We start from the raw sequence: 115,343 nt of genomic DNA, 5'->3' as shown, positions 1-115,343 counted from the left end.
CCATGCTGTACCAAATATAGCCGGTGTAATGTGCAGTAAAGGAAATGTGTCGATGTTCCGATAAACTTTGTGTCATGTCGTCCAGACCTAATGTTGTTTTTATTGGCAATTTTTGTATAGCGCCGAAGCACTTATTTTGTCTTCATCATAAATCAAAAAGGAGCACCTTGTCGTGCTCCATTTTCTAGAATTTTGAAAGTCTTGGATTAGCAATATTGATTTTTAAAATCCACAATACGGTTACGCGCGTTTTGCCAGTCCGCTCCGAGTTCAATGCTTTGTCCAATCTCAATTTGTGGTATTTTACCGCGCATACGTTCTAGGCGTTCTTGATTTGGGAGAGCCAAGTTTTGAATGCCATCCAGCGCAATGCATGCAGATTCACGGTTATTACATACAAGGCCCATATCACAACCTGCATTTAATGCTGCTTGGATACGAGCATCTGCGCCGCCAGCGACACAAGCGGCTTGCATGCTTAAATCATCGGAGAATAAAACGCCATCAAATTGGAGCTCTTGACGTAAGACTTTCTGAATCCAATACGGTGAAAATCCAGCAGGATTAGGATCAATATTTTCATAAATCACATGCGCAGGCATTAATGCATCAAGCTGTGGTTGCAGTTGAATAAAGCTTTGCATGTCTTTTTGATAGATTTCTTCATAACTACGATGATCAACGGCAGCAGCGATATGTGAATCTGCTTTCACCGAGCCATGGCCTGGGAAATGCTTACCTGTAGATGCCATCCCCGCACGTTTCATACCTTTTAAGAAAGCACTTGCCAGTGGAATGATGTCTTGCATATTTTTGGCAAAACCACGGTCACCAATCACATCACTGACATCATTTAGGTCCAGCACTGGTGCAAAACTAAAATCGATGCCGACCGCAAGGACTTCAGCTGCCATCAACCAGCCACATTGTTCAGCCAGTTCAACAGCTTTTTCAGGTTCAGTTAAGTAAAGTTCTCCAAACTTACCCATAGCTGGTAGGAGTGTGAAGCCTTGTTTTAAGCGTTGTACACGACCACCTTCCTGATCGACGGCAATTAAAATATCAGGACGGATTTGACGCATATGGTCGGTCAGGGCACGAACTTGTTCAGGAGATTCAATGTTGCGACCAAATAAAATCATGCCGCCAACTTGTGGTGCCTGTAATAGTTCAATATCTTCTTGGGTAAGTTCTGTGCCAGCAATGTCGAGCATTAATGCGCCAATCATATTCGGTGTCCGTGTTGGAATTTTTAAGGAAAAACAATACCTGAATTCTGCAATGATTTGCTACACTTTGTCAGCAGAGAATATGATAAAACTACACGACATAAACATATTAAGTTGTTTAAGATTTTGAATCTATTCAATTCAGGTCGAAAACCAACACGGTAATATTGGTCTTAATACCAAGGAAGTACAAATTATTTATGAAACTTCAAACATTAGCTTGTGCCGTTGCGATTGCGACAGGTGGATTCTTTTTCACTCATGTGGTGAATGACGCAATTGCTGCCAATAATACAGAAGCAGTGAGCGCGGGTACCATTCAGCCCACACAAGAGCAAGCCTTGGTCTCACGTCAGCTTGCAACATTGGTAGACCGTCAACACTATTTAAATCAGCGTTTAGATGCCAATACATCTAATCGTATTTTAGATTTTTATATTGATAGTTTAGATGCTGAACATACGTTGTTCTTGGCATCAGATATTGAAAATTATAAAAAACGTTATGGCTCAACTTTTGGTGCAAATCTCAAAGCGGGCAATTTAACAGGGCCGTATGCGATTCATGCGCAATATCGTGAGCGCTTAAAACAGTTCTACACCTATATGTTGGAAGAGCTGAAAAAGCCACAGAATTTATATCAACCGAATAACTACATCGAAACTGATCGTGAAAAAGCGCCATTCTTTAAATCGACAGAAGAACAGCGTGCGCATTGGAATAAAATGTTGGTCTCTCAGCTGATCAACTTAACCATCAGCAAAGAAGAAGAGAAAGCCAAACAAAAAGCGTTGAAAGATGACCCAACACTGGCAAATGGTCAAGACTTAACAGGTCCTGAAGACTTAACACCTGTACAGACTTTAACCAAGCGTTATACGCGTCAGTTAGAGCGGATTAGTCGTTTAAAAAGCGATGATGTGCTCGACAAAACTCTGAATGCCATGATGCTGACGTATGATCCGCACAGTAATTACTTTCCACCTGTAGATGCGATGGAATTGAACCGTCAAACCACGCTGCAATTGGAAGGGATTGGGGTATCGATCCGTCCTGAACGTGGTAATGAAGACTACACCAAAATCGAGACGATTGTGGAAGGTGGTCCTGCTAGCAAATCAGGACAAGTCAAGTCAGGCGATCGTATCGTTGGTGTTGCCCAAGATGGCGACAAAATGGTGGATGTGATCGGTTGGCCGAGCAATGAAATTGTCGGACTGATTCGTGGTAAACGTGGCACCAAAGTGACTCTACGTTTATTGGGTGCTGGTGCGTCCATGAATCAAGCGCGAAATGTCACAATTGTACGTGATGTGATTCAAGAAGAAGATGCAGGCGTGCGTTCACGTACCGTTGAAATTGAGCGTGATGGCAAAAAGCATAAGTTCGGTGTAATTGAAATTCCATCGTTTTACTTGAACTATCGTGCACGTCGTGCAGGTACAGACTACCGTTCTGTGTCAGAAGATACCAATAAAGCCTTAAAAACTTTAGATGCTCAAAATGTTGAAGGTATCATCATTGACTTGCGTAACAACCCTGGTGGCTCACTTGAAGAAGTGGCACGTATGCTTGGTCAAGTGATTAAATCAGGTCCAGTGGTGCAAATCCGTGATGGCAATGGCAATGTCAGCGTGTTTGAAGATGATGATGGGGGCGCGCAAACTTATGCAGGTCCATTGGCAGTATTGATTAACTTGGCTTCGGCGTCTGCGAGTGAAATTTATTCTGCTGCGATTCAAGACTATGAACGTGGTGTGGTGATTGGTAGCACCACAACGGGTAAAGGAACAGCGCAGGTACAACTTGACTCTTTAGCCTATGGTCAAGCAACCTTAACGCAACGTAAATTTTACCGCGTGACTGGCGGCAGTACCCAAAATAAAGGGGTCGTGCCTGATATTAAGTTGGTTGATATTTACAATGAAGAGTTTGGTGAACGTAAAGCGAAAAATGCTTTACAGTGGGATACCATTCCTACAGCACCGTTTAAACGTGAAGGCTCGATCCAAGCCTATGTTCCCGATTTGATTAAGTCATCTCAGCAACGTGTCAGCATTGATCCGCAATTTAAATATTTAGAGCAACGTACTGCGATTGCGAAAAAGACAGAAGAGCAAAAGCGTGTGGTGCTTGACTTAGCGAAGCGTAAAGCCGAGCTGTTGGCACTAGAGCAAAAGTCTTTGGATGCTGAAAATCAGCGTCGTAAAGTGTTGGGTCAAAAACCTTATGCCAACTGGGAAAGCTACCAAGCGTCTATGGATGCATTGGTGGAGGCACGTGCAAAAATGAAGGCGAACCAGCGTCCAGCACTGCCTGAAGAAGAAGTCTTTGTGACGGAAGCAGCAAACGTGCTAATGGACTATGCCAAATTACAAGGCAAAACGCATACAACAACAGCCAAAAAGTAAGTAATTCATCCATAAAAACATTGAGCTGATTGCTTGAGTTTTTGACAGAAAAGATGAATTTATCCATTGAGAAATAGCGAGCTACGGCTCGCTATTTTTTTGTGAGTAGGGCGGTGTTCGATTTAAATCTAGAAAGCAATCTATAAATGATTCTAACTTATTCATTTTATTATGATTAGAAACTGTTCTAAAATAATAAACACCTGATGCAATTTTTATCAAAAGTTTAAATTTTAGTGAACTTCATCAAGCTTTATTTTTTTAAATTAATCAGTTGCTTAAAATCTTGAAAGAAAGACTTGACCATTACCGTAGACTAATAGATTCTAAGAGAAAATAAGTAAGTAATTGAAAATGTAACAAGTTAAAGGGAAGAGATAGATTGGGTAATTCGGTTAAAGAAAGTGCCACGATAACCTAAGCGGAACGCTTGATATGACCCATATTCATTATGATTACAATCTGGTCGTTGGTTCAATCGTAGTTGCATTATTAAGTTGTTACTTAGCTGTTTCACTCGAACAAATGTTGTTCCGTGGAACACGACCAAGATATGAAAATGTCATTTTATTATTCAGCGGTGCAATTTTAGGTGCTGCGATTTGGTGCATGCATTTTGTAGGCATGATGGCCAGCCATTTACCTTCAAATCATAGTTTTGATACCAGTCTTACTCTGACATCCTATTTTATTGCCTTTGTCGCGTCCACTTTTGCCGTGTGGTTAACCACACGACTGACGCTACCATTTCCTCGTTTAATTTTAGGCTCAGTTTTAATGGGGCTAGGCATTTCCGGAATGCATTACACGGGGATGCTGAGTTTAGACGTTCAGGGTTATGAGCAACGATACGAACCTTTCATTGTTATCTGTTCAATTTTAGTTGCGATCTGTGGCTCGTGTTTGGCATTTTGGCTAACGTTTAAAAATAAATACTCGCCAAAACGTAACATCATGAATGCCTTTGTTGCGGTCATGCTGACTTTTAGCATTGTCGCTATGCATTATATTGGTATGGCAGCTGTTGATTTTGTACCGCTAAACTCGATGGATGTATTGGTTGCAGCTCAAATTAACCATAATTTATTGCTATTTATTGTCTTATTTGTCACCAGTTTATTGTTGATGGCGGCCTTTAGCGTTGCAGTACTTGAGCAACGTTTAGAACATCGCAGTTTGCAGTTGATGCGCGCAAATCGAGAACTAGCCAATCAAGCTGTACAGGACAATTTGACCCGTTTACCTAATCGACTATTTTTGGCTGAATATGCACATTTTCTATTTACAGAGCATCGCTTAAGACAAGATAAAATTGCTTTTATTTATATTGATATCGACCGTTTTAAAGCGGTCAATGATGTGTTTGGACACCATGTGGGTGATCAACTACTGATTCAAATTGCTACGCGTATTCACCGTTTAATTAATGATAAAGCCAAATTGCTACGAATCGGTGGGGACGAGTTTCTGATTGTGCTTGAGTCGGCAAGCAATGACTCTGCCACAGCAATGTCTGAAAAAATATTGGAATTGATGCAAGAAAGCTTTTTGATTGCAGGTAAAGAAATTAACATTTCAGGCAGTATTGGTATTGCGATGTACCCTGAACATGGTGCGAACTTACAAGACCTACTGATCAATGCAGACACTGCAATGCTGAGTTCGAAGTATCAGGGGCGTAATACCTATTCATTTTTTAATTATACTGCCGACCAATTTGAAGAAAAAAGTCAGACGAAACTGATCAATGATTTATATAAAGCGGTAGAAGAACAACAGTTTATCTTATTTTATCAGCCAAAATTTAATGCTGCTGATCGTGAAATTTGTGGAGTAGAGGCCTTAATTCGTTGGAATCATCCAACTCTAGGTATGTTGACGCCAAATAAGTTTATCAATGGTGCAGAAAAAACTGGACTGATTATTGCCATGGGCTATTGGGCGCTTGAAGAAGCCTGTAAGCAAATTCAGCACTGGGAAAAGCTGAATATGCCGCTGTATCCGATTGCGGTCAATTTATCAGCGATTCAGTTTGAACATAAACACTTATTTAGTACTTTAGAGTCACTTTTTGCACGGTATGAAATTAACCCGTCACATTTAATTATTGAAATTACCGAGTCAACTGCGATGCATCATATCGATGCCAGTATTGTAACTTTTGAACATTTGAGAAAGATGGGGATTAAAGTTGCGATTGATGACTTTGGAACGGGACATTCAAGTTTCTTGTATTTAAAAGAACTGCCTGTAGATGAGTTGAAAATTGACCGTGAGTTTATCCGCAATTTGAGCATCGGTTCTAAAGAAGAAATTATTTTAGAAAGTATTATTCACTTGGCAATTCGACTGGGTTTAACGGTCACTGCAGAAGGTGTAGAGACAGAACAACAAGCAGAAATTTTAAAACGTTTAGGTTGCCAACAGTTGCAGGGATATTTGTTAGGAATGCCGATGCCAGTGGCACAGCTTGAAGAACGCATGAAAATGAAAGTTGAATAAAGTCCTCGTAGTCTGATTGCATTGCCAATGAGTGAGAAAAAAAGACAGAGAAATGCGTTATATCGTCGATAAAAACAGGTCGTCATCCAATGTAAAACATCAAGACACGCCACGCTAAGATTTTGACTCAACCCGATGTGGTTGATTATTTTTAATGGTCAATCTGATACAATATCGCCAATTTCCCATATTGATCAGCTCTGATCTTTTGCACTGCGAGTTTTGCAGTAGGTGTCTTTCATGAGTTTTAAAGAAGAATTAGCGACACAGGTCGCTCAGCGACGTACTTTCGCTATTATTTCCCACCCCGATGCCGGTAAAACCACAATGACAGAAAAACTGTTGTTATGGGGACAGGCGATTCAGGTTGCAGGTATGGTAAAAAGCCGTAAATCTGATCGTGCGGCAACGTCTGACTGGATGGAAATGGAAAAAGAACGTGGTATTTCGATCACCACTTCTGTTATGCAGTTCCCGTTTAAAGACAAGATGATTAACTTGCTCGACACCCCAGGGCATGAAGACTTTTCTGAAGATACCTACCGTACATTAACCGCTGTTGACTCTGCGCTTATGGTGATTGATGGTGCAAAAGGTGTCGAAGACCGTACGATCAAATTGATGGAAGTGTGTCGTATGCGCGACACGCCGATTATTTCATTCGTCAACAAAATGGACCGTGAAATTCGTGAGCCATTAGAACTGCTTGATGAAATCGAAAACGTTTTAAAAATTAAATGTGTTCCGATTACTTGGCCACTGGGCACAGGTCGTGACTTTGCCGGTGTATTTAACCTACTCGAAGAAAAATTCTACGTTTATAAGGCAGGTTTCGGTTCAACAATTACGGATATTGAAGTCCGTGATGGCTATGACTATGCAGATTTGCGTGAAAAAGTCGGTGATCTCGCTTGGGCTGCATTTGAAGAATCATTGGAATTGGTTCAAATGGCCAATGAACCTTTAGACCGTGATGAATTTTTGGCAGGCCGTCAAACGCCAGTCTTGTTTGGTACGGCACTCGGTAACTTTGGTGTGGACCATGTTTTGGATGTATTTAGTCAATATGCGCCTGAACCTAAAGCACATCCAACTCAAGACCGTAAAGTTGAAGCGACTGAAGAAGGCTTCACTGGTTTCGTCTTTAAAATTCAAGCCAATATGGATCCAAAACACCGTGACCGTATTGCATTCATGCGTATCTGTTCAGGTAAGTATGAAAAAGGCTTAAAAATGAAACATGTGCGTCTAGGTAAAGATGTGCGTATTAGTGATGCTTTAACGTTCCTTGCTGGTGACCGTCAGCACCTTGAAGAAGCATGGCCGGGCGACATTATCGGTTTGCATAACCATGGTACGATTCAGATCGGCGATACTTTCACTTCGGGTGAAGATTTACACTTTACCGGTATTCCTCACTTCGCCCCTGAAATGTTCCGTCGCGTGCGTTTAAAAGATCCTTTGAAGTCAAAACAGCTACAAAAAGGCTTAAAAGAACTTTCAGAAGAAGGGGCGACTCAGGTCTTTATGCCGCAAAACAGTAATGACTTAATCGTGGGTGCTGTGGGTGTGCTTCAGTTTGAAGTGGTGGCATATCGTCTGAAAGAAGAATACAAAGTGGATTGTATTTATGAGCCTGTAAGTATCAATACCGTACGTTGGGTATCGTGTGATGACGAGAAAAAATTCAACGAATTTAAGAAAAAAGCACACGACCAATTGTCTGTCGATGGCGGTGGTCATTTAACTTATCTTGCACCAAGTCGTGTGAATTTACAGTTAATGCAAGAACGTTATCCGGATATTGTGTTCAGTAATACACGTGAACACTAAGTTGTTCTTTTACAGAAATAAAACAGCTTCTTCGTGAAGCTGTTTTATTTTGTGGTAGAGTTTTTAAATCCATACATTACGCAATCATTTGGTCGTTTAGGACATCATGAAAAAATTCAAGGATGCTACAGTTTTTGCACTTTTGGGGAGTGTTTTGCTGCTCAGTGCATGTGATTCAGGAAAAGAAAACAAAGCGACAAAGCCGGCCGATGATGGCGCTTCTGAAGTGACTGTGATCAATCCAGATGTTTTGCCTTATTTAAATATCCAAGAGCAAGCCGCAAAAATCGCCAAACCGTTTTGTGAAAATAAAAGTTGTATTGATTTAGAGATACAAACCATTCAGACCGTAGATACGTGGTTGAATGGTTGGATTGAAAAAAATCAGGCCAGCGTCGTACAAGATCAGATTGCATTAAAGCAAAATATGAATCTCCAACAAGCCGTCGATGCGTATGTGAAAAAATCAGATGCTTGGCAGGCAGAGTTTAAAACCAATAAAGCCTATGAATTGGCCATGTACACACGAGTTCCATATCAACGGAATCAATATGTGTTGCTGCAAATCGGTGTTGATACCAAACAGGAAAATATCACGGTCAAAGAGCGTTATTATTTTTTTGTGGCAGACCGCCGTGCGAAAAAGAATCTTAAACCTTTAGATATTATTGAAGCAAAGCAACAGCAAAATATGGATGCTATTGTGCAACAAGCCTATAGCAAATGGTTAGATGAACAAGAGATAGATGTCAAAAAAACGGCACCGAAAAAACTCTATTGGGGCCAAGCAGATTGGTTCTTTGATCAAGAAGGTATCGGTTTGCATTACCGTACAGATGAAATTGTCAAAGATGGTAAACAATTGGATATTTATCTCAGCAAAGCGCAAACACAACAAGTATTGAAAGCTGACGTTTATCAGCATATGTTCTAATCAACGAAAGTATTTAATTTGATAAGATATTTACCAAAATAAATATCAATTATTCAAAATGAAAGGTTGAAGCAATGGTGCAAAAAAATAAAATTTGGGCAAGCTCAATATTGGCAGTTTCTGTTGCATTCACGGCGTGTCAGCCACAACAAGCTGAACCTGAAAAAAAGCCGGATCAAGCCAAAACTGAACAGCCAGATTTGAGTGCAAAACTGATTGGTGATGCGGAAAAATTACAACTGAATTTACCTGAATGTGATGGCGGGGTCTGTCCTGAAATTTCAGTTGAACGCTTAAACAGTAATCAAGCCTTTATTGATGACTTTATTGATGCGGAAATTCTAAAACAGTTAGGCGAAATTTTATCTGTTTCGCCTTTAGAAGATAAGACGCTGAGCACTGATGCTCCCGCTGCAAGTGGAGTTCCTGCAGCGTCTGAAGCAAAATCTGCTTTGGCAAATGTTGAAACGCCCAAATTAAAATTGGAAAAAGCCACGCAGCCTTATATGCAAGCGTTCTTAAAGTTAGATAAAGAATTGAAATCTTTAAGTGCCAATCAGCAAATCAGTTTGATGATTAAACCTAAAATATTAAATGCTGAAAAACCCTTGGCAACAGTGGTTTTAAATACCAGTTCATATTTAGGTGGAGCGCATGGTTCTTCTGCACAGCAATATTACAACTTTGATTTAAGCACTCAAAAATTGGTGCAGCTCAACGACATATTATTGCCAAATCAACGTGCTGAGCTTGAAAAGCGGGGCTATGAAGTATTTAAAACTTGGGTGAAAGATGCCAAGTTGGCAGACAATATTCAAGAATACGAACAGATTTGGAAATTTAAACTGTCTGATAATTTTTATCTGAGTCAGCAAGGTTTAATTTTGCAATATGCCGAATATGAAATTGGGCCGTATGTGGTGGGTTTACCACGTTTGACCATTCCGTATGATCAATTGCAAAGTGTATTGAAAAAGCAATATCTACCTCCAGTTGAAGCTGCTGAAGCCTCAGCCGCAAAAGCAAATTAATTAGTTCAATGACTTACTCATTGTTTGATACGCATACGCATTTTGATGTTCCCGATTTTGACGCTGATCGGGAACAGTTGGCGTATGCTGCCAAACAGGCGGGTGTCGATGCGTTAGTATTGATTGGTTTTGTACAGTCACGTTTTCAAGATTTGCTGCATACCCAAGAGTTTTTAGCTCGTTTATCCAATGTTCCAACAAGCTATTTAGCTCCCGGCTTACATCCGTTTTATATTGAGCAACACCGTACAGAACATTTGTTCGATGTGGAACAGATGCTAAAGCAGCATGATTGTGTTGCTGTGGGTGAAATAGGTTTAGATACCTTTTTGAAACAGCATAAGCAGCCTGAACTTTTTCAAAAGCAGCAGCAGTATTTTTCCGCACAACTTGAGTTAGCACAGCAGTTTGATAAACCAATATTGCTGCATATTCGTAAATCCCATGCGGAGGTGCTTTCGATGTTGAAAAAGCATCAATTTAAGCTCGGTGGTATTGCACATGCATTTAGTGGTGGTGTTGAAGAAGCGAAGGCATTTACCAAGCTAGGTTTTAAAATTGGTGTAACGGGGCAAATCACCAATCCCAATGCAAAAAAATTACATCAAGTGGTTCAGACTTTAGGGGCGGCACATTTGGTCTTAGAAACCGACTGTCCCGATATGACACCCTTATGTTGTCAGCATTCGACGGAAGGGCGTACCCGTAATACGCCGGTCAATTTGCCCTATGTCTTGCAGGGGTTAGCTCAGAGTTTAAATCGTACCGAATCTGAGATTGCAGATATATTATGGACTAATTCATTACAAGCATTGCATCTGGACGCTTAAGCGGCAACAAATATTGACGCCGCTTGATTGAATCTGATTTTATTCGCATCGTGCATGCAATGATGGTTTTCTAAAAAAAGGCGCATTATGCAATTTCTAAAATGCTTTAGACTTGGCATTATGCTGTTAAATTATTTTGAGTGAGTTTCACATGGCACAAGGACTATTGGCTGGCAAACGCTTTTTAATCGCGGGTATTGCAAGTAAGTTATCAATCGCATTTGGTATTGCGCAAGCTTTACATCGCGAAGGTGCAGAACTGGCTTTTACTTATCCAAACGAAAAATTAAAAAAACGTGTAGATGATTTTGCTGAACAATTTGGTTCAACTTTAGTTTTCCCATGTGATGTAGCAGTGGACGCTGAAATTGATACCGCTTTTGCTGAACTTGCTAAACATTGGGATGGTCTAGATGGTGTTGTGCATTCAATTGGTTTTGCACCGGCACATACTTTAGATGGCGATTTCACTGATATTACCGACCGTGAAGGTTTTAAAATTGCTCACGACATCAGCGCATATAGTTTTATTGCGATGGCTCGTGCGGCAAAACCTTTATTGGCTGCACGTCAAGGTTGCTTATTGACGCTGACTTACCAAGGTTCTGAACGCGTAATGCCAAACTATAACGTTATGGGTATGGCAAAAGCGTCACTAGAAGCAGGCGTACGTTATTTGGCAACAAGTCTTGGCACTGAAGGTATTCGTGTAAATGCGATTTCAGCAGGTCCGATTCGTACCTTAGCGGCTTCAGGGATTAAATCTTTCCGTAAAATGTTAGATCTAAATGAAAAAGTCGCACCACTTAAACGCAATGTAACTATTGAAGATGTCGGTAATGCAGCATTGTTCCTTTGCTCACCTTGGGCAAATGGTATTACAGGTGAAATTCTGTATGTTGATGCGGGCTTTAATACTGTAGGTATGAGCGCTGACTTAATGATGGATGCTGAGTAATTTGCTCCTCCCTTTTTAAAAGGGAGGGTGGGAGGGATTTTGTTAAGTAGAAGTAAATCCCCCTCATATCCCCTTTTAGTAAAGGGGGGGAAGCTAAAAAGCAATAAAAAAGACCGCAAAAGCGGTCTTTTTTAGATTTGAAGATAAGCGATTAAGCTTGGCCTTCAGCAGCAGTTTGTGCACGTTGCAAATTCGCTTCGAATTCAGCATCGAAGTTAATTGGTGTAAGCAATAATTGTGGGAAGCTGCCTTTAGTAACCATATCGTTCACAGCTTCACGTAGGAATGGGAACAAGATATTTGGGCAGTAAGCACCAAGAATGTAAGGAAGACGTTCTTCTTCAACGCTATCGATCAGGAAGATACCTGCTTGAGTAACGTCAACGATAAATGCAGTGTCACCCGCATTGTTCGCTTGAACGACAACTTTCAGTGAAACTTCGAAGTGTGTTGGATCAACTTTTTCTGCAGAAGAAGAAAGGTTGATATTTAGTTCAGGCTGCCATTCTTTAGTAAATACTTGAGCCCCAGGTACTTCGAAAGAAATATCTTTAGTATAAATACGCTCTAATGCCAATTGTGGTTGAGCTTGTTGTTCTTCACTCATTGTTTATTCCTTAATATGAGGTGACGATTTATGTTTAAAATTAAGATAGCATACCGTCGAGTTTGCCTTCACGCTCTAAAGCATAAAGTTGGTCAAAACCGCCAATAAACTGATCATTAATAAAAATTTGAGGAACGGTACGGTGGTTGGTGCGTTGCATCAATTCAACACGTACTTCAGGCGCTTCATTTGATAAATTAATTTCTTTATAAGCCACGCCTTTACGCTCTAGGAGCTGTTTTGCACGAATGCAGTAAGGACATACAGTTGTTGAATAAATCGTAACTTCAGCCATGTTAATCTCCTAAGAAGCGCTTATTTGCTTTTAACTAGAGGTAAGCCTTGAGCTTTCCAGTTGCTAATGCCGCCGTCTAAACGGTATGCATCTGCATGACCGACTTGTTGCAATGCAGAACCTGCCACTTGACCAAGGTTACATACAAAAACCAACGGGCGATCAGAAGTTTTTAACTCTTCAATGTGTTTTGTAATTTGGCTATATGGAATATTACGGCTACCGCTAATATGACCTTCGCGGAAGTCTTTCGCATCACGTAAGTCAATCAATTGAGCATTTTTAGCTTTAACTAAAATCCCTAAAGATTGAGGTGAAATTTTGCGACCATTACGCTGGCCTTCAAGAATAAAGAACAGCACGACCAATACAGCCAGCGTTCCAAATAAGAAGGGGTGATTCCCCATAAATTCGAACCAACGTTCCACAATTCACCTAACTACAATTTTAAATTGCCAAGAGTATAGCCCATAAATATGGTGATCAAAATCACCCCTTCAAGGGCATGAACAGAATAAAAATTAATTTTTTTGCTGCGCTTCCGTGATTTCGTCGATCAGACGTAAATAACTGTCTAATCGGCGCGGTAAAATTTCGCCATTTTGAGCCGCCATTCTAAGCGCACATTGCTTTTCATGTTTATGCGTACAGTTACGGAACTGGCAATAGCCCAAATGTGACTCGATCTCAGGGAAACCTTGCTGAACTTTTTCCAATTCTAGGTGCCATAAACCAAATTCACGGATTCCTGGTGAATCAATCAATGCAGAACCTTCACCAAACGCAATTAAGCGCGTAGAGGTGGTGGTGTGCTGACCGAGCGCGGAGTTTTCCGAAATAATATTGGTTTTTTGCGCAGCATCCGGAACAATGGCATTAATTAAAGTGCTCTTACCAACCCCAGACTGACCTACAAATGCGACAGTTTCACCAGAAAGTCGAGCAGAAAGTGTGCTTAAGTCACCATCAGATTGAGTTTGCATGACCTCATAGCCCAAGTCACGATATTCTTGTAATAGCGTTAAGATCGGATCGTTGTCTTTAAGCAAGTCGGATTTATTTAAGACCAATAATGCTGGAATATCGGCATCTGCACAGGCCACCAAATAGCGGTCAATCAGGCCTGGTGCTGGCTCAGGAAGTGGTGCAAATACAATCACAATCAGGCTGACATTGGCTGCGACAGGTTTCACTTTGTGATAACGGTCAGGGCGTGTCAGTAAAGATTGGCGTGGATGAATCGCGGTAATAATCCCTAAACCTGTGATCGGGTCAGCTTGCCATTTGACACGGTCACCCGTCACCAATAATTCGAGATTGGTACGGGTATGGCAGCGCCAAACACTGCCTAATTCGATGGGTTTCCAATGGGGTTCAGGTTCACCAGCTTGCACAATAGGTTTTTCAGGATGTTGGTCGGGTGTAGACAGCGCTTGAACTTCAAGTTGACGACCATAATGTTGGACGACCAAGCCTTCCAAATCTGCAGAAGTATCGATTTCTTCCTGACGAGATTTATGTTGCTTCTGAATGCGACGTTGCTGCTGTTCAGTCAGTCGGCGCTTACGAATTAAAGCCATTCATATCCTAAAAAACCGTGAAAACTAGATGGCAAAAATAGCATGAAAGCAGGGTCTATTTACAGCGCAAGCCCAATAAATTTGCTACTATGTTCATTTTTACAGCCTAATAAGATTGCACATTTATGAGCAGCACACCTGATACACGCCTGATTTGGATTGACCTTGAAATGACAGGTCTAGATACAGATAACGACCAGATTATTGAAGTTGCAACAATTGTGACGGATGATAATTTAAATATTCTGGCGGAAGGGCCTGTGCTTGCGGTACATCAGTCTGACCGTGTGCTCAATGCGATGGATGAATGGAACACTCGCCAACATGGTCAATCAGGTCTGATCGAACGTGTACGTCGTAGTAAATTGACAGCACAAGATGCTGAACAGCAAACGTTAGAATTTTTGAAAAAATGGGTGAATCCAAAATCATCACCGATGTGCGGTAACTCAATTTGCCAAGATCGTCGTTTCTTGCATCGTTTAATGCCTGAAATGGAACAATACTTCCACTACCGTAATCTCGATGTATCATCAGTGAAAGAATTGGCGAAGCGCTGGCGTCCGGAAATTATGGGTGGATTGAAAAAGAATGCCTCACATTTAGCGATGGATGATATCCGTGACTCCATTGCAGAGCTTAAATACTACCGTGAATATTTCTTTATTATGAATAAAGACTAAGGTTGTAAGATCGAAAAGAGGCGAAAGCCTCTTTTTTTTATCCGAGAAATTTTCTCTATCGTTGATAGATGTTGGCTTGATGAATCTCGAGAAAACTTGCAGGTTGAACCAAATCGGTAAAGCCAAATTGACGATATAAACCATGTGCATCCGCCGTCGCAAGCAACATGCGTCTTAGATCTGAGGAGCCACATTTTTCAAATAAAGTACTCACAATTAATTTTGAATAGCCTTTGCCTCGATGCTCATCGGCGACATAAATATCGGCTAAATAAGCAAAAGTTGCGTAATCCGTAATGGCACGACCAAAACCGATGATTTCATCATCGAGAAGTAAGGCCACGGCCAAAGAGTTTTCAATCGCTTTTTTCACCACATGTTTTGGAATATCTTTTGACCAATAGGTATGGCTTAAAAAACGATGCACGGTGTCTAAATCCATTTCATTTTTGTCATCGGTAATTTTTAAATTATTTGGCAGAGGATGGATGTCCATGGCAATACACACTTGAGTTTTAGATTTATGGTTATACTTTTTAAAGCAGATCTCCGTTCGCTGTAAATGTTTATTTTGATGGATTTAGACCTGATGCGAATGCCGCTCTGTTGCGCTGACTGCTGAATTGCGTTTTATCAAAGAAAAAAAGCAGTGAATTTGCTAAAATGGCGGCTGATTTAACACTGCCTCCAAACCTATGACTGAACTGCTCCAAGATGATGAATATGACCGCCGTTTTGCTGGCGTAGCCAAAATATATAGTGATGAAGGTTTTCATCATTATGAAAAAAGTCATGTCATGGTGATTGGGATTGGTGGTGTAGGCTCATGGGCGGTCGAAGCTTTAGCGCGTACTGGTATTGGTGAGCTGACCTTGGTCGATATGGATGTGGTTGCTGCATCGAATATTAATCGACAATTGCCTGCCATGAGCACGACATTGGGACATGAAAAAATTGAAGTGATGGCAGAGCGCTGCCGTGGGATTAATCCCCGAATCAAAATAAATTTAATTGATGATTACTTAACACCTGAAAATGTGAAAGAAATATTAGCCGGCAATCCCGATTTAATTTTAGATTGTATTGATGACGTGAAAGCGAAATTCGCCCTCATGTTACATTGTCGTTTTAATAAAATTCCGTTGATCGTTTCCGGTGGAGCAGGGGGTAAACTTGATCCGCTGAAAATCCGAGTCGCAGATTTATCAAGAACAGAGCAAGACCCGATGTTAGCCAAATTGCGCACACAATTACGCGGCAAAGGCATTTGTAAAAAGCCGAAAGAAAAGTTTGGGATTACCTGTGTTTATTCGATTGATAATCCATTTTCCAGTGCTGATGTTTGTCCAAGTGCGGGCTTACATTGTGGTGGATATGGTTCAGCAGTAGTGGTGACGTCCAGCTTTGCGATGGTGGCTGTGTCAGAGGTGCTCAAAAAACTTGATGCAAAACGAGCAAAAGCATGACAGCTATCTCATTTTGAAAAAAAATAAAGCACCAAATTCGGTGCTTTTTTTGTATATAGAATTAAAATCAGACACAATGTTGGAATAATTAAAATATTGATTTTTTGGGGCGAGTATGTGGTTTTTACTGATACTAATTTTGGGGATGGGAGCACTTGCGTTTTGGATGTGGAAAAGACCCGATCCAGTGAAACGCGATCAGGCTAAAGCGGTTGGGCATGACTTGTGGATAGACCAATTAGATGCACAGCTGAAATTTGCAGAACGTTTAATGCTTGATGCACCAACCGACTATGCGCGTGCCTATGAGTTGTATCAAAATTTGGCCAAACAGCATGAAATTCCACAGGCCTATGTCGCTATGGGACAGATGCATTTACAAGGCTTAGGCAGAGAAGTCAGTGTGGAAAATGCGCTGGCTCTATTGGAAAAAGCCAATAGTTTAGGCAGCGATGATGCTGCATATGTGTTGGGGCAAGTTAAAGAAGGTATCTATGGCGGTGTACCCAATATTGAAAAAGCACAGTATTGGTATCGACATGCTATTTCACGCGGTCATTTGGATGCACAATATCGACTCGCCGAACTAAACCCAGAAGATCAGACACATGCCGAGCAGCAACATTTAGATTTGTTGCAAAAAAATGCGGACAATGGACATGCCAATTCACAGTATCAATTGGCACAGTTCTATTTAAACCAAGCCACGCCAAATATTGCTCTGGGATTGGAATATTTACTGAAAGCTGCCCAACAAGACCATATGGCGGCTATTCAGCAATTGCAGCAGTTCTATGCGCAAGGAAAGTATCTTGCGCAAAATGATGAAAAGTCATTGCAATATTTAAAGCGAGGATTGCTACTCGGGCACCAGCAGCAGTTGTATGAGTATTATCAAGCAGTATTGATGGGTAAGATCGACGTCGATCAGCGTCAGCGGGTTTATCATGATCTTTTGCAGCAGGCCAAAGAGCACAAAGTTGCTGCAGCCAGCCGATTATTAGGTATTGCACATTTTCATGGTTGGTATTTGGAGAAGCAGGAAACTTTAGGTTTTCGCTTTCTGACCGAAGCTGCTCAACTTAAAGATGCTGATGCAATTAGTCTTATTGCAGCGCTGTATTTTGAAAAGTATTTGGTTCGTGATGATCCGCAAAAAGCATTTGAGTTATATCAAACAGCGTATCAATTCAAACCATTATTCATTAACCAAGTCGGTTTGGCCCTATGCTATCTACACGGCGTCGGTGTTGAGCGAAATATCAAGCAAGCGCAGCAACTTTTAATTGAAGCTGCTAGGCATTTAAATAATATGTCCATTACTTGTGTCGCGGATCAAAACTATGTGATTGGACGTTTTTATGCATTGCCAGAGTATCCATTAGCACATCGTGATCAGTGTCTGAGTTATCTGGAAAAAGCCGCAGAACAAGGTTCGCAGGATGCTGCTTGGTATCTCTACCGTTTAGCCGTGGACAATATCTTGCCTGATCTACAGTTTGATGATAGTCAAACACAGCGGGCATTGTTGAAAGCGGCAAAATTAGGTCATCCTGATGCACTCACGCAACTAGGTCTAGTTAATTTAAAAGGACAATGGGGAACACAAGATTTCCAACAAGCGTTGCAGTATTTCTCGCAAGCGGCGGGATTAGGAAATGTGACTGCCTTGTACCAGCTTGGTGAAATGTCAGAACATGGTTTGGGTGTGCAGCAAGATTTAACTCAGGCACATAGTTATTATGCACAAGCGGCTCAGGGGATGAATGCTGCGGCGTTAACGCGATTGGGCTATTTATATATTCATGGCATGGGCGTAGAGCGTGATCTTAAAATTGCACAGCAATATTTGGAAAAAGCGGCCTTGCAAGGCTATGTCGAAGCACAAGAACAATTGGAGAATATTCACGCATTTTTAAATACTAATTAATCGTGATGCAAGGTAGTAAGGTGGTATGAAGAGACCTGAAGTTTAGTTTGATGGTCTCTATATTTTTTTAATGCAGAAATAAATAGAGTAAAAATAACATAAAGAATTGATGTGAAAATTTGAATTTTTACTTACATAAAACCCAACAAAGCAGGCAGTTTATGCCTAGAAAAATATGAGTTTTTTTGATTAAATACCCCGCATATTTTATAAAAATCTGATTTTAGATAATAACGATGCTGAACAATATATATTCTGCACTTGAGAAATTGGGCATTAGTCCACAAAAACGTGCCTTGCATATTCAATTTTCCAATACCACGCTGAATGAACAAGTATTCTTGCAACGTATTGATGGGGAACATGCCTTAAGTGAAGGTTTGAATGTTCAGCTCATCTGTCTCTCAACTTCTGCCACCTTAGAACTCAAACAATTTATTGGTACACAAGTCGCAATCGATCAGGTAACCGATGCGGGTCAACTTTTTCGTATTACCGGGATCATTACAGAAGCATTTCAAGGCCAAAGTGATGGTGCATTAACGCTATATAAGTTGACCTTAGAAGATGCAACGGCATTGTGGCATAAGCGTCGTAATAGCCGCGTGTTTATGAATAAATCGGTCAAAGATGTGGTCGAGATTATTTTTAAGGAATGGCAAAAAAAGAGCCCACTTTTTGCAGCGAGCTTAAGTTTGGACTTAAGTGGCTTAAAAAAAGAGTATGACGTTCGACCATTCATGATGCAAAGTAATGAAACCGACTATGATTTTATTACCCGCTTATTACGCAGTGAAGGCATTCATTGGTTGGTTGATGAAGCTCAATCTTTTGTAACATCGTCTGCGACACCCATAGCAGCTCAAAAGCTACGTTTGATTGATGATAATAGTCAATATCAAGCTTTGGAGCGACGTAATATCCGTTTTCATCGCAGTAGTGCGACTGAAAAAAATGACAGTATGACCAGTTTTATCGGTCAGCGCAGTCTGCAGCCGACGTCGGTACATGTGCAGCGGTGGCAGGCGGATGTGCTTGAACAGGACGAGGGGGGTGGTGCAGTACAAAGCAAGCACCTACATAGTCAAAATCAAGATAATGCGAGCTTAAGCTTAGAGCAGGCATGGCATGTGAGCCCTGCATGGACGCAAGATCTGAATGGTGAAGATGCTGCAACAGCTTCTAATAGTGCTCAAGTAGAACGTCTCAATCAAAATTTTAGTGATTATTATGCAGCTCAAGCCAAACAATTTATTGCTAAAAGTACCGTGCGTGATACACAAGTTGGTTATTGGTTCAAATTGGATGAGCATCCAGAGATTGACCAGCATCGTGGTGCCGATCAAGAATTTTTGATTTTATCTAAGTCTTTTTATAACCAAAATAATTTACCCAAAGACTTAACCGATCAAGTTACACAACTGATCCATCAAAGTCAGTGGCAAGTCAAACAAAGCGATGCGGATGAACGCCAAGCCAATACCTTGGCTTTGCAACGTCGAAATATAACGACCGTCCCTGAATTTAATCCACTTACACATCGACCAGTAACACATCCGCAGCGTGCCAAAGTTGTGGGTCCTGCTGGTGAAGAAATCCATGTTGATGAATGGGGAAGGATAAAAGTCCGTTTCCTATTTACCCGTTCCGATGATCATGGCCATGATGGCGGTGCAGGTGCGAACAATAATGACACAGACTCGGCTTGGGTTGATGTGCTGACGCCTTGGGCCGGTGAAGGTTATGGTGCGCGCTTCTTACCTCGAATTGGTGAAATAGTTGTCGTTGATTTCTTTGATGGCAACATTGACCGACCTTTTGTTGTTGGTCGTATTCATGAAGCGCAGCGTAGTCCTACTAAATTTGACAATAAAGGACAATTACCCGATACCAAAAAACTTGCGGGAATTCGTTCCAAAGAAGTGGCGGGAGAGGGTTTTGGTCAATTACGCTTTGATGACACCACGGGGCAAATTAGTACCCAGCTGCAAAGTAGTCATGGTGCGAGCCAACTGAACCTCGGTAAGCTCAGTCATCCAAAAGATAAAGCAGAAAGTGAAGATCGGGGTGAAGGTTTTGAGCTGCGGACAGATCAATGGGGGGCGCTACGAGCTGGACAAGGTTTATTACTTTCGACCCATAAGCAGAATCAAGCAGGTGGGGTGCATTTGAATGCCAATGAAGCCCATACTCAAATCGAAAGCGCATTGAATAATGTTAAAGGGCTGAGTGATGTAGCGAAAAACCAACAGACCGACCCTCTTGAAGTATTGGAGAGTCTTCAAGCCTTTATTGAGATATTAAGCCAGGATGATCAGCAAAAAGCTGCCGAGTTTAAATCAGCCATTATGGTCTTGGCCACACCCAATTCGATTGCTTTAAGCAGTAATGAAGATATACATGTATCTGCAAATGGTCAAATCAGCCAAACTGCAGGCGATAGTATGAACATTTCCACGCAAAAATCTTTAATAGGTCATGCAGGCAAAAAAATCAGTTTATTTGCAGCGCAAGAAGGATTGAGAGCATTTGCTGGGAAAGGGAAAGTTGAAATTCAGGCACAAGGTGATGGACTCGATCTAATTGCACGTAAGGGCATTCAGATTATTTCAACCGAAGATACGGTATATATCACCAGCCCTAAAGAAATAAACTTAACTGCGGGTGGTTCACAGATCAAACTGAATGGTTCGGGCGTGTTTCCGACTACGAGTGGGAAGTTTGAGGCGAAAGCGGGGCAGCATAAGTTTGTGGAAGGGGAAAAGGTGGAGGTTCCACCAATTAAATTAAATACGTCACCTTGTTTCTTAACATTTGAAATTGTCGATGAATTTGGTAAGCCAGGACAAGGTGTTGAATATGTAGTTTTTAAATCTGATGGTACGCAAAAAATTGGTAAGACTGATGCTAATGGTAAAACGGAAAGATTTGAAACTGATGGTCCAGAGCAAATAGGTGTGCATATTTCAGATAAAGACGCTTCAAAATATAAAATTATGCAAAATAACTAAATTGGATAAGAAAATGGATAAATATTACGTTATTGATAATAAAATTCAGCTTAGTAAGCAGGGGGGGGGGGCGCTCTCTAAAGTAAAATATAAAGTACAAATAGTACAAAATAACAAAGTAGTTAAAGAGATACAGGATGTAACTGATGAAAATGGGCAAACAAAAAATGTAATAGTAGAGAGTATTTGCCAACTAAGATTTTTTGTTTATGGATTTAAGAGTCCTTATTCAGCTAAAAGTGAATGGATGATCCCATTATTTTCTAAAAGTGATGTAAGTAATATTATTGTCATTGATGAAGAGAAGTTACTTGAAAACTCTAAATTTCCAAGTGAACAGAAATATGAATTAAGAAAGAAAGAATTAAAAAATACAATAAAAGTAATGAAAGAGAATTCTACGAAGAGAATTCTTTTAAACAATGGTATCGGAAAAATTAACCTTCAAAAATCAGTTTTTGAATTATCGGGTAGTAAGCCAATAGACCCAAAATTTGCAGAAATACTGAAAAATAAAAGCTTAAGTAATAGTAATGGTTTGATTGAACCATTTGAGCGGTCACTTAATGATTTAGGCAATAGTTATATTGAATATAAAAAGAAATGTACACAAAAAATTTATAAAGCTAAGATATTTTTCTTGAAGACGTATTCTGTTTTTCAGTTTATGAATTCACAGTTAAAACCTATATCTAATATTCAATATCAAGTATTTGAGAAAAATAATAACAAGCCAATTTTAAATAATTTTCCAAAGAGTGCTGAAAAAAATGGGGTAACAGGAATCGCATTCACTACCAAAAGTAGTCAGGTTAAATATAAAATAGGAAATCAAGTTAAAGAGAGTGAATTTTTCCCCCCGATCACTTGTATTGATAAAAATCAAATTAATCAAATTCGTATAGGTGTAGCAATGGGTGGGAGCAGCCCGAATGAAAATACTACTGTCGGCTTAGGTAAAGCTAAAAAAATACCAATTGTAGTCAATCCTCATACTGATGAATTGTTAATATTACCTCCGGATGCTTTCGATACATTTGAAAAAATAACGCGTGACTTAGAAGATTCTATAAAAAATATACATCGTACAAAATATGAATTAGATGAAAAAATGAACTATTTATCTAGCTCTACTGCTAAGTCTACTGCTGAAATTGAAGAAATTGAAAAAAGATTAAATATTAATCAACAAAAAGCAATAGAAAAATTAAATGAAAAATTTGGAAATAAAGCAGATTTGCGAGAAGTTTTGGTTTTAGAAACCAAAGGAGATACTAAAACAGGGGAAAAACAACTATTAAGAAAATATTTAACGGCGAAGGAATATGATCAATTAAAGTCAAAGCGACTAAATTTTGAGGCAAAAGTAAAAATAAAAGCTGCGGCAGTTAAATCTAGGAACTATGAAGAAGATGGTGATATAGAAATTGATTTAGTAGATATGAAGAAAAGCTTCGATGACTTAAAAGAGCAACTAAGCGTAGAAATTTATAAAAAGAAATTTGGTGATGATGAAAAAGTAATATACGACATGATAGGGGGGATTGGTGGCGAAATTGCAGAACAATATAAAAATAGTAAAGGGGTTAATGTTAGTGTTGAGTCGCAATGGATGCGCTTAGTTGCTGGAAATGGAGGCGAGGCTTCCATACATGCGACTAATAAAGGAACTTCAATAAGAGCAAAAGGCGATCTCTCTGCAAAATTTGTATTATTTGAAAAGCAAAAAGAATGGAGAAGCTTTTATCCAAGTGAAAATGGTTGGAATTTAGAGGTCGGAGATATGGCACTAGGTACTATTCGCTTTATTCGCGGTTGTAGTTTACATGGTTTTGCTGGTGCAAATATTGGATTGGCAGGTAATTTATCGGTTGATTTGCCAATGACTGTTGGTGCGCCTCAAGTTGTTTATCCTACGACACGGACACCAAGGCGTACTAATGCTACTTCCCGCGGAATTTTAGAGCCTACTGATACAGATTTTGACAAAACAACAGAAAATCAAGTAACAGCTGAAGTAAAAGCATTTGGTGGAGCCCAAATTGGTGTTACTGTTTTGGGCTCTTTAGAGTGGTATAACGATAAAACAGAAAGTCCGGCTAAGTTTGTTAATTTAGCCTCTGCTGCGCCGACGGTGGGTGGAAGTATTGGCGGTGGGTTTGAGGGGAAATTTCAAATATTTCTTGAAGGTGGAAAATTTAAATTCCGTGTGGCTTTGCATGTATGTTGGGGAATTGGGGCAAAGGGAGCTTTAGACTTTGAAGTTGATTTTAAGCAAATGTGGCATTTTGCGCTGTTTGTAAAAAGTCAATTATTACAAGCGTCATTTAAACAGCTTTTATATATTAATGAATTAGCTTTCACTGCATTAGCGCAAATATTAGCTTATTGTATTGGAGATAATCATCCTTTGACACAAAATGTTAATGAATTAGTCATTGATTTTAGTGTTTGGATAAGTGGCCTTTCTTCTGATCAACAACGTTATAGAGCCGCTATGAATATCAACTCACCTAGTGGTTTAGATGGTTTAGTCATTGCCTCACCTGAAACCAAGGGGATATTGATCTATGGGGTAACACACTGGACAACTCGCACTGCTTCTTTGTTTGATATGACGATTAGCATGAGTGGTTTAGATGTAGAGATTAACCGTTTTGTAACACGGAAAAATGCTATTATTAATATATTTAAAACCTGTATCTCCACTCAGGAATGGATGAATGTAATTCAACATGTGCATCCTCGTGCTAAAACCCAGTCCAAAAGTAATATGCAAAAAATTGAAGGGGATATTATTCGCTTTTTAAACTATGGTGAAGATGCCAGTATTGCTGAAGATATTATTATTGCACTCAATTCCGGGGGAGATTATGCAGGTGGTCGAGAGAACCAATGGTTAAAAGATTTCCTCAAATACCGTAAGCAGGCAAAACCGATACAAGGTTACCCTTTGAATCATTTAATTGTAAAAAATCAAGATGATATGCAATTTAAACAGTTAGATTATATGGGTGGTTATGCAGACAATACTGCTATTTTAGCATCAAATTTAGATATTCTAGCGCCATTTGAAGATCAGGAAATACAACTCTATCAAACTTGATAGAGTTGTATTGGGTGAAACTACATAATTTTTTTAGTTTGGTTTACTACACAGCGTACAGAGTTGTCAAAGTTTGGATTGATTACTCCCTTAAATCTTTCAGGGAAATCTACTGGTTGAATAGGGTGAGTATGACTACGCCGTACAGTTAAACCCTCCCCCATCTGCAAGGTTTGGCCATCTAGAGGTTTAGCACTACGGAGGACTTTCTCAGTTCCTGCTTTAGGGCCTTTCGGGTTTTTTTCAGGGGAATGTTGATAATAATCTGCTGCATACCAATCAAGCATCCATTCATAGTTGTCTGTAATTAAATCATAAAAACCTAGTGCTGAAGCTGGGTATCTGCCTATTACAGAAATTTCAGCACCAATAGACTTAAATTCATGAAATAATGCTTGTCGCTGTTTAAAACTCCATACATTTACGCCATTTTCAATTTTACCGGAATTGGTTGGAAAATGAATTTTTTGACCTCTATTACGGGCTGCATATTCCCACTGAGCTTCGGTTGGGAGGTCCATGTTAAGTTTTAGCTGCTTTCCTAACCATTGGCAATAATTTCGTCCTTCTTGCCAAGAAACACCTGCAGAGGAAACTGGATATCTAAATTGTGATGAGTGAGACTCAGTTGAACCTACTTTAGGGGTATTGGTTGCAGCGCTGTATATGTCCAAGTCTGCATAAGTGGCTTTATAAGCAGACATGCTAAAGCTATCTAGAGTTACTTTGTGAACAGGTTTGCTATCAATCTTGCTGTCATAATGATCAAAATCTCCCATCATAAAAGTACCACCTTCCACAAAAATCATATTCTTCTTGGTTTTTTCTAGCAATTTTTGAATTTTGGATTGTAGCTCAGGAGAAGCACTTTTTTGATTAGTAGAAGGAGTTTGTGGCTCATTCGCACTTTTTGCACAAGCACTTAAAGCAAAAGTAGATAGTAAAATAATGGCTAAATTTCGATTGATCATATTCTTTAAAATTATAGAGTTGTTAAAATACTGCCAAAGAATAAAGCAATTTTAATATCTCAAAAAGAGAGTTTTTGTTATTTAAACCCTTTAGATGTAAAAAAAGCCCCTCAGGGCTTTTTAATATAAATCAAGGCAACTGCTTAATCGGACTGCCACCCAACGCCTGCATCAAAGTCACATAAGCATTGTATTGACTTTGCTTCGTCTGAACCAAAGATAGTCGAGCATTACGTGTGGTTTCTTGTGCATCGAGTAAGTTTTTCAACGCAATGGCACCATTTCGATAACGTACTTCTGTTAAATGTTCAGTCTTCTCTGCAAGCTGTAAATTACGTTCTTGTAATGCAACTTGTTGGCTTAACTCAGTACGATTGGATAGTGCATTTTCCACATCGGCAAAAGCCTGATACAAGGTCTGACGATATTGAATAATGGCTTTTTCATAGTCTAAGTCACTAATCGCAAGGTCTTTCTTCATATCATTATATTGCAAGAAAGGTAAACTTAAACTTGCACCCAAAGCCAAAGCGGGGTTTTGCAATAAGTTACTCAAAGAGGTACTACTCGAGCCTAAACTGCCAGTCAAACTGATCGAAGGATAGTAACTGGCTTTCGTTGCATCTTTATTTGCCAAAGCTTTACGTAATCTTAATTCGCTCGCTTGTAAATCTGGACGGCGAGACAACAACTCGGCTGGTAAATCCGCTGCAATCGTCGGTAATGCAATTCGAGGTAGGCGCTGCGGCTCTGAAATATTCAGTTGTTGCACAGGTTGATGCAATAACACAGCCAATGCAGTACGTGTTTCCACTTTTTGTTGGGCAATTTGGCTTAAGGTCGCTTTTTGACTTTGGACCGACTGTTCCGCTTGAGTTAGATCTAAACCTGACACAGCACCGGCTTTATATTGCACCTTGACCAAGTCATAGGTTTTTTGCGTACTGGCTAAGTTTTGCTGCGCAATACTGTAGCGCTCATTTAAATAGCCAAGTTGCCAATATAGGTTTGCTGTTGTCGCAATCAAACTTTGGGCAGTGGCTTGCAGGTCTTGTTCAGTCGCTAAAGCTTCCCATTTTGCTGCCTCAGTCTGGCTAGCCAAGCGACCAAATAAATCTACTTCATAACTAACGCCACCACTGAGTGATACACCTTTTGATGAGTCATCACCTGAGTTAAGGTCAAAGTTATGTCCAGTAGAGACACTTGAACTCACGCGTGGCCCTTGTTTATTTTCAGCTAAACCTGCTTGTAGTCGAGCTTGCTGTAAATTAATACCTGCTACAGTAAGGTCTGTATTCGCAGCTAAAACTTGATTCACTAACTGGTTTAATTGAGCATCATTAAACAATGTCCACCATTGGTCAGCATAAGTATCTGCATGAACTTGCTGACTCATGGCTTTCGCATTTTGAAATTGCGTCGGGATTTGTGTTGCAGGGGCTTCATACGGCGTCTTAACCACAGCGGCACAGCCGACTAAGCTACTTCCGAGAATGAAGGCACTTGCAAGTTTAGTTAAGGTCATTTGCATCATTATTTCCTTATTCGCGAGAAAGCGCATCGACAGGGTTCAGCTGTGCGGCATTACGTGCAGGAATAAAGCCAAACACAATACCAATCATACTAGAGCAGACAAAAGCAGCAACAATAGACGTTGTTGAATAGGCCATTTGGAATGTTCCGCCGGCAAAATGACTAATCAATTGTCCAATACCTAAAGATAATAAAACCCCAAGTACACCGCCTAAAATACACACCAACACCGCCTCAATCAGGAACTGTTGTAGAATGTCACTTTGACGGGCACCCACGGCCATACGTACACCAATTTCTTGGGTACGTTCAGTCACAGAAACCAACATAATGTTCATGACCCCAATACCACCGACGACCAATGAAATCACTGCAATAGCAGATACCAATAAGGTCATTGTTGCCGTGGTTTGTTGAATGGTTTCGCGGATACTATCGGAGTTCTGTGTAAAGACATCTTGCGCGCCATGACGTTGTACCAATAAGCTTAAGATGGCGTTCTCAGCAGCAGCACTTGGATATTCATCTTTCACTCGGACAATGATGCTACGTACATTCGACTGACCTAACATACGACTCATGACCGTTGAATAGGGTAAATACACATTCAGGCTATCTGAGTTGCCCATCATGCTTTTTTGTTCTTCGATCACGCCAATGATACGGCTCGGCACACTGCCTAATAAAATCACTTGACCCACAGGGTTGGTGCCATCTGCAAAGAAGGTATTTTTAGTATTACTATCAATCACCACATCTTGCGCTTGCTCAGTCACGCTTTCTTTATCAAAAGGCTGACCCGAAGCGAAGTTCATTCCTTTGACATAGAAGAAATCTTCACTCACGCCATTCACTGTGGTCGACGCTTCTGTATCTTTAAAACGTGCTGTGACAGATGAATTAACCGAAGGACTAACGCCATCGACATAAGGTTGCTCAGCAAGGGCTGTCGCATCGGCTGGAACCAATGTTTTTACTTGGGAGGATCTGGAATTATCACCAAAGCCTCGACCTTGATACACCGTGATGGTATTGGTACCTAAACTGCTGATATTTTCTAAAATTTGCTTTTGTGAACCATTCCCAAGAGCCACAACAGAAACCACAGAAGCAATACCAATAATGATCCCGAGCATGGTTAAAAATGTACGCATCCGGTGTGCATTCATGGCAAGGATCGCCATACGGAAGGCTTCACCTAAACGGTCAACGGCAGAGCGCCAGCTTGAGGTTTTTTTCTGTGTGTTTGGAACGAGTTGCTGTTTTTCTAAAGGTTCATCATCTGTTTCAGGTACATTGGGCTGATCTGAGATGATATTACCGTCAGAAATTTCAATAATTCGAGTCGCATTTTTTGCAACATTATGGTCGTGCGTGACCAAAATAATGGTATGACCTTTGGCATTGAGTTCGCGCAAAATCCGCATCACTTCAATACCACTATTCTTATCTAGTGCACCGGTCGGTTCATCGGCAAGAATAACATCGCCACCATTCATGAGGGCACGCGCAATCGATACACGTTGTTGCTGACCACCCGAGAGTTGGCTCGGACGGTTTTGGGTTTTTTCACCCAGTCCAAGATCGGTTAGTAGTTGCTTGGCACGTGCATTGCGTTCGGTTGCATCTGCACCGGCATAGATTGCGGGAACTTCAACGTTACCTGCAGCATTCAAATCACCGAGTAAGTGATAGCGCTGGAAAATAAAGCCAAAATATTCACGGCGTAACTGTGCCAGTTCATCTGGTTCAAGTTCACGCGTTTCGCGCCCTTTGACTTTGTAGCTGCCATTTGTGGGTTTATCTAGGCAACCTAAAATGTTCATTAGGGTTGATTTACCAGAACCGGACTGACCTACAATCGCCACCAGTTCACCTGGGTAAATCTCAAGATTGACCCCTTTTAGAATCTGGACTGTGCTTTCACCGGCAGGGAATTCACGAGTCAGATTCTTGACCTCGAGTAGAGGCGTCTGATATTGACTCATAATTACATTCTCATTGGGCCGCCAGCACCACCGCGGTTGCTGCGTTTCGCTGAATCATTTGAAGTATCAGAACCGTCGGCAATCACGACTTTGTCACCTTGTTTTAAGCCACGGATCACTTGTGCGGTCACACGGTTATTTAAACCGAGTAATACCTGTTGTGGTTGAGCTGAACCATCGGCTTGTAGTACACGAACCATCGCAACGCTGGCTTTACCTTGTTTGACCAATGCTTTTTCAGCTTCAGTCAGTTCTAAACGTTTAGGACGGTTTGGATTGTCTTTGTTCGATCTAGCTTCTGCGCTGGCTTTTTTATCAGCAGATTCACCATTTGCAGATGCATTATTACGGCTACGTTGTGGACGGTTCGAGGTTTGAACGGCTGCAGCAGGTACAGTCAAGACATTCTTGGCTTCATCTAAAATGATATACACCTGAGCAGTCATATCAATACGCAATTTACCGTCTTCATTTGGGACATCAAATAACGCATTGTAGTAAACCGCAGTACTTGAAGACGAAGAGGTGTTGTTGTTACTTTCGGTGTTAATTGAGTTTGGCGCAGGTTCAACTTGGCGCAGGGTAGCATAGTGTTTTGTTTCACTGTCGCCCAAGGTTGTAAAATAGACGTTTTGACCTTCTTGGACTTTCATCACATCGGCTTCAGAAATTTCAGCTTTAATGGTCATGGTGTCGAGTTTTGCCAATTTCACAATGGTTGGCGCACTTTGGTTGGCGTTTACGGTTTGACCTTCTTCAGTCACAATCGCCACGATGGTTCCATCCATAGGTGCAACAATTTGTGTATAGCCTAAGTCTTCTTTTGCAGTCGCTAAAGTTAAACGTGATTGTTCGATTTGTGCATTAATGGCTGCAATATCAGCTTGCGCAGTTTTATAACTTGCTAGCGCAGATTCAAGTTCTGCACGACTAGTCGCGTCTTGAGCGTACATTGCTTGTTGACGATTATATTCAGCTTGGACTTTTGCAAGATTTGCTTGTTTAACTGCCAATTGCGCTTGTTGGTTTTTGATGCTGGCTTCTGCAGTTTTTAAATCATTTTCCTGACGTACAGAGTCAATACGGGCAATCAGCTGACCTTGTTTCACTTCATCACCGAGTTGCACATACATCTTTTTCACCTGACCAGAAACCTGTGCACCAACACTCACCATTTTGGTTGCTTCAAGTACACCTGTTGCAAGTACAGAGTTTTCAATGTCACCACGACTCACTTCAGCAGTAATATATTGCGGCTGAGTTTCTTTAGGTTTTAGGAAATGCCATGCAGTGACAGCGATTGCCAAAGCAACGATGATGGCTACGATCAATTTTGCTGGTTTTATTTTTGGCATGATTGGCAGTTAAAAGTTTATAAAGATGATTGAATTATAAGATTTAAATACGGATAAATTGTGAACTTTTTGAACAAACAGTAATGATAATTATTCTTTTATACTGCAATGCAAGTTATTACAGCCTTTTATTAGACTAGAAGAGTCTGCGCCCACACAAGCTGGCAATAGCTTGTTGTACCAAGTGCTCAGGATTTTCATGACCTAAACCTTTTATTGACGCGTCTAAACGAAGTAATAGGGCAGGCCAAGTCAAAAAATCGTTCGCATTTAAACGGCGTAACGCTTGTTGATACAGCCCGACTTTGGTTTTCCAAATACCGATTTGCAAGGCATTTTGTGGCTGCTCAAACAGTTGCATCAGCAAACGCATTTCCTTACTGATACTCCATAAAATCAGCGACATCGGCTCGCCTGAAGCGATTAAGTATTGAAAGATTTTTATCGACTGTGCCAAATTGCCTTGCAGCATTGCATCATTTAAATCGTAAGTGGTGTAGCGTGACTGATCTTGTAAGCAAGAGTACAGATGATCAATCTGAATCATCTCTGCTTCAGGAAAAGTATCTGCGACACGCATTAAACTATTTTTTGCCGCCAGTAAATTGTGCTCATGATGCTGTTCTAGCCATTGCCAAGCATCATTGGCGAGCTGAATGCCAAGCTTTTGCGCTTCAACGGCCAAAATTTGCTGACGATCTTTAGGGTAGTTTGCAGTCAGTGCAACATTGACTCCATTGGCATCAATGGTTTGGAAAAAACTGGTCTTTAAACTCGCACTGTCTTGCTTCGGCATGACCACGAGCAGCAAGTTACTTTCATTTTGCTGCAAATAGCTTTTTAACAGTTTTAGTCCATTGGCATCGGGTTTAATGCTGCCATGTGCCTCAATTGCCAGTTGACTGGAAAATAATGACAAGCTATTTAAAGCATTAAAGACATTTTTCCAATCAGCAGTAGAGCTAATATCATACCGTTGACGCTCGATTTCTCGAGCATTCCAACTCTTACGAAATGCATCGAGGAGATTTTGTTCAAGTAATGGCTCTTGACCATGCAGCACCCAGGCACCTTGCGCTTCATCTACACGTTTTAATGCCTGAAGATAGTCAAGTTTCATAAATCAAAATTACTCAGCTTTGGTCGGTGCAGTTAGTGGGTTCGCTTTTGGTAAGCGGTTTGATGAAATTTGGCGCACGATCTGTTGTGCAATGTCATCAATAATCACTTGTTTTAAATATTTTTCTTCTTGGTCATCAGTGTTCACGGTTGCTACGTCGTATTGGTAGCTACGTGTTGCCATCAATGTACGTGGTTCTGTCACAGGGTTACCTTGAGCATCTTCAATTTGGAACGTCACATTCAGGCGCAGTAAAGTTTCAACCAATTTACCATTGAGTTCTAAACGTCGCGGAGTGTAATCCAACACATGTAAGACATAGGCATTTTGATTATTGCTCAATTGCACGCCTGCAGAACCTAAATAAATCGCTAACTTTTCATGTAAGTCATCCGTATCTTCAGGAAGTGCCAATCGCATATTGGAATAGGCTACAGGTACAGCAGCAGGGTTGGTGCCTTTTAAATGAAAACCACAACCGACCATGCCTGCGCTCAGGCCCATAGTTAATACAATTGCAGCAACACGTTGAACCAAGTGCATAAAGTGTCCTCTGTTTCCCGAAGGGATAATGTTGAAATCCTGTGTGGATTGTAAAGTCAAAGCCCGTTGACTCGCAACGGGCTTTGTTTGGGAATTGTGAAATCCTTATATTCCCTCTCCTCATAGGAGAGGGTTAGGGAGAGGTTAATTACCCTCATCCCAACCTTCTCCCAAAGGGAGAAGGAAATATAAGGAATTTAAACCACCAAGTTCACTAATTTATTCGGCACCACAATTTCTTTCTTGGTTGGACCAGTCAAGAATTGCTGAACTTCAGGTAATGCTTTTGCTTGTGCCAAAATGTCATCTTTAGAGGCATCGACAGACACTTCTAATTTGCCACGAAGTTTACCGTTCACTTGCACTACAATCGTTTGTGTATTGCGAGTCAGCGCAGATTCATCTACCGCAGGGAAGCGTGCTGATGTTAATTCGATACCAAACTCAGCCAATAAGGTTTGGCTTAAATGTGGTGCAAACGGAGCAAGTAAAGTTAGAAGGGTAATGATTGATTCACGTGCAACGGCAACGTCATTGTCATCTTTGGCTTCAAACTTATTGTTTGCATTCAAAAGTTCCATCATCGCAGCAATCGCGGTGTTGAAGGCGTGACGACGTGCAATGTCATCACCCACTTTTTGAATGGTTTCGTGTGTTTTACGACGCAAGTCTTGTGCAGCGGTAGATAGTGTCGCTTTCTCGATGTTTGCAGCAGAGTTCCCTTGTTCAAGGAAACCAGATGCTAGGCGCCATACACGTTTTAAGAAACGGTTTGCACCTTCAACACCTGCGTCAGACCATTCTAGTGATTGATCTGGTGGCGCAGCAAACATCATGAACACACGCGCAGTATCTGCGCCGTATTGATCAATAATCGCTTGCGGGTCGATACCGTTATTTTTCGATTTCGACATTTTCTCTTGACCACCAACGATAACGTCCTGACCATCTTCTTTATATTTAGCAGAAGTGATACGACCTTTTTCGTCTTTTTCAAGTTCGATGTCAGCAGGGTTAAACCAAGTCTTCTTACCTGAATCAGCTTCACGGTAGTAGGTATCCGCAAGCACCATACCTTGAGTAAGCAAGTTGGTGAATGGCTCGTTACCTTGTACCACACCTTCATCACGCATCAATTTGTGGAAGAAGCGTGCATAGAGTAAGTGCAGAATCGCATGTTCAACACCACCGATGTATTGGTTCACAGGAAGCCAAGTTTGACCCGCTTCAGGTTTCACCATGCCATCCGTAAAGTCTGGAGATGCGTAACGCGCATAGTACCAAGACGATTCTACAAAGGTATCTAGCGTATCTGTTTCACGACGAGCATCGCCACCACAGCATGGGCAAGTGGTTTCATAGAACTCAGGCATTTTGTTGAGTGGATTGCCTGAACCGTCTGGAACCACGTCCGTTGGCAATACAACTGGAAGCTGTTCTTCAGGTACTGGAACCTGACCACATTTTTCACAGTTGATCATAGGAATTGGACAACCCCAATAACGCTGACGAGAAACACCCCAGTCACGTAAACGGAATTGAACTTTTACATTTGCAAGCTTTTGAGGCTCAAGTTTTGCAAGGAATGCATCGAATGCGCCTTGGAAATCTAAACTGTCAAATTCGCCTGAATTCACCAGTTTGCCTTCTTTAGAACCGTACCATTCTTGCCAAGTGGTTGCGTCAAAGTCTGCATCGTCTGCACCTTTGGCATCAATCACTTGCTTGATGGTTAAGCCATATTTGTTGGCAAATTCGAAGTCACGTTCATCGTGTGAAGGCACTGCCATCACCGCACCTGAACCGTAAGACATCAAGACGTAGTTTGCGATCCAAACAGGAACTTCTTCACCTGTAACTGGGTGCTTCACAGAAAGACCAGTTGCCATGCCTTTCTTTTCAGCAGTCGCAAGATCAGCTTCTGCAACAGAACCCATACGGCATTCTTCAATAAATGCAGCAAGCTCAGGATTGCTTTCCGCAGCTTTAAGTGCCATCGGATGTTCTGCTGCAACCGCAACATAAGTCACACCCATGAGTGTGTCAGCACGAGTGGTAAATACAGTTAAACCATCTGCATAAACGTCTGGATTCGCTGAAGGGAAGGTAATTTCCATACCCTGTGAGCGACCAATCCAGTTACGTTGCATGGTTAAAACTTGCTGTGGCCAGCCGTCTTTTAATGTTTCTAAATCGTCAAGTAATTCTTGCGCATAGTCAGTGATGCGGAAGTAGTACATTGGAATATCACGTTTTTCGACCAATGCACCAGAACGCCAGCCACGACCATTTTCAACTTGTTCGTTTGCTAAAACAGTTTGGTCTACAGGGTCCCAGTTCACTGTTGAAAGCTTACGGTAAATTAAACCTTTTTTATAAAGCTGTACGAATAACCATTGTTCCCAGCGGTAGTATTCAGGTGTGCAAGTTGCAAATTCACGATCCCAATCTACAGAAAGACCTAACTTTTTAAGCTGATTACGCATGTAATCAATGTTTTCAAAAGTCCATTTTGCAGGAGCGACTTGATGGGCAATTGCAGCATTTTCAGCAGGTAGACCGAAAGCATCCCAACCCATGGGTTGTAGCACAGTTTCACCTTGTAAGCGGTGGAAACGGCTGATCACGTCACCAATTGTATAGTTACGCACATGACCCATATGCAGTTTGCCACTTGGATAAGGGAACATAGAGAGGATATAACGACGTGGTCCTTCTACTTGGTCGGCAACTTTGAAGGCTTTGCGATTTTCCCAGTCTTGTTGGACTGTAGGTTCAATCGCACTGGCTTGATATTCAGGGTCAATGTGAGTAGTCATAAACGTAAATAGAAATAACGGTTAAAAAGTTTGTGCTACAGCATAGCGCAAAATACGCCTAGAGTGAATTTTGCGATGCTGCCTAGATGTAAATAATTTAAGTCAAAATTGAAGGCTTTGGCGTAAATTATTGTGGTGCGGAGGCTACGGCTTGACCTTGGCGGAGCGCTGCATTGGCTTCGCGTTGTTGTTCCGCTAGTTGCTCATTTTGTTCATTCGACTGTTCGGCTTCACGTGAAACCTCTTCTTGGTTTTTTGCTGGAGTTGATTGCGTAGTCGTTGTTGCGCCATAGGTATTTACTTTACCTTTACGCTGCGCATTTTTGGGCGGTGGCGTGGTGGTGTAATGCGTTGAACCTTTTGCATCTACCCATTTGTAATATTCTTTCGCTGAAAGCTCCAAACTGGTCAGGCAAAACGCCATGCTAGATAAAATACAGGCAGTGCGAGCAATCGTCGTCTTCATCATAAATTCAGTCCCAAAGTTATAGTGATCATGCAAAATTATGCTGAAAATTTTGCGCTTTTTTGACAGCAGAATCTATGCATTTTTTAGCACAAAGGATAAAAGGGGCATCGTGTGGAATGAATAACTTTGTGAATGATGAATTGTGGAATTAATAAGCAATCAAAATATTGTGTTTTTATCATTTAATCCATGCCTTAAGTTGAAAGTGAGGCAATTGAATTAAAAACCCACAGCAATTCATTTAATTTATTTATTATATTTATAAAAGTATTTTATTAAATACATGCTAACTGGTTATAAATAAACAAACTACAAAGAATGCAAAGAACGGGAGTGTGCTTAAAAAACAAACGGTCTGTAAGTAATCAGAAAAAAGCCCATTTTTAAACTTGACTTTAATGGTTGAAACTACAAAAATGCTGTCTTTAGTTTTATATGCCTTAGATCGATCACCCTTCGAATGAGTGCATTTTAGCAATGGACTTCTTCTCTAGCCGAGAGGTTGAACAAAGCCAACAAAATATGTTTATCCCAACATGTTTTAGACCCCATATTGCTCAAACAGCAAGCAGGTCAGATTTTTTTCTTATTGCTATGAAAACTATGAAATTTGTGTGCTATAACAGAGCACACAGTTAATGAATTAACCACGACAAATGCCCTCCATTTGTGCGTGAAAAAAGATTAGGGTGAATCACGTTGGAACTTTTATCTGGTGGTGAAATGCTTGTTCGCGCTTTAGCGGACGAAGGCGTTGAACATGTTTTTGGATACCCAGGCGGCGCAGTACTCCATATTTATGACGCGCTATTTCAACAAGAAAAAATCAATCATTACCTAGTGCGCCACGAGCAAGCTGCTGGTCATATGGCTGATGCTTACTCACGTGTCACAGGTAAAACAGGTGTCGTATTGGTGACATCTGGTCCTGGTGCAACAAATACCGTAACTCCAATTGCAACTGCCTATATGGACTCAATCCCAATGGTGATTTTGTCAGGTCAGGTTGCAAGCCATCTTATCGGTGAGGATGCGTTCCAAGAAACGGATATGGTCGGTATTTCGCGCCCAATCGTAAAACACAGCTTCCAAGTACGTCATGCAAGCGAAATCCCTTCGATTATTAAGAAGGCATTTTATATCGCTTCAAGTGGCCGTCCGGGTCCTGTTGTTGTTGATATTCCAAAGGATGCGACGAATCCAGCAGAGAAATTTGCTTACGAATATCCTGAAAAAGTGAAAATGCGTTCGTATCAACCGCCGCATCGTGGTCACTCAGGTCAAATTCGTAAAGCAATTGATGAATTGATTCATGCTAAACGCCCAATTATTTATTCAGGCGGTGGTGTGGTTCAAGGCAACGCTTCTGCACAGTTGACAGAACTTGCACATTTATTGGGTTATCCAGTAACCAGTACCTTAATGGGTCTTGGTGCGTATCCAGGCAATGATGAACAGTTCATCGGTATGTTGGGTATGCATGGTACTTACGAAGCCAATATGACCATGCACAATGCAGATGTGATTCTGTGTGTAGGCGCGCGCTTCGATGACCGTGTAACCAATAATCCAGCGAAATTCTGTCCAAATGCAAAAGTCATTCATATTGATATTGACCCAGCAACGATTTCAAAAACAATTATGGCGCACATCCCAATCGTGGGTGCAGTAGAGCCTGTATTGACTGAAATGTTGGCGCAATTAAAACAATTGAATGTGTCTAAACCAAATCCTGAAGATATCGGTGCTTGGTGGAAACAAATCAATGAATGGCGCCAAGTTCATGGTTTGAACTATGACAAACCAACTGATGGTTCGATGAAGCCACAGCAAGTTGTTGAAGCATTGGATAAAATTACCAATAGTCAAGCCATCATTACTTCAGACGTTGGTCAACACCAAATGTTTGGTGCGCTTTACTACAAATACACACGTCCACGTCAATGGATCAACTCAGGTGGTCTAGGAACCATGGGTGTAGGTTTGCCATATGCTATGGCAGCTAAACTTGCCTTCCCAGATCAACAAGTAGTGTGTATTACTGGCGAAGCATCGATTCAGATGTGTATCCAAGAACTATCTACATGTAAGCAATATGGCTTGAATGTAAAAATTCTATGCTTGAATAACCGTGCATTAGGTATGGTTAAGCAATGGCAAGACATGAACTACGAAGGTCGTCACTCAAGCTCGTATGTTGAGTCACTTCCAGACTTCCCTAAATTAATGGAGGCGTATGGTCATGTAGGTATTCAAATTGACCATGCAGATGAACTCGAGTCGAAGCTTGCTGAAGCGATGGCGATCAATGACAAGTGCGTGTTTATTAACGTAATGGTTGACCGTTCAGAGCATGTATATCCAATGTTGGTTGCTGGCCAGTCAATGAAAGATATGTGGTTAGGCAAAGGAGAGCGCACACAATGAGACATATTATCTCTGTACTTGTAGAAAACGAAGCAGGTGCGCTTTCACGTTTGGTAGGTTTATTCTCTCAGCGTGGTTATAACATTGAGACATTAAACGTAGCGCCAACAGAAGATCCGACGCTTTCGCGTTTGACTTTAACCACGTATGGCGATGAGCATAAAATTGAACAAATCACCAAACAACTCAACAAGCTTGTCGAAGTTGTTAAAGTTGTTGATTTGTCTGAAGGTGCTCATATTGAACGTGAATTGATGTTAATTAAAGTCAAAGCACTTGGTTCAGCGCGCGCAGAAATTAAACGTACTGCGGATATTTTCCGTGGACAAATCGTAGACGTAACACCAACGACATATACCATTCAAATCGCAGGTACAACTGAAAAGATAGATGGTTTTATTGATGCCTTAGCTGAAAATACAATTCTAGAAGTTGTACGTTCAGGTGTTTCAGGTATCGCACGTGGCGAAAAAGTTTTAACTATCTAATTTTATATTTTCACCTCACTCCTATGGGTGAGGTACTTGAAACGTGAATAATCAAACAGAATCACGTTATCAAGTTAAAGGAAACAAAAGCATTTTAGCGGAGACAGCAATGCAAATTTTTTACGATAAAGACACAGACTTATCTATCATCCAAGGCAAAAAAGTAGCAATCATTGGTTATGGTTCACAAGGCCATGCTCATGCGCTTAACCTTAAGGATTCAGGCGTTGATGTAACTGTAGGTCTACGTGCTGGTTCTACTTCTTGGAAAAAAGCTGAAAATGCTGGTCTTAAAGTTTCAGAAGTTCCTGCTGCTGTAGCTCAAGCTGACTTAGTTATGATTTTGACTCCAGATGAGTTCCAATCACAACTATACCGTGACGTAATTGAGCCAAACATCAAGCAAGGTGCAACGCTAGCATTTGCTCATGGTTTCTCTGTTCTTTATAACCAAGTTGTTCCACGTGCTGACCTTGACGTAATCATGGTTGCTCCAAAAGCGCCTGGTCATACTGTACGTTCAGAATTCCAACGTGGTTCAGGTGTACCTGATCTTATCGCTGTTCACCAAGATGCTTCTGGTAATGCACGTAACGTTGCGCTTTCTTACGCTTCAGGTGTTGGTGGTGGCCGTACTGGTATTATCGAAACTTCATTCCGTGAAGAAACTGAAACTGACCTTTTCGGTGAGCAAGCAGTTCTTTGTGGTGGTGCTGTTGAATTGGTTAAAATGGGCTTCGAAACTCTTGTTGAAGCTGGTTATGCACCAGAAATGGCTTACTTCGAATGTTTACACGAACTTAAATTGATCGTTGACTTAATGTTCGAAGGCGGTATCGCGGACATGAACTATTCAGTATCAAACAATGCTGAATATGGCGAATACGTAACTGGTGTTGAAGTAATCAACGAACAGTCTCGTGAAGCTATGCGTAATGCGCTTAAACGTATTCAATCTGGTGAATACGCGAAGATGTTCATCCAAGAAGGTGCGTTGAACTATCCTTCTATGACTGCTCGTCGTCGTCAAAACGCGGCGCATGGTATCGAAGTAACTGGTAACAAGTTACGTGCGATGATGCCTTGGATCCAAGCGAACAAAATCGTTGATAAAGAGAAAAACTAATTTCTTGAATCAATTGATTTGAATACGAAGACCCACTCATTTTGAGTGGGTTTTTTAATATCTAAAGTTACTTGCCTTAAAAATAGAAAAGTAGTGCTCTCATTCCTTACGCGTCACTCAAAACAGTGTGCTGCCTCGTTGTACTTCGTACAAAACAATGTTTTGTACTCGTTCATACTTTGGATCCAAGCGAACAAAATCGTAAGCAAAGAAAAGAATTTATTTAATTATCTTTTGAGTTTTATGCTACAAGGAACCCAATATTAGCGTGGGTTAGAATAATGATTTTATATAAATATGTGAGTTTTGAAGCTGCTTTATCGATTTTAAAAACAAAATCTCTAGGTTTTTCACATTTAGAAGATTTTAACGACCCATTTGAATGCACTGGTTTTGGTTTTTATGATTTGGATATACCGACATCCTTAGCAATAGAGGCATTCCGTAATCAGTTTTCTAGAAAGTATGTGATTTAAAGTTTGACTAGAACCGCTTTAAATCCACTCATGTGGTCACATTATGGGGATAGTTACAAAGGTGTTGTGATCGGAATTGACACATGCAAAGCAGGTTTTGAAGATGGTGATCAATTTATTATTCCTTCAACAAAAGGGGAGTTGGGATATTTAAAAACAGCGCCGAAGCAGGCCAATGTGGCAAGTGTTGAAAAATTAATGTCGGTAGGAAATTCAAATATTTTAAATTGGGATAATGAAGAAGTTTTAATAAAGTATGGTTTTTTTTATAAAATGCAGGAATGGGCATACGAAGAGGAAGTACGTATTGTAAAAAATATTAGTGATGCTCAATTCGGGTATCACTTTTCTACAAAAACACATGCATATATCAATGACCAACTTTGGCAAAGAGTCCAATTGCAAACGCGTCCAATTTATACGTTAAAATTGCCTGAAGAAGCCTTTGTTGAAGTATATGTTGGGAAAAATGCATATATTGATCTTAGAAGAAAGCAAGAGCTTGTGAAGCTAGTAATTGATCATAAGGTAGATCAGTTTGAATTGCTGAAAGATCTATGTATTCAATTTAATATTGGTTTGAAATGTATTTCATTAGATTTGGAAACTTGGGCTTTCAAAGCGACTCCAATTTAATCTGATGATTTGAGTTGTAGGTGGTTTCAAAACTCCTATATTTGTGTCATCTGTGTTGAATTTAGGTTGTGATAGAGTAGGCATTATTCATGCTGTATGGAGTGTGTAATTGCAATGAAAATATCAAAAATCTCTCTTTTACTCGCTCTTTGTCTACCAGTGGTGAGTTTTGCACAAGAGGCAGATATAACACTGCCTGAGTTAAAGCCTTTACCTGATGTTCGGATATCCATGCAGCGGATGCTTCGCTCGACTGAAGGACGCTATTTCTTAGATCTATATGCTGGTATATGGAATCCGCATGGGACTTTAACTGATCTACAAGAACCAAAACAAATTAACTTTAAAGGGACTCAAAAAGCTGATTTTATTGACTTGAATTCAGTCAATGTTGGGACTGAACAAAGTGCTGCAACAGCTTATCGATTGGTAGGAACCTTGAATGCCAATACAGGCTCGTTTAAAGCTGAACTGATGGAAAAAACGGCATCACCATCTACAAGTTATCTACAGTTTGAACCTGCATTTAAAGCAGTAGATAAACCTATCCTGTTGTTTAAGTTCTATGGAGTGCAATCCGCAGATCAGCCCTATGGCAAGTCTCTAAAGCGCGTAGATGTAATTAATAAGTCAAATGGCGAGGTACTACAGTCATTACAAGGCTTTAATGCTTTTGGGAATAGTATGGGATTCTTAGATGTAAACTTTGATGGATACTATGATGTTGTACTCTCAGACACTTCTGATGGTCGAAAAATAGAAGATAAGCGATTTATTTATTGGATGTACAATCCTAAAACGAAGAATTTTCAACGTTCACCGCAATTGGAGAAAATTGCTGGATTTCCAAAATTAAAAGGAGAGTTGCAGCAGATCGACTTTGGATCAGGTCAAATCTTTCGAGTCGATCAAGGATTGCTTTATCCAGTCAGTGAGTAAATTAAATTTTTTAAAAAGCCCCATAACTTGGGGCTTTTTTTATTTATAGAATTTTCTAAAGAAGAATTCAGGCAGTTTAAAAAGAGGTAGTCCGTATTTTGAATAAAAAAGCAAAGTAAAATGAGTGTTGAAAGAGAGGGGGGAAATTTCTATATATGTGATAATTCACGTAATAAATGAGATTCTAAAAATTTGAAAACAAAAACTGAAATTTCAAGAAAGAAAATATGATTTACAAAACCTTAACATTGGCAACTAAGATGTATTTCAAAACCTGCAATTTAATACATAGGTTCATTATTTGGTGACGTAATTCTTGTATTTTGTTTCAAAAGACATACCTGAAATTGGTGATTATATATTTAAGATTCTATTTAAAATTTGAATTTAATCGTTCTTTACTATCAATATGGTTGAATATTCACATAGTATTGGTTTGTTTGAGAATTATTTTGAACTATTTCACAAATATTTGGTGAAATATGTAACAGCCTATATTATTTTTAATGTTAATAAATTTAATAAAAACAATAAGATATAATATGCCAAAAAATAGGGATATGAAAAAAATCCCCAAAATTTGGGATAAAGAGGAAAATTAAATAAAAACATAAAAATTAAAAATATTTAATATATTACAAACACATAATTTAAATATTTGTAAAAAATAATATTACATGAATATTCGTGTGAAATTTCCATATTAGGTTCTTTTTTTCTCAACATGATTAAGAATGAATCAGCACCTAGGGAAAGTAAGATTAATTAGTTTTTCTTAATAAATATCCTTTGATGCACATACTAATAAATCTCATATGAGAATGGAGAAGTGAAATGTCTACATCTAAAATTTTAACCGCAGTACTATCTGCAACATTGTTCGTAGCACTTCCAGCAACATCTGCAATCGCTGGTGGTAAAAAAGAATCTAAACAATGTGGCGGTGCGCCGTGTGAAGGCGAAATCGACATCGAGTTACAGATTCTGAAAGCATGTGAGCTTTTGGTAGGTAAAGACATCAAACTCGTTGAAGACAGTTATACAGGTGCTAGTAGCTTTCAAGTTACAACAAACACTCCATATACACTGAATTTATCTACAATGAATGCAGGCACAAGTGCAGATACTTTTGTAAAACATGAAACGACTACTGATAAAGTAGCTACAAAAATCACGACTACAAAAGGTGGTGTGAATTATCCAATCGGCTCTACACCTGTAGCTGGTATGAGTGTTGATAACTTCACAGTATCTGTTGCTCCAAAAACTGCAATTTCAGCGACTCAACGTGCTGGTACATACAAAGATACTTTATATATCAAAGTAGCTTACTAATCCAAATTTAGGGAGTTGATTCTACATAGTTAGGGTCAACTTCTTTTTATTTTGAATTGATAATAATATTTAAATGTACTGGGGTGAGTATATGAAAAGTTTATTTAAAGTCGTTTCATTTAGTTTAATGACTTGCTTATTGAGTGCTCAAATATTTGCAGGTATTTCAATTAGCCCTGTGCAGTTATATTTAACCGATAAATCTAAACAGCGCAGTGCGACATTTACTTTGGAATCGAAAGGGGATGATGAGACACCACGTATTTTTGAAGCTAAAGCATTTAAATGGACTCAAAATGCTGCAGGTGAAGATATTCTTTCACCTGAATCCAATATTATTATCAATCCGAAAAATTTCATTCTAAAACCAAACTCAAAACAAATGGTTCGTGTGGGTTTTACTCAATCTGTAGAGAGTATGAATCTACAACAAGAAGAAGCATGGCGTATTATTTATACTGAGCTACCTCAAGTGACGAACTCTGAATCGAAAATTGCACTGTTATTAAGTATTAATGTGCCATTTTTTGTCGGCAAACAAGAACCCGCTTATTTAAAATTTATTGCCAAAAAAATGAATGGTCGCACCATTATTCAGGTTGAAAATTTAGCAAAATCACACATTCAAATCCAAAAACTTTATGTCATCGATAAAAGCAAGAAAACAGTCGCTGAATCTTCCGATATGAAATATTTATTGGCATTAGGTAAAAACCAATACGACATCGGGAATGTTTCTTTACAAGGCGCTAGTAATTATAAAGTCGTTGTGGAAACAGATAAAGGTGACACTCCTTTGGAGTTTAATTTAGTTGAGTAGTGGCTATGAACAGAATTACATTGCTTCTATATTGTATTTTATGTGCTAATTCTGCTCATGCAGAAGCCGTTGATATGCCTGATGATTTATTTCCAACCAGTATTTGGGTAAACGAAGTAGACCGCAAGAGCGAAGTATTATTACTGACTGAAAATAACAAGTTTTATATAGAGTGCGCAGATCTTGATAAGCTGCAAATTAAAGTAGAAATTCTGAAACGACATGCAACTAAAAATTCATTTTGTTTGGTAACGGATCAAGATATTCAGTCTGGATTTGATCCTCAATTGCAAGCCGTCAAAATTAATCTTCCATCAAAATATTTCTTTGGGCTAGAAACTGATACCTTAATCAGCCAGCCGATGCCTGCAAATTTTGGTGCATTTCTTAATTATGAAATGCATTTTGAAAATAATACTCAACATAATAATTTTGGTGTGCTACCTGAACTGGGCGTGTTTAAAGACAATTGGATTTTAAGAAATAATGCCTTTTATCGAAATAATAAAGGGGATGATTATCGTGAAGAAAAATTCGTCAGGTTAAATAGTAGTCTTGAGTTTGATTTTTCTAAAAGTGCGACCAAACTGATTATTGGTGATACGACCTCTGCATATAGTGCATTAATTCATGGTGTGCGATTTGGTGGTTTGAGTTTTGGTACAGACTATACGTCACGCCCAGATTTCGTGTATTGGAATATTCCAAGTCTAAAAGGTAGTGCGGTTTTACCTTCGACTGTTGATTTATATATTGATGGCGTAAATATTTATCAGAAAAAGATTTCACCTGGAGATTATAACTTACAAACAGGTGCCAATATTGAAAGTGCCGGTACAGCGCAAATGGTTGTACAAGATGTATTGGGGAATACTACTGTTAGAAGCTTCCCGGTATTAATTAGTAGTAAATTGCTTAAAGAAGATTTAAATGATTACAACATATCATTAGGGAAACTACGCTTCAGTTATGACGAAGAAAATAGCGATTATCGCGATTTTTTCAGTTCAGCCTATTGGCGTAGAGGTGTTACCAGTCGTACCACTTTAGGTGCAAGTGCTACCTATAGTGACAAAGTAAAAAATGCAGGACTGCTATGGACGCAAGCGGTCAATCGATGGTTTGTTTTAGACAGTATTTTTTTAGGCAGTAAAACCGATGACGACGATGGCTATTCTGCAGGTTTGGCTATCAGTCGTAATTTCGGGAAACTCAATTTTGGTGTGAGTTCACGCTATGCTACAAATGATTATCGGGCATTGGGTTATGAAGATAATCATATTTTTCCAAAATTTGAAAATATGGCGTATTTAAGTTTTGCTAATTTTCCATTCTTTCAAAATTTAAACCTGAACTATATCGAACAAACCCAGTATGAATCTAATGATCCTTTATTTGAATTAGAGGATCGCAAAATGCTTACAGTGGGTGTGAGTCGCGAAATCACACAGAATTTAATGTATACCGCCAATTATTTTAAAGAATTTGGTGATAGCGATGACTCAGGTGCCTTTATTACATTTTCTTATAATTTTGGTGGTGGTAAGCGTATTCAGGCTGATGCAGGTACCAATAAATCCGGCGGTGTACGTTTCATCCAAAATGCATTTGGTGAATATGGTGCAAATTATGCGCTCGGTGTGGATTATCGTAATGATGAAACGGTATTAAATGCCTATGGTGGTTTGTCCACTGATGTAGGTGATTTAACCCTAAGTCATCTCTATAGTGAAAATGATTCAACAACACAGGTTGGCTACCGTGGCGCTATGGTGTGGTTGGGCGGTCAATACGCATTGACCAGTTTTGTCGATAATGCCTTTGCTTTAGTGAATGTTGGTGGTCGTGAAGATATTGATGTCATGCGATCAATGTCTCCAGTCGCGAAAACCAATAAAAAAGGCTATGCCTTTGTACACGATATAGTTCCTTATATTAATTACGATATTTCATTTGATGAAAACCAATTGCCGATCGAAAGTAAAGTTCCGAATGCTGCACATCGTTTAGTTGCGTTAAGACAGCGTGGTTATAACATTAATTTTTCAGTATTTGATACACAACAAATATTGGTCAAAATATTGGATGAACAAGGTCATCAATTTGTTGCAGGAAGTGAAGTTGCAATTGATACCCCAGAAGCTGATGTTTATCCAGTGGGTTCAGATGGCACGGTGATGTTATATGGTTTGGTTGAAGGCCACTACAAGTTGACGGTGAGGACCAGTGGTGGTCGATCTTGCCAAACAGCATTAACAGTGCCGAAAAAGGTAGAAAACCAAACTCCTGAATTAATTACATTGCAGTGTAAATAAAGGAGTATTTCCAATGAAAAGTATTTTACTCATCTCAGCAGCGTTATTTAGTTCAATGACATTTGCAGCACCGAGTCGCTGTGAAATGGGACGAATCAGTGAAACCAATATGCGCTTGGCGAATTACTATAATAGTCAAGCGGCGAGTTCATTTAGCGTCGATTGTTCAGGTAAATACCGCATACGCTTTAATAGTCGTAATTTGCAGGATACTTCGGGCAGTAGTTTTGTGACGAATGGCCCGATTAAGCTCAAAACACGGATGACTGTTTCAGGTGCGATGGAAAATTTGTGGAATGTTTCTACCGAGCAAGGCGCTGGCAAAAATAACTATGTGATTGCAGTGCGTTTGGTGGAGCGAGTGAATGCAACGACACCTGCAGGAATCTACCGCGATACAGTCTTTGTAAATATGGTGTTTTGAGATGCTTAGCGACCGATTTTCTTCATGGCTAAGGTGAATATATGCAGAGTGCTGATTTCGTTCATACCGCTAGATTGAAGCTTGATGATAGATATTTAGGTGAATCTTGGGCTTTAATCTAAGTAGCTTAATTTTCTGCTATGCGTATAAAGTCAGAAATGAAGGAAATTTGATTTCAGCATATGCTTCCCCGATAACTACTTTGGGTGTGGCGATTATTTTTGCACTACGCTTGACTAAAAGTGTAAGACGAATTGAAAAATTTAATGGCACTTTGGCCACACTGGTCACGCAAGCAAATGAGAGTAAATACACATTTTACACAATCATTATCAGTTGGAAATGGAAAATACTCGCTTGCAAGAGCGTATTCAAACAGCACATGACCTACATGATGGCTCAGCTAGATCATTGCGATTAATGGCATAAGCTGAGCAGAGCGCCAAAGATCTGACCAATCCACAATTTTTATCGATGTTGAAAATTTTAAGAGATGATTTACGACATATCATAGATAGCGGTTGTAGTTTAGGCACTAAACTACCTGAAACCCCTTTGTTATGGATGGCACCCTTTAGACACCGTTTTAATCAGTTATTTGATGAGCTCGATATACACGCTAAATGGTCAGTTGCTGCGAAATGGGAAGTGGATGTTACTCCACTGGAATGTCTAAGCTTACAGCGTGTAGCTGAAGAGGCATCTACCAATATTGTGAAGCATAGTCATGCGACCGTGGTGCAGATCCGAATTTACTACGAAAACTCGGTGTTGATAATGGAAGTTGAAGACAATGGCGTGGGGGGTGATGTGGATCTGGTTAATCAAGCTGGTTTAAGTGTGGGGCTTCGTAGTATGAGTGGGTGTTTAGAACGGATGAACGCAGATATGCAAATCACTTCTCGTGTGGGTCAGACGATTTTAAAAGTGATTAAAAATTACGGATAAATCATAATTTTGTAGATGAAATTATTCAATTTTTTTCAACAAACTGTCATCAAATAATCATCAAAATGCAAAAAACTGCTGCTTAAACTGTGGATATACATTTATAAGAAGCATGTAAGATCATGACAGAATCGGCTATCAATTTAGGGCGTATGCAGGATGAACCTGCACGCTTTCAGTTCCAATTTAAGCATTTGCAATCACGAATGGATGTGCAAGCGGTCTCAACTTTAATCCGTCCAGGTCTAAAAATCGCCATTGTTACAGATACGTGGGCGCCAGAAATTAATGGTGTTGCGCATTCTTTATTGCAGTTGTGTAAAGGCTTGCAGCAACAAGGCAACTCAATATTTTTAATACGTCCTGAACAGTCCGAAAGTTGTCAGGATTTCAAACCTGATCAAGAGTGTTTGGTTCGAGCGCAGTCGATTCCTAAATATTCAGGTTTACAATTTGGCTGGCCGCAACTAATTAAACTGAGTAAAGCTTTAAAAAAAGCCCAAGTCGACATTGTGCATATAGTCACTGAAGGACCTTTGGGATTTGCTATGCTTCAACTGGCGCGTTCTTTACAGATTCCTGTGTCCAGTGGTTTTCATTCGGCCTTTCATGATTTTAGTCGCTTCTTTGATTTAGCGTTTTTAATGAAGCCTGTACAACATTATTTACGATGGTTTCATAATAATACTCAACTCACCTGTGTCCCGAGCCAAGATACTGCGGATGCCTTGCATCGATTAGGTTTTAGTTGTCCATTGGTGGTGGTGGGGCGAGGTGTGGACCATAGTCGATTTTCTCCCTCACATTATCGAGCAGATCTGAGACAACAGTGGCGAGCAGATGAACATACCCGCGTGATGCTGTATGTCGGTCGGCTATCTCCTGAAAAAGAGGTAGATGTTTTAATTTCAGCCTATCGTTCGATGTTGGCCATGGATGCACGAACGAAATTGGTCATTGTGGGTGATGGGCCTGATCGTGAACGATTAATGCAACTGGCAAAATCCCTAGATGTTATTTTTATGGGAAGTTTAAGTGGTCAGGCTTTATCGGAAGCCTATGCTAGTGCGGATGTTTTTGTTTTCGCAAGTCAGGTTGAGACCTTTGGTAATGTGGTTTTGGAGGCGATGGCCAGCGGATTGCCTGTGATTGCATATAATGCTGCATGTGCCCAACTGCACGTGAGAAATCAGCTAACGGGATGGTTATGTCATTTATCCCGAACCGATGAATTTATTCGTCTTATGCAACAATTGCCGCAACGCGCCAAATTAAAAACAATGGGCATCGAGGCGGCAAAAGACGCTGCTAAAATCGGATGGCAATATCCTGTACAGCAATTTGAGCAAGCGCTATATCGCGTGGTGGATCAAGCCATGATGAGCCAATGGAGCTAGCGCTATTGGTTATATACTGGTTGAGCATCCTCATAACCAATATTCATTGAACTGTCATCAAAGCATCATTGCACTGTCAAAAAGATAACTTAAGCTGAGTCAAGTACAGATCTCAACTTGTAAAAATAACAACATAAATCTAGCTCAACCCCAACACAGTCAGGCTTTGACTGTAGATAGGAGATTAGCGATGAATTTTAAAAATGCAAAAACAAGAATGCTGCATCTCGATTTAAAAGGCTGTATTTATCTCAATCATTTTTCACATCAACAAGTTGTTGCTGACATATTTAAAATGGTGAGTCGACTTGGTGATGGTATGTTTTGGTATGTCATGTTGGCGACGGTTTGGATCGTGCAGGGCATGTCTTACAGTGTACAAATCGTCTATGTATTACTGGGTGGTTCCGTCGGCACCTCGATCTATAAACTCCTCAAAAAGAAAACTGTGCGCCCAAGACCGTACCAAGTGCATCAAGTGATTCGCTTAGGTGAACGCCCTCTAGATCATTTTAGTTTTCCATCGGGGCATACTTTGCATGCGGTCATGGCGACAACAGTATTGGGCTATATTCAACCCATGCTGTTGGTCTTGATGTTGCCCTTTACGTTATTAGTGGCGTTATCCCGCATGATCTTAGGTTTGCATTACCCCAGTGATGTCGCAGTCGGTGCTGCAATAGGCGCTGCCGTCGGTGCCGTTATTATTCTCTGTGCACCTCTTTTTGGTTTGGTTTTATAGTTTGATGTGGACATCACAATTGCAAAATCTGGTAATAAAAAAATTAAAAGGGTTTATCACGTCCAATTGCTGAAATTTGTTAAAGTAAGCCATCATTCTATAGACGATGTTAGGAAGACCCATGGGTTTACGCTGGACAGATACCATTGATATCGCAATTGAGCTGTATGAAGCTCACCCTGATGTTGATCCGCAATGGATTCGCTTTACTGACCTACATGCATGGGTATGTGCATTGCCAAATTTCACTGATGACCCAGAAAAGTCGACTGAAGGTCTGCTTGAGGGAATTCAGATGGCCTGGATTGATGAGGCAAGTTAATCCCTACATCGAAAAAAGCAATTTTTTTGTATAGCAAAAGCAGAAAATAGCGCATTATTCGGTATAATGCGGCAAATTTTTCACGTCAAATTGACTTAAGGAGCCTCTCATGGCTATTGAACGTACTTTATCTATCGTTAAACCAGACGCAGTTGCTAAAAACCACATCGGCGACATCTTTGCTCGTTTCGAAAAAGCTGGTCTTCAAATCGTTGCAACTAAAATGAAACACTTGACTCAAGCTGAAGCTGAAGGCTTCTACGCTGAGCACAAAGAACGTGGTTTCTTTGGTGACCTAGTTGCATTCATGACTTCTGGTCCAGTTGTAGTTTCAGTTCTTGAAGGCGAAAACGCAGTTCTTGCTCACCGTGAAATCCTTGGCGCAACTAACCCTAAAGAAGCTGCTCCTGGTACTATCCGTGCAGACTTCGCTGTAAGCATCGACGAAAACGCTGCTCACGGTTCTGACTCTGTAGCATCTGCTGATCGTGAAGTTAACTACTTCTTCGCTCAAACTGAGATCGCTCCACGTACTCGTTAATTCGAAGTATTCAAACCAGATAAGTGGTATACTGCTTGTCTGGTTTTTTTATTCTCTGAATAATTCTTTGCTCAATAACTGAGCTTCTCCTTTGATCTTTAGACATGGTTTAGGTAATTACACATGAGTACTGAAGTAGTCGCTACATCAGCTGTTTCTGATGCACAGCAACAATCTCCATCCGCTCCGACGCAGCAAAATACTGTAGAGAAAGTGAATTTACTGGGCATGTCACGTCCGCAAATGGAAAAATTCTTCGAAGATATGGGGGAGAAAAAGTTCCGTGCTGGGCAGGTGATGAAATGGATTCATCAGTTCTTCGTGACTGATTTTGCTGAAATGACCAATATTTCTGGCAAATTGCGTGAAAAACTAGAAAAGATTTGTGAAATTAAAGCGCCTGAAGTGGTGCATAAAAATTACTCAAAAGACGGTACTCGTAAATGGGTGTTCCGTGTAGGTGATGGTGCAGGTTCATTGGTTGAAACTGTGCTCATTCCTGCGGAAGATAAAACCGGCGCACGTAAGACCTTGTGTATTTCGTCACAAGTGGGCTGTGCTCTGGACTGTTCATTCTGTTCAACCGGGAAACAAGGTTTCCAACGTGATTTGAGCCAAGCTGAAATTATTGGACAGCTTTGGATGGCGAACTTCTCTTATATGGAAGATGTGCCAGTTGCGGATCGTGAACGTTCAGTGACCAACGTGGTGATGATGGGCATGGGTGAGCCGCTGTTGAACTATGATGCTGTATTGAATTCAATGCGTATCATGTTGGATGACTTTGCGTATGGTATGTCCAAGCGTCGTGTGACTTTATCAACCTCAGGTGTGGTGCCTAAAATTGACCAATTGGCACAAGACATTGATGTAGCCTTGGCAATTTCACTCCATGCGCCAAATGATGAACTACGTAACGAACTTGTTCCGATCAATAAAAAATATCCATTGGAACAGTTGATTGCAGCGTGTCAGCGTTATATCGCCAAAGATGGTAATGAAAGTTCGCGTAAACACGTGACCATCGAATACGTGATGTTAGATGGTGTAAATGACCATCCTGAACATGCACAGCAAATGTTAAAGCTGTTGAAAAACCTACCAAGCAAAATTAATTTAATTCCGTTTAACCCGTTCCCGCATGCGCCATACGGTCGTTCAAGCCGTAACCGTATTATTTCTTTCCAAAAAACTTTGTCTGATGCCGGTTTTGTGTGTACGATTCGTCAGACACGTGGTGATGATATCGACGCTGCGTGTGGACAACTCGTGGGGCAAGTTGCTGACCGTACTCGTCGTGCGGAGCAATGGAAAAAGAAAGTTGCGCAGCAAAATGAGATACTGCGCTCACAAGGATAATAAAGAGGCAGCCAATTGAAAAAGTTAACGTATAAGTTCACTTTCGTTTCAGCTTTATGTGCATCGGTTTTGGCATTAACAGCATGTCAAACGCCTGAGATTGGGAAAAAAGACCCAGAGAAAGCCGTAAAAATCAGAACGCAATTGGCTGTTGAACACCTGAAAGCAGGGGATTTGGACTCTGCTAAACGTGCATTAGATCAGGCTTTAGAGGTGGATTCTCGCGATTCCCAAGCCAATATGATGATGGGTGTCTTACTACAACGAGAAGGCAGTCCAGCCAACTTAGAAAAAGCAGATAGTTATTTTAAGCGTGCAATTTCAGCAGACTCAAAAAATTCTCAAGCACGTAACAACTACGGTACGTATTTATATCAAGTTGAGCGCTATAATGATGCGATTGAACAGTTCAGCATCGCAGGTTCAACTTTAGGTTATGATCAACGTTTCAAAGCATTGGAAAATTTAGGTCGTATTTACCTGAAAGTGGGTGATGTGGCGAATGCTGAAAAATCATTCAAACAAGCTTTGCAGGCTAATCGTGATTCCTATGTTTCAATGTTAGAGTTGTCTGAAATCTTTTATTTGAATCAGCAGTTCCCTGCTGCCACACAAATGTATGAACAATTTGTACGTGCAGTAGGACAAAAAAATCAGGGTGCGCGTGCACTCTGGATTGGCATTCGAACAGCGCGTGCCAATGGCGACAATTTGGGTATGCAAGTACTGGTCAACCAGTTACGTGCTTTGTTCCCAGAAAGTCCTGAATACCAACGCTATTTGCAATTACAGTACAGTACTGAGGCCGTATGGAAGTAAATCCTAATTCACCGCAATCGAATGGTTCGAGCGTAGCTCCAAATGCATTAGGAAATGTACAACGCCCAGGTGAGTATTTACGTCAAGTACGTATTACGCAAAAACTGGAACTTGAAGCTGTCGCATCAGAACTCAATATTCCATTAAAAACACTGACTGCACTTGAGCAAGATGATTATAAGTCATTGCCTGAAGCGACCTTTATTAAAGGTTACTACCGCACTTATGCCAAATATTTAAAAGTTGATGCAACCAATATCATTCAACGTTTTGATGATATTTATGCTAACGATACGGGATTGTTGCCAAATCACGCGTTAAACAATTCACCGATTAAAATTATGGGTAAATTACCCGGTTCTAACCGTGACCGTAATCGTAAATGGATCAAACGTGGTCTGATTGCATTGGCTGTGTTGGTAGTCATTGGTGCGATCGTGGCAGCGATTCAGGGTATGACCTCGGGCAGCGATAATGAAGACGCTGTGACCAGTGATGTCGCTTCAGAAGTTCAAGTCCTCGACATGAATGGCGGAAATGCAGCGGTCAGCGGTGATCAATTGACATTGACCTTCAGTAGCCCAACTTCAGTACATATTGTTGATTCGACGGGTAAGGTGTTGGCGACAGGTCGTCAAGCATCGACGCTCAACTTAAACGGTGAAACACCATTCCAAATTCGTTTGGATGATGCAACAGTAGTGTCATTAAGCTTAAATAATGAAAATATTTCATTGTCACCATATACCGTAAACGGCAAAGCAGATTTCCGTTTATCACGTTAAGGGACAACAGAGCAGACTGAACAATGATTGAAAATCCAATTAAGCGCCGTCCAACGCGTAAAATTAAAGTAGGTTCGGTGTATGTCGGTGGTGATGCGCCGATCAGCATCCAAAGTATGACCAATACTGAAACCTGTGATGTCGAAGCGACAGTGGCACAGATTCAGCGTTGTGTTGATGTGGGTGCGGACATCATGCGTGTTTCTGTACCGAGTATGGAAGCCGCTGAAGCTTTTGGTGAAATTCGTAAACGTGTGCAAGTGCCACTGGTTGCTGATATTCACTTTGATTATAAAATTGCTTTACGTGTTGCAGACCTTGGTGCAGATTGTTTGCGTATTAACCCGGGTAATATTGGTTCAGAAGCTAAAATTCGTGAAGTAGTAGCTGCTGCACAACACAATGATATTTCTATGCGTATTGGTGTCAATGCCGGTTCACTGGAAAAAGATATTCAAAAGAAATATGGTGAGCCTACAGGTCAGGCTTTGCTTGAATCTGCAATGCGCCATATTGATATTTTAGACCGTTTAAATTTCCATGAATTTAAAGTGTCAGTCAAAGCATCGAATGTATTCCTGACTATGGATGCTTACCGTTTGTTGTCTAAACAAATTGATAACCCATTACACCTAGGTGTGACTGAAGCAGGTGTCTACCGCACGGGTTCAGTCAAATCTGCTATCGCTTTAGGTGGTTTGTTAATGGAAGGCATTGGTGACACCATGCGTATTTCATTGGCAGCAGAGCCTGAAGAAGAAATCAAAATTGGCTTTGATATTTTAAAATCATTGGGCTTACGTTCAAACGGCATTAACTTTATTGCATGCCCAAGTTGTTCACGCCAAGAGTTTAATGTCATCAAAGTCATGCAAACATTGGAAGAGCGTTTAGAAGATATTCGTACCCCAATGGATGTATCGGTGATTGGTTGTAAAGTGAATGGTCCGGGTGAAGCCAAAGAAGCCGATATTGGTGTGGTAGGTGCAAGTCCGCGTTCACTGGTGTATCGTAATGGCGAAAAGAGCCATTTAATTGACACAAATCAGTTGGTTGACGAAATCGAAGCGATGGTTCGTCAACGTGTTAGCGATCTTGAAGACGCTAAAGCTAAAGAGATTATTCGCACAAGTTTTTCTGAGTAGATCATGAGTTCAATCGTCGCAATCAAAGGTTTTAATGACATTCTCCCTACGCAAAGTCCTGCATGGAGACGTCTAGAACAGCATCTATCAAGCTTGATGGATGCTTATGGTTATCAGCAAATTCGCTTGCCGATTGTGGAGCAGACTCATCTGTTCAAACGTTCTATTGGTGATGCAACGGATATCGTTGAAAAAGAAATGTACACATTCTTAGACAAAGGTAATCCGCCTGAGTCTTTGACTTTGCGTCCAGAAGGAACAGCAGGGTGTGTACGTGCAATGCTTGAACATAACTTACTTCGTGGTGCTACACCGCGTGTATGGTATGTCGGCCCAATGTTCCGCTATGAAAAACCACAAAAAGGTCGCTACCGTCAGTTCCATCAATTTGGCGTAGAAACCTTTGGTGTTGCAACACCAGATCAAGATGCAGAATTGATTTTAATGACTGCGCGTTTGTGGAAACGCATGGGCGTTGCAGATAAAGTTCAATTAGAACTCAATACCTTAGGTGAGTCTGATGAGCGTGCAGCTTATCGTGCAGCATTGGTTGAATTCCTAGAGTCACATAAAAATGACTTAGATGAAGATTCACAGCGTCGTCTAACTACGAATCCACTGCGTATTTTGGATTCTAAAGATGCAAAAACACAAAGCATTTTGGAAAATGCGCCAAAACTTCACGACTTTATGGGTGAAGAAACGTTGGCTCACTTTGCCCAATTGCAGCAGTATTTGACTGATGCTGGTATTGGTTTTGTGATCAATCAAAAATTGGTTCGTGGTCTCGACTACTACAATAAAACGGTCTTTGAATGGACAACTACGCATTTAGGTTCTCAAGGAACAGTATGTGCTGGTGGTCGTTATGACGGTTTAGTCGGTCAGCTTAAAGGTAAAGCAGACCAGTCGGTGCCTGCTGTTGGTTTTGCAATGGGTATGGAGCGTTTGCTTCTTCTCCTTGAACAAGTGGAAGACAATACTCCTGTACGTGACTGTGAGCTATTCTTGGTTTCAGATCCTGCAACTCAAGGTAAAGCGTTGGTGCTTGCTGAACAAATACGTGATCAACTTGAAGCGGCGGGTAGCAACATTCGCTTAAAAGTTGGTTCACAAGGTTCAATGAAATCGCAAATGAAAAAAGCCGACCAATCGGGTGCTTTATTTGCTGTGATTTACGGTGAACGTGAGCAAGCAGCAGGGCAAGTGCTGGTAAAAGAGCTAGCGATTGCAGAACAACACGAAGTGAATGTGGCAGACTTTGTTGCGTTCATTATCGAAAAAATTTCTTCAAAATAATCCCTATAACATAAGGAAAAAGGTAATTTCATGAGCGCATTGAGTGAAGAAGAACAACTTGATAATTTAAAATCGTTTGCTAAAAAATATGGCTCTGCCATTGTTAGCGGCATTTTAATTGCGTTGATTGCCTTTTTCGGATGGGAATACTGGCAGAAGAAAACTTTGGCTGAATCGCAAATGCAAACAGCCAAAGTACAGCAGTTAATGGATGATGCTCAGTCGGCGACTGGCGATGCGTTTACACAACTTTCTGCGACTGCAGATAAAATTGTAAAAGAAGCGCCAGATTCGCCACAAGCCATCCAAACTCAGTTGCTTATGGCAAAATTGGCGTATGATAAAGCGGATTATGCCAACGCTGAAAAAGCTTTGAAAAAAGTTGAAAATTCAAAAGTTGATGATGCAGGCTTAATTCAATTGGTGAAATTACGTTTGGCGTATGCACAATTGGCGCAAAAGAAATTTGATGAAGCATTAAAAACCTTAGAAGCGGTTAAAGAACCTGCTTTCCAAGCGACTGCAGATGAAGCCCGTGGCGATGTCTATGTTGCAAAAAATGATATCGAAAATGCAAAGAAAGTTTATCAAAGTGCATGGGATGCTTTGGTTGAACGACAAGAAGAACGTCAAATTTTACAAATTAAACTCGAAAGTGTAGGCGTTTTAGTTGATGATCCTGAAATTGAACGTCCAATTATAGATACACAAGTGGAAGCAACTGAATGAATAGAAAATACAAAATTACCTGTGCGCTGACAGTTTTAACACTTGCTTTGGCTGGTTGTGCAAATAAAGGAAAAGTAGAAAAAGTAAAACCAAATCCTTTACCAAAATTGGAACAGGCAAAAACTTTAGCACCTGTATTTTCAAACAGTGTGGCTTCAACTGAAGAAGCAGATCCACTGCGTTTACGTATGGATGCAGATAATGGCGTTGTTTTTAGCGTAAATCCTAATGGTGAAGTTCAAGCCTACAAAGGCAAAGAGCGTTTATGGCAGAAGAAAATCTCTAAACAAGGTTTGACTGCAGGTGTAGAAGCAGCTGACGGAATTGTGGTTGTTGGTAATGCAAAAGGTCAATTATTTGCATTAGATCAGGCAACAGGTGAACAAAAGTGGACGGCGCAATTAACCGGCGCGTTACTTTCACCGTCGTTGATTCAAGCTGGTCGCGTTATTTCAGTTACCAATGATGGTACGGTATACGCAAACGATGTGGCAACGGGCCAACAAACTTGGACCTATAACTTGCCAAATGTGCAGTTTAGTTTACGTGGTATGGCAGCACCGGTATCACTCGATGCGCGTCATGTTCTCATCGCTTCTTCAAATGCCTATATCTATGTGATTGATGCATTGAGCGGTATTCCGAAAATGCAGCGTCGTGTTGCAGTGTCAGACGGTCGTTCAGATGTACAACGTCTCATTGATATTGACGGTGAACCGACTGTAGCAGGTCAATTTTTAATTACCACCAGTTACCAAGGCCAAGTGACAGCGCTTGATCTTGCCTCACAACAAGTGATCTGGAGCAATGATGCGAGCAGCATTCAGCGTCCTGAAGTTGCGGGCAATGGTGTCTTTGTGGCACAAACTGATGGTAAAATTGTGGCTTATGAAATTACCACTGGTCAAACATTGTGGGAAAATGACCAATTGCTTAATCGTAATTTGAGTAACCCAGTGATGTTAGGTCAAGACCTTGTGGTTGGTGATCTGGATGGTGTACTTCACTTAATCAACCCAGCGACAGGTGAGTTGGTTGGTCGTTCTAAAACCAGTGGTGAAGTACGTTCACTACGTGTAATTGACAATCAATTATATGTGTCGACACGTAAGGGTGCATTAAGCATTTGGCAGAACCGTTAATTTTTCTGCGGCTTATGTTAAAATAAGCCAAACCGTATTTTTAACGCGGGGGATTGAATCATCAATGCCCCGTGTTTTTATTTATTTTAGGCATTTATCCTATTTCCATTCTTCCTAAGCTTTCTGATGTTCAGACCAGACCAAACTGGCTGATCTGGAATAAAGGTTAATCTATGAAACCCGTAATTGCGCTCATTGGTCGTCCGAACGTCGGAAAATCAACGTTGTTTAACCAGATAACCAAGAGCCGTGATGCTCTCGTTGCTGACTTTGCCGGTCTGACTCGTGACCGTAAGTATGGTGACGCGACTTATCAAAATAAATCTTTCATTGTCGTTGATACTGGGGGTATTGGCGAAACTGAAGGTGGTATCGATTCGTACATGGCAGAACAGTCAAAAACTGCCATTAATGAAGCAGATATTATTGTCTTCGTGGTCGATGCGCGCGCAGGCCTATTGGCATCTGATGAGCAAATTGCACGTGACTTACGTACGCTAGGTAAAAAAGTTTATCTTGTTGCCAACAAAGTTGATGGTGTACATGCCGAAGCAGCTTTAGTTGAATTCTTCAAATTGGGTATGGGTGAACCACTTCAAGTGGCTGCCAGCCATGGTCGTGGTGTTCAGCAAATGCTTGAAGAAGTGTTAGCTGAAGTGCCTGAAGATGAAAGTGAAGAACAACACGATAAAGACACAGGCTTACGTTTAGCGATTATTGGTCGTCCAAACGTGGGTAAATCGACTTTAGTGAACCGTTTGTTGGGTGAAGACCGTGTGGTTGCATTTGACCAGCCGGGTACTACACGTGACTCAATTTATATTCCATTTGAACGTGACGGTCGTAAATACACATTAATCGATACTGCGGGTGTACGTCGTAAAGGTAAAGTGGACGAAATGATCGAGAAATTCTCGATTGTGAAAACTTTACAAGCGATGAAAGATGCGCATGTTGTGGTTATTGTTGTCGATGCACGTGAAGGGATCGTTGAGCAAGACTTGCATTTGATCGGTTATGCGCTTGAAGCAGGCCGTGCGATGGTGATTGCCATCAACAAATGGGACAACATGTCTGACTATGACCGTAAACAGTGTAAATTAGATGTTGAACGTCGTTTTGACTTTATTCCATGGGCAAAAATTCACTTAATTTCTGCACTTCACGGTACAGGTGTTGGTGATCTTTATCCATCGATCCACCGTGCTTATGATTCTTCGCATTTGAAAGTATCACCTGCGAAAATCACTCAGATCTTGAATGATGCAACTGATGCGCACCAACCACCAATGGTTCAAGGTCGTCGTATCAAAATGCGTTATGCGCATATTGGCGGACAAAATCCACCGACGATTGTGATTCATGGTAACAAGGTCGATAAAACGCCAAATGACTATCGTCGTTACCTAGAAAACGTGTTCCGTAAAGTTTATAAACTTGAAGGTACGCCAGTCAAAATTGAATTTAAAACCTCTGATAACCCATTTGAAGGTCGTAAGTCGCAAATCGATGAGCGTACGGCTGCACGTAAACGCCGTTATGTTCAGAAGTTCAAAAAAGCGGAAAAGAAATTCAAACGCTAAGTTTGGATAAGCAAAAAAAAGCCTGCAGATATGCAGGCTTTTTTATTTCACTTTATTTATCTAAAAAGATGTGAAAATTAGTTTTTGCACTTTTTAGCTTGGCGGTAAATATCAATATTATCTAGGTTAGCTTGAGCAATTTCCATGGCTTGCTGTGCGCTGCTGCTATCCTGTTGTGTATTTTTATTGCCAGAAAAAGCCGTAGCAAATTGTCCCATACGCGCGGCTGTTTCAGATTGACCTGAAAATGCGGATAGCGCGTTGCCAGCAAGACCAGCCCATTTTGAAACTTGATTATTTTGCTGTGCAGACGCTTGGCTTAATGCGAGTTGCGATGCTTCCAATGTACGTTCGAAAGTTTTACGTTCAACGCTCAGATCAGTGCAATCTAAGGTTTTTAAATAACTGGTGCTATAAACACTATTGTTGGTTTGGTTAGCTTGATTGAAATTTGAGGCATAGCCACGGTCTGCTTGAGCTACAGCATTGGCAGCTTCTTGACGGCTTTGATTCATACGCGCTTCAGCTTGGTCCATAATCGCGCCATTTTTGGCACCCATTACTGCAACGGCTGCATCCAATAAGCCTGCTTGAGCGAAACATGGTAGGACGCAAAGTGAACTGATTAAGGTGATTTTTCTTAGCATCTGGTTTACCCCGAGTTTTAAATTAAAGTTATAAGAATCTAGAGTATTTTATCTAATTAAAGATGTATTTGACATATTTATTATACTTAAGTATTTGAATATATTTATAATATTAAGTATTTCTTAAGTGGTCTGAAATATTTTTAAACTGAGTTTTAAAATCTCGATAAGTCAAAGGACCGATGCGCTCATCTGTATTGTGGTGTATTTTGTGTCGGAGAGTCGCATAAAATATAGCGTCATGGACGTAGTGTAAAAGATATTGGATCAATAACTTATGGCGAAAATTCAGCTTGAATATAGTGCAATTACTGACTTCTTTGTGGAGCCGCATGGCTTGAGTCGTCAAGAGGTAATTGCCGTGCGTAAACAAGCCATTTACCAATATCGAAATCAATTACTTGGGCAGCGGCTAAATAGGTCAGTTGAAAATTCAGATTTTTCAAAGTCTGCATTTGGTAAGCCTTTTCTTCCTGATTTTCCACACTTTCATTTTAATCATAGTCATAGCCAGCAGCATTATGTTTTGGCCAGCAGTGAAAAAATCGTCAATATTGGTGTTGATATTGAGGATTTAAATCGAAAAGTTCGTTTTGATGCGATGGCTCAACACAGTTTTCATCCCGAAGAATTGCTTCATTGGGAGAGCTGTGAGCATAATCCTGATTATTGGTTTAAAGTTTGGACCACCAAAGAGGCGGTACTTAAAGCGTCAGGTTTAGGGATTCGAGTGAACCTGAATGAACTGAATACACAGTGTCATCCTGAGCAGAATGGTGGGATGTGTAGTCATCCCGCAATTGGCACTTTTGCTTATCAGAATATTCAACTGCCGCATGTGATGTTGACGGTGGCATGGGAAAGTGAACAATCTTGCCGAGGCTTTCATTTGCCGAAAATTGAGTTGAATGTCTTATAAATCGGTATGAAATAAAATAACTATAAAAAAAGCCCTGTTCTGGCTGAACAGGGCTTTTTTAAATCAATCTAAACTGGCTTTAGATTAGATTTTGCATTTTTTAGAACCCTGGTAGATACCAATGTTGTCGATGTTTGCTTGAGCAGCAGATTTGTTCGCTTGTTGAAGTTCAAGGTTGCCTGCATCAGAAGTATCTTGCTCACCAGCCAAGCTGTTTGCAATGTTGCCTGCACGAGCAGCTTTTTCAGAGTTACCACCGAAAGCAGCAAGAGCGCCACCCGCTAAACCAGCAAATTTGCTCAATGATTTGCCTGGCGCTTGAGCAGATGCTTGGATGTTTGCAATGTTTTTGTCAGCAGCTTCTAAAGAGCGCTTAGCATTCGCTTTTTCAACAGCAAGAGTTGCACAATCCATCGCTTTTAATTCTGAAGATGCGAATTGAGTTGTAGCAAAAGCAGAAATTGAAATAGAAGTAACAGTTGCAAGAACAAGTAATTTTTTCATGAAATAATTCACTTTTATTGTTAGAAAATAAACGCCCGAAAGTAATGGGCGGGTGAATATTATTCAAAAAAAGGAATTTTGTCCTGTTAAAATGTGACAATTGTGTAACTTTGTGTAATTTGCGTACAAATATGATTGCAAAATTAAATGATTAGTAACACGTTGCTATTTGGGTTTTTGTGCAATCCAAATATTACTTAAGCGGTTGACAAATTGCGGGCTAAACTTCGATAAATTAAATAAAAATTTAGCTTTCATCCCCACAGGTGTATGTGTGGCCATTAAGACCGTATCCTTTTTTTGTACCAAGGTATAAATTTGCTGAGCGACATCGCTCGGTTGAAGATTGATGCCCATTTTCTTAATACTTTGTGCATCCATGTCTTGCACCATCGCGGTTTGAACAAATAAAGGCATTACATCTAAAACGCGAATATTGTATTTTTGCCATTCAATATCCAAGCTTTCAGTGAGCCCACGTACAGCAAATTTAGATGTGGCATAGCTGGCTAAATCTGCTTGTCCATAAATAGCTGAAGCCGAAGAGAGGTTAATCACACGAGCAAAATTGCTTTGTTGTAAATAGGGGAATGCCGCATAGCAACCGTTTACCACTCCTTTGACATTGATATCAACCGTTCGGTGGTGTGCAGACAATTCCGTATGTTCAAAGCTGCCTGAATACAGAATTCCGGCATTATTGACTAAGATATTCAACTGACCTGCCCAAGCAACAAATTCAGCTAAAGCGCTTTGCCATTGCTCTGGTTGTGTCACATCTAAAAGCCCAGCTTTGGCATGGCTACCGAGTTCAGCAGCTAAGGAGGTGACTTGAGATTGGTTAATGTCGTAAAGCCCAACTTTATAGCCTTGTTGTATGAATAGTCGTGCAATTGCTGCGCCAATCCCTTGTCCTGCACCGCTAATAAAAATACTTTGCATGTTATGCTTCCTTAAATTGAGTTGCTCATTCCCTGAGTAAATTTTGAGCATATCAAATTCTGTAATCGAAACAATGTACTGATGAGTAAATAGCTGGAGTTCACATGGAACAATTATTAGCAGTGATGAAAGAATTACGTGAAAAATGTCCATGGGATCAAAAGCAAACCCCAGAAAGTTTGACTCGTTATGCCATCGAAGAAGCCTATGAAGTTGAAGCGGCAGTTCGTTCAGGTCAGAGTGATGATGTACGAGATGAACTGGGGGATTTATTACTGCAAGTGGTTTTTCAGTCGCAGATGTATAGCGAACAAGGCGCATTTGATTTTCAAGATGTGGTGCAAGCCATTACAGATAAATTAATTCGCCGTCATCCCCATGTGTTTCAGGCAGAGCAATTCTCAGCACTCAATGCGGATGATGTGGCAACACTATGGAAACAGATTAAACAACAAGAAAAAGTAGGGAAATCAGTATCTAGATTAGATGAGGTTAAACATGCACCTGCATTAAGCCAAGCAGATGAAATCCAAAAAAATGTGGCGAAAATTGGCTTTGATTTTCCAGATATTGAAGGGGCTTATGGCAAGCTTGAGGAAGAGCTAGGGGAGTTAAAAGAGGCCTTAGCAGGCAAAAAATCCGACGAAATATTTGATGAATTTGGTGATTGCTTATTTTCTCTAGTGAATGTTGGACGTAAGATTGGCATCTCAAGTGAGATGGCACTGTTAAGTACCATTCATAAATTTAGAAGCCGTTTTGCTTATATTGAAGCACAGGCCACATTACAACAAAAACATGTAGAAGACTTGTCCCTGACTGAAATGGATCAGTTATGGGAACAGGCAAAACAACAATTAAAACAACAGGCTGAATATGTACCACATCCTAAAGAATAAATACTCTACACAACTACTTGTCTTGGTTTTGAGTTTAATGGCAGATTTAACTTTTGCTCAAAGCCCTTCGGGTTACGCGGAATGGAAAGCCATGCAGCAAGCTCAAGATCAGCAATTAAAAAAGCAATTTGAGGCCTCGAAGTCCAAAGTGGCAACTGCACCGAGCAATGCCAACTATTATTTGTCACGACCCAGCACCCAACAAAATAGTCGAACAGATCAGGTACGTTTAAATACAGCCTCAGTCGATGAACTGCAGACATTGCATGGAATTGGTCAGAAAAAAGCAGAAGCAATTGTGCAATATCGCAAAAGTAATGGCTTATTTAAAAGCATTGATGATATTCAACAGGTTAAGGGAATCGGTCCTGCGCTGTTTGCTAAAAATAAAGCAAAATTGGCACTTTAAGTGAAGTGTAAAAAAAAGAATTAGGTTAAGCTCAGCTTGAGCATCGAGATAATCAAATTGCCCTTTGATTGTGTTAGAGATATCATTAGCGACATCTTAAGAATTTTACGTTCAGACGTAGGAGACAGCGTCTTTTGCAAACTTTGCGCGCGTCCAAATGTGGTTTATCAACCACACAATTACCTTCTTCCATTTTAGATGTGATTGATGCCTTAACTAAGGCAGGCTATGAAGCTTATATCGTGGGTGGCAGTGTCCGCGACCTAATGTTGGGTCATGCACCTAAAGATTTTGATGCCGTAACTAATGCGACACCAGCTCAGGTGAAAGAAGTCTTCGGGCGACGTTGCCGAATTATTGGTCGTCGTTTTGAGCTGGCGCATGTCTACTCAGGACGTGAACTGATCGAAGTTGCGACCTTCCGTGCGCCGCCTAAAAAAGCCGTGACTTCTGCTGCGGGCATGATTTTACGTGATAATAATTGGGGTACGATTGAGCAAGACTTTGCACGTCGTGACTTCTCGATCAATGCAATGTATTACCAACCACGCAAAGGTGAAGTGCTAGATTTTTGTCATGCAGTAGATGACATTAAGCATAAAACGTTGCGTTTATTGGGTGATCCACAACTACGTTTTGAAGAAGATCCTGTGCGGATGCTTCGGACTTTACGTTTTGCAGCCAAATTAAACTTTAATATTGATCAAAAAATTCTGGATGTCTTTACTCCAGAACTTACTCAATTGCTGCGTGATGTGTCTCCACATCGTTTATACGATGAGTCACAAAAGCTTTTTACCATGGGGCATCTCAATCGCGTCTTACCGATGCTGATCGATTTTGGTATTTGGTATCAATTATTTGCAGATATCAAACCAGTCGTAACGCCATTTATTGAGTTGGCTGCAAAAAATACCGATCAACGTATTTCGATTGGGAAAACCATTAACCCTGCATTTTTCTATGCCGTGTTATTGTGGATTCCGTTCCAAGAACGTTGTACGTTCTATTTAAATAAAGGTGTTGTTCCTGCTGAAGCGCGTGCTCAAGCGGGCTTGGATGTATTGAAGCGTCAGGCTACACGAACCATTATTCCACGCTTTGCCGAAACATTTATTCGTGAAGTTTGGGAAATGCAAACCCGTTTACTAAGTCCAAAACCACAGCAAATTGAAGCACTTTCAGGTCATGCACGTTTCCGTGCAGGCTTTGACTTTCTGCTGCTGCGTGAAAAATCGGGCGATACAAGCACGCAAGGCATGGGGCAGTGGTGGGATGCTTATCAGCAGATGAGCACTGACGAAAAAGAACGAGCAATTAGCCAATACAATCGTCAACGTGCCAAGAGTCGTCGTAAAGCGGCGCATGAAGATGTGGAAGCCAAAACTTCTACTCATCAGCAAGTTGAAATTGAACCGCTGGTGAATGAACCAGAAAGCAGAAGTCGCCGTCAACGTAAGCCTAAATCACATGCCAATAGTCTAGAGACAGTGTCAATCGTTGCAGCGTCAGCCAGTGGTGAAATTGGTGCAGATCATCCGATTTTAAAACGTAAACGTGTGAAACGAGATTTGACTCAGGTTATTTTTGGGCCAACACAATGACGCTGACATATATTGGTTTAGGCAGTAATTTAGGTGATTCTCTACAGATCCTTAGTGAAGCGGTGCATAAACTTGCAACACTCGGAAAAGTGAAAGTCTCAAAACTGTATCAAAGCCCGCCAATGGGGCCACAAGATCAGCCGAATTATTTAAATGCAGCGGTTGCATTAGAAACTGATCTAGCGCCTTTGGCTTTGTTAGATGAATTGCAACGCTTTGAACAAGAGTCGGGGCGTGTACGCCTACGTCATTGGGGGGAGCGTACACTGGATTTAGATTTACTGATTTATGGTGAACAGCACATTCAAAATGAACGTTTGACGGTGCCTCATGTTGGTGTTTTAGAACGTGATTTTGTGTTGAAACCTTTGTTGGATTTAGATGAGAATCTACAGATTAAAGGACAACCATTAAAAGATTTACCTATTTTGAATAATCCAAATTTAACTGTATTGGATGCAGGAAACTGGGCCCATCTTTAATTTTTGTATGACCACTTGAGAAAGCCGTCATCTGAGGAATATTGAAATGATTAGTCTAAGTGACTTGAAAAAATTTAAAGCGGAAGGCCGCAAATTCTCCTGCCTGACTTGCTATGATGCGAGCATGGCAAAAGCAATGGAAGTTGCTGAAGTCGATAGTATTCTGATTGGTGATTCATTGGGGATGACCATTCAAGGGAATGACTCAACTTTGCCTGTCACTGTTGAAGATATGGTATATCACACTGCTGCAGTGCGTCGTGGCAATAAACATGCATTTATTTTGACTGATTTGCCATTTATGACCTATGCCACTTTGAATGACGCTTTGGTGAATTCAAAGACCGTGATGCAAGCAGGCGCACAGATGGTCAAATTGGAAGGTGGTGCATGGTTGTCAGAAACAGTTGAAGTATTGACCCGTAATGGTATTCCAGTGTGTGTGCATTTAGGGTTAACTCCGCAATCGGTTCATGTGTTTGGCGGTTATAAAGTGCAAGCACGTACACGTGAAACCGCGGATCAACTCATTGCAGATTGTAAAGCTGTGGTTGATGCAGGTGCAGCAATTTTACTTTTGGAATGTGTTCCTGCCCAAGTGGGTAAAGAAATTAGTGAATTATTCCCAAATACACCTGTGATTGGGATCGGTGCCGGTGCAGAAACGGATGCTCAAGTCTTGGTTCAACAAGATATGTTGGGACTGACGTTTAGTCACGTGGCGAAATTTGTTCGCAACTTTATGAAAGAGCAAGCAGGGGAAACAGCAATTGTGGATGCGTTTAAAGCGTATCATGCTGCCGTACTTGATGGTAGTTTCCCTGCCAAAGAACATACATTCCAAATTGAGCTGTAAGACATGAAAACTGAAACAACGATTCAAGGTTTAAGTGCATCGCTAAATCCAGCACGTGCTGCGCGCAAAATCATTGGTTTTGTACCAACGATGGGGAACTTGCATGAAGGTCACCTTAATTTAGTTCGTGAAGCACGTAAACTGTGTGATGTCGTGGTGGTAAGTATTTTCGTTAACCCAATTCAGTTTGGTCCAAATGAAGACTTTGACAACTATCCACGTACTTTGGAACAAGATCAGCACTTATTGGCAGAAGTGGGTTGTGACATCGTGTTTGCACCGACTGTTGAACAAATGTATGGCAACAAACCGCGCTTAACAAATATTAGCGTGGGCGGCATTACCAATGATTTGTGTGGCGAACAGCGTCCGGGTCATTTTGACGGTGTTGCTGTTGTTGTGACAAAACTCTTTAATATTGTTCAACCGAATTTTGCATTCTTTGGGCAAAAAGATTACCAGCAACTTGCAGTGATTCGTCAGTTTGTACGTGATTTAAATATTCCACTAGAAGTGATTGGTGTGCCGATTACTCGTGCTGAAGATGGTTTGGCATTGAGTTCACGCAATGGTTATTTAAGTGCGGAAAATCGTGCGATTGCACCAACGATTTACCAAAGCTTGAAAACGGCTGAGGCAGAATTACATGCTGGAACTCAACTTGCAGATGTGTTAGCGAATATTAAAGCAACATTGACAGCGGCGGGTTTTGTTGTGGACTATGTTGAAGCACGTACACCTGAATTACAGAAAATTGAAGAATTTGATCAAGACGTGGTGTTGTTTATTGCGGCTAAATTAGGCGCAACACGTCTTATTGATAATATGCAGGTTAAATATACTGCAGTTTAAAACGGCTATGGGGTAGCAAGCGATGAAGCGCATTTTAATTGTTACAGGACAATCTGGATCTGGAAAGTCATCTGCATTACAGATACTTGAGGATTTGGGCTATTACTGTATCGATAATTTGCCATTGGCCTTACTCCCCGAAATTGTTGAAAAACTCGATTCAGAAAATAATCTTGAACAATTGGCACTGGGTGTGGATGTCCGCAGTACACGTGCAGATTTACAAGAGTTCGATTTGGTTTTTCAACAGCTACAACGCCATGGCTCAGTCGATATTATTTATTTGACCACGCGTGATCAGGAATTGATTGCGCGATTCAGTTCATCTCGACGTCCCCATCCGTTGGCAAGTCGTTTCAAAAGTTTAAATGAGTGCATACAGGAAGAAAAATCTTTACTGTTGCCGATTCAATTACGCTCGACAGTACATATTGATACTACAGACAAGAGCGTACATGATTTAAAACATACCTTGCTGTCTAAACTTGGACAGGCAGATAATTTAATTTTGATCTTACAGTCTTTTGGCTATAAGCATGGTATTCCACTCGATGCAGATTATGTTTTTGACGTCCGTCATTTGCCTAATCCGCACTGGGATATGGAATTACGTAAGTATTCAGGATTAGATGAGCCAGTTCGTCAATTTTTACAGCAAAGTGAACAAACCAATGAAATGTTCCAAGATATTTATAATTTCTTGGATAAATGGCTGCCGGCATTTGCCGAAGGGCATCGTCATTACATGACAGTGTCGATCGGTTGTACAGGTGGGCAACACCGTTCGGTATATATCGTAGATAGACTAAAAAAAGCACTTGAGGCAAAATGGTCTATTCAGGTTCTACATAGAGAAATGAAGCACTGGTCATGATCGACACAACTGTTGACGTAATTAATAAACTGGGTTTACATGCGCGTGCATCTGGCAAGCTAATCGAAGTCACGACCAAATTTCGCTCGTCGATTCAAATTGGTAAGGGTGGAAAATTAGTAGATGCCAAAAATATTATGTCTTTGCTGATGCTTGGCGCAGGCAAGGGCACAACTTTACGCTTAGTGATTGAAGGTGCAGATGAAGAAAAAGCTTTATCTGAAATTCAAGCATTGTTTGCGGCAAAATTTTACGAGGCAGATTAAACGTGGCACGTCGACCGAACCGCTATACCGAAGAAGACTTTGAATCCTTAGAAGGACGTGCAAGTAAAACTGAGCAAAAGAAAGCTGTACAACGTATGGCTGCTTTGGGCGAGGAACTTGCAAAACTGAATCCTAAACAGATTAAAAATCTTCCTGTTGAAGAGCGTCTGATCGAAGCACTACTAGATGCACAAACAATTACTTCACATGAAGCACGACGCCGTCAGTTTCAACGTGTAGGTAAATTACTGCGTAATGAAGATGAAACCATGATTTTATCTTACTTAACCCCGCAGCAAGGTGCGAAAAAAACAGCGCAGCTTCAACGCTGGACTGAACGTATGATTGCCCAAGGTGATCCCGTCATTAAAGAGTTCATGAAAGCACATAATGCTGCTGAACATCATCCTATTCGTCAGCATATTTTGCGTATTCAACGTGATATAGCCAAAAATGTAAGCGAAGAAGAACTGACTGCGTCAAAGTTGAAATTGTTTAACTACATTCAACAAGTGGCTTTATTATCTGATAACTAATGCATGATTAGATAGCCAAGTACTTAGATAGCTCAATGATCAGAGAATTCAACATGATCTGATCATTGAAGCAAAACGTGAAGTTATAGACTTCACATCAAAAAAGCGACCTGATTAGGTCGCTTTTTTTGCTTAAATGATTGAAAAAATCATGCTTGGCTTTTGAGTTTTAACATTAACCAAATTCACCAACAGCGCGCTCTTTAGCCCATTCACGGAGAACGAACTTCTGAAGTTTACCTGTCGAGGTTTTTGGAATTTCGGTAATCACTACATCTTTAGGTACTTTGAAACGTGCAAGGTGCTGCTTACAGAATTCGATCAGTTCTTCAGGCGTTGCTTCTTTACCTGCTTTTAATTCAATAAAGGCACAAGGCACTTCTTGCCAACGAGGGTCAGGTTTTGCAACCACTGCAGCTGTCAGTACAGCAGGGTGTTGATATAGAATTTCTTCTACTTCGAGCGATGAAATGTTTTCACCCCCTGAAATGATCACATCTTTAGAGCGGTCAGTAATTTTGGCATAACCGTCAGGTTGGCAGACTGCTAAGTCGCCGGTATGGAACCAGCCACCGGCAAAGGCTTCAGCCGTTGCTTCTGGGTTTTTCAAATAACCTTTCATTACGATGTTGCCACGGAACATGATTTCACCCATGGTCTGGCCATCATGCGGAACAGGTAACATGGTCTCAGGATCAATGACTTTCATGCCATCTTGAAGCGGGTATGGCACACCTTGGCGAGAATGCAACTGTGCTTGTTCTTGAATGGAAAGATCAGACCAACCAGCTTGCGATGCGCAAAGTGCCGATGGACCATATGTTTCAGTCAAACCATAAACATGTGTGACATTGATGCCAATATTACGCATCCCTTCAATAATCGCTGCAGGTGGCGCTGCACCAGCAACCATCACTTCAACGCGATGGTCAAATTGCGCTTTTTTCTCTTCAGGCGTATTGATCATCATTGAAAGTACGATTGGCGCACCGCAGAAATAATCTACTTTGTGCTCTGCGATCAGTTTGAAAATCAGTTCAGGGTCGATTTTACGTAGACAAATATTGGTTCCACCATTGGCTGCCATGGTCCAAGCAAAGCACCAGCCATTACAGTGGAATAGAGGAAGCGTCCACAGATACGTTGCACGTGGCGTCATGCCGCAAGCAATGATGTTACTCGCTGCATTGATATATGCGCCGCGGTGATGATACACCACGCCTTTTGGATTCCCTGTGGTACCCGAGGTATAGCTTAAACTAATCGCATCCCATTCATCTTGAGGTAAGTGCCATTCAAAGTTGGCATCGCCTTGCGCCAACCAGTCTTCAAATTCAATTTGTCCAATCGGTTGTGCTGTGCCTTCAAATTCAGCATCTGCAACATCAATGACATAAATGTCTTGATCGATCAAAGCCAAAGCTTCGGTGGCAACTTGAGCAAATTCAGGGTCAACCAACAGGACTTTGGTTTCTGCATGTTCCAGCATGAAGGCAATGGTTTTCGCATCAAGGCGTGTATTTAGCGTATTTAGTACAGCACCCGCCATCGGTACGGCAAAGTGTGCTTCAACCATAGCCGGAATGTTCGGTAATAACACAGACACGGTGTCGTTTTTACCAATGCCTAATTGTTGCAACTGATGTGCAAATTGACGACAGCGGTTATATGTTTGGCGCCATGAAATATGACGTTTGCCATGGATAATGGCATCCTGATCAGGATAAATATAAGCTGCACGCTCTAAATAACGTAGAGGCGAAAGTGCCACAAAATTTGCCGGGGTCCGTGGCAATTCATCGTATGCGCTAACCATCGTGGTACTCCAAGTCCATGTCTATTTGTTTTAAATCTGACTTAACAATAATTCAGTCCGTAGCTTCTCTGCATTTATGCTTTAGTCGAGTATTTATACTAAATTTTTAAGTTATTGAAATTGAATAAAATAAAAACAGTAAAGTGACAAAAATGAACCCTATGGTTCTCAAAATTGATTTTTTAGCATAAATAATTTAGCTGAAAAATATACAATAGTTGTTGGTTTTTTATGCTGATTTTACCGATGTTTTCGTGCGTGATCCTTTTTATTGATCAGGTTTGAATGATGCTTAACGAATAATGTAGAGTGCCTTGAATAGTCTTTGTGGGAGTATAAACGAATGATATTTTTTTTAATTGATCGTTGCTTATTTGCTGTTTTATAACAATAAACTTAAATTTGAGAAGATACAGAACTTCGTATAATCTAAGTAAAAAATCAAGATGGCTTGTGCATTAACATTGCAAAAGCGGAATCAAAAATAAAACAATACGGCTAAATACAATAAAAAGTATGGCGACAAGGATGAATATGACAATTCAACACGACATTGCATGGGAAAATTGGTCAGGTGCTCAGAAGTCGATCCCGAAGTCATTTATACAACCGCAAAATCTTGAGCAATTAATGGATGTGGTGCAATCCCATCCTAAGATTCGTATGGTCGGTGCAGGGCACTCATTTAGCCCTTTGGTAAAAACCACAGATACCTTAGTAAGTTTAGATCATCTCAAAGGCATTCTAGATATCGATGCTGAACGCTGCCAAAGTAACGTCCAAGCTGGCACACGATTATTTGATTTGGGGGAGAAGCTCGCCTCTTTTGATCAGGCACTGATCAATCAAGGTGATATTGATCGTCAAAGTTTGGCTGGGGCTATTGCAACAGGAACACATGGTACCGGACTCGAATTACCGTGTTTATCGGCGCTGGTTACGGGTTTCGAATTATTAACCGCGCAGGGCGAATTACTACAATGCAGTGCTGAACAGAACAGCGAAATTTTCCAAGCAGGGCGTGTTTCACTCGGGAGTTTAGGCGTGCTGACGCATGTGCAGCTGCAAAATCGGCCGATGTATAAACTCAAAGAACAGACGCGATTATGTCCGCTGAAAGATGTCATGCAGAATATGCAGCAATGGCAATATGCACATCGACATATTGAGTTCTGGGCATTTAGTCATGCCGATCAGGTTATTTTAAAAACCTTAGATGAGACGGAAGATAACCTTCAACCGCGGAAAGAACAGTGGTTAGATGACGACGTATTACTCAAATTTTGTGCAGAATTGACGCGATTCTTTCCACCACTGAATCCATGGCTACAAAACTTATTGGGTGTTTTTGTCAAACCTTCGATGAACGTAGATTGGTCAAGTCGAATTTTTCCTTCTGCTCGAAATACCAAATTTAATGAGATGGAATACCAGATTCCGCTGCAACACGGGATGAATTGTTTAGAAGAAATTTTGCATACCCTTCGACGACATAAGGTTCCGATGTTTTTCCCGCTAGAATATCGACTTGTACGTGGGGATGATATTTGGCTCAGTCCGTTTTATCAGCAAGATTCGGCCTCAATTTCGGTGCATCAGTTCTATAAGCAAGATTATCAAGTCATCTTTAAGCTCGTGGAGCCGATTTTTTTAAAATATGGCGGGCGTCCGCATTGGGGGAAATTGCATAGCCTAAATGCGCGGCAGCTTCAAAATGTGTACCCCAAGTGGCAGGATTTTTTAAATATTCGACAAGAATTAGATCCGAAGCAAAAGTGGCTCAGTCCAGAGCTACAGCAAATACTGATTGAATAAGCATCGTGGAACGTTAAACGTTGAAGACCAATTGAACGATATGAAAAAGGGGATGGCATGGATGCATATTTTCAAAAGTTGAATTCGCTGTTAAAACAAAATGGTACGGGGATGCCCCAGTTAATCGTGGATGTTGATGCATTAAATCACAACTTGGTGATCAATCAGCAGCAAATGCCAGAGCGTCTGCATCCGCGCTTGGTGGTGAAATCCTTGGCGTGCATGGCTCTGCTTCAACACTGTGCTACACAGCTCAAGACACAGCGTTTCATGCTATTTCATTTTGCACATCTAAAAACACTTTTCGAATCGATACCGCAAGCCGATGTGTTGTTTGGAAAACCGATGCCGATTCAGGCTTTGAACCATGCAGACAAGGCGTTTTTGCAGGCAACGCAATCGCAAGTGCAATGGCTGATTGATAGTGAACAGCGTTTAGCCCAATACCTCAAATTTGCTGAGCAGCATCAACTGTGTCTACGCATCAATATCGAAATCGATGTGGGGCTACACCGTGGTGGCCTGAAAACGATCGATGAGCTAAAGGCTGTTTTGGATCTAATCGTTCAACATCCCCAACATTTAAAATTTTCAGGATTAATGGGCTATGACGCACATGTGGCGAAGATTCCACGGCTGATCCAATCTGCTGAACAGACTTATCAACAGTCCCAGCAAAGTTATCAACAATTCAAAGCTTATGTACAACAGCGCTACCCAACCTTATGTGATGAACACACCTGTTGGAATGGTGGTGGTAGTCCTAGTTTTAGTTTTCATTGTCAGCAGAGTGTCTGTAACGAAGTCTCGTTTGGCTCGATGTTATTAAAACCTGCAGATTTTGAACTGAAAAATTTACAAGCTTTCCAAAGTGCCTTGTGGATCGCCACGCCTGTGTTAAAAGTGTTGCCACGGATTGAATTACCACAGTTAGAATGGCTCAGTCGTTGGGCAAAATATCAGGCTGTATTTATTTATGGAGGCTATTGGCGAGGGGACTATGTTTATCCTCAAGGCAGTCAGCCCCATGCGTTATATGGTCGCAGTAGTAATCAGGAGCTTGTGCAAATTCCACAGACAAGCAGCATAGATGTAGATGATTATATTTTTTTACGCCCTACCCAGAGTGAAATGATCATCCCTCAATTTGCACAGCTTTGGTTGTACCAAGCCGATCAATTCATGGCCTTTGAGACCTTCAGAGAATAAAAAAGAGCCCGTATGGACTCTTTTTAGGTTCAATTGTTTTGAAAAAAGCTCATGATTTGAAGCTTACTCAAATCCACTGTAGTGAATACCCGTGAGGTTCGACATTTCTTTTTTCCATGTGGTCAGGTCATCTTTGCAGAATTGATTCAGATGATGATGTCCGCAGGCACGTGCCATGACTTGCATCAGTTCAACGGATGCATTTAGAAAATTCGCTAGTTGTTGTGCCGACTTGTCTATTTCTAAACGACGACGTAAATGATCTTGTTGTGTGGCGATGCCGACAGAACAATCATTGGTCTGACAGGCACGCATAGCTAAACAGCCAATGGCTTGCATGGCAGAGTTTGAAATCGCGATGGCATCTGCACCTAAAGCTAGTGCCTTAATAAAGTCAGCGGGTACACGAAGTCCACCTGTGATCACTAAACTAATATCTGACCGTCCTAAACGGTCTAAATGACGACGTGCTCGTGCAAGTGCAGGAATGGTCGGTACAGAGATATTGTCACGGAATAAGGTTGGGGCTGCACCTGTTCCACCGCCACGACCATCTAAAATAATATAGTCCACACCGATGCTGAGTGCTGCGTCAATATCACGTTCAATATGCTGTGCGGAGAGTTTATAGCCGATCGGGATGCCGCCGGTTTCTGCTCGGACATATTCTGCAAATTCACGATATTGTGAAAGATGCGTCCAGTCGGGGAAGGTTGCAGGAGAAATAGCAGCGGTGCCTTCTGGTAATTTACGTACTTCTGCAATTTTTCCAACCACTTTATGGCCTGGCAGATGTCCTCCCGTACCTGTTTTTGCAGCTTGACCGCCTTTAAAATGAAAGGCCTGACACTTTTTAACTTTTTCGATGTCATAGCCAAAACGACCCGATGCAAGTTCATAAAAATAACGTGAATTGGCCGCTTGTTCCTCAGCAAGCATTCCACCTTCACCTGAACAAATGCCTGTACCTGCAAGTTCAGCACCTATTGCAAGGGCAACTTTGGCTTCTTGAGATAACGCACCAAAACTCATATCTGACACAAACAGGGGGATTTTGAGTTTTAAGGGTTTTTTAGCATTTGGGCCAATCACTACTTCGGTTGCTACGGGTGCATCATCTAATAATGGAATTTTCCACAGTTGTGCGGTGATCAGTTGAATGTCCTCCCATTTCGGGAGTTGATTAAAAGGCACGCCCATCGCCGCTGTCGGACCATGATGTCCAAATTTACTTAAGCCATTTCGTGCGAGTTCTAAGATCAATTTATTATGTGGTTCTTCTGGCGCGGGCGCGGAATCAGCATATAGGCCTTGGTATTGATCACGCTTATATTGTTGAGGATTTCTTTTCTCCCACGCTTGAATTTCTTCAAGATCGACATACACCTGATCGCCTTCCACCCACGCTTTAAACTTTTGCAGATTTTTATTCAGATAACGTGGATTGATGCCAGTTTTATAAATATAGTGAGAACCATGCAGCCCACAGACGATTTTATCTCCTTGAATATGGGCATCGGACATGAGTGCGCCGCGATGCTGACAGCGACCATACATGACCACGACTTGTTCTGCATCATCATCTTCGAGCCGTAAGACCACAAGATCGACATTGGCTGCAAGGGCATAAGCGGGTTGGAGCGGTTTTAAACTAGACCAAGATATAAGTGAATGTGCTTGCATGATACCTGCCTACATAAAGATTTCAGTGGGTATAGGTGTTCGAAATTCGGAATAATTTTATGAATTAGAACGTGATTATTATGTTGACAGCATAAAGCGTATTTCGGCTGAAATCTGCTTGAATTATCAGGAGTCTTGTAAAAGGCAGCAGAAAAATCAACTTCCATGGGATTAGAGGTTTATTAAAGTTGGCAGGGCGTGTAAAATTTAGGTCGAATTTTATTTATCCACCGTTTTTATCTTTTGAGGGTCTCCCTCGATCATAATCTCGCGGTGACATGCTCCATTGTACGGGGCATCACTCCTTAAGGATTTTTATATGCCAATTATCACTTTGCCAAATGGCGATCAAAAAGAATTTGATCATGCCGTGTCTGTGATGGAAGTTGCTCAAAGCATCGGTCCTGGTCTAGCAAAAAATACAGTTGCTGGTCGTGTAAACGATCGTTTAGTTGATGCGTCTGATTTAATTACAGAAGATGCTAGCCTACAAATTATCACGCCTAAAGATGAAGATGGTATTCACATCATTCGTCACTCTTGTGCGCACTTGGTGGGTCATGCAGTTAAGCAATTGTTCCCAGAAGCAAAGATGGTCATTGGTCCTGTCATTGAAGAAGGTTTCTACTATGACATCTGGATGCCACGTCCGTTTACTTTAGATGACATGGCAGCAATCGAAGAGCGCATGAAAAAGCTCATCGACCAAGACTATGATGTCATCAAAAAAATGACTCCACGTGATGAAGTGATCAAAGAGTTCACTGCACGTGGCGAAGAATACAAACTGCGTCTGATTGAAGACATGCCTGAAGAAACTGAAATGGGCTTGTACTACCATCAAGACTACTTGGATATGTGCCGTGGTCCGCACGTTCCAAATACTAAATTCTTAAAATCGTTCAAGTTGACTAAAATCTCTGGTGCTTACTGGCGCGGTGATGCGAAAAACGAACAGTTACAACGTATTTACGGTACAGCTTGGGCGGACAAAAAGCAGCTAGCTGCCTACATCAAACGTATTGAAGAAGCTGAAAAACGCGATCACCGTAAAATTGGTAAAGCGTTAGACTTGTTCCATATGCAAGAAGAAGCGCCGGGTATGGTGTTCTGGCATCCAAACGGCTGGACGATTTACCAAGTGCTTGAACAATACATGCGTAAAGTTCAACAAGCCAACGGTTACCAAGAAATCCGTACACCGCAAGTGGTTGATTTCACACTTTGGGAAAAATCAGGTCACGCAGCAAACTATGCTGAAAACATGTTTACGACTCACTCAGAGAACCGTAACTATGCTGTAAAACCAATGAACTGTCCTTGCCACGTGCAAGTCTTCAACCAAGGCTTAAAATCATACCGTGACCTGCCAATCCGTTTAGCTGAGTTTGGTTCATGTCACCGTAACGAACCATCGGGTTCATTACACGGCATTATGCGTGTACGTGGCTTTACACAAGATGATGCGCATATCTTCTGTACGAAAGAACAAATCGGTACTGAAGTTGCAGACTTCATTAAATTGACTTTAGATGTTTATAAAGACTTTGGTTTTGAAGAAGTTCAAATGAAATTGTCGACACGTCCAGAAAAACGTGTAGGTGATGACAAACTTTGGGACATGGCAGAAAAATCTTTAGCAGATGCTTTAGATGCTGCAGGCCTAGAGTGGGAACTTCAACCGGGTGAAGGTGCATTCTACGGTCCGAAAATTGAATTCTCATTGAAAGACTGCTTAGGTCGTGTATGGCAGTGCGGTACAATTCAATGTGACTTTAACTTACCAGAACGTCTTGACGCATCTTATGTGACTGAAGATAACGACCGTGATCAGCCTGTAATGTTGCACCGCGCAATTCTTGGCAGTTTCGAGCGTTTTATTGGTATACTTATTGAACACTATGCTGGTTTCATGCCACCTTGGTTGTCTCCAATTCAAGCATGTGTGATGAACATTACCGATTCACAAGCTGAAGCATGTGAGTCAGTCGTCGCTAAACTTAAAGAAAGCGGTATCCGCGCGATTTCAGACTTGAGAAATGAGAAAATCGGCTTTAAGATTCGTGAACGTACTTTAGAGCGTATTCCTTACTTATTGGTTCTTGGGGACCGTGAAGTTGAGGAAGGTACTGTAAACGTCCGTACTCGCTCTGGAAAAAATTTGGGTACTATGTCAATTGATGCATTCGTTGACCTAGTAAAAGCAGCCGTAGCCGAACGCGGCCGGTACATTGTGGAGTAAAAGCGATTAAACAGCCTGACCGTAATCAACAGGGCGGAAAATCAAACCGTCCTGCCTTGAATGATGAAATTCGTGCAAAAGAAGTCCGTCTAGTAGACGAAAATGGCGAGCAAAAAGGGATTGTATCTCTTGCTGACGCTTTGCGTGCTGCAGAAGCAGTAGATCTTGACCTTGTTGAGATTGTTGCTAATGCTGAGCCACCAGTCTGCAAAATCATGGATTTTAACAAGCATTTGTTTGATCTAAAACAAAAGCAAAAAGAAGCGAAGAAAAAACAACATCAAGTACAGGTGAAAGAAATCAAGCTACGCCCTGGTACTGATGTTGGTGACTACAACGTTAAACTACGTGCCATTATCAAGTTCCTTGAAGAAGGCAATAAGGTAAAAATCACGCTTCGTTTCCGTGGTCGTGAAATGGCACACCAACAGTTAGGTTTGGCTCAATTGCAAAAAATTGAAGCTGACGTGGTTGACTATGGTGTTGTTGAACAAACACCAAAAATGGAAGGCCGTCAAATGGGTATGCTGCTTGGTCCTAAAAAGAAAAAGTAAGTATCCATAAAAAAAGCACTGCATTTGCAGTGCTTTTTTTTGCCTATATTTTGGTTTTTTAATCTCAATGATGTTCAAGGGCACCAATAATTTTTGCTGCGTATTGATTGGAAAATAGAGCAAAATTCATGAATGCGAACTTATGTCTGAGGGTATTAAGTAAGTTTCTTTAAGAAAGACAAATTTGATTATATTCTAATTGATATTCAATCGTTGTTTCGATTCAGACGTTTTGAAATGCTTTAATTTAGTTTTAATGTAGGTATAAAGTGAGCAAAGCTTTTTATTGAGCTAACTATGTGAGATCTATTTACATAAAACAGGCCGTGAAATAGGGGTTTTCAGTACCCTCCAATAGATTTTCATCTTGGTAATATTAGGTCGTATATTCCATGTCATAAAAGCAATCAGAACAAAGTACATTTCATATAAATAGATAGTAATACAGAGTAGGATTATTTTTTGCAAGATACGCCAAAATTTAAAAAGAGTAGATGAACAGCTTGTAAGCCAGACCCACCAAGGATTCATTAAAAACACCTATGGGTAAGATTAAGTTGAGAATAGATAAAAAAAGAAACATATAAATTGGAATCGAGACACTATATTCTTGAGATGGCATGATTTTTTATTCTTGTTTGTCATGTTTTGAATCTAACTAATTTTCTTAATATAAAAAAGACCCCGAAGGGTCTTTTTTATATGAAGGTTTACTCAGCGATATTTTCTTGGACAGGACTTTCTATCAATGCCTTTTTGCCAATTGGAATTTGGCGTGGTAGTTTTTCTTCAGGAATAATACGCTGTAAGTCCACTGTCAATAAACCATTTTCATATAGGGCTTGTTGCACTTCTATATGTTCATCTAAGCGTAAAGACAGTTTAAATGTACGACGAGCAATGCCTTTATGCAGGAATTCCACAGTTGTATCTTGCGCTTCAGTTGGTTTACCTGAAATGCTTAGCACTTGATTTTCTAAGTTTAGCGAAAGTTCATCTTCTGTAAAACCTGCGGTTGCCACCACAATGCGATAGCTATTTTCAGCCGTTTTTTCAATATTGTATGGCGGGTAATTTGGTGTGTCGCTTTGCATGGCATAATCAAATAAATCGTTGAAACGATCAAAACCAATGCTACGACGGAAAAGTGGGTTAAGATTTAAACTACTCATAATTAGAACTCTCTTTAATAAGCAAAGTTGTAACAATAAGAAATGTTCAGTGATGCTTGGCATCCACTGTTCACTAACAAGATCATTTGATCCTTGTACATGTATCAATATCGGTCTGTGCTGATTTTTTTCAAGGGATTTTTATAAAAAAATTATATTTTTTGAATTTTTGTACCTTAAGTGATTTTAAAAGCAAAGTGATAATTCACATTTTAACGTTACTTTTCAGAAAAACTGACAAGCTTTTACTGGATTAAACATGTTATACATAAAGCAAAATGAGATTGCCTTACTGAAAATTAAAAAGGAATATAGATGATTGATCTCTACTATTGGGGTACACCCAATGGACATAAAATTACCATCGCTTTAGAAGAAATGGGTTTGGAATACCAAATTTTTCCGATTAATATCTTGGAAAATGATCAATTTCAGCCAGACTTTTTGAGAATTTCTCCGAACAATAAAATCCCTGCAATCGTGGATCAGAATGGCCCAAGAGGAGAGTCGATTTCAGTTTTTGAGTCTGGTGCGATTCTGCAATATCTTGGACGTAAAACAGGTTTGTTTTATCCAGAAGATGAGTTTGAGCGCGTTGAAGTTGAACAATGGTTGATGTGGCAAATGGGTGGTTTTGGGCCCATGTTAGGACAAAATCATCATTTTAGTCGTTTTGCACCTGAACGTATTCCGTATGCAACTGAACGTTATGTAAATGAGTCTAAGCGCTTATATAAAGTTTTGAACCATCAGTTGATTGGTCAAAAATTTGTGGCTGGAGAGTATTCGATTGCAGATATGGCTATTCTGCCTTGGGCACTGCGTCATGAATGGCAGCAAATTCAGCTGGAAGATTATCCATACGTGAAAGACTATATCGATCGACTGACGGCCCGTCCAGCGGTACAAAAAGCCTTAGCAATACACGTTTAAAAAAAGAGCATGGAAACATGCTTTTTTTATGAAATAAATAGAAGCTTTTTCCACCAAGGTCTTTGGTTTTCTTTCAGGGGCTTGAGTGAGAAGGGCTGTAAGGCAACAAAGGGGGAGGCTACACCATTTTCGATATAAGGTTTGAACTTGGCACGTAAAAGTGACTGCTCAACCCGCTTATCAATGTGTGTAAGTCCAGAGCTTTTGATTAATTCAGCTTTTTGAACTTCGCCGGTGGCTAAAACATACAATTTAAAACTAAGGTCACGATTTTGATTGCCCAGATCGTCATTGTTGAAGTTAAAGATAGGTCGCTTTTGCCAAATCATTTGATCTTGTGTAATCAGGTGTTGTTTGGCAACTTCAGAAGGACTTTGTGCATATAAAGCGGTCAAAAGTTGTAATAACACGATAAAACTTAAGCAAAGAATTTTTTTCATAAAGTGAGTTAAAATTATTCAATATTTGCGTGGCAGATTAGAAGTCTCATGTATAAAAGTAAAGTGCGGAAAGACTCACCTTAAGATTTTAGATAGGACGGAAGAAAATTCTAACGCTGTGTTAGAATGCGGCGCTGCCGAAAAGAACGCGTTGTTGACGGCTTAGTTGGACGATTTTGCGATGAAAGACTTTTTCTTAAATTTTACCCGTATTGTTGAAAATAACCCAAGAATCTATTGGAGTATTATTTTTGGTATTGCAGGCTGCTTAGTGCTATTTGTCGCTGAAATTGTGCATGTTCAAAATATTCTTGCAGATTTACATACCAAAGATCAAAACTTGATGCGGGCTGCGATTGAACCGATTTCTTCACAATATAAATGGTCGAGAATCGTTGTAATTGTTGCAGCAGTGCTTTGGTCAAATTTTGAATATTTGAAGTCGAAGAAAAAATTAGGTCTCTAAGCATTCGTTTCGATGTGGTCGTTTTTAGTTTTATTCTTCGCGGCATTTGGGGCTGCGACCTTACTTCCTTTACAGTCCGAAGCCGTATTGCTCGGCTTGTTGAGCTATGGTCAACACAATCCATGGCTACTGATTGTGGTGGCCAGTATTGGTAATATTCTCGGTTCTTGTGTGAATTGGTGGCTCGGTTTAAAAGTAGAACATTATAAAAATAAAACATGGTTTCCCGTGTCAGAGCTGAAAATGCAGCAGGCACAGGGTATTTATCACAAATATGGTTATTGGTCTTTGCTACTGAGTTGGCTGCCGATGATTGGAGACCCCATTACTTTAATTGCGGGTTTAATGAAAGAAAACTTCTGGCGCTTTGTGTTCATGGTGACCGTAGCGAAAACCGGGCGTTATCTCTGTATTTATCTTATATTTTTAGGTTTCTTCTGAGATAAAACAGGGCATTGAAACATTCAATCCCTGCTTGAAATGTTGAATCTATTACTTATTTACAGCCATTTACTTTAAATTGAATTTCATCTTTAAAGTTCGACTTTTTATAGATCCAAAGGGTGCTCGCAGTACGTTTAACCGAGATCTGACTATTTCTTAGTGCTTCAACGACTTTCTGATCGAGTGTATAAATGCCAGAGCCTTGCTTGATCTTGACCTTTTTTACTTGTCCGTGTTTATCCACTTTAAAGTTAAATTTGACTTTACGATCGTGCTGTTTCAACTCATGACTAGTGAGATCTAATTTTGGTTGAGATACATATTGGAATGGCGTTTTCTTATCTGCACTTTGTGCATTCCAAACTTTTGAATCAAAGTTGAAATCACATTCAGGCGTATTGCCTTTAACTCTCAAATTAAACGCTTGATAGCCAATAATGGCTTTGGCTTCACCATTTTCTAAATGTGGTTTGACTTTAGCTTTTTTGACAGCAGAAATTAAGATTCGGTCGAGTTGATCGACACCTGTACTTTCTTCAATACTTGCATCGGTAATGGTGCCTTTTGCATTTGCTGTAACACGAATAATGGCCGCGCGGTCACGTTGCTTGAGGTCTTCATTGGCATATAATGGTTTTGGGAAAACCGACCAATTTAAACGCGTGGTTAAATGCGCAGGAGCAACTTCAATATTCTGTGCCGGAAGTTGATGGGTTTTGGTTGAAGCACTAAACGTTGTAGAAAATGGAGCGCAGGCCAAAAGGGTTAAGCACAGATATTGTTTCATAAGTCTATTCTAAGATCACAAAGTGAGTGATGAATGCGTCGATATTGCTGCGCAGTATTTCCTGTATTGGAAATACTGGCAAGGTTTAAATGGAAAATATGCCATTATTTTTTTGACTGATGGGTAATGTCGATCCCAAACAAGTCACGGGTTTTTGCCCAACTGATTGCAACTACAGCCATGGTCATACAGCCACCAAAGATTGTCGCCATGATCGTGCCCATATATTTTGCAGCCAATCCAGATTCAAATGCACCGAGTTCATTACTACTGGAGACAAACATGCCATTGACCGCGGCAACACGCCCACGCATATTTTCCGGCGGATAGAGCTGTAAAATAGTTTGGCGAACCACCACAGAGATGCTGTCACATGCACCAGTCATTGCCAGTGCAAAGAGTGATAGCCAAAGATTGCTTGAAAATGCGAATAAAATGGTAAATACACCAAAACCCGCTACAGCCAATAACATATTGCGCCATGCATGATGAGTTGGAGGGAATTTGGTCAATGCAATCATGGTGATCAGGGCGCCAATAGACGGTGCTGCCCGTAAGTAGCCTAAACCTTCAGGCCCCACTTTTAAAATATCTTCGGCAAAAATCGGTAAGAGGGCAATCACGCCACCAAAAAGCACAGAAACTAAATCGAGTGAAATCGCCCAAAGGACAATTTTGGTTTTCCAGATAAAACGAAAACCTTCACTTAAACTATCTTTTAAATTGTCAGATTCAATTTTAGGGAAACTGCGTTTACTGAGCAGATTAATGAGGACGAAGCAGACCGTTAGTAGTGCTGCAACACTGAGCAAACTGGTTTCACGGCCTAAAAATGCCAACATAAAACCGCCAAGCATTGGCCCAATAATCACCCCACTTTGCCAACCAATCGTTGTCCATGTTGCACCATTGGCATAGAGCTCCCGCGGGATTAAAAAAGGTTTAAGCGACGTTGCCGAGGGATTATAGAAACCACGGATAGTTCCAAGCCCAAAAATGACCGCATAAATACCCCAAGACAGTTGGGTGACATCAATTTGGCCGAGACCATATTGGTGAAATAACCCCCAAAGAATCAGTGGCATCGGTACAGAAAAAAACAGACAAATTTTCATAATGGTCTGTTTATTGAAACGATCTGCAAAGTATCCTCCCCACAAAGAGAGAGCAATAAAAGGAATTGCTTCGGCTAAACCAATTAAGCCCAGTGTTAGCGGGTCTTTAGTGATTTGATACAGTGAGTAAGCAACAATAATTTCTTGAATCAAAATGGCTAAGGTCAGACAAAATTGATTAAGCGTAACAATCGAGAAATCCCGATAACGTAGGGCTGCAAAAGCATCCTGTGCAGGTTTCATAATGGACATTAATAGTTGGCGTGCTGACATTATATAAGCCTTATTGGACATCGCTTATAAAATCATCGGAAAATCTATATCAGAAAATTAATTAAGTTCGATATTAGGTAGAAAGATTCGCTTTTGTTTTGAGCAAAGATGCTTTAGAATACTCGCTCCCTTACCTGCAGGGCGTCTTTGCAATGGTGCAGACGTGCCGAACAGGTGTTCAAAAGAGGTTCTTATGCCTAAGATGAAAACTCGCCGTGGTGCAGCTAAACGCTTCAAGCCAACTGCAAACGGTTTTAAACGTCACCAAGCGTTCAAACGACACATTTTGACCAAAAAATCTGCTAAGCGTATCCGTCAATTACGCGGCTGTGTAATGGTTCACGTAAGTGACGTTGCTTCAGTTCGCCGTATGTGCCCATACATCTAAGGAGATTATAAATGGCTCGTGTTAAACGTGGTGTGCAGGCTCATCGCCGTCATAAAAAAATTCTTGCTCGTGCTAAAGGTTACTACGGCGCTCGTTCACGCGTATATCGCGTAGCGTTCCAAGCAGTAATCAAAGCAGGTCAATATGCTTACCGTGACCGTCGTCAAAAGAAACGTCAATTCCGTGCTCTATGGATTGCGCGTATCAATGCTGGTGCTCGTCAAAATGGTTTGTCGTACAGCCGTATGATCGCTGGCTTGAAAAAAGCTCAAGTGATTATCGACCGTCGCGTACTTGCTGACATCGCTATGCATGACGCAGTTGCGTTTGCTGCTTTAGCTTCTAAAGCTAAAGATGCATTAGCTGCATAAGTCTTTATGACTTAAAAAGGGACCGCTTTTAGCGGTCTTTTTTTTGGCTTTAAATTCTTATGTAAGCTTAACCAATATTAATCGGTTTTTGTTTTAAGCTGGACATAAGCAAGGTCTCGGTGCTGAAAATGATAGTTATGCCAATGATAATAAATGGGAAATTCATAAATTGCATTTATTTTAAAGTGCGTGTTGTAGAAAGGTGTTTTAGGTAAAATATGAAAAGTTTGCTGGTTGTCTAATAACAACCATTTCTGACCATCTGCATCCATTGAGAGTAATTGCGCATCGGTCATTTTATGAGTGCCAAAATGCAAAGCATAATAACTATGCAATACTGGCATTAGAAAAAAGCTCAGGCTCAGCGTTAAAAATGTACTGGACAGCACGCTTCCTGTAAGCGCCATTTTGGGAATATCTTTTTGTATCCACAATACGCTTGGGATGAAAATCAGCAGAAAAATAATGGCCAAACACAGCAAAACCGGATAATTGGAAATGTAAAAGAACTGCGCTTGCGCGTTTAAATATAAGCCCAAAATACCAATAGGAACGATGCCGATAAGCAGGTAGGCGATCCGCGGGCTGATCTTGGTTTGCAGAATTAAATTTTGCAGATCTTCTTGAGAAAGCATCAGCGCCGCAATCTCATCCTGAAAATTATAATATTGTTTGAGTATTTGAATCAGCTGCCCTTTTTCATGTTCACTTAAGCATGCAAGGTGCAGTTGAGATTGAACATTTTTAAGGGGGAAGAATAAAAGCTGTGGATTTTCTTTGTTGGCAGTCTGATAAATGGGACGCTGCAGCCATGAGATCCGTTTTGGGCGTTTTATACCAAGAATGGCAAATTGACAGTATTCTACCTCCTGCCGCTGAATGAATGTGCTGAGAGGTATTTTCCACAAGCGGTAATAAATTTTATCAGGCGTAATGACCAGTTTAATCTGCGTTTTTAAGTAATCAATGACAATTATAGATACGATGTAGAGCAGGATCAGCTGGGCATGATCGGCTTGCAGCTTGTAAATCGGGAAATTTTTTAGGGTGAATTGCAGGTATTCAATCACTATGCTGACGTTAAGCGGTTGAGCTTGATCTCTAAACCATTTGAAAAAAGGTATAATAAAGACCATCGCAATGCCTAGTAAAATAAGCATTAAAATTGTTGGCCATGAAATCAGCGGTTTTTTAGCATAAATGTCAAATTCTGTTTTCATAAAGTCTCATAATAATTATGTTGAAATTTTATATTTAAGTGTTTGGTTACTATATTTAAATTTTGAATATTTGATCGATGCTTAGCGCTAAATTATATCTGAAAATGAATAGGCTAGGTAGGTGCTGCGCCCCGAGCCACGGTTTGTGCGTATTATGTCGTGATTTCAATGTTTAGCTTCGATCTTGTTACCTGGCCGGTTTGTTTAATGCTCAGTTGAAGGCCCGCACATGCACACGGCGCTTTGCGCTCAGAACGGGAAGGTATTTATATTGCGCATGTTCATCATAATTGCGGGCAGAATTAATTCATTCATCTGGGGACAGCTAGAATCTGTTTTTTTTTATAAGGCGTGCAGATAGGGGGGGCGGCCATAAATGAATGGATAAATACCAACTGAAAAATTATTGGATCAATATAGTCTGTGAAAAGTGTGTTTTTATACTGCAATTGAACCTGACTTTATCAATATCGATGCAGATCTTTTGGATTATCGTGAAGAATAAAAGTTAACCTACAGATCCAATGCTGCTATCTTGAAGTAGATACACCAGACTCAAGTAGATCATCATGACAATGAAAAGAATAAACGTAGTCGGTACATCGGCCACTGGAAAATCAACCTTTTCCAGAGCTTTGGCGGACAAAATAGGGTTACATTATATTGAACTGGATAACCTATTTTGGCTAGATGATTGGCAGGAGTGTCCTGACGAAATCTTTTTTGCACGTATCGGAGCTGAAATTGCTAAAGCGAAAAATGGTTATGTTATTGATGGCAATTATACTCGGGCGATTCCTGTTAAATGGTCTGAAATAGATACGGTGATATGGTTAGACCTTCCGTTTCCAGTCAATTTATACCGCTCTGTAAAGCGCGCAATTTCTCGGGCTAAGTCCAAACAAGATCTTTGGCCAGATTCAAATAATCAGGAAAGTTTGTGGCGGATGTTTGGTCGAGATTCCATTGTCTGGTGGATGATTAAGACCCATAAAAAGAATCGTGAAAAATATCTACAGATGATGAATGCACCTGAATATCAACATATTCAATGGATTCGTTTAAAGTCTGCAAATGCAGTTGATGCATTTTTAGAACAATTGGACTCTTATGTTTTTGATGTTTAAGTTTTGATGTTTTATCAATAAAAAGTGCAGTTAAGTTACAGAAATAATCTTTATACCGCGCTTTGCGACATGCCTAATGTATGGATAGAAAAGAACAAAAGGAAAATAAAATGTTGGCTGAAATAGTTGGTATGGGTCAAGGTAGCATCACTGTAGAGCTCGAAATGATTCCCCGCAAAGGTGAGGCAGTCAAAATCATGTATGGTGCAGACGCAGAGCTTGAGGGGGAAGTAGTCTCTGTCAGTCATTATATTAATCAACATGCCGATCAGCATCGCGTTCGATTAGAAATTCGTCCGTTTAATTATTTAACGACCTCATAATTTTGAGATCTTTCATACAGAAGTATGTTTATAAAAAAAGCCCTTCTGTGAGAAGGGCTTTTAATGTCAATCACATTTATACAGTTAAAGTCCGAAGTAATAAGCCAATAAGCAAATTACTACTGTAATAATAATTAAAGTAATCACTCCACCTGCACCGGGTTTATGAGGCGAGTTAGCCGGGTGTGCATGCTGAGGATTTGATTTTCTATGCTCAGTTTTAAAGCCATCCAGAGGAGAGCTTTCAACCACAGGAGTTAAACGTGCAGTTTTATAGTGATTGGCGACTTTTACGATAAATTTAGCCGTTAAATCTTCAGTTTTTTGAGCAAAATGGCGTAAATTTAACTGTTCTTCAGGTGTATAGATGCTGCCATCTGCATGATAGGGATGCTGAATTTTAGACTGTATATGGCGGTTTAATGCATCTAAGCGATGTAAGCTGTCATGTGCAAAATCCGCTTGTGCATCCGTTGGCAAGAGTGCAAGTTTTGTAGATTCATTCGATTCGCTGCTTAGATCAGGCTGTGTACCATAATAAGGTGTGCCCAACACCTCCGGCTCAATAAAACCTTCCGCAGGTTTTTGTAAAAATAATTCTGCTTCAGTGAAGTTATGAATATCATCCCATCTTGGTAACTGCATATCCGCTGCGATGCGTTTAATGAGTTTATGGTTCAGCTCATAGCGCCAAAAAGTTTCTCGACGAATTTGCAGTTGTTGGGATGCCGGTGCTTCATAGTCATTTTCTGCGTTATACCACTCGGCAAGTTCTTTACCAAAAATCCATGCCTGCTTTTTATTTTTTTCGTGGCTTACAATAAAATGGGCAAAGGGAAGAAGTTCAACGTTAGCATTCGGATTTTGTTCATCATTCAGCAAGCTAGAGCTATGTAAACTTAAGCGTTGTACCCCTTGTTTTTTTAAGCCCTCTAGCCAAATTTGGAAATGTTGAGCCAATAAATGCTGTGAAAGCAAATCACGAAAATGGAAACTGTGCTGATCAAAAATGTGGTGATTCAACCAACGATGAAAACTCAAACCTTGGTTGAGAAATTCATTGCCATAAGTGACGAGTGTGAGCTGTTGTTTCCAGATTGGATCGAGTGCCATAAAGATTGGATCCCATTGATATTGTGTTTATCTTATACTTTTTTTAAAACTTGATGCTAATGCAATTTTAACTTGTGAATGCGCTTCATCATAACGGCTAAAAACTGTTAGAATAAGGGGTTTATATTATTTTTTTAAATTGTTGCTTTGAGAGTTACTATGTCACTGGAAGCCCTGACCACTGAAGCGCTCGCTGCGATTGCAGCAGCAGAGGACCTTGCTACACTCGACCAAGTGCGAGTGCAATTTACAGGGAAGAAAAGCCAGCTCGCGGAACAATCGAAGTCGCTCGGTAAAATGGACCCAGAAGAACGTAAAGTTTTTGGTGCTCAAATTCATGCCGTTCGTGAATCGATTACTGGCGCACTGACTGCTCGTCAAGCTGAATTACAAAAAGCTGCATTAGAACAAAAGCTTGCTAGCGAAACGATTGATATTACTTTACCCGGCCGTGGTCAAACGGTGGGTAGTATTCACCCTGTGACTCAAGTTCAAGAACGTATTTGCCAATTCTTTACCAAAGCTGGCTTTACTGTTGCGACTGGTCCAGAAGTTGAAGATGATTATCACAACTTTGAAGCATTGAACATTCCGGGTCATCATCCTGCACGTGCGATGCACGACACTTTCTATTTTGATGCGAATCATTTACTTCGTACGCATACCTCAGGCGTGCAAATTCGTACGATGGAAACTCAGCAGCCTCCAATCCGTATTGTGTGTCCTGGTCGTGTTTATCGCTGTGACTCAGATCAAACGCATTCGCCAATGTTCCATCAAATCGAAGGTTTGTATGTGGCTGAAAACACCAGCTTTGCAGAACTTAAAGGTTTGTTGGTGAACTTGTTAAATGAGTTCTTTGAAAAAGATTTGAAAGTACGTTTCCGTCCATCTTATTTCCCATTCACAGAGCCAAGTGCAGAAGTGGATATCATGGATGAACGTGGTAAATGGTTGGAAGTTTTGGGCTGCGGTATGGTGCATCCAAACGTTTTACAAGCCGCTGGCATTGACCCAGAAAAATACAAAGGCTTTGCCTTTGGTTTAGGTGTAGAACGTTTTGCAATGTTGCGTTATGGCATTAATGACCTACGTATGTTCTACCAAAATGATGTGCGTTTCTTACGCCAATTTGCTTAAACAGTTTTATACCTCTCCCTAACCTCTCCTAAAAGGAGAGGGGGTGTCCATCATGACTTAGGGTTCGTCCTCTTTCTTTAAAGGGGCGCTAGAGGGGATTAGAAATTTAGAATTAATAGGTTTTTATACAATGAAAATTAGCGAAAATTGGTTGCGTACATGGGTTAACCCAGCCATTGATAGCGATACACTTTCTGACCAACTGACCATGTTAGGTTTAGAAGTTGATGATTTATCTCCTGCTGCAAAACCATTTACTGGTGTAGTAGTCGGTGAAGTTTTAACAGTGGTTCAACATCCCGATGCTGACCGTTTACGTGTCACTACTGTAAACATCGGTTCAGGCGAGCCGTTACAAATCGTTTGTGGTGCTCCAAACGTGCGTGTAGGCATGAAAGCTCCTGTAGCAACCATTGGTGCAGTACTTCCGGGCGATTTCAAAATCAAAAAAGGCAAGCTTCGTGGTGTTGAATCGCAAGGCATGCTGTGCGGTGCGTCTGAAATTGATCTTGAAGACAAAATCGACGGTCTATTAGAGCTTCCAGCAGATGCACCTGTTGGTGTAAATGTGCGTGAATATTTAGATCTTGATGACAATGTGATTGATATCAGCATCACGCCAAACCGTGGAGACTGTTTCAGTATTCGTGGTATTGCACGTGAAATTGGTGTGATTAATCAACTCCCTGTGACTGCCCCTGAAATTAAAGAAGTTGCTGCAACAATTACTGATGAGAAGAAAGTTGTTGTTGAAACTGATGGTTGCCCACGTTACTTAGGTCGAGTGATCAAAAACGTCAATACCAAAGCACCAACTCCTGAGTGGATGGAGCGTGCATTGGCTCGTGCGGGCATCCGTCAGCACAGTATTTTGGTCGATATTACCAACTACGTTTTAATGGAATTGGGTCAACCTTTACATGCATTCGATGGCGGTAAAGTTGAAGGGGCAATTCGTGTACGCCAAGCAACAGCAGCAGAAAAATTAACGTTGTTGAATGAACAAGAAGTTGAATTATCTGAAAACGTGATGGTGATTGCGGATGATCAAAAAGCTTTGGCGATTGCAGGAATCATGGGTGGCCTAAGTTCAGCGGTTTCTGATGATACCACTGAAATTTTCCTTGAGTCGGCGTTCTTTGATCAACTCTATATCGCAGGTCGTGCACGTAGTTTTGGTTTGCATACTGATGCATCTCAGCGTTATGAACGCGGTGTAGACTTTGAATTGCCGATGACGGCAATGCACCGTGCTTCTCAGCTTATCGCTGATTTAGCTGGCGGCGAATTTGGTCCAATTACTGTTGCTGAAAAAGTAGAGTTATTACCAAAACGTGAAGCCATTGAACTAAATCAAGCACAAGTTGATCAACTGCTTGGTTATAAAGTTGAATCTGCATTTATTACCGATGCTTTAACGCGTTTGGGTTGCAATGTCACTGTGAAAGCAGAAGGTGAGTGGACAGTTGTACCGCCATCACACCGTTTTGACATGGCGATTTACCAAGACCTCATCGAAGAAGTGGCACGTATTCACGGTTACGACAATATTCAAATTAGCTTGCCGGTGATTGATGTCAAACTGGCGAAATACCAAGACCAATTTGAATTGGTTCAGTTACGTCAAACTGCAGTGGCTTTGGGTTATCAAGAAGCAATTAGCTTTAGCTTTGCTGATGCGAAACTTGAGAAACAATTGAATCCACAGGTTCAACCACTAGCGCTTGCAAACCCGATTTCTAGTGATCTTGCAGTGATGCGTTCAACCTTATTATCAAGTTTGATCCCATGTGTGCAATACAACGTGAACCGTCAGCAAAATCGTGTTCGTTTCTATGAGCTTGGTCTACGTTTTGATTATCAAGGTGCGAACAGCATTCATGATCTCAAACAGATCCCAACATTTGCACTGGTTGCAACAGGTTCACGTACGACTGAATCTTGGCATGGTAAAGCACAGCCTATGGATTTCTTTGACTTTAAAGGCGATGTAGAGGAGATTTTAAATTCTGCACGTTTAAATGTTGAATATGTACGTTCAGAGCGTACGTGGTTACATCCAGGTCAATCTGCTGAAATCTTAGTCAATGGTCAATCAATTGGTTACTTTGGTCGTTTACACCCATCTTTAGAAGATGAGTTGGATTTGGCGACTACTTGGGTCGCTGAATTAGATCAATCGGCTGTTTTGCAAACTTATGTATCTAATTTTACAGAATTATCACGTTTTCCGTCGGTTCGACGTGATATTGCGCTTTTAATTAGTGATAAGATTAATGTTAGTGAAATTCAGCAACTTATCGAAAAAACCGGCGGTGAGCTTTTAGACGCAGTTTGGTTATTCGATGTGTACACTGGTCAAGGTGTCGAAGAAGGCAAGCGCTCATTGGCATTTGCAATTCAATGGCAACATCCAACACGTACATTAGAAGATGCTGAAATCAAAACCGGTATGGATAACATACTTCAGGTGTTGGAAAACACTTACCAGGCGACATTGAGGGCTTCATGACAGCATTAACAAAAGCAGAAATGGCTGATCATTTAAGTGAGCTCACGAGTTTAAACCGTCGTGAAGCAAAACAAATGGTCGAGTTATTCTTCGATGAGATTAGCCAAGCGCTAATCTCTGGGGAACAAGTTAAACTCTCAGGTTTCGGTAACTTCGAGTTGCGTGATAAACGTCAACGCCCAGGCCGTAACCCGAAAACGGGTGAAGAAATTCCGATTTCTGCCCGTCGTGTAGTGACCTTCCGTGCGGGACAAAAATTCCGTCAACGTGTTGGAAATGAGCAGATCAATTGATCTGCTTTTTTTTCCTTTGATTTAGGAGGTGCAGTGCTCATCATCTATCGCACAATTCATGTTGAAGAATATTTGTTTTAAAGTGAGACGATATACTTGAGTTGAGTTGTCGTAGAGATTGATTGTGGCTTTCTTTGAGCTAAATTGTCAGTTTTTATTTTTCAATAAGCATGGGCTTAGTATTTTGAATTTTAGCTATTATTATTAACTAGGGTCTAAAGTTTGAGGCGATAAAAAAGAGAGCCAAAGGGCTCTCTTTTTGTACTGAATAATCGGTTAGATTATTGAGCAGCAGCTTGAGAAGCAGCAGCAGTAGCTTCAGAAGCAGCAGCAGTAGCTTCAGAAGCAGCAGCAGTAGCTTCAGAAGCAGCAACAGTTGCAGCAGAAGCTTCAACAGCAGCAGCGTCAGACGCAGCAACTACTTCAGAAGCAGCAGCTTCAGAAGCAGCAGCAGGAGCAGCTTCTTCAGTTTTTTTAGCACAACCAACGAAAGCTAAAGTAGTAGCAACTGCAGCAGCAATAGCGATTTTTTTGAATAACATGGCATCACTCTCTAAAATATGAGATTAAAAAATAACCTGCGTTAGTCTGTTGTGTGCTTTTTATTATGCCTAATTTGAATAGGTATTAAAAATGCATAGAGCAGTCTAACTGGTCTGCGTGTATGCTATCACTGAGTATTTTGAAATGCTACTAGTGACTTTGAAAAAACCGTTAAAAATAGGTGAAAAACGGCCATTTTTTAACAGAAAATAACAATTAAGAGAAAGTTTTATATTGGCGAAATAGCAAATAAACTACTAAAAAGAATAGGGTTTTTTAAAATATATTTTTTATAATCATAAACTTGAAAATAAATTTACATGGAGATCTATCAAATGTTTCTTTGTGTAACTAAAGTCAACCAAATAAAAAGGCCATCGTTATAGATGGCCTTTTCAGTCAAACATTCAACTTAGTTGGATGCTTTACGTTTCATTTGATCGAAGAAATCATCATTGGTTTTGGTTTCTTTCATGCGATCAAGCAAGAATTCCATCGCTGCAAGTTCGTCTTGTGTATGAAGCAATTTACGTAAAATCCAAACTTTACGGAGGTTATCTTCAGACATTAGGCGCTCTTCACGACGTGTACCTGATTTTTTGATGTTCATCGCAGGGAACACACGTTTTTCAGCAATACGACGGTCTAGGGTAATTTCTTGGTTACCTGTACCTTTGAATTCTTCGTAGATCACTTCATCCATCTTACTGCCAGTTTCAATCAACGCAGTTGAGATAATTGTCAGTGACCCACCTTCTTCGATATTACGTGCTGCACCGAAGAAACGTTTTGGACGTTCTAAAGCATGGGCATCCACACCACCAGTAAGAACTTTACCAGATGAAGGGATTACAGTGTTGTAAGCACGTGCTAAACGAGTAATTGAGTCAAGCAAAATCACTACATCTTTTTTGTGTTCAACAAGACGTTTCGCTTTTTCAATCACCATCTCTGCAACTTGTACGTGACGAGCTGGTGATTCATCGAATGTTGAAGCAACCACTTCACCACGAACAGTACGTTCCATTTCTGTTACTTCTTCAGGACGTTCGTCAATCAGAAGGACAATCAAGAAACATTCAGGATTGTTACGAACAATCGACTGAGCGATGTTTTGTAACAACATGGTTTTACCCGCTTTTGGCGGTGCAACGATAATTGAACGTTGACCTTTACCAATCGGAGCAACCAAGTCAACCACACGCGCAGTTAAGTCTTCTGTTGTACCATTACCTAATTCCATTACCAATTGTTCGGTTGGAAATAAAGGTGTTAAGTTTTCGAAAAGAATCTTATTACGTGAGTTTTCGGGTGTGTCGTAGTTAATTTGATTAACTTTTAATAATGCAAAGTAACGCTCGCCTTCTTTAGGTGGACGAATCGTACCTGTAATAGTGTCACCAGTACGAAGGTTGAAGCGACGGATTTGTGATGGGCTCACATAGATATCGTCAGGGCCGGCTAGGTAAGAACCCGCTGCAGAGCGTAAGAAACCAAAGCCGTCCGACAGAATTTCTAGAACGCCATCACCAAAAATCTCTTCGCCGTTCATTGCGTGGCGCTTTAAGATGGCAAAAATAATATCTTGCTTACGGTTACGAGCCATTCCTTCGAGGCCCATAAACTCGGCAATCTTGATGAGTTCGCCAATCGGTTTTTTCTTGAGTTCGGTTAAGTTCATAGGTGGTCAGATAGAATCTAAAATTCTGAGGTACAGGTTGGAAAAGGGAGCAACAAATGTGCCGCGATCATGCAAGAAACGATAGCAATTGGTTTGCACAAAACAATTCAGAGATCTGATTCGTTATATGAAGAGAGATGTGAAAAACAATTCTGTTGCCGAGCGGCATTTTATGTGTTGTGTTGTAAGAAAATGACAGGATTTGAGATCCTTAATTTCTTGAGTAAACAATATAAGAGAGAACACAGCATTTGTCAATTTATCAACCAAAAAAATACGCTGTGTAAAACAGCGTATTTTCGAGTGTTTTTATCGAAAAAATATTAGATGTTTTCTTCGATGAAAGCTGTCAATTTAGATTTTGGTGCGGCACCGACTTGGGTTGCTACAACTTCGCCGTTTTTAAACATTAATAATGCAGGAATGTTACGGATGTTGTAGTTTACAGCTGTTTGTTCGCAAGAAGTTACGTCTACTTTAACGATTTTAACTTTGCCTTCAAACTCAGTTGAAAGTACTTCAAGTACAGGTGCAATGGCTTTACAAGGAGCACACCAACCTGCCCAGAAATCTACAAGTACAGGAGTATCAGACTCTAGTACATCGGCTTGGAAGTTTTCATCAGTTGTATTTACGATATTGCCAGACATGGATTTTGCTCCGGAATTAATTTTTAAGTTGACTCTATGTTTATAAGTATTACATAGCCAACTATAACAATGTAGGGGGTTATGTAAATTTTCGACCTGAATGGCGAGTTTGTCTAATGGATGATCACGATGCCGATGATCGTGTATGACTATCATTGCTTCAGATAAAAAATCGATAAGTTCCGCCCGAACTACTCATAAATGGCTTTTAAATTACATGTATGTGAATTAATCTAAGCACAATTCTGAACAGGTTTTTTTGAATAATGTCTGATTTTTTGATTGATGAAGAATTACTTGCTGCTATCGATATGGGATCGAACAGCTTCCACTTGGCTATCGCACGCGTAGACCATGGTGAAGTGAAAAAAGTTGCATCAATGTCAGAAAAAGTACAGCTTGCCGCAGGTCTAGACGAAAATAAAAATTTGACTGAAGCCGCACAGCAACGAGGATTAGCCTGCCTAGCACGTTTTGTGGGGCGTTTAAATCCTGTACAAGCTAACCGTTTACGTATTGTGGCGACTAATGCCTTGCGTCAAGCAAAAAATGGTCATGAATTTATCCAAAAAGCCGCTGAAATTTTACCAAAACCAATTGAAATCATTGCTGGTCGTGAAGAAGCCCGTCTCATTTATTTAGGGGTTTCACATACTATGGCAAATAGTGGTCGCCGCCTTGTGATTGATATCGGTGGGGGGTCAACAGAGTTGATTATTGGTGAAGAGTTTGAACCGATTCATACAGAATCTGTGCAAATGGGCTGTGTCGCTTTTACCAAAGCGTTTTTTGCTGATGGTGAAATTAACCTGAAAAGTTTTGATAAAGCGGTAAATGCTGCTCGCAAGGAAATCGCAGGCATTGCCAACACTTATAAAGCTGCAGGCTGGGATACTGTTGTCGGTTCAAGTGGCACGATCAAAGCGTGTCGTCAGATTTGTGTCAATATGGGCTGGAGCAACGATCAGGAAGAACTGACACGTGACGGTTTATTTAAACTCAAAGATAAATTGCTTAAATATAAGCATGTCAATGAAATGGAATTTGATGGTCTAAAAGAAGACCGTCGAGCAGTTTTGCCAGCCGGCATTGCCATTTTGTATGCAGTCTTTGATGTGCTGAATATCGATAAATTGGTTTATTCTGATGGCGCGTTACGTGAAGGCGTGATGTACGACCTATTGGGACGTTTCCAACATGAAGATGTTCGTGACCGTTCTGTACATGCGTTGATGGGGCGCTACAACGCAGATATGAAACAAGCTGAACGTGTGGTAAATACTGCGCAACAGCTGTTTAATGGTGTGGCGACCGCACTGAATTTGACCAGTGATGACAGTGATTTACTGCGTCGTGCAGCGTATTTGCATGAAATTGGCTTAGCGATCAGTCATAGTGGTTACCATCGTCATGGTGCTTATTTACTGCAACATTCGGATATTCCGGGTTTCTCACAAATTGATCAAAACCATTTGTCGCATTTAGTGGCGCATCATCGTCGTAAGTTACGTAGTGACGCGCGCATTGATGTGATGAAAGTCGGTGGTAACAAACTTGTTTACTTATGTCTATTGCTTCGTTTAGCAGTTTTATTAAATCATAGTCGCAGCGATGAGATGCTTCCTGCCATTGAATTAAGCGTGGACAATGCGCAACAATGGCAACTTAGTGTTTCTGGTGATGCCAAACAGTGGCCTTTGTTGGTTGCAGACTTGCATGATGAGCAGGTGCAATTTAAGCATTGGGATATTGAACTGAATATCCAGTCGGAACAATTTATCAATTAACAGACCAGTTAAGTTAGGGATAATGATCGACCTATGAAAAATAAAGCAGCTCAATCTAAAGCCTGGACTACGGTTCAGATCGCACGTCATCCTGAACGTCCGCAGTTTTTGGATTATGTTGGCGAAATTTTTACAGAGTTCGATGCTTTGCACGGTGACCGCCTATTTGGTGATGACGGAGCGATGATTGGTGGTTTGGCTCGTTTAGATGGTCAGCCTGTGATGATCGTAGGTCAGCACCGTGGTCGTAGTACACGTGAAAAATTACAGCATAATTTTGGTATGAGTAACCCCGAAGGTTACCGTAAAGCACAGCGTTTATTGGATATGGCCGAGCGTTTTAATCTGCCAGTCTTTACCTTTATTGATACCATGGGTGCGTACCCAGGTGTGGGTGCAGAAGAGCGTGGTCAGGCCGAAGCGATTGCAACTAGCTTAGCTCAGCTTTCTTCACTTAAAGTGCCTGTAGTGGCAACGGTATTGGGTGAAGGTGGTTCGGGTGGTGCGCTCGGTATTGGCGTAGCTGACCGTGTGATTATGTTATCTCACAGTATTTATTCAGTGATTTCACCGGAAGGCTGTGCATCTATTTTGTGGAAAACTGCAGAAAAAGCAGAGCAAGCAAGTGAAGCATTGGCATTGACGGCAGATAAATTGCAGAAGATGGGCATTGTAGAATACGTGGTGGACGAAGCGGAAGGCGCACATTTAAACCCTGAAAAAGTCATGCAGGATTTGAAAGTGGTCTTGAAGCAAGCTCTAGAAGAACTGCAACCAATGGATGCAAACGAACGATGCGAAGCGCGTTATCAGCGTTTAATGAAGTTTGGCAGCGACAATTTAGGGCTGACTGCTTAAGTCAAATTCAGGCGCTGCCTGAACAAAGCCGATTTTTAATAGGATGTAGTGGTGGCATGGATTCCATGTTGCTGCTGCATCTTATGTCGTTTTTGTGCCCTGAAAAAATGCGGGTAATTTATATTGATCACCAACTACAAGATTGTAGTCATGCTTGGGGCGAATTTGTACGTGCTCAATGTAAAGCGCTGAATTTGCCATTCATCATACAAAAAGTTCAGGTTGCGCAAGGTAACCTTGAAAATCAAGCACGCTCGGCCCGCTATCAAGCCTTTCGCCAACATTTACAAGCAGATGAAATATTGGTACTCGCACATCATCAGCAAGATCAGGCGGAGACATTGATGTTGCGGCTACTTTCAGGTGCTGGTGTCCATGGCCTTGCTGCCATGAAAAAATTCGATGCGCGTGAAGATTTTACATTATGGCGTCCGCTATTGGATCTTTCACGTGAGCAAATTTGCCAATGGGCAGCACAGCTGCATGTGCAAAATATTCAAGATCTCACCAATTTTGATACCGATTATGACCGCGCGTGGAGTCGTGAGATTTTGTGGCCGTTACTCAGCGATCGATTTCCTAAAATGCAGCAAGCTCTGAGTCGAACCAGTTACTTGATGCAAGATGCCGATGAAATTTTAAACGAGGTATTACAACAAGATTTAGCAGTCTGCGGCTCATCGCAAGCGTTATCTTTGGTGGTTCTACAACAGCTCAGTCTGGCACGTCAGCGTCAGTTGTTATCGCACTGGATGAAAGGTGAGGGGCAATATCGTCCAAGTTTTGAAATGGTACAGCGTTTATTTTCAGAAGTGATTGGCTCACGCGAAGACTCGCAAGCGGCATTACACTGGAATGGATTTTATTATCTGCGCTTTCAACAGCAACTTCATCGGATTGCCAAAGCGGAATATCTGCCAACTGAACCCATTCAAGAGGTTGAGGTTGTAACTTGTGTTGCAGGTCAGTGCCTCAAGTTGCCTGCCGGCCATTTTGTGATTCAACCCTCAAAGGTTGGTTTATCACCTGAATTATTGGGGCAGCAACTGCAGATTCGCCCACGTCTTGGAGGTGAAAAAATTCATTTATATGGCCGTGTCGGAAGTTGGCCTTTGAAAAAAGCCATTCAGCAGGCGCAAATTTTTCCATGGCATCGTCATACTATTCAAATATTAAGCCGAGATAATGTTATGCTAGGCGTCTTTACGCCTCAGGGCTTTTGGTTGGCGCAGTCTGAATTTTGTACTCAAGCTGGCTGGCAACCAACATTATCTCTTAACGCTAAATCTGCAATATCGGATCTTCAATCATGAGCGCAATTCTAAATTGTAATATCAGTTTCATTGGTGGCGGCAACATGGCACAGGCTTTAATTGGTGGCCTAATTGCACGTGGTGTCCCGACTACACGTATTACAGTTTCAGATCCCGTAGAAAAAGTACGTGAGCTTTTGGCTGAAAAAGATTTGCATGTGACCGATGATAATGTTGCAGCAATTCGAGAAGCTGACATTGTTCTTTTTGCCGTTAAACCTCAGGTGTTAGCAAAAGTTTTGGCACCATTACAAGGTTTGCTAGAAGGGAAGTTGGTGATTTCAATTGTTGCAGGTGCAGAAATTGCAACGATTTCAAAACTATTAGGCACAGAGCGTATTGTTCGTGTCATGCCAAATACACCGGCTTTAGTTCAAACCGGTGCGCATGGCTTATATGCAGGTGAAGCGGTTTCAGCTGAAGATCGTGATCTTGCAAGTCAAGTTTTGGCTTCAACGGGTTTAACACTTTGGGTAAACTCAGAAGCGCAGATTGACGCAGTAACAGCTGTTTCTGGCTCAGGTCCTGCATACTTTTTCTATATGATGGAAAGTATGATCCGTGCAGGGAAAAACATGGGTTTGGATGAAAAAGTGGCTACAGCACTAACCTTACAAACTGCATTGGGCGCTGCACAAATGGCGATTACCAGTGCCAACAGTCCTGCGGAGTTGCGTAAAAATGTAACCTCTCCAAACGGTACCACACAAGCTGCGATTGAAGTATTTGATCATGCTCAAATTTCACAAAATATTCAGGCCGCTTTAGCCGCAGCGCAAAAGCGTAGCCAAGAGTTAGCACAAGAGTTAAGCGAAAGCACCAAATAATTCGATTTGATTTAGGAAAGTTCAAGTATGGGCTCTGCTCAAATTTTTGGAATCATTATTAACGTTGCAATTTTGCTCGTATTTTTCCGTTTTTTAATGCAGCTTGCTGCCGTGAGTCCATATAACCCTGTGGTTTTGGCAACAGCAAAAGCAACAAAAATTGTCGATATCTTTAGCCGAATTTTCCCTACTTTGGCTAAAGGTCGAGTGAATACCGCAGCATTGGTGTTGGTGGTGATTCTGTATTTGTTAAAAATGTTTGGTTTGATGTATTTGTCTGGCGTGGCGGTGAATAGTCCATTCCATCTGATTATTATGACCTTTGTGACCATGATTCAGGATTTAATCCGTTTCTGTCGTTACTTAATTTTTGCATCGATTATTTTGAGTTGGGTCGTGATGTTTAGTCAGTCACGTTCGCCTTATATTGAAGTGGTTCAAGAATTGGCAGAACCGCTACTTGCGCCATTCCGCCGTATTCTTCCAAATATGGGGATGATTGACTTGTCACCAATTTTTGCGATTTTGGCATTGTGGGTTGCGGAAACCATTATGAAGCAAGTCGCAATTGCATTATTGACTGGTCTTTAATCTGAGCTAAGATGAGTTAAATTAAAAAGGACGCCGAGGCGTCCTTTTTTGTGGATTTAATATGAGGTGTAAAACAAGATATTTTTACTAACTAAGAAACATCTCACCTCTATCCCAACCTTCCTCCTAGAAGGAGAAAGGTGTGAATGAACGTGAATGAATTAGTGTGCTTCGTCCCAGTTATTGCCTTGACCCACTTCCACAATCAGTGGAACGGAAATTTTCAACACAGATTGCATCACTTCAGTCAGTTGGGCAGAGAGTTCATCGGCAATTGCAGCATCAACTTCAAATACCAATTCATCGTGTACTTGCAGTAACATTTTGGCTTGATCTTTCGGTAAGATTTTATCGACTGCAATCATGGCCAGTTTAATGATATCCGCCGCAGAACCTTGTAGCGGCGCATTAATCGCTGCACGTTCAGCGCCTTGTTTCACCATTTTGTTGCTCGCCATAATGTCCGGTGTATACAGACGACGACCTAAAATAGTTTCCACAAAACCTTGTTCACGTGCGACTTGGCGAGTACGTTCCATATATTCTAAAACACCAGGGTAGCGTTGGAAGTATTTACCAATATAGTTACGCGACTCTTCTCGAGTGAAACCCAGTTGACGGGTCAAACCGAATTCTGACATGCCGTAGAGCAGACCGAAGTTCACCGCTTTGGCTTGACGACGTTGGTTGCTGGTCACTTCATCGAGTGGAATGCCCAAAACTTCTGCTGCAGTACGTTTATGTACATCTTGCCCATGATTGAAAGCATCGACTAATGCATGATCTTGCGAGAAATGCGCCATTAAACGTAATTCGATTTGCGAATAATCGGCTGCCAATAAAATGCGACCTTCAGGTGCAATAAAAGCTTTACGGATTTGACGTCCAATATCTTCACGGACAGGAATGTTCTGTAAGTTTGGATCGGTAGATGACAAACGACCTGTAGCCGTTAAAGCTTGGTGGTAACTGGTATGCACACGATGTGTGTCATCATTCACTTGCTTTAATAGACCGTCGGTATAGGTGCTTTTCAGTTTAGAGAGACCACGATATTCCAAAATTAAATCAGTAATCGGATGATCGATTTTTTCTAACACACTTTCACTGGTGCTGTACTGACCAGTAGAGGTCTTTTTGCCACCTTTTAAACCTAATTTATCAAACAGAATTTCACCCACTTGTTTTGGCGAGCTGACATTGAAGCTTTGACCCGCAAGATCGGTAATTTCGGTTTCTAAATTTTGAATGGTATTGGCAAATTCCACACCGAGTTGGTCGAGGAATTCCATATCTAGCTCAATGCCGTTTTCTTCCATAGAGGTTAGAACACGGGCAACCGGCATTTCAATATTGTGCAAAATATTGATCAGCTCCGGGTGAGCTTGTAACTTCTTATCGAGTACTTCATATAGACGATAGGTCACATGGGCATCTTCTGCGGCATAATGGGCTGCCGTTTCAAGCTCAATTCGGTTAAAGGTCTTTTGTTTTGCACCTTTGCCAGCCACTTGTTCGAACGTCGTTGTGAGATGACTTAAATACAAACGTGCGACGTCATCCATCCCATGACGTGTAGCCACAGAGTTAAGGACATAAGAGGCCAACATGGTATCGAAATACCAACCTGCCAAATGAATGCCATGATTTTCTAAGACATGTGCATCATATTTGAGATGATGACCAATTTTTTGTACGTCATTATCTTCAAGTAAAGGTTTGAGTTGATTCAGGATCGTGTCACGATCAAGTTGTTGCGGCGCACCTTCATAATCATGCGCAAGCGGCACGTAATAGGCATCATGTGCATCTAAAGCCACCGAGAAACCTACAATCTGCGCCACGCGGTAGTCAAGGCTAGTGGTTTCGGTATCAAAGGCAAAACGCTTTTCAGTGCTTAGACGCTTGAATAACACATCCCAATCTTCTTGAGTCAATACCGTGTGATAACGTGCTTCACCAAGTAAGTCATCAACACTGGTTTTGTCCGCTTGATCTTCAACTTCAGGTGCATTGGCTACAGTCGCCGTGGTGTTAATGGCTTTGGCTGCTTGTTTGTAGGTTGCGCCATTGGGGTTGTTCGGATGATCTAAAGACTGCAGTTGGTTACGGAATTCTAGTTCCGTATATAAATCACGAAGTGCTGGAATATTTGGATCGGCAAGTTTCAAATCTTCGTATTTAAGACCCATGTCGAGGTCACAAACAATACTCGCCAGTTGGTGATCAAGAGCAATCCCTTCGACATTGTCTTTAATGTTTTGACCGACTTTACCTTTAATACTGTCGACATTTTCTAAAATGCCGCCAATCGAGCCGTACTCGGTTAAAAGTTTCGCTGCCGTTTTTGCGCCAACACCGGGTACACCACGGATACCATCAGAGGCATCGCCCATCAGCGTGAGGTAGTCAATGATTTGATTCGGCCACACCCCAAATTTTTCAAAAACGCCTTGAACGTCCATAGGTTTGTCTTTGAAGCTGTCTTCTAAAGTGACACGCTCAGTAACGAGCTGCGCCATGTCTTTGTCACCGGTGGAGATCAAAACTTGATGACCGGCTGCTTCAGCGCGTTTGGCTAAAGTTCCGATAATGTCATCGGCTTCAGCACCCGGCAACATATGCAGCGGAATCCCTAGAGCACGAATTAATGCATGAAGATATGGAATTTGTTGTGATAATTCTTCCGGCATCGCAGGACGGTCACCTTTATAGATCGGGGACAATTCATGACGGAAGGTTGGTTCAGGTGTATCGAAAATAACGGCCATGTGCGTCGGTTGGATACGACGCATTAATTTTTGGATGGCAGAAATGGCACCTCGGATTGCATTGGTATGCAAACCGGTTGAAGTGGTTAATGGTGGCAGTGCATGGTAGGCACGAAATAAAAAGTATGAGCCATCGACCAAGACAAATGGTGGCATTGATAATTTCCTAATCCTAAAAACGGTTTTATTGTACGTGATTTTTTGCCCGCACGCAGAGTCTAGATTGTATATGTAACTTACCGAATCACTGATGAATAGTTTTAATCCATCGGTCAGGCTCATGTATCATCAAAACATTCAGGAAAATGACGAAGCAGGTATGCTGAAACAGAATAATGAAATCAAGATGATTTGGTTGATGACGCTGATCTTGGTAGGGATCGGGGCATGGTACTTAGATGTCCGAATCCTGAGTTATATCAGTGGCATCGGTTTTATGCTCAGTGTGATGAATTATGTCGATGATTTACAGCACGGCGCTGATGCACTGAGTTCATCAAAACAACCATTTCAAGTGACATCAAAGGTTCCGTTATATATTGCATCGTTATTAACGGTCGTTGGACTGTTAACAGAATTGGGATACTTGGTTGCGATCGGGATTGGCCTGTGGGTCTATTTTTTTCTGCGTTGGCTGAAACGATTAGAACGTCAGCTGCATCTATTGCAAGGACGTGCGCTTCAGTCGCAATCGATACATGCAGCTACTTCAATATCAGCGTCGACAATAGACCGTCCTGAAAATTTTGATTCTAACGATACACCATCTGTACATCCCGCGACGGCAGTTGGTACAGCTAGACATCAGGCATCATTCAATTCAACGCCTTCTAATACACCATCCAAGTCTGCGCCAAATCTATCTAGTCAAATTCAGCAATGGCTTTTCCAAGGTAATCCCGTGTTAAAAGTGGCGGTACTGGTCTTGGTGATTGGCGTGGTGCTATTACTCAGATTTGCCACAGAGCATTGGCAACTAAGCTTGGCCATGAAACTGCTGATCGTGAGTTTGATCAGTGCTGGTGTTGTCGGACTGGGTTTTTGGCTACAAACCAAAAATCGCAGTTTTGCCTTGGCTCTAGAAGGTCTAGGTCTTGCAGCGCTGTTTTTGACTTTATTTTTTGCCTATTACAATGCTGTGATTGCGGGCTTTGGCATAGCCTGTGTACTGTATGCAGTGCTTATGGCATTGACGATTTGGCTCAGTTTGAAACAACAGTCAGTTGAACTGGCAATCATGGCAATGCTGATCGCCTATCTTGCTCCATTTACCTTGCCTGTTCGTGATGCAACAGCAACGGAATTCATCGCCTATTATCTTGTGATTAATATTGCTGTTGCGGTCATGAGTACATTAAGACCGTGGAAATATCTAAATCAAATCGCTTTTTTGATGACGGTGATTATGGGTGGTGGATATGCTTTTTACCACGGATACACCACCGAACGTCAGATGATGAGCGTGCTGGTTTTAGTCCACGCTGCGATTTTTATCTGGCTCGGTTTTCGTTTTAGCCAGTTATTGGCGAAACAGGATCTTGCGCATTTTCAGCTTAAACCTGCCTTGGATATTGCACTGATTTTTGCTGCACCAGTGCTTGCTTATCTGGCATTGTATTTGATGTATTTTGAGGAAACGGTATGGCAGGCGGGGTATAGCTTGCTATTCGCGGCGCTTTTTGCCGCGCTGTATAGCATCAGTAAACGTAGTGCTGTGATCCCACTGATTGCACAAAGTTATTTGAGTTTGACCTTAATATTCTTGGCATTGATTCCACCGATAGTATTGAAAGAGCAGTGGAGTGTGGTTGGTTGGGCAGTTGAAGGTGCGTTGATATTTATATATGCCCTATACAAGCAGTCCAATATCAGCCGTTATTTAGGCATGGCGCTCTTGGTAATGGCGGGTTGTTCAAGTCTGTACTATTTGGTTCAACTGCCACATTTCCCTGCACAGATGTATTGGGGCGTGTGTTTGAGCTATTTGGCGGCCATTATCATGACGCATGCTGTTCCTGCATTTCATAAACAGCTTTCAAGTTCGAGTATTGCCTTTCAATGTGTGCAAATGCTCTCAGCAACCACCATGCTCATCATGTTGCTCTTAGATTGGCTGCAGAGTAGTCATCAATTGGCCTTGAGTTTATTGATTGTCAGTGTGGCCTATCTGTTGGTGAATGAAGGCTTGTTAAAACGAAAAGCTTCGTGGAGTTGGTCCATCATTAAGTGGACCGGTCTAGTGCCTGTTTATGTGATGGGGCTGTACCAAGTTATTTCAGTGAGTGAGAACGGTCAGTTACTTTGGCATTCAACGATGGAGCAGATGTATTTTGCATTCGCTGGGCTGTGCTTGACGCTGCTTTGGCTACGACCATTACTCGGTGTGCGTGAAGAAAAAGAATGGGTCAGTCTCGGAATTTTGAGCAGCTTGGCGTGGACCAGTCTGACGCTGATACCCAGTATGCCGTATATCAGTGTGGTAATTTTGCCGCTGATATTTTGTGCATGGTGTTATTGGCAAGCGCAACAACCGGCCTGGAAAATGTTTTGGCAAGCGCGTAGCAGCTTGTTTTTGGCTTTAAGTTGGATCATCAGTTCGCAATTATTTAGTCAGCAGGCCTTTGTGGGATATATCTTGCCGATACTGAATCCTTTTGATGCAGTGAGTTTGCTGTTGTTAGCGGCTTTTTTATGGATGTTGAATCAACAGTTAAAAGCCGGTTTAGATCGTAGCTTGGCTGCCGTGTTGAGTGTTCTAGGGCTACTTTGGTTAAGTAGTTATGTTGTGCTTCGTGCCTTACATATGTATCTGGATACACCTTATAACAGTTTAGACATTTGGAGCGATGCGACCGTTCAACTAAGTTTTACTGTGCTGTGGGTGTTATTGGCTTTGGTGAGTATGCGCTTTGCTACTCAGCGCCAATTACGTTCAGTTTGGCTACTCGGTGGCAGTATTTTGGTCTTGGTCACTTTGAAATTGGTCTTGCTGGATTTATCTCATGTCGGCACTCTCATGCGAGTGATTTCCTTCATGGCCGCAGGTTTTGCCATGCTTTTAATTGCTTATATTGCGCCCATGCCGAATGACAAGATTGAACCATGATGAAGTTCTTAAAGGTACGAGATCACGAACCCGCATAGGTCGATTCGATGGCTATAAAAAGTGGATGATAAAAAAGCCCTGCACATTTGAAGATATGCAGGGCTTTTCATATCAAGTCTATAAACTATTATTTGAGTTGAGGCTCTCGTTGAATCTCTTGTGCATTGGCATATTGATCGACGTCGGCATCGCTTGCTTGCGTAGAAAGCGGGTGGTCAACAAAACCCATTTTCGGTACAGGAATTTCAATTTTATTTTCGACAAAAGCATTTCGAATCCGTTCCTGCATTTCATCACGGACTTTCAGGAAATTCTCTCTTTGACACCAAATAGCAAAAAGCAGCTCAATGGAAGATTCACGAAAGGCAGTGACGGTCACGGCAGGTTTAGGATCGGCCAAGACCAATGGATATTTACTAACGGCATCTAATAAAACTTCACGGACTTTGATGATGTCTTCATGAAAGTTAATCGCAAGGGTAATTGGAATGCGCCGTATTGGAAACTTAGACAAGTTATGTACAGGTGCCCGAATCAGTTGTTCATTCGGCAAACGGACATAGACATTGTCTTGCGTGAGTAATTTGACCGACAGTAAATCAATCGAGATCACTTCACCTTCAATGGTATGCCCACGAATCAGTGTCAATTGAATGGTATCACCAACTTCAAAAGATCCTTCACCGATCAAGAACATCCCGCTGATCAGGTTGGATGCGGACGTTTGAGAGGCAAAACCCAATGCGACTGTTAAAATACCCGCTGCACCCAAGAAGACGCTGAGTTTAAAGCCGGCTTCTTTTAAACTGGCCATCACAAAGATTAAAAAAATAAAATAGAAAATCCCGCGACGCCAAACCAACTGCTGATGGGCATTGAAACGCATACCCACAGTACGAATAAAGGTATTCGAGATAAAACGTGCAATCAGAAAGCCGATGACTGCCAGTAAAACAGCCACCAATAATTCTGTCAGCCGATCGGTATTGAGATTGGCGACCATTCCTTTTAGGCTGCTGGTAATTTCTGTCGAAATATTTAAATCTGCCATGGCTCACCGTTAGAAAAATGAATCAAACATATTGAATAGTACATTGGCTGACTCGCGTGGCGGATGCAGATAAATTACGTCACCGGCTTGTGGCGGTGTACGGTTTTCAATTTTGACCCGCGGCGGTTTGTCATGACCTTCATGCACGACTCGAATTTGTGAAGTCCATAAACGTCCTGTACTTTCACTATAAAATAATGGCAAAGCCGGTACAGGGACATTCATACGGTCAAAACGAATCTGTTGATTACTCACGTTATGAAACTCAATAGGGGTTACTGCACGAAAAGCACGAGGTTTGAGTTGTTTAAGTTCTGTACGACCATCAACTGCTGTGGCATAGCAAATTTCACCCATTCGATGATTCGGACCAAACCAGGTATCTTTTGGTAGAATAACAGGTATATCAAACAAGGGTTCTCTAAGACCTTCGACAAAACCAGCAATCCAAAGCGGTGTGCTGATATATAACGTTCCGCGCTGTCCGGCTGGAATATAAATCGGATCGACCGGTTTAATCACCACAGAACGATCGGCCAAACGTGGCATGATTTGAATTTTGTCATGCGTCTGGCGGAACATATAACGTTCCATTTTAATGGGTTGTGGAAAACCAAATTCAGGGTCTTGAATCGGATGCCATTGCTGCTCATAGTCAAACTGAAAGGTCGGGCGATGGTATTCCATACGCCACTCTTGCATGCCGCGCGTCACACGAAACAATAAAGACCCAAACTGCCAACTGCGAGGGTGATTCAGTTCAAATTGATATTCCCCCCACCATTTACGTTTTGGGGATTCCTTTTCAGTCAAATCATTTTCTAATGGCAATGCGTATATCCCTTGTCCTGATAAATCCTAAAAACAGACTTCACGCTGTCAGATGCTTAGAGTACACTCAAAACAACTTTTTTCATCATTATAATGCGTGATGCAAGTACTTAAACAATTACAAATACCATATAGTTTTGCCAAACGTCATGGCGTATTGCTTCGATATAAGGGTGATCAAGCTTTTATTGTACGTCGTGACAGCACGCCACTGTTGGCTTTACAGGAAGCACGTCGCTATTTAGGGCATCCTGCACAATATCAATTATGTAGTGAGCAAGAGTTTAATCAATTACTCAGTGCAAGCTTTGCCGGAGATACCGGTGAGTCTCAACAAGTGGCAGCGGGTCTGGAAGATCATCCTGATTTACTCAGCCTTGCAGACTCTGTGCCAGAAGCTGAAGATCTGATGGATCAGGAAGATGATGCACCGATTGTACGCTTAATCAATGCCTTATTGTCGGAAGCGATCCGTGTCGGTGCTTCAGATATTCATATCGAATCCTTTGAAAAAAAGCTGTCTGTCCGCTTACGTGTTGATGGTCAGTTACGTGAAATTGTGCAGCCACGTCGTGAACTTGCGCCATTGTTGGTGTCACGGATCAAAGTCATGGCTAAACTCGATATTGCGGAAAAGCGAATTCCACAAGATGGTCGTATTTCACTGCGTTTGGCAGGCCGAGAAGTTGATGTTCGTGTATCAACTTTACCGTCTTCCTATGGTGAGCGTGTGGTGATGCGTTTACTCGATAAGCAAGCTGGGCGTTTAAACATGACCCATTTGGGCTTGATGCAACATGATTATGATCGACTGAAACAACTGGTGCATCGTCCGCATGGCATTATTTTGGTTACAGGGCCGACCGGTTCAGGTAAAACCACAACCTTATATGCGGCATTGTCTGATTTAAATGATGGCTCAAAAAATATTTTGACCGCAGAAGATCCAATTGAATATCAACTTGAAGGGATCGGGCAGACACAGGTCAATACCAAAGTCGATATGACCTTTGCTCGTGCATTAAAAGCCATGCTCCGCCAAGACCCAGATGTGGTGATGGTCGGGGAGATTCGTGATTTAGAAACTGCTGAAATTGCAGTACAAGCGTCATTAACAGGGCACTTGGTACTTTCAACGCTGCATACCAATACAGCAATCGGTGCGGTGACCCGTCTTAAAGACATGGGGATTGAACCCTTTCTACTTTCAAGCTCATTGATCGGTGTGGTGGCGCAGCGTTTGGTTCGAACCTTGTGCCGTCACTGTGCGACTTGGCATGATGCCGATGATTTTGAAAAAGACTTATTTAAGCATCTCGATGCATCGGCCGAATTAAAATTGCCACAACCTAAAGGCTGCGAACAATGCTCGCATACTGGATTTACAGGGCGTACCGCAATTTATGAAATCGTCCCGATTGATGAGCAAACACGTCGCCTCATTCATGGTAATGCTGCTGAGTTTGAGTTAGAAAATCATGTACGTGCAAATGCGGGTTCAATACGTGATGATGGATTGCGTAAAGTTTTGGCAGGTAAAACCACCATTGAAGAAGTGCTCAGAGTGACGAATGAAGCGGCTGAATAGTCAGTGTAAAATATAAATAAAGCCCCGAAGCCTGTGCAAGGACTCGGGGCTTTGCTTTAGTTAATCTTTTCAAAATGAATAACAGCATCGTATGCTTTATCTGTCAGAGTGAGGTGAGTTGCATCACTGAGTTTCATTTCAATGCTATTGCTCTCTTTATATTTCAAAACATCATTATTAACTTCGGCCATACCGGATGAAGCACTAGAAGTGCGCTCAGTATTATTTTTATCGAGCCAAAATTCGTCTTTAATTTGGTAGTCATCGCCTTGTTTGCTAATGGAAAGTTTGCGTAGGCTCTCCGTGTCAGGTGTTTGTTTCCATTCCCCTGAAAAATCAGGCGCAGGTGTTTGGCTACATGCGGCTAAGGCCAAGCTTAGAAAAAGCATCGAAAAGTATGTTTTCATTGTAAAGTCCTGAAAATGATTTTAATTTTTTATGGATGTATAGTTAATTATAGTTTGAATATTAAACATTTTTTAAATTTTATTCATTATTCTTTCTATCGAATGTCTCATGATTTTTTATTTCTAATTTGAACTAAAAACAGCCCAAAAATATGGGCTGTACAGTCTTTCACTTACCACAAACTGACAATTTTCTTCATCAATTCAGCACGAATGGGTGCGGTTGGGTTACCTGCATTGCGCTGCGTTTCATTTTCATAAAACTTTTGCCAAGTTTGAACCATCTCTAAAGTGACATCTTGAGTTTTAAGCTTTTCAACGTCGGCTTTGCTGATATTGGCTAAGCGCGCTGCAGCACCTTCGGGGCCTGTACCCCAACCAATGATGCCTTGACCATAGGCAGGTAAAGACATGTTGTTCGGTGTTGGTGGTAGCGCAAGACGTTGAATTTCTGGATTGACCAAGGATTTAATGTGAGGACGGACTTTTTCAGACAGGGTTAATTCAGCAAAACTCAGTGTGGATGCGCTGATTAGTAATGTACTGATAAGGAGAGGTTTAAGCATCATAGATCAACAAATGAATGTAAATAAGAATCGTTATATATTTTAGCAAGGTTTTGGCAGCTGAATAAGAATATTTAAATGTATTGGAAATGGATAAGATTTTATTTTGAGCTCAGCTGTAGATGTGTAGAGGTCAAAAAACTCAAAGCACTATTTTATAAGGAATTAAAACAGTGCTTTGTTTAGATAGGTACAAATGGGTTTAAGTCAAAACATTTAAAGTGACATTAATATTGTTTCGGGTCGCATTTGAATAGGGGCACACAATATGCGCGGCATCGACCAATTTCTGCGCCTCGCTTGCATCCATACCCTCAAGATGAATATTAAGCGTCACTTCGATACCAAATCCTGTTGGAATAGGGCCGATACCAACATCACCCTCGACGTAGGCAGCAGGGGTAATCGAAATTTTATCTCGGTTAGACACAAATTTCATTGCACCTAAAAAACAGGCTGAATAACCAGCGGCGAAGAGTTGTTCAGGATTCGTACCATTACCTGTACCCCCCATAATTTTCGGCACAGCCAATTGAACATCTAAATGACCATCGGACGTCGTAGCACGACCATCACGACCACCAGTGGCTTTTGCATGGGCTGTATAAACTGCTTTTTCTAAAGTCATTATTCTAATCCCTCAGATGATGGTTCAAAATCATATCGTGGGGGATTTTGCTTAAATAATATTCAGTTTTTTTGTAATTTTATACAGGGTAAAAATCAATATTGAACCAAAACACGGTGCTGCATCAGTGGCATTGATGCGCGAATCTGTTGCTGCTCGTCTAAGTCGAAAGGAACTGTGAGTAGTTGAGCGCCTTCTTCTGCGGTGATTGCTAAAATTTGACCGCGGCTGTTGCTTGCTCCAGCATGCCCCCAAGTTTGACGCTTTTCACCATGCCAACCTTGTTGTGCGGCACCCAGTACAGCACATTGGCTATCCATGGCACGAGCTTGCAGTAACAACTGCCAGTGCATTTCACCCGTGGTATAAGTAAAAGCTGCAGGCGCCGTTAAAATGTTTGCACCTTGGCTACGAAGTTTCAAAGCCAGTTCAGGAAAGCGCAAGTCGTAGCACACCATCAGGCCAATATTGCCAAAAGGTGTTGTTGCAACTACGGTTTCAGTACCAGGTTCAAAGAATTTTGATTCTTGATAGCCACCGACAGCGTCACCAACTTGCACATCAAATAAATGAATTTTGTCATAACGTGCTTCGGTACGTTCAGGGCTGATACACAGGCTGACAGTACGGACACGGCCATCTTGAATGATTGAACCATCTGGACGATAAGGGCATGGGAGTGTGCCCGCAACAATCCAAAGTTGATAACGATGTGCGAGTTGTTCTAGTCGCTGCTGAATACTTTCAAATTGCGCCGCGGTTTCGCGTTGTTTACCAGCGGCAAAGCAGACAAAATTTTCAGGAAATACAATGAGACTCGCACCTTGAGCCTGACTTTGTTGCATCAATGATTCGATCACTTTGAAGTTATCTTCAATGTCATTTTGAGAATTCATTTGTGCAACGGAAAGTAAAGTCATGCGAAGAGTGTCTCTGCTGTGATTAACCTAAATTAGACATTTTGCTGCTTGGGTTGCTCTAGATTGTCCTGCTCTTTTTGCAGTTGTTTGACCAAAGGCTCAAACATATTTTGGTTGCTATCATTTAGTTTCATCAGCGTTTTGTGTGCATCTAAAACCGTATTCAGCATATTGCTATGGGTAATGTGTTCTTCCATAAGTGCGCGAGTGCATACACTTGGATCACCACAATAATTCAAAATAACAAACACCTGACCTAAACCCATGCTATTGGCAAGCGTTGTGATATCAGAGTTTGTAGACAACATTACCGCTTGGATATGGTGAACTTGTTTGAGCTTCAAACCCAGTTTCGCCAAAATGCCAAGGACAGTACTATCGATAAATGTCGTTTGGGTTAAATCAACGATTGCACCGACGACATTTTGTTGCTGTTCAATTTTGTTTAATAACTTGTCTAGACTAATACAAGATTGGGCACGCACTTCGCCAATAAGCTTAAAAATATGCGTTCCGTTCAAGCTTGCATATTCAACATGACCTGTTGACATATAAATGCCATTTGCAGAGAAGGATAGTAAATTATCCCATAGGGGCACAGCTTACTCAAGTAGCCGAGTATGATCAGAAAGTCTTATTCGGTTTAAGTAGTTGATTTCATGATTAATTGATTCGACGTAAACTTAAGATGGCAATATCGTCGGCAACATGGTCTGGTGCTTGAAATGATTGATTTTGCAAGTGATAAACCAATTGACCTAGCTGTTCATTCAATCCACCATCAAAAGGTTCAAGTGCGCCATCCGAGCAAATTACAAAGCGCGAATAACGATTTAAGGTAAATTCAAACTCTTCAACTTCTAGGTCTTCAGTTAAGCCAAGTGGAAAGCTACTGGTATTTAAAATTCGTGCGGGAAGACCGGGTTCAAATAAAATGGCCGGCGGATAATGCCCTGCACTAGACCATTTCAAGACATGCGTATCGAGATTGAGTATCCCCGCAATCATGGTAATGTGCTTTTCAATATTTTCTTGAACCAACATGCCATTGAGCTTTTTGATGAGTTCTCTCGGGGTTTTTGAACGACCGTGGAAAGCAGCCATCCAAGAGGTCAGTAAACTACTCGTCACCCCATGACCAGATACATCTGCGAGATAAAACATGATTTCTTTATCGCTGATTTTCCAGTAATCGTACCAATCACCGGATAAATAGGCTGAAGGCTGGAAGAATGTTTCAATTTTATAGTTGTGGAGTTCAATTGGGTTGGGCAGTAAACGTTTTTGCAAATCTGCAGCAGAAGGGAGATCACGGCTGTCTTGATTGCGTTTGTATTGCGCATCAATTTTAGTGAGTGCCACCTGAAGGTTGGTTGGAATATGGTCCCACACCCATCCTGCTAAAGCACCTTGTTGCCACGCTTGAGCCAATGCAGCGCCCTCATGCTCAAAAGCGAGCACAATGGTAGGAAGTGTCCATTGGTGATTTAAAAAGTCGGCAACATCAGCAATTGCAATGATCGTTGGATCATACAAGTCTAGATCTTCAATGTTAATCATTTGTACGCTAGGAAGCGCATCAAGTACCTGATCTAAATATGGAATATCACGAGTAGGTTGAATGAAATACATAAAGAATTAGATGAATCCTTCGATAGACAATAAGTGTACTATAGCAAGCTAATGATGGCTGGAGGGAAAAACCACACCAGCCAATTGAAAAATTTTATTTATTCAGTTAATACCGTGTCGGTATCATCTGAAATGCTATCATCAATGAAATCGGTAGAATCATCAGATGAAACGTCTGTTGAATTATCTTCAGATTCATCAATATCGTCATCTTTTTCATCAATAAATAAGTTTTCTTCAGCAATACCTTTTTTCTCAGCAATAGAATAGTTCAGGCGTTGCAAATAAATATCACGAATTTGAGCGTATTTATCGCCTTGCAATACACCTTCGATATCCAGTAATTGAGCGCGAGTATCGATTCCACGTAAAGTTTGCTCAGACCAATACGCCACATCATGACCATCAAGCATATATTTCTGTGGACGTCCTTGACTATCTACAGCAAGCCCCACAGTTTGACGCAATGTGCTTGGACCAAGCACTGGTAAAACAATATAAGGACCAGAAGGAATACCGTAATAACCTAAAGTCGCGCCAAAGTTTTCATCTTCGGTTTCTAGACCTAGACGGCTTGCAGGGTCAGCAAAGCCTAAAGTTGTCAGTGTATTAACAGTAAAACGCCCCAGACTTTTTGCAGCACGTGTCGGTCGTCCTTGGATGAGTTGGTTAAATGCATTCCACGGTTCGCCCAAATTTTTACGGAATAAACGATAAGATTCACGAATATCCTTAGGAGTTTTTGCTACATATTGCACAGCAGCAGGGCGGGCAATATGGACATCTAAATAATCATTAAATGCGTAAACTTTCCGGTTGATCGGTTGGAAAGGGTCTTTATCTTCTTCTGATTGTGCTGCATTGGCATTTACAGATAATTTTTTTGCAACTTCAGATGACTTGACCATCGCAGCATGCGCAAGTTGTTGTGTTTTTGATTTATTGGCAGCTTCTGAGTCTTGAGCAACAGGTGCTGAAGCCTCGTCATTTGCAAATACAGGTGTTGTTACGACAAGTGACAATAATCCTGCATATAAAAAAGAAGTTTGGCGCATATATAGTCCTGACGCTTTTAGCGCGGCAAAATGTTTGCCGTATAATAAGTAAAAACGTTCAAATAATCTTGATTTATTACTATTAAACCAAATTTGATCAAAATATGAATAAAAAAATGTAATTTGAGTGAAAATTATGCGCTCAAAATAATTATTTTAAAAAAGGTGTTGCAACGGATGTGAAATGCTGTAGAATGCACATCCATCGGCGGTGATGAAGATTAAAACTTCTGATAAAACAATGACTTGGTTGAATTGATTGAGTTGGGTTTTATTTGATAAGTTTAAAAATAATTTGAATTACTAGT

At 41.0% G+C, this 115,343-nt stretch carries 105 protein-coding genes (1 of these 105 running past the window's edge); 66 read left to right on the top strand and 39 right to left on the bottom strand.

From position 1 onward, the window contains the following. Positions 1 to 76, bottom strand: partial view of a class I SAM-dependent methyltransferase gene (locus tag FTV50_RS11015; RefSeq protein WP_180024431.1) — the 5' portion only. It extends 794 nt beyond the left edge of the window; only the first 76 of its 870 coding nucleotides appear in the window; the start codon lies at positions 74 to 76; the stop codon falls past the left edge of the window. Positions 77 to 206: 130 nt separating this feature from the next. Next, positions 207 to 1,229 carry a beta-N-acetylhexosaminidase gene (nagZ, locus tag FTV50_RS11010; RefSeq protein ID WP_180024430.1) on the bottom strand — a complete coding sequence of 341 codons (1,023 nt, stop codon included), beginning with the start codon at positions 1,227 to 1,229 and terminating at the stop codon, positions 207 to 209. Positions 1,230 to 1,429: 200 nt separating this feature from the next. Between nagZ and FTV50_RS11005 the strand changes: the two genes are divergently transcribed. The 7 genes from FTV50_RS11005 to FTV50_RS10975 all read left to right on the top strand — a co-directional run bounded on the left by FTV50_RS11005 (position 1,430) and on the right by FTV50_RS10975 (position 11,728). Further along, positions 1,430 to 3,640, top strand: a complete 2,211-nt coding sequence (locus FTV50_RS11005) for a carboxy terminal-processing peptidase (RefSeq protein WP_180024429.1) — start codon at positions 1,430 to 1,432, stop codon at positions 3,638 to 3,640. A gap of 435 nt (positions 3,641 to 4,075) precedes the next feature. Then, positions 4,076 to 6,142 (top strand): EAL domain-containing protein, encoded by a 2,067-nt coding sequence (locus tag FTV50_RS11000; protein WP_180024428.1) that lies wholly within the window; start codon positions 4,076 to 4,078, stop codon positions 6,140 to 6,142. A gap of 240 nt (positions 6,143 to 6,382) precedes the next feature. Further along, entirely contained in the window at positions 6,383 to 7,975 is a 1,593-nt protein-coding gene (locus tag FTV50_RS10995; protein ID WP_180024427.1) for a peptide chain release factor 3, read from the top strand. Positions 7,976 to 8,081: 106 nt separating this feature from the next. Then, complete coding sequence (locus FTV50_RS10990; RefSeq protein ID WP_180024426.1) at positions 8,082 to 8,909, top strand: hypothetical protein; 828 nt, start codon at positions 8,082 to 8,084, stop codon at positions 8,907 to 8,909. Between the two features lie 74 nt (positions 8,910 to 8,983). Further along, positions 8,984 to 9,940: an RsiV family protein gene (locus tag FTV50_RS10985; protein WP_180024425.1), complete on the top strand. Its 957-nt coding sequence runs from the start codon at positions 8,984 to 8,986 to the stop codon at positions 9,938 to 9,940. A gap of 8 nt (positions 9,941 to 9,948) precedes the next feature. Next, positions 9,949 to 10,770 (top strand): TatD family hydrolase, encoded by an 822-nt coding sequence (locus tag FTV50_RS10980; protein ID WP_180024424.1) that lies wholly within the window; start codon positions 9,949 to 9,951, stop codon positions 10,768 to 10,770. Between the two features lie 151 nt (positions 10,771 to 10,921). After that, positions 10,922 to 11,728, top strand: coding sequence for an enoyl-ACP reductase (locus tag FTV50_RS10975; protein WP_180024423.1), 807 nt, complete (start codon positions 10,922 to 10,924; stop codon positions 11,726 to 11,728). Positions 11,729 to 11,879: 151 nt separating this feature from the next. Here FTV50_RS10975 and secB read toward each other — a convergent pair whose 3' ends face one another. The 4 genes from secB to rsgA form a co-directional block, all read right to left on the bottom strand. Continuing rightward, on the bottom strand, positions 11,880 to 12,335 hold the full coding sequence (gene secB, locus FTV50_RS10970; protein ID WP_078189641.1) for a protein-export chaperone SecB: 456 nt from the start codon (positions 12,333 to 12,335) through the stop codon (positions 11,880 to 11,882). A 40-nt stretch (positions 12,336 to 12,375) separates the two neighbouring features. Further along, the gene (gene grxC, locus FTV50_RS10965; RefSeq protein WP_078189640.1) at positions 12,376 to 12,630 is read right to left on the bottom strand and encodes a glutaredoxin 3; all 255 of its coding nucleotides are present in this window, start codon (positions 12,628 to 12,630) and stop codon (positions 12,376 to 12,378) included. Positions 12,631 to 12,650: 20 nt separating this feature from the next. After that, positions 12,651 to 13,058: a rhodanese-like domain-containing protein gene (locus FTV50_RS10960; protein ID WP_078189639.1), complete on the bottom strand. Its 408-nt coding sequence runs from the start codon at positions 13,056 to 13,058 to the stop codon at positions 12,651 to 12,653. 93 nt (positions 13,059 to 13,151) lie between these two features. Then, positions 13,152 to 14,210, bottom strand: coding sequence for a ribosome small subunit-dependent GTPase A (gene rsgA / locus FTV50_RS10955; protein WP_078192688.1), 1,059 nt, complete (start codon positions 14,208 to 14,210; stop codon positions 13,152 to 13,154). A 125-nt stretch (positions 14,211 to 14,335) separates the two neighbouring features. On the opposite strand from rsgA, the gene orn reads away from it, so the two are divergent. Continuing rightward, positions 14,336 to 14,893 carry an oligoribonuclease gene (gene orn / locus FTV50_RS10950; protein WP_067763591.1) on the top strand — a complete coding sequence of 186 codons (558 nt, stop codon included), beginning with the start codon at positions 14,336 to 14,338 and terminating at the stop codon, positions 14,891 to 14,893. Positions 14,894 to 14,948: 55 nt separating this feature from the next. Here the strand turns inward: orn and FTV50_RS10945 are convergent, their stop codons facing one another. Continuing rightward, positions 14,949 to 15,389, bottom strand: a complete 441-nt coding sequence (locus tag FTV50_RS10945; RefSeq protein ID WP_180024422.1) for a GNAT family N-acetyltransferase — start codon at positions 15,387 to 15,389, stop codon at positions 14,949 to 14,951. Between the two features lie 199 nt (positions 15,390 to 15,588). Here FTV50_RS10945 and FTV50_RS10940 point away from each other — a divergent pair, with 199 nt between their 5' ends. The 4 genes from FTV50_RS10940 to FTV50_RS10925 all read left to right on the top strand — a co-directional run bounded on the left by FTV50_RS10940 (position 15,589) and on the right by FTV50_RS10925 (position 24,406). Then, the gene (locus FTV50_RS10940; protein ID WP_180024421.1) at positions 15,589 to 16,359 is read left to right on the top strand and encodes a ThiF family adenylyltransferase; all 771 of its coding nucleotides are present in this window, start codon (positions 15,589 to 15,591) and stop codon (positions 16,357 to 16,359) included. Between the two features lie 115 nt (positions 16,360 to 16,474). Continuing rightward, positions 16,475 to 18,289 (top strand): tetratricopeptide repeat protein, encoded by a 1,815-nt coding sequence (locus tag FTV50_RS10935; protein ID WP_180024420.1) that lies wholly within the window; start codon positions 16,475 to 16,477, stop codon positions 18,287 to 18,289. 236 nt (positions 18,290 to 18,525) lie between these two features. Then, on the top strand, positions 18,526 to 21,300 hold the full coding sequence (locus FTV50_RS10930) for a type VI secretion system Vgr family protein (protein WP_180024419.1): 2,775 nt from the start codon (positions 18,526 to 18,528) through the stop codon (positions 21,298 to 21,300). Positions 21,301 to 21,313: 13 nt separating this feature from the next. Further along, positions 21,314 to 24,406, top strand: a complete 3,093-nt coding sequence (locus FTV50_RS10925; RefSeq protein WP_180024418.1) for a hypothetical protein — start codon at positions 21,314 to 21,316, stop codon at positions 24,404 to 24,406. Positions 24,407 to 24,426: 20 nt separating this feature from the next. Here the strand turns inward: FTV50_RS10925 and FTV50_RS10920 are convergent, their stop codons facing one another. The 8 genes from FTV50_RS10920 to FTV50_RS10885 all read right to left on the bottom strand — a co-directional run bounded on the left by FTV50_RS10920 (position 24,427) and on the right by FTV50_RS10885 (position 35,207). Then, on the bottom strand, positions 24,427 to 25,377 hold the full coding sequence (locus FTV50_RS10920) for a formylglycine-generating enzyme family protein (RefSeq protein ID WP_180024417.1): 951 nt from the start codon (positions 25,375 to 25,377) through the stop codon (positions 24,427 to 24,429). Positions 25,378 to 25,507: 130 nt separating this feature from the next. After that, positions 25,508 to 26,911 (bottom strand): efflux transporter outer membrane subunit, encoded by a 1,404-nt coding sequence (locus FTV50_RS10915; protein WP_180024416.1) that lies wholly within the window; start codon positions 26,909 to 26,911, stop codon positions 25,508 to 25,510. Between the two features lie 10 nt (positions 26,912 to 26,921). Further along, complete coding sequence (locus tag FTV50_RS10910) at positions 26,922 to 28,901, bottom strand: MacB family efflux pump subunit (RefSeq protein WP_180024415.1); 1,980 nt, start codon at positions 28,899 to 28,901, stop codon at positions 26,922 to 26,924. A gap of 2 nt (positions 28,902 to 28,903) precedes the next feature. Continuing rightward, a complete protein-coding gene (locus tag FTV50_RS10905; protein ID WP_180024414.1) occupies positions 28,904 to 30,256 on the bottom strand; it encodes a MacA family efflux pump subunit in 1,353 nt (450 codons plus the stop codon). Positions 30,257 to 30,392: 136 nt separating this feature from the next. Next, positions 30,393 to 31,376, bottom strand: a complete 984-nt coding sequence (gene holA, locus FTV50_RS10900) for a DNA polymerase III subunit delta (protein ID WP_180024413.1) — start codon at positions 31,374 to 31,376, stop codon at positions 30,393 to 30,395. A gap of 9 nt (positions 31,377 to 31,385) precedes the next feature. Beyond that, complete coding sequence (lptE, locus tag FTV50_RS10895; RefSeq protein WP_078192675.1) at positions 31,386 to 31,919, bottom strand: LPS assembly lipoprotein LptE; 534 nt, start codon at positions 31,917 to 31,919, stop codon at positions 31,386 to 31,388. A 197-nt stretch (positions 31,920 to 32,116) separates the two neighbouring features. Further along, entirely contained in the window at positions 32,117 to 34,738 is a 2,622-nt protein-coding gene (leuS, locus tag FTV50_RS10890; protein WP_180024412.1) for a leucine--tRNA ligase, read from the bottom strand. A gap of 127 nt (positions 34,739 to 34,865) precedes the next feature. Continuing rightward, positions 34,866 to 35,207, bottom strand: coding sequence for a DUF4124 domain-containing protein (locus FTV50_RS10885; RefSeq protein WP_257223907.1), 342 nt, complete (start codon positions 35,205 to 35,207; stop codon positions 34,866 to 34,868). Positions 35,208 to 35,906: 699 nt separating this feature from the next. On the opposite strand from FTV50_RS10885, the gene FTV50_RS10880 reads away from it, so the two are divergent. The 23 genes from FTV50_RS10880 (at position 35,907) to der (ending at position 59,004) form a co-directional block, all read left to right on the top strand. After that, complete coding sequence (locus FTV50_RS10880) at positions 35,907 to 37,634, top strand: acetolactate synthase 3 large subunit (RefSeq protein WP_078192673.1); 1,728 nt, start codon at positions 35,907 to 35,909, stop codon at positions 37,632 to 37,634. Next, positions 37,631 to 38,122 (top strand): acetolactate synthase small subunit, encoded by a 492-nt coding sequence (gene ilvN, locus FTV50_RS10875; protein ID WP_078189625.1) that lies wholly within the window; start codon positions 37,631 to 37,633, stop codon positions 38,120 to 38,122. Before FTV50_RS10880 ends, ilvN begins: the two co-directional genes overlap by 4 nt. 109 nt (positions 38,123 to 38,231) lie before the next feature. Further along, positions 38,232 to 39,248 carry a ketol-acid reductoisomerase gene (ilvC, locus tag FTV50_RS10870; protein WP_078192867.1) on the top strand — a complete coding sequence of 339 codons (1,017 nt, stop codon included), beginning with the start codon at positions 38,232 to 38,234 and terminating at the stop codon, positions 39,246 to 39,248. A 281-nt stretch (positions 39,249 to 39,529) separates the two neighbouring features. Then, on the top strand, positions 39,530 to 39,724 hold the full coding sequence (locus FTV50_RS10865) for a hypothetical protein (RefSeq protein ID WP_180024411.1): 195 nt from the start codon (positions 39,530 to 39,532) through the stop codon (positions 39,722 to 39,724). A 3-nt stretch (positions 39,725 to 39,727) separates the two neighbouring features. Next, on the top strand, positions 39,728 to 40,360 hold the full coding sequence (locus FTV50_RS10860) for a DUF2971 domain-containing protein (RefSeq protein WP_180024410.1): 633 nt from the start codon (positions 39,728 to 39,730) through the stop codon (positions 40,358 to 40,360). Between the two features lie 114 nt (positions 40,361 to 40,474). Next, on the top strand, positions 40,475 to 41,299 hold the full coding sequence (locus tag FTV50_RS10855) for a hypothetical protein (protein ID WP_257223906.1): 825 nt from the start codon (positions 40,475 to 40,477) through the stop codon (positions 41,297 to 41,299). Positions 41,300 to 42,133: 834 nt separating this feature from the next. Further along, the gene (locus tag FTV50_RS10850) at positions 42,134 to 42,634 is read left to right on the top strand and encodes a hypothetical protein (RefSeq protein ID WP_078192670.1); all 501 of its coding nucleotides are present in this window, start codon (positions 42,134 to 42,136) and stop codon (positions 42,632 to 42,634) included. 91 nt (positions 42,635 to 42,725) lie between these two features. Beyond that, complete coding sequence (locus tag FTV50_RS10845; RefSeq protein WP_180024408.1) at positions 42,726 to 43,454, top strand: molecular chaperone; 729 nt, start codon at positions 42,726 to 42,728, stop codon at positions 43,452 to 43,454. A gap of 5 nt (positions 43,455 to 43,459) precedes the next feature. Continuing rightward, complete coding sequence (locus FTV50_RS10840) at positions 43,460 to 45,769, top strand: fimbria/pilus outer membrane usher protein (RefSeq protein WP_180024407.1); 2,310 nt, start codon at positions 43,460 to 43,462, stop codon at positions 45,767 to 45,769. A 13-nt stretch (positions 45,770 to 45,782) separates the two neighbouring features. Next, a complete protein-coding gene (locus FTV50_RS10835) occupies positions 45,783 to 46,193 on the top strand; it encodes a hypothetical protein (RefSeq protein WP_180007213.1) in 411 nt (136 codons plus the stop codon). Between the two features lie 474 nt (positions 46,194 to 46,667). Then, the gene (locus FTV50_RS10830; RefSeq protein WP_180024406.1) at positions 46,668 to 47,141 is read left to right on the top strand and encodes a sensor histidine kinase; all 474 of its coding nucleotides are present in this window, start codon (positions 46,668 to 46,670) and stop codon (positions 47,139 to 47,141) included. Between the two features lie 119 nt (positions 47,142 to 47,260). Next, complete coding sequence (locus FTV50_RS10825) at positions 47,261 to 48,538, top strand: glycosyltransferase family 4 protein (RefSeq protein ID WP_373683689.1); 1,278 nt, start codon at positions 47,261 to 47,263, stop codon at positions 48,536 to 48,538. 190 nt (positions 48,539 to 48,728) lie between these two features. Beyond that, the gene (locus tag FTV50_RS10820; protein ID WP_180024404.1) at positions 48,729 to 49,280 is read left to right on the top strand and encodes a phosphatase PAP2 family protein; all 552 of its coding nucleotides are present in this window, start codon (positions 48,729 to 48,731) and stop codon (positions 49,278 to 49,280) included. A gap of 121 nt (positions 49,281 to 49,401) precedes the next feature. Further along, the gene (gene iscX, locus FTV50_RS10815; protein WP_078189615.1) at positions 49,402 to 49,602 is read left to right on the top strand and encodes a Fe-S cluster assembly protein IscX; all 201 of its coding nucleotides are present in this window, start codon (positions 49,402 to 49,404) and stop codon (positions 49,600 to 49,602) included. Between the two features lie 109 nt (positions 49,603 to 49,711). Further along, complete coding sequence (gene ndk / locus FTV50_RS10810) at positions 49,712 to 50,143, top strand: nucleoside-diphosphate kinase (protein ID WP_078189614.1); 432 nt, start codon at positions 49,712 to 49,714, stop codon at positions 50,141 to 50,143. Between the two features lie 123 nt (positions 50,144 to 50,266). Continuing rightward, positions 50,267 to 51,502: a 23S rRNA (adenine(2503)-C(2))-methyltransferase RlmN gene (rlmN, locus tag FTV50_RS10805; RefSeq protein ID WP_180024403.1), complete on the top strand. Its 1,236-nt coding sequence runs from the start codon at positions 50,267 to 50,269 to the stop codon at positions 51,500 to 51,502. 15 nt (positions 51,503 to 51,517) lie between these two features. Continuing rightward, a complete protein-coding gene (gene pilW / locus FTV50_RS10800) occupies positions 51,518 to 52,321 on the top strand; it encodes a type IV pilus biogenesis/stability protein PilW (RefSeq protein WP_078189612.1) in 804 nt (267 codons plus the stop codon). After that, positions 52,312 to 53,106, top strand: coding sequence for a RodZ domain-containing protein (locus tag FTV50_RS10795; protein WP_111884744.1), 795 nt, complete (start codon positions 52,312 to 52,314; stop codon positions 53,104 to 53,106). The genes pilW and FTV50_RS10795 overlap by 10 nt, the downstream gene beginning before the upstream one ends. Before the next feature lie 23 nt (positions 53,107 to 53,129). Continuing rightward, the gene (gene ispG, locus FTV50_RS10790) at positions 53,130 to 54,251 is read left to right on the top strand and encodes a flavodoxin-dependent (E)-4-hydroxy-3-methylbut-2-enyl-diphosphate synthase (protein WP_078192661.1); all 1,122 of its coding nucleotides are present in this window, start codon (positions 53,130 to 53,132) and stop codon (positions 54,249 to 54,251) included. A gap of 3 nt (positions 54,252 to 54,254) precedes the next feature. Further along, positions 54,255 to 55,550 (top strand): histidine--tRNA ligase, encoded by a 1,296-nt coding sequence (gene hisS, locus FTV50_RS10785; protein ID WP_078189609.1) that lies wholly within the window; start codon positions 54,255 to 54,257, stop codon positions 55,548 to 55,550. A gap of 30 nt (positions 55,551 to 55,580) precedes the next feature. Beyond that, positions 55,581 to 56,279, top strand: coding sequence for a tetratricopeptide repeat protein (locus FTV50_RS10780; RefSeq protein WP_078192660.1), 699 nt, complete (start codon positions 55,581 to 55,583; stop codon positions 56,277 to 56,279). Beyond that, on the top strand, positions 56,276 to 57,421 hold the full coding sequence (gene bamB, locus FTV50_RS10775) for an outer membrane protein assembly factor BamB (RefSeq protein ID WP_078192659.1): 1,146 nt from the start codon (positions 56,276 to 56,278) through the stop codon (positions 57,419 to 57,421). Before FTV50_RS10780 ends, bamB begins: the two co-directional genes overlap by 4 nt. A gap of 173 nt (positions 57,422 to 57,594) precedes the next feature. Beyond that, positions 57,595 to 59,004: a ribosome biogenesis GTPase Der gene (gene der / locus FTV50_RS10770; RefSeq protein ID WP_078192658.1), complete on the top strand. Its 1,410-nt coding sequence runs from the start codon at positions 57,595 to 57,597 to the stop codon at positions 59,002 to 59,004. Between the two features lie 77 nt (positions 59,005 to 59,081). Here the strand turns inward: der and FTV50_RS10765 are convergent, their stop codons facing one another. After that, positions 59,082 to 59,651: a hypothetical protein gene (locus tag FTV50_RS10765; RefSeq protein WP_111884741.1), complete on the bottom strand. Its 570-nt coding sequence runs from the start codon at positions 59,649 to 59,651 to the stop codon at positions 59,082 to 59,084. Positions 59,652 to 59,928: 277 nt separating this feature from the next. Here FTV50_RS10765 and FTV50_RS10760 point away from each other — a divergent pair, with 277 nt between their 5' ends. After that, positions 59,929 to 60,570 carry a 4'-phosphopantetheinyl transferase superfamily protein gene (locus tag FTV50_RS10760; protein ID WP_111884740.1) on the top strand — a complete coding sequence of 214 codons (642 nt, stop codon included), beginning with the start codon at positions 59,929 to 59,931 and terminating at the stop codon, positions 60,568 to 60,570. A gap of 84 nt (positions 60,571 to 60,654) precedes the next feature. Here the strand turns inward: FTV50_RS10760 and FTV50_RS10755 are convergent, their stop codons facing one another. Together FTV50_RS10755 and FTV50_RS10750 are read right to left on the bottom strand one after the other, a co-directional pair. After that, complete coding sequence (locus FTV50_RS10755) at positions 60,655 to 61,074, bottom strand: hypothetical protein (RefSeq protein WP_078192655.1); 420 nt, start codon at positions 61,072 to 61,074, stop codon at positions 60,655 to 60,657. 165 nt (positions 61,075 to 61,239) lie between these two features. Next, the gene (locus FTV50_RS10750) at positions 61,240 to 62,016 is read right to left on the bottom strand and encodes an SDR family oxidoreductase (RefSeq protein WP_180024402.1); all 777 of its coding nucleotides are present in this window, start codon (positions 62,014 to 62,016) and stop codon (positions 61,240 to 61,242) included. A gap of 104 nt (positions 62,017 to 62,120) precedes the next feature. Here FTV50_RS10750 and mazG point away from each other — a divergent pair, with 104 nt between their 5' ends. The 9 genes from mazG (at position 62,121) to yjgA (ending at position 68,794) form a co-directional block, all read left to right on the top strand. Next, the gene (mazG, locus tag FTV50_RS10745; protein WP_180024401.1) at positions 62,121 to 62,915 is read left to right on the top strand and encodes a nucleoside triphosphate pyrophosphohydrolase; all 795 of its coding nucleotides are present in this window, start codon (positions 62,121 to 62,123) and stop codon (positions 62,913 to 62,915) included. Beyond that, positions 62,893 to 63,324, top strand: coding sequence for a ComEA family DNA-binding protein (locus FTV50_RS10740; RefSeq protein WP_180024400.1), 432 nt, complete (start codon positions 62,893 to 62,895; stop codon positions 63,322 to 63,324). Before mazG ends, FTV50_RS10740 begins: the two co-directional genes overlap by 23 nt. 134 nt (positions 63,325 to 63,458) lie before the next feature. Next, positions 63,459 to 64,928, top strand: coding sequence for a polynucleotide adenylyltransferase PcnB (pcnB, locus tag FTV50_RS10735; RefSeq protein ID WP_180024399.1), 1,470 nt, complete (start codon positions 63,459 to 63,461; stop codon positions 64,926 to 64,928). Further along, positions 64,925 to 65,410, top strand: coding sequence for a 2-amino-4-hydroxy-6-hydroxymethyldihydropteridine diphosphokinase (folK, locus tag FTV50_RS10730; RefSeq protein ID WP_078192650.1), 486 nt, complete (start codon positions 64,925 to 64,927; stop codon positions 65,408 to 65,410). The genes pcnB and folK overlap by 4 nt, the downstream gene beginning before the upstream one ends. A gap of 46 nt (positions 65,411 to 65,456) precedes the next feature. Beyond that, positions 65,457 to 66,266, top strand: coding sequence for a 3-methyl-2-oxobutanoate hydroxymethyltransferase (panB, locus tag FTV50_RS10725; protein ID WP_111884734.1), 810 nt, complete (start codon positions 65,457 to 65,459; stop codon positions 66,264 to 66,266). 3 nt (positions 66,267 to 66,269) lie between these two features. Next, positions 66,270 to 67,118 carry a pantoate--beta-alanine ligase gene (gene panC / locus FTV50_RS10720; protein ID WP_078192648.1) on the top strand — a complete coding sequence of 283 codons (849 nt, stop codon included), beginning with the start codon at positions 66,270 to 66,272 and terminating at the stop codon, positions 67,116 to 67,118. Between the two features lie 22 nt (positions 67,119 to 67,140). Then, positions 67,141 to 67,992, top strand: a complete 852-nt coding sequence (gene rapZ / locus FTV50_RS10715; RefSeq protein ID WP_078189595.1) for an RNase adapter RapZ — start codon at positions 67,141 to 67,143, stop codon at positions 67,990 to 67,992. Continuing rightward, the gene (locus FTV50_RS10710) at positions 67,989 to 68,258 is read left to right on the top strand and encodes an HPr family phosphocarrier protein (RefSeq protein WP_067763492.1); all 270 of its coding nucleotides are present in this window, start codon (positions 67,989 to 67,991) and stop codon (positions 68,256 to 68,258) included. Before rapZ ends, FTV50_RS10710 begins: the two co-directional genes overlap by 4 nt. Before the next feature lie 2 nt (positions 68,259 to 68,260). Beyond that, positions 68,261 to 68,794 carry a ribosome biogenesis factor YjgA gene (gene yjgA / locus FTV50_RS10705; protein ID WP_078189593.1) on the top strand — a complete coding sequence of 178 codons (534 nt, stop codon included), beginning with the start codon at positions 68,261 to 68,263 and terminating at the stop codon, positions 68,792 to 68,794. A gap of 175 nt (positions 68,795 to 68,969) precedes the next feature. Here the strand turns inward: yjgA and FTV50_RS10700 are convergent, their stop codons facing one another. Beyond that, entirely contained in the window at positions 68,970 to 70,610 is a 1,641-nt protein-coding gene (locus FTV50_RS10700; RefSeq protein WP_180024398.1) for an acyl-CoA synthetase, read from the bottom strand. Positions 70,611 to 71,144: 534 nt separating this feature from the next. Between FTV50_RS10700 and FTV50_RS10695 the strand changes: the two genes are divergently transcribed. Next, a complete protein-coding gene (locus FTV50_RS10695) occupies positions 71,145 to 72,425 on the top strand; it encodes a D-arabinono-1,4-lactone oxidase (RefSeq protein ID WP_180024463.1) in 1,281 nt (426 codons plus the stop codon). A 57-nt stretch (positions 72,426 to 72,482) separates the two neighbouring features. Next, a complete protein-coding gene (locus tag FTV50_RS10690; protein ID WP_180024397.1) occupies positions 72,483 to 73,634 on the top strand; it encodes an alanine racemase in 1,152 nt (383 codons plus the stop codon). 63 nt (positions 73,635 to 73,697) lie between these two features. Here FTV50_RS10690 and FTV50_RS10685 read toward each other — a convergent pair whose 3' ends face one another. Further along, complete coding sequence (locus FTV50_RS10685) at positions 73,698 to 75,317, bottom strand: glutamate synthase-related protein (protein ID WP_180024396.1); 1,620 nt, start codon at positions 75,315 to 75,317, stop codon at positions 73,698 to 73,700. 319 nt (positions 75,318 to 75,636) lie between these two features. Here FTV50_RS10685 and thrS point away from each other — a divergent pair, with 319 nt between their 5' ends. Beyond that, positions 75,637 to 77,559: a threonine--tRNA ligase gene (thrS, locus tag FTV50_RS10680; RefSeq protein ID WP_078189589.1), complete on the top strand. Its 1,923-nt coding sequence runs from the start codon at positions 75,637 to 75,639 to the stop codon at positions 77,557 to 77,559. 5 nt (positions 77,560 to 77,564) lie between these two features. After that, positions 77,565 to 78,113: a translation initiation factor IF-3 gene (gene infC, locus FTV50_RS10675; protein WP_078192643.1), complete on the top strand. Its 549-nt coding sequence runs from the start codon at positions 77,565 to 77,567 to the stop codon at positions 78,111 to 78,113. A 710-nt stretch (positions 78,114 to 78,823) separates the two neighbouring features. On the opposite strand, the gene FTV50_RS10670 is transcribed toward infC, so the two are convergent. Further along, positions 78,824 to 79,285, bottom strand: coding sequence for an Hsp20 family protein (locus tag FTV50_RS10670; protein WP_078192642.1), 462 nt, complete (start codon positions 79,283 to 79,285; stop codon positions 78,824 to 78,826). Positions 79,286 to 79,600: 315 nt separating this feature from the next. Here FTV50_RS10670 and FTV50_RS10665 point away from each other — a divergent pair, with 315 nt between their 5' ends. Then, entirely contained in the window at positions 79,601 to 80,218 is a 618-nt protein-coding gene (locus tag FTV50_RS10665) for a glutathione S-transferase N-terminal domain-containing protein (RefSeq protein WP_168378472.1), read from the top strand. A 26-nt stretch (positions 80,219 to 80,244) separates the two neighbouring features. On the opposite strand, the gene FTV50_RS10660 is transcribed toward FTV50_RS10665, so the two are convergent. Beyond that, positions 80,245 to 80,628, bottom strand: a complete 384-nt coding sequence (locus FTV50_RS10660) for an energy transducer TonB (protein WP_180024395.1) — start codon at positions 80,626 to 80,628, stop codon at positions 80,245 to 80,247. A 211-nt stretch (positions 80,629 to 80,839) separates the two neighbouring features. On the opposite strand from FTV50_RS10660, the gene FTV50_RS10655 reads away from it, so the two are divergent. Together FTV50_RS10655 and FTV50_RS10650 are read left to right on the top strand one after the other, a co-directional pair. Continuing rightward, a complete protein-coding gene (locus FTV50_RS10655; protein WP_078192639.1) occupies positions 80,840 to 81,124 on the top strand; it encodes a hypothetical protein in 285 nt (94 codons plus the stop codon). Positions 81,125 to 81,136: 12 nt separating this feature from the next. Further along, positions 81,137 to 81,565 carry a YqaA family protein gene (locus FTV50_RS10650; protein ID WP_078192638.1) on the top strand — a complete coding sequence of 143 codons (429 nt, stop codon included), beginning with the start codon at positions 81,137 to 81,139 and terminating at the stop codon, positions 81,563 to 81,565. 55 nt (positions 81,566 to 81,620) lie between these two features. On the opposite strand, the gene FTV50_RS10645 is transcribed toward FTV50_RS10650, so the two are convergent. Further along, on the bottom strand, positions 81,621 to 82,355 hold the full coding sequence (locus FTV50_RS10645) for an energy transducer TonB (protein ID WP_180024394.1): 735 nt from the start codon (positions 82,353 to 82,355) through the stop codon (positions 81,621 to 81,623). A 104-nt stretch (positions 82,356 to 82,459) separates the two neighbouring features. Beyond that, entirely contained in the window at positions 82,460 to 83,713 is a 1,254-nt protein-coding gene (locus FTV50_RS10640; protein WP_180024462.1) for an MFS transporter, read from the bottom strand. Between the two features lie 223 nt (positions 83,714 to 83,936). Between FTV50_RS10640 and rpmI the strand changes: the two genes are divergently transcribed. Both rpmI and rplT read left to right on the top strand, forming a co-directional pair. Then, positions 83,937 to 84,131, top strand: coding sequence for a 50S ribosomal protein L35 (gene rpmI, locus FTV50_RS10635; RefSeq protein ID WP_065994397.1), 195 nt, complete (start codon positions 83,937 to 83,939; stop codon positions 84,129 to 84,131). Between the two features lie 11 nt (positions 84,132 to 84,142). Next, positions 84,143 to 84,502 carry a 50S ribosomal protein L20 gene (gene rplT, locus FTV50_RS10630; protein ID WP_004647525.1) on the top strand — a complete coding sequence of 120 codons (360 nt, stop codon included), beginning with the start codon at positions 84,143 to 84,145 and terminating at the stop codon, positions 84,500 to 84,502. Positions 84,503 to 84,579: 77 nt separating this feature from the next. Here the strand turns inward: rplT and FTV50_RS10625 are convergent, their stop codons facing one another. Further along, complete coding sequence (locus FTV50_RS10625) at positions 84,580 to 85,722, bottom strand: hypothetical protein (RefSeq protein ID WP_180024393.1); 1,143 nt, start codon at positions 85,720 to 85,722, stop codon at positions 84,580 to 84,582. A 575-nt stretch (positions 85,723 to 86,297) separates the two neighbouring features. Here FTV50_RS10625 and FTV50_RS10620 point away from each other — a divergent pair. Both FTV50_RS10620 and FTV50_RS10615 read left to right on the top strand, forming a co-directional pair. Continuing rightward, a complete protein-coding gene (locus FTV50_RS10620; protein WP_180024392.1) occupies positions 86,298 to 86,849 on the top strand; it encodes an adenylate kinase in 552 nt (183 codons plus the stop codon). Between the two features lie 110 nt (positions 86,850 to 86,959). Beyond that, positions 86,960 to 87,172, top strand: a complete 213-nt coding sequence (locus tag FTV50_RS10615; RefSeq protein ID WP_111884721.1) for a hypothetical protein — start codon at positions 86,960 to 86,962, stop codon at positions 87,170 to 87,172. A gap of 84 nt (positions 87,173 to 87,256) precedes the next feature. Here FTV50_RS10615 and FTV50_RS10610 read toward each other — a convergent pair whose 3' ends face one another. Beyond that, positions 87,257 to 88,285, bottom strand: coding sequence for a hypothetical protein (locus FTV50_RS10610; protein ID WP_180024391.1), 1,029 nt, complete (start codon positions 88,283 to 88,285; stop codon positions 87,257 to 87,259). Between the two features lie 159 nt (positions 88,286 to 88,444). Between FTV50_RS10610 and pheS the strand changes: the two genes are divergently transcribed. The 3 genes from pheS (at position 88,445) to FTV50_RS10595 (ending at position 92,230) form a co-directional block, all read left to right on the top strand. Next, entirely contained in the window at positions 88,445 to 89,425 is a 981-nt protein-coding gene (gene pheS, locus FTV50_RS10605) for a phenylalanine--tRNA ligase subunit alpha (RefSeq protein ID WP_180024390.1), read from the top strand. A gap of 130 nt (positions 89,426 to 89,555) precedes the next feature. Continuing rightward, on the top strand, positions 89,556 to 91,937 hold the full coding sequence (gene pheT, locus FTV50_RS10600) for a phenylalanine--tRNA ligase subunit beta (RefSeq protein ID WP_180024389.1): 2,382 nt from the start codon (positions 89,556 to 89,558) through the stop codon (positions 91,935 to 91,937). Then, a complete protein-coding gene (locus FTV50_RS10595) occupies positions 91,934 to 92,230 on the top strand; it encodes an integration host factor subunit alpha (RefSeq protein ID WP_004783565.1) in 297 nt (98 codons plus the stop codon). The genes pheT and FTV50_RS10595 overlap by 4 nt, the downstream gene beginning before the upstream one ends. Before the next feature lie 281 nt (positions 92,231 to 92,511). Here the strand turns inward: FTV50_RS10595 and FTV50_RS10590 are convergent, their stop codons facing one another. From FTV50_RS10590 to trxA, 3 genes are all read right to left on the bottom strand, one after another. Beyond that, entirely contained in the window at positions 92,512 to 92,772 is a 261-nt protein-coding gene (locus FTV50_RS10590; RefSeq protein WP_180024388.1) for a hypothetical protein, read from the bottom strand. Positions 92,773 to 93,185: 413 nt separating this feature from the next. Next, entirely contained in the window at positions 93,186 to 94,454 is a 1,269-nt protein-coding gene (rho, locus tag FTV50_RS10585) for a transcription termination factor Rho (protein ID WP_067731074.1), read from the bottom strand. 323 nt (positions 94,455 to 94,777) lie between these two features. After that, on the bottom strand, positions 94,778 to 95,104 hold the full coding sequence (gene trxA / locus FTV50_RS10580) for a thioredoxin (RefSeq protein WP_078192629.1): 327 nt from the start codon (positions 95,102 to 95,104) through the stop codon (positions 94,778 to 94,780). A gap of 266 nt (positions 95,105 to 95,370) precedes the next feature. Here trxA and ppx point away from each other — a divergent pair, with 266 nt between their 5' ends. The 5 genes from ppx to FTV50_RS10555 are packed head-to-tail and all read left to right on the top strand — an operon-like array spanning position 95,371 to position 100,480. Next, positions 95,371 to 96,891: an exopolyphosphatase gene (gene ppx / locus FTV50_RS10575; RefSeq protein WP_078192628.1), complete on the top strand. Its 1,521-nt coding sequence runs from the start codon at positions 95,371 to 95,373 to the stop codon at positions 96,889 to 96,891. A gap of 33 nt (positions 96,892 to 96,924) precedes the next feature. Further along, positions 96,925 to 97,749, top strand: a complete 825-nt coding sequence (locus FTV50_RS10570) for an acetyl-CoA carboxylase carboxyltransferase subunit alpha (protein ID WP_078189570.1) — start codon at positions 96,925 to 96,927, stop codon at positions 97,747 to 97,749. After that, positions 97,686 to 99,062 carry a tRNA lysidine(34) synthetase TilS gene (gene tilS / locus FTV50_RS10565; protein WP_180024387.1) on the top strand — a complete coding sequence of 459 codons (1,377 nt, stop codon included), beginning with the start codon at positions 97,686 to 97,688 and terminating at the stop codon, positions 99,060 to 99,062. Before FTV50_RS10570 ends, tilS begins: the two co-directional genes overlap by 64 nt. Continuing rightward, positions 99,059 to 99,889, top strand: a complete 831-nt coding sequence (gene proC, locus FTV50_RS10560; RefSeq protein WP_078192626.1) for a pyrroline-5-carboxylate reductase — start codon at positions 99,059 to 99,061, stop codon at positions 99,887 to 99,889. Before tilS ends, proC begins: the two co-directional genes overlap by 4 nt. Positions 99,890 to 99,916: 27 nt before the next feature. After that, the gene (locus FTV50_RS10555) at positions 99,917 to 100,480 is read left to right on the top strand and encodes a YggT family protein (protein WP_078192625.1); all 564 of its coding nucleotides are present in this window, start codon (positions 99,917 to 99,919) and stop codon (positions 100,478 to 100,480) included. 161 nt (positions 100,481 to 100,641) lie between these two features. Here the strand turns inward: FTV50_RS10555 and polA are convergent, their stop codons facing one another. Next, positions 100,642 to 103,407 carry a DNA polymerase I gene (gene polA, locus FTV50_RS10550; protein WP_180024386.1) on the bottom strand — a complete coding sequence of 922 codons (2,766 nt, stop codon included), beginning with the start codon at positions 103,405 to 103,407 and terminating at the stop codon, positions 100,642 to 100,644. Between the two features lie 163 nt (positions 103,408 to 103,570). On the opposite strand from polA, the gene FTV50_RS10545 reads away from it, so the two are divergent. Continuing rightward, positions 103,571 to 106,357 (top strand): DUF2339 domain-containing protein, encoded by a 2,787-nt coding sequence (locus FTV50_RS10545; RefSeq protein ID WP_180024461.1) that lies wholly within the window; start codon positions 103,571 to 103,573, stop codon positions 106,355 to 106,357. 127 nt (positions 106,358 to 106,484) lie between these two features. Here the strand turns inward: FTV50_RS10545 and FTV50_RS10540 are convergent, their stop codons facing one another. Together FTV50_RS10540 and FTV50_RS10535 are read right to left on the bottom strand one after the other, a co-directional pair. Next, the gene (locus tag FTV50_RS10540; RefSeq protein WP_180024385.1) at positions 106,485 to 107,408 is read right to left on the bottom strand and encodes a mechanosensitive ion channel family protein; all 924 of its coding nucleotides are present in this window, start codon (positions 107,406 to 107,408) and stop codon (positions 106,485 to 106,487) included. Between the two features lie 9 nt (positions 107,409 to 107,417). Continuing rightward, on the bottom strand, positions 107,418 to 108,239 hold the full coding sequence (locus FTV50_RS10535; RefSeq protein WP_078192622.1) for a hypothetical protein: 822 nt from the start codon (positions 108,237 to 108,239) through the stop codon (positions 107,418 to 107,420). A 100-nt stretch (positions 108,240 to 108,339) separates the two neighbouring features. Between FTV50_RS10535 and gspE the strand changes: the two genes are divergently transcribed. Further along, positions 108,340 to 109,827: a type II secretion system ATPase GspE gene (gene gspE / locus FTV50_RS10530; protein ID WP_180024384.1), complete on the top strand. Its 1,488-nt coding sequence runs from the start codon at positions 108,340 to 108,342 to the stop codon at positions 109,825 to 109,827. 56 nt (positions 109,828 to 109,883) lie between these two features. On the opposite strand, the gene FTV50_RS10525 is transcribed toward gspE, so the two are convergent. From FTV50_RS10525 to FTV50_RS10495, 7 genes are all read right to left on the bottom strand, one after another. After that, a complete protein-coding gene (locus FTV50_RS10525) occupies positions 109,884 to 110,234 on the bottom strand; it encodes a hypothetical protein (protein ID WP_180007244.1) in 351 nt (116 codons plus the stop codon). Positions 110,235 to 110,407: 173 nt separating this feature from the next. Further along, positions 110,408 to 110,800: a DUF4951 domain-containing protein gene (locus tag FTV50_RS10520; RefSeq protein WP_180024383.1), complete on the bottom strand. Its 393-nt coding sequence runs from the start codon at positions 110,798 to 110,800 to the stop codon at positions 110,408 to 110,410. 202 nt (positions 110,801 to 111,002) lie between these two features. Continuing rightward, a complete protein-coding gene (locus tag FTV50_RS10515) occupies positions 111,003 to 111,428 on the bottom strand; it encodes an organic hydroperoxide resistance protein (RefSeq protein ID WP_111884709.1) in 426 nt (141 codons plus the stop codon). Between the two features lie 95 nt (positions 111,429 to 111,523). Continuing rightward, complete coding sequence (locus FTV50_RS10510; RefSeq protein ID WP_180011795.1) at positions 111,524 to 112,348, bottom strand: carbon-nitrogen hydrolase family protein; 825 nt, start codon at positions 112,346 to 112,348, stop codon at positions 111,524 to 111,526. A gap of 32 nt (positions 112,349 to 112,380) precedes the next feature. Continuing rightward, on the bottom strand, positions 112,381 to 112,899 hold the full coding sequence (gene gigB / locus FTV50_RS10505; RefSeq protein WP_078189558.1) for an anti-anti-sigma factor GigB: 519 nt from the start codon (positions 112,897 to 112,899) through the stop codon (positions 112,381 to 112,383). A 112-nt stretch (positions 112,900 to 113,011) separates the two neighbouring features. Beyond that, on the bottom strand, positions 113,012 to 113,980 hold the full coding sequence (gene gigA / locus FTV50_RS10500) for an RsbU family protein phosphatase GigA (RefSeq protein ID WP_078192616.1): 969 nt from the start codon (positions 113,978 to 113,980) through the stop codon (positions 113,012 to 113,014). A 98-nt stretch (positions 113,981 to 114,078) separates the two neighbouring features. After that, entirely contained in the window at positions 114,079 to 115,035 is a 957-nt protein-coding gene (locus FTV50_RS10495; protein WP_180024382.1) for a VacJ family lipoprotein, read from the bottom strand. Positions 115,036 to 115,343: the final 308 nt, after the last annotated feature.

The sequence above is a fragment of the Acinetobacter sp. YH1901134 genome, from assembly GCF_013416965.1.
GTDB lineage: Bacteria > Pseudomonadota > Gammaproteobacteria > Pseudomonadales > Moraxellaceae > Acinetobacter > Acinetobacter amyesii.
The sequence above is the reverse complement of the archived record's forward strand: the minus strand, read 5'-3'. Positions and strand labels throughout refer to the sequence as shown.

Coding starts and splice junctions, on each gene's coding strand:
- ilvN (WP_078189625.1), top strand. CDS start 37,631: ATGAGACATATTATCTCTGTACTTGTAGAAAACGAAGCAGGTGCGCTT.
- FTV50_RS10620 (WP_180024392.1), top strand. CDS start 86,298: ATGAAAAGAATAAACGTAGTCGGTACATCGGCCACTGGAAAATCAACC.
- FTV50_RS10540 (WP_180024385.1), bottom strand. CDS start 107,408: ATGGCAGATTTAAATATTTCGACAGAAATTACCAGCAGCCTAAAAGGA.
- FTV50_RS10835 (WP_180007213.1), top strand. CDS start 45,783: ATGAAAAGTATTTTACTCATCTCAGCAGCGTTATTTAGTTCAATGACA.
- ispG (WP_078192661.1), top strand. CDS start 53,130: ATGATTGAAAATCCAATTAAGCGCCGTCCAACGCGTAAAATTAAAGTA.
- bamB (WP_078192659.1), top strand. CDS start 56,276: ATGAATAGAAAATACAAAATTACCTGTGCGCTGACAGTTTTAACACTT.
- iscX (WP_078189615.1), top strand. CDS start 49,402: ATGGGTTTACGCTGGACAGATACCATTGATATCGCAATTGAGCTGTAT.
- rpmI (WP_065994397.1), top strand. CDS start 83,937: ATGCCTAAGATGAAAACTCGCCGTGGTGCAGCTAAACGCTTCAAGCCA.
- holA (WP_180024413.1), bottom strand. CDS start 31,376: ATGAAACTTGACTATCTTCAGGCATTAAAACGTGTAGATGAAGCGCAA.
- FTV50_RS10610 (WP_180024391.1), bottom strand. CDS start 88,285: ATGGCACTCGATCCAATCTGGAAACAACAGCTCACACTCGTCACTTAT.
- ppx (WP_078192628.1), top strand. CDS start 95,371: ATGTCTGATTTTTTGATTGATGAAGAATTACTTGCTGCTATCGATATG.
- FTV50_RS10905 (WP_180024414.1), bottom strand. CDS start 30,256: ATGCCAAAAATAAAACCAGCAAAATTGATCGTAGCCATCATCGTTGCT.
- FTV50_RS10995 (WP_180024427.1), top strand. CDS start 6,383: ATGAGTTTTAAAGAAGAATTAGCGACACAGGTCGCTCAGCGACGTACT.
- FTV50_RS10980 (WP_180024424.1), top strand. CDS start 9,949: ATGACTTACTCATTGTTTGATACGCATACGCATTTTGATGTTCCCGAT.
- FTV50_RS10515 (WP_111884709.1), bottom strand. CDS start 111,428: ATGACTTTAGAAAAAGCAGTTTATACAGCCCATGCAAAAGCCACTGGT.
- grxC (WP_078189640.1), bottom strand. CDS start 12,630: ATGGCTGAAGTTACGATTTATTCAACAACTGTATGTCCTTACTGCATT.
- FTV50_RS10985 (WP_180024425.1), top strand. CDS start 8,984: ATGGTGCAAAAAAATAAAATTTGGGCAAGCTCAATATTGGCAGTTTCT.
- FTV50_RS10710 (WP_067763492.1), top strand. CDS start 67,989: ATGATCGACACAACTGTTGACGTAATTAATAAACTGGGTTTACATGCG.
- FTV50_RS10840 (WP_180024407.1), top strand. CDS start 43,460: ATGAACAGAATTACATTGCTTCTATATTGTATTTTATGTGCTAATTCT.
- panC (WP_078192648.1), top strand. CDS start 66,270: ATGAAAACTGAAACAACGATTCAAGGTTTAAGTGCATCGCTAAATCCA.
- leuS (WP_180024412.1), bottom strand. CDS start 34,738: ATGACTACTCACATTGACCCTGAATATCAAGCCAGTGCGATTGAACCT.
- FTV50_RS10495 (WP_180024382.1), bottom strand. CDS start 115,035: ATGCGCCAAACTTCTTTTTTATATGCAGGATTATTGTCACTTGTCGTA.
- FTV50_RS10940 (WP_180024421.1), top strand. CDS start 15,589: ATGACTGAACTGCTCCAAGATGATGAATATGACCGCCGTTTTGCTGGC.
- FTV50_RS10830 (WP_180024406.1), top strand. CDS start 46,668: ATGTTGAAAATTTTAAGAGATGATTTACGACATATCATAGATAGCGGT.
- FTV50_RS10765 (WP_111884741.1), bottom strand. CDS start 59,651: ATGCTAAGAAAAATCACCTTAATCAGTTCACTTTGCGTCCTACCATGT.
- secB (WP_078189641.1), bottom strand. CDS start 12,335: ATGAGTGAAGAACAACAAGCTCAACCACAATTGGCATTAGAGCGTATT.
- FTV50_RS10910 (WP_180024415.1), bottom strand. CDS start 28,901: ATGAGTCAATATCAGACGCCTCTACTCGAGGTCAAGAATCTGACTCGT.
- pheT (WP_180024389.1), top strand. CDS start 89,556: ATGAAAATTAGCGAAAATTGGTTGCGTACATGGGTTAACCCAGCCATT.
- FTV50_RS10935 (WP_180024420.1), top strand. CDS start 16,475: ATGTGGTTTTTACTGATACTAATTTTGGGGATGGGAGCACTTGCGTTT.
- panB (WP_111884734.1), top strand. CDS start 65,457: ATGATTAGTCTAAGTGACTTGAAAAAATTTAAAGCGGAAGGCCGCAAA.
- FTV50_RS10640 (WP_180024462.1), bottom strand. CDS start 83,713: ATGAAACCTGCACAGGATGCTTTTGCAGCCCTACGTTATCGGGATTTC.
- FTV50_RS10695 (WP_180024463.1), top strand. CDS start 71,145: ATGACAATTCAACACGACATTGCATGGGAAAATTGGTCAGGTGCTCAG.
- FTV50_RS10920 (WP_180024417.1), bottom strand. CDS start 25,377: ATGATCAATCGAAATTTAGCCATTATTTTACTATCTACTTTTGCTTTA.
- gigA (WP_078192616.1), bottom strand. CDS start 113,980: ATGTATTTCATTCAACCTACTCGTGATATTCCATATTTAGATCAGGTA.
- FTV50_RS10930 (WP_180024419.1), top strand. CDS start 18,526: ATGCTGAACAATATATATTCTGCACTTGAGAAATTGGGCATTAGTCCA.
- FTV50_RS10740 (WP_180024400.1), top strand. CDS start 62,893: ATGTACCACATCCTAAAGAATAAATACTCTACACAACTACTTGTCTTG.
- FTV50_RS10615 (WP_111884721.1), top strand. CDS start 86,960: ATGTTGGCTGAAATAGTTGGTATGGGTCAAGGTAGCATCACTGTAGAG.
- folK (WP_078192650.1), top strand. CDS start 64,925: ATGACGCTGACATATATTGGTTTAGGCAGTAATTTAGGTGATTCTCTA.
- FTV50_RS10975 (WP_180024423.1), top strand. CDS start 10,922: ATGGCACAAGGACTATTGGCTGGCAAACGCTTTTTAATCGCGGGTATT.
- rplT (WP_004647525.1), top strand. CDS start 84,143: ATGGCTCGTGTTAAACGTGGTGTGCAGGCTCATCGCCGTCATAAAAAA.
- ndk (WP_078189614.1), top strand. CDS start 49,712: ATGGCTATTGAACGTACTTTATCTATCGTTAAACCAGACGCAGTTGCT.
- FTV50_RS10690 (WP_180024397.1), top strand. CDS start 72,483: ATGGATGCATATTTTCAAAAGTTGAATTCGCTGTTAAAACAAAATGGT.
- FTV50_RS10990 (WP_180024426.1), top strand. CDS start 8,082: ATGAAAAAATTCAAGGATGCTACAGTTTTTGCACTTTTGGGGAGTGTT.
- FTV50_RS10865 (WP_180024411.1), top strand. CDS start 39,530: ATGATTTTATATAAATATGTGAGTTTTGAAGCTGCTTTATCGATTTTA.
- FTV50_RS10915 (WP_180024416.1), bottom strand. CDS start 26,911: ATGCAAATGACCTTAACTAAACTTGCAAGTGCCTTCATTCTCGGAAGT.
- FTV50_RS10885 (WP_257223907.1), bottom strand. CDS start 35,207: ATGATGAAGACGACGATTGCTCGCACTGCCTGTATTTTATCTAGCATG.
- FTV50_RS11005 (WP_180024429.1), top strand. CDS start 1,430: ATGAAACTTCAAACATTAGCTTGTGCCGTTGCGATTGCGACAGGTGGA.
- FTV50_RS10520 (WP_180024383.1), bottom strand. CDS start 110,800: ATGCTTAAACCTCTCCTTATCAGTACATTACTAATCAGCGCATCCACA.
- FTV50_RS10820 (WP_180024404.1), top strand. CDS start 48,729: ATGAATTTTAAAAATGCAAAAACAAGAATGCTGCATCTCGATTTAAAA.
- FTV50_RS10855 (WP_257223906.1), top strand. CDS start 40,475: ATGAAAATATCAAAAATCTCTCTTTTACTCGCTCTTTGTCTACCAGTG.
- FTV50_RS10525 (WP_180007244.1), bottom strand. CDS start 110,234: ATGAAAACATACTTTTCGATGCTTTTTCTAAGCTTGGCCTTAGCCGCA.
- FTV50_RS10670 (WP_078192642.1), bottom strand. CDS start 79,285: ATGAGTAGTTTAAATCTTAACCCACTTTTCCGTCGTAGCATTGGTTTT.
- FTV50_RS10780 (WP_078192660.1), top strand. CDS start 55,581: ATGAGCGCATTGAGTGAAGAAGAACAACTTGATAATTTAAAATCGTTT.
- gigB (WP_078189558.1), bottom strand. CDS start 112,899: ATGTCAACAGGTCATGTTGAATATGCAAGCTTGAACGGAACGCATATT.
- rapZ (WP_078189595.1), top strand. CDS start 67,141: ATGAAGCGCATTTTAATTGTTACAGGACAATCTGGATCTGGAAAGTCA.
- polA (WP_180024386.1), bottom strand. CDS start 103,407: ATGCCACCATTTGTCTTGGTCGATGGCTCATACTTTTTATTTCGTGCC.
- der (WP_078192658.1), top strand. CDS start 57,595: ATGAAACCCGTAATTGCGCTCATTGGTCGTCCGAACGTCGGAAAATCA.
- FTV50_RS10925 (WP_180024418.1), top strand. CDS start 21,314: ATGGATAAATATTACGTTATTGATAATAAAATTCAGCTTAGTAAGCAG.
- gspE (WP_180024384.1), top strand. CDS start 108,340: ATGCAAGTACTTAAACAATTACAAATACCATATAGTTTTGCCAAACGT.
- rho (WP_067731074.1), bottom strand. CDS start 94,454: ATGAACTTAACCGAACTCAAGAAAAAACCGATTGGCGAACTCATCAAG.
- FTV50_RS10595 (WP_004783565.1), top strand. CDS start 91,934: ATGACAGCATTAACAAAAGCAGAAATGGCTGATCATTTAAGTGAGCTC.
- FTV50_RS10510 (WP_180011795.1), bottom strand. CDS start 112,348: ATGACTTTACTTTCCGTTGCACAAATGAATTCTCAAAATGACATTGAA.
- proC (WP_078192626.1), top strand. CDS start 99,059: ATGAGCGCAATTCTAAATTGTAATATCAGTTTCATTGGTGGCGGCAAC.
- FTV50_RS10645 (WP_180024394.1), bottom strand. CDS start 82,355: ATGAAACAATATCTGTGCTTAACCCTTTTGGCCTGCGCTCCATTTTCT.
- FTV50_RS10545 (WP_180024461.1), top strand. CDS start 103,571: ATGCTGAAACAGAATAATGAAATCAAGATGATTTGGTTGATGACGCTG.
- hisS (WP_078189609.1), top strand. CDS start 54,255: ATGAGTTCAATCGTCGCAATCAAAGGTTTTAATGACATTCTCCCTACG.
- trxA (WP_078192629.1), bottom strand. CDS start 95,104: ATGTCTGGCAATATCGTAAATACAACTGATGAAAACTTCCAAGCCGAT.
- lptE (WP_078192675.1), bottom strand. CDS start 31,919: ATGCACTTGGTTCAACGTGTTGCTGCAATTGTATTAACTATGGGCCTG.
- FTV50_RS10650 (WP_078192638.1), top strand. CDS start 81,137: ATGTGGTCGTTTTTAGTTTTATTCTTCGCGGCATTTGGGGCTGCGACC.
- thrS (WP_078189589.1), top strand. CDS start 75,637: ATGCCAATTATCACTTTGCCAAATGGCGATCAAAAAGAATTTGATCAT.
- FTV50_RS11000 (WP_180024428.1), top strand. CDS start 4,076: ATGACCCATATTCATTATGATTACAATCTGGTCGTTGGTTCAATCGTA.
- FTV50_RS10555 (WP_078192625.1), top strand. CDS start 99,917: ATGGGCTCTGCTCAAATTTTTGGAATCATTATTAACGTTGCAATTTTG.
- FTV50_RS10570 (WP_078189570.1), top strand. CDS start 96,925: ATGAAAAATAAAGCAGCTCAATCTAAAGCCTGGACTACGGTTCAGATC.
- mazG (WP_180024401.1), top strand. CDS start 62,121: ATGGAACAATTATTAGCAGTGATGAAAGAATTACGTGAAAAATGTCCA.
- FTV50_RS10655 (WP_078192639.1), top strand. CDS start 80,840: ATGAAAGACTTTTTCTTAAATTTTACCCGTATTGTTGAAAATAACCCA.
- orn (WP_067763591.1), top strand. CDS start 14,336: ATGAGCAGCACACCTGATACACGCCTGATTTGGATTGACCTTGAAATG.
- pheS (WP_180024390.1), top strand. CDS start 88,445: ATGTCACTGGAAGCCCTGACCACTGAAGCGCTCGCTGCGATTGCAGCA.
- FTV50_RS10795 (WP_111884744.1), top strand. CDS start 52,312: ATGGAAGTAAATCCTAATTCACCGCAATCGAATGGTTCGAGCGTAGCT.
- FTV50_RS10700 (WP_180024398.1), bottom strand. CDS start 70,610: ATGGTTAGCGCATACGATGAATTGCCACGGACCCCGGCAAATTTTGTG.
- FTV50_RS10945 (WP_180024422.1), bottom strand. CDS start 15,389: ATGGACATCCATCCTCTGCCAAATAATTTAAAAATTACCGATGACAAA.
- FTV50_RS10685 (WP_180024396.1), bottom strand. CDS start 75,317: ATGCAAGCACATTCACTTATATCTTGGTCTAGTTTAAAACCGCTCCAA.
- FTV50_RS10845 (WP_180024408.1), top strand. CDS start 42,726: ATGAAAAGTTTATTTAAAGTCGTTTCATTTAGTTTAATGACTTGCTTA.
- FTV50_RS10590 (WP_180024388.1), bottom strand. CDS start 92,772: ATGTTATTCAAAAAAATCGCTATTGCTGCTGCAGTTGCTACTACTTTA.
- FTV50_RS10625 (WP_180024393.1), bottom strand. CDS start 85,722: ATGAAAACAGAATTTGACATTTATGCTAAAAAACCGCTGATTTCATGG.
- FTV50_RS10755 (WP_078192655.1), bottom strand. CDS start 61,074: ATGAAAAAATTACTTGTTCTTGCAACTGTTACTTCTATTTCAATTTCT.
- rsgA (WP_078192688.1), bottom strand. CDS start 14,210: ATGGCTTTAATTCGTAAGCGCCGACTGACTGAACAGCAGCAACGTCGC.
- FTV50_RS10850 (WP_078192670.1), top strand. CDS start 42,134: ATGTCTACATCTAAAATTTTAACCGCAGTACTATCTGCAACATTGTTC.
- rlmN (WP_180024403.1), top strand. CDS start 50,267: ATGAGTACTGAAGTAGTCGCTACATCAGCTGTTTCTGATGCACAGCAA.
- FTV50_RS10760 (WP_111884740.1), top strand. CDS start 59,929: ATGGCGAAAATTCAGCTTGAATATAGTGCAATTACTGACTTCTTTGTG.
- ilvC (WP_078192867.1), top strand. CDS start 38,232: ATGCAAATTTTTTACGATAAAGACACAGACTTATCTATCATCCAAGGC.
- FTV50_RS10665 (WP_168378472.1), top strand. CDS start 79,601: ATGATTGATCTCTACTATTGGGGTACACCCAATGGACATAAAATTACC.
- tilS (WP_180024387.1), top strand. CDS start 97,686: ATGCGAAGCGCGTTATCAGCGTTTAATGAAGTTTGGCAGCGACAATTT.
- FTV50_RS10750 (WP_180024402.1), bottom strand. CDS start 62,016: ATGCAAAGTATTTTTATTAGCGGTGCAGGACAAGGGATTGGCGCAGCA.
- nagZ (WP_180024430.1), bottom strand. CDS start 1,229: ATGATTGGCGCATTAATGCTCGACATTGCTGGCACAGAACTTACCCAA.